A 111,216-nucleotide genomic window follows, 5' to 3' on the forward strand; every position below is an offset into this window, starting at 1 on the left:
ACATCAAGCGATTGCTAAGTTTTATCATTACAAACGTCGCCTTTCCCAATCGCTCAGCTATCTACAACTGTAGTACTAGGGGGGCGTAAGCCAGCCAAGCCAGTTCTAGCAATCCGTCCAAAATTGCGGTGGCTACAGTAGCACCACCCTTGGAACCCTCCGTCCAAATTTGGGGTACGGCAAATTCCTGCAAGCGTTTTTTGGTCGCATCCACATCGACAAATCCCGCAGGCGTAGCAATTACCAAAGCTGGTTTGATTGCGCTAGCGGCAATTAAATCTATTAAACTGGTTAATGCACTTTGGTCTTGACCGATCGCAAAAACTGCTTCGGGATAGCGCTGAGCAAGGTTTTCGATTCCCCAAGCTGTAGCAGTCTTATCTTTTTGCGGACGAGCGATCGCGTCTAAGCTGCAATAAAGGGGATTGGCAAAAGTGTTTTGAATCTGGGGTAGAATGCCCACTTGGATTGTCGGTACGTCCACCACAATCGTATAGCGAGCAGCGATCGCCGCCGCGCCTGCTTGCATTGCCGTTTCTGAGAAATGAATTAAATTCTTATACTCAAAATCGGCAGTAGCATAAATGACACGACGGACGATCTCGTATTCTGCGGGAGAGAAGTCATAATCGCCAACCTCGCGATCGACGATCGCCAGATTTTGGGCATCAATCATCTGCCATTCCATAGAGAAAGGCTGGGAGCTAGGGACAGAGACCAGTTTAACAGTTATCAGGGAGCAGAGAGCAGGGACAAGGGGGACAAGGGGGACAAGGGGACAAGGAGGAACTCGGGGTCCCCGCGACCGAAGGGAGTGGGGATTAGGGGGCGAAGGGGGACAAGGGAGAATAATAACCAACTACCCATTACCCATTACCCATTACCCATTACCCATTACGTTTCCGAAGCAGAAGAACGCCCAAATATCGGCGTGAGATATGCTACGAGCGCTCCAATCAGAAAGCCTGAGATATTGCGGATCAGAGGTAGCCATTCTGTAGTGCGCGTGACAACTGGTCCAATACCGAAAGCAATGAATAATATGCCCCACAACGGCGAGAAAATCAAAGCCCACTGCCAAGCTAGAGCTTGTCCTGGACGACGGGGTTGAGCGGCAAAACCACAAATTACGCCTCCCAGTGTTGATGTGATTAGGGTGAGAATCCACTGTTCTCTTGGTAGACCTGGAACGACGTTACAACCGCCTTTGACTAAACAGCCTTCAACGGATTCTAAAGCTCCAAGAATGGCGCGGTCTTCCCCATGTTCTCGCACATAGTACAAATTACCAAAGCGGGTTTGTAGTTCGATCCAAAACGTGCGGGGGAGAAGTTCGTAAACTGCGTCGCCAACGCTAAAACTGAGAATGTTACCACCGCGAGAGTCGGCAACTAGAAGAATACTTTTGTCATCTAAACCCCAAAAGTTAATTACTGCTCTACCAGGAGTGCGATCGTATTGAGTTAAAACTCTCAGTTTCCAGCCAGTATCAGCGGCAAACTTATTTAAATCTGCTACGAGTTGTTCTTCCTGAATATCGGTAAAAGTCTTTGCTAGGTCAATGACCGGGGTAGGGCGATCGGGTAGCAGTTCTGGATTGTCATAAGCTAGGGCTGCTGATGGCTGCATCATCCAAACCAACCCTGCCAGAAAAAATGTTGTTACTAAAACCGGGATTCTTCGCCAAAATGAACGCTGCATGGGCAATTATAAGTTGTAGATCGGAGTCTCAAAATCGCTACTGTCGTAAGAATTATTATAATTAAGTCGCGTTTTTTTACATTTGTTTACTTTACTCTAATTTAGCGACCCCAAGCAAATCAATCGGAAGTCAAAAGTCAAAAGTCAGCAGTGATGGTAGTGGGTAATGGGTAATGGGTAATGGGTAGTTGATGGTTTTTTCTCCCTTGTCTCCCTTGTCTCCCCCCTCTCCCTTGTCTCCCCTGCTCCCTGCTCAGAAGCTCCCTGCTCCCTCACAAAGAAATCTACGTTTGTGTAGATACGGGAAAATTGACTGTGGGGATAGAATTCCTGCTGTAAATGCGCGATTTGGGGAAAGGTTTATGCCGCAATATTTTGGACAACTGCCAACGACTGACCAACCGTGGGTAACTGTAGGCGCAGTGGAGGCAGTATCGCAAAGCGATCGCGCTGTCCAGTTGGATTGCGGTGAGTCTTCTGTATTAATTAGCGTTATTGATGCTCATCTTATTCGCGTGCGTTTAGCCCCTCACGGTGAATTCTTTCCCCAGCGCCCTTGGGCAGTCGTAGGAGACGAAGATATCGAGCGATCGCCCGTTCCTTTTGAAGTTGCAGAAACACCTGACACGGTAGAAATTAAAACAGATCGGCTGCGAATTGTCGTTCAACGCCAACCTTGTCGCCTCACTTGCTTTGACAATTGCGATCGCCCCTTTGCCCAAGATGCTGAAATGGGTATGGGTTGGCGCATGGGTGCAACCGCCGCCTGGAAGCACATTGAGGCTGACGAGCATTTTTATGGTTTTGGCGAACGCACGGGTTTCTTAGATAAATTAAGCGAAGTTAAAACAAATTGGACGCTAGATGCTCTAGACTACAACTCCTTGACGGATGAGATGTATCAGGCAATTCCATTTTTTATGGCTTTGCGTCCAGAAGTCGGTTATGGCATCTTTTTCAACACGACTTTTTGGAGTCAGTTTGATATTGGCGCAGCTCAACCTGGAACTTGGAGCATGGAAACCCGCAGCTTAGCGGGAATGCAGACACCACCCCTAGACTACTACATCATTTACGGTCCCGATCCAGCCACAATTCTATGTAGCTACACGCAGCTAACAGGCAGAATGCCCCTTCCGCCTCGCTGGGCTTTGGGATACCATCAGTGCCGCTGGAGTTATGATTCAGAAACAGTAGTACGAGAACTCGCCCAAGAATTTCGCCGCCGCCGCATTCCCTGCGATGTAATTCATTTAGATATCGACTACATGCGGGGGTATCGAGTCTTTACTTGGAGTCCTCAACGGTTCCCCCATCCAGAGAAGCTACTGCGGGAACTAGCCGAGGATGGATTTAAGACGATAACAATTATTGACCCTGGGGTAAAGTACGAACCGGAAGCAAATTATCATGTGTTTGACCAAGGTATAGACAAAGATTATTTCGTCCGTAAAGCAGATGGACAGTTATTTCATGGCTACGTCTGGCCTGATAAAGCCTTATTTCCCGATTTCTTACGTCCTGAAGTCCGGCAATGGTGGGGAAACTTACATGAAAGTCTTACCAGTATTGGTGTAGCCGGAATTTGGAACGACATGAACGAACCCGCGATCGCCGATCGCCCCTTTGGTGACGACGGTAAGCACATCTGGTTTCCGTTGGATGCACCGCAGGGAGCAGGGGGAGACAAGGGAGACAAGGGAGACAAGGGAGACAAGGGAGATAAGGGAGAGGGGGGAGACAAGGGAGAAAAAACCACCAATTACCCATTACCCATTACCCATTACCCATTACCAACTACCAATTACCCAGCCACAACTCACGCCGAAGTTCACAACCTTTACGGATTGATGATGGCGCGATCGAGTGCTGAGGCGCTGGAAAAATTGCGCCCCAACGAGCGATCGTTTGTTTTGACTCGTTCGGGTTATGCTGGCGTACAAAAGTGGTCGTCGGTGTGGATGGGAGATAACCAGTCATTGTGGGAGCATTTGGAAATGTCCCTGCCAATGCTGTGCAATATGGGGTTGTCGGGTGTAGGGTTTGTTGGTTGTGATATTGGTGGTTTTGCTGGCAATGCTACAGCAGAACTGTTCGCCCGTTGGATGCAAGTTGGAATGCTCTACCCCCTCATGCGCGGTCATTCGGCAATGACAACTGCTCGTCACGAACCTTGGGTTTTTGGCGATCGCGTCGAACAAATCTGTCGCGAATATATCAACTTGCGCTACCAGCTCTTACCATACATTTACACCCTATTTTGGGAAGCTGCTACCACCGGAGCGCCGATTCTTCGCCCCCTACTCTACCATTTTCCCCAAGACCCCACGACTTACAACCTCTACGACCAAGTATTGCTGGGTGCTGGTCTGATGGCTGCACCAATTTATCGTCCTGGGATAGAACATCGTGCGGTATACATACCTGCTGGGACTTGGTACGACTGGTGGACGGGGGAGGCGTTCGCGGGACCGACTCATATTCTGGCACGCGCACCATTGGAAAAAATGCCTCTCTATGTACGGTCTGGGACAGTCATACCCATGCAGCCCGTAGTACAGTTTGTCGATGAAAAACCATGCGATCTCCTCACACTGCGCGTTTGGACAGGACAGGGAGAATGGACGATGTACGAAGATGACGGACTTAGCTTTGATTATCGTCAAGGTGTCTGGTCAACCACTACCTATCGTGTCAATACAATAGGAGAAGAAACAATCGTTGAGATTGACGCGCGACAGGGACAATGGACACCACCAGCGCGAGAAGTCGTTGTCGAAGTGGTGGGAGTCGGTCAGCAACGTTTTAGCGATGATGGAACGGCTCGCCGTTTGCAGTTTACAGGGAGCAGGGAGTCGGGAGCTTTGTAGAGACGTTTCATGGAACGTCTCTACAAAGCGATCGGTGTAGAGACTTTGCATGTATGGAAAAAATTCTACCTTTTTATAGATGACTTCAGCTTGATGAATGTACTTACCTTTTGATAGATGCCGCTATCTTGGGAATCTGTCACTCTGAAGCAAAGCAATGACAACTGATTCATTGACCGCCAATCGTCGCTCGCTAACAATTTCGTGTAGAGGTAGAGTGCATGTTGACAGATAATTTCGTCCAGCAAATCCAGTCCATGCAAGGACGGTTGGACCTGCTGCTTCATGATGTAGATTGTCCGCAGCTTCAACCAGACCTGTTACCCACAGCACTTAAGGAACTTGGTGTTGCTTCGGAAGAGATTCAAGTCACTCTAGAAGAACTACATCGGCAGAATGCAGAACTTTTAGCGATGCGTAGAGCTTTAGAGGAAGAACGCAGGCGCTACAAAGATTTATTTGAGCTGGCACCGGATAGCTACGCGATCGTCGATCTCTCAGGTACGATTCGAGAAGTGAACCAGGCGACTGCTAAGCTTTTGAATGTATCGCAGCGCTTTTTAAGCGGAAAACCGCTGACTACCTTTCTTAGTGCCGAAGACCGGGAAATATTTTGGTACAAATTCAATGAGTTACAAGGTATGGAAGAATCGCAGGAATGGACGATGCACCTTTGTCCGCGCGATCGCCAGCCTGTAAAAGTGGCAGTTGTAGCAAGTCTGTCTAACTGCGAGAAAACGGGTCAGCCAAAGACTATCCTGCTATCGCTGCGCGAGATCGGCGATCCCAATCGACATTTGTATCTATCTGACAAACTTGAGCCACACAACCAAAACATAGATCTATCTATCGACGAGCTAGATCTCAGTCAAAAACAGATTTATTTGAAAGGGGAAACGATCCGACTCAGACCGGAGACCGTTTGGCTGGTGTGTCGCGGGATTGTCAAGCTGGTAATAGCCTGCGAGACTGGCGAAGAGGTGCTACTGGGTTTGGCAGGAGTGGGTTCACCATTCAGTGCCCTAGATATAGAAGCTTTCGGACTTTGCGAAGCCACAGCATTAACTGAAGTCGAACTGACCTGTTTTTCTTGGTCAGAGTTAGCGGCAGATCCCGATCTCTCGCAAAAATTATTACCCAAAGTTAACCAACGGCTACAGCAAACAACAGCTCTTTTAGCAATTTCTGGCAAGCGCCATGCCAAGAGCCGCTTGCATCACTTGTTATTGTTGCTAGCTAAGCAAATCGGTCAACCTACGGAGCGAGGTATTCGTTTGGGTATTCGTCTAACTCATAGCGATCTTGCTGCTGCTTGCTCGACCACCAGAGTTACGATCACCCGCATGTTAGGCAAATTACAGGCGGAAGGAAAAATTGAGATTGATAGCAAGAATCATTTTATTGTCTGCCACGAGCAGCGACCGCAGATAAGTGCTTGAAACGAATTATCTGGGAGATCGCGCCCATATAGTTCGCTGACGGTTAACTGTTAACAGTTAACCGCCACAACCGTAAGTCAGTCGATTGCTAAGACCGGATTGATAAATAATGCTATATATTTAGTTGCAGATCTGTTTTAAGGTATAAATTAAATCGTTATAGCCACATAACATTAGATTGCAAATGGGGAGGTACGCTCATCAGCCATCGAATACCGCTCGCCAATCATCAATCGTGAATAATGCTCTTACCTGGATTTCTGTTCGAGCTTTCCCTGATTGTGGCAGTTGCACTAGCATTAGTGCAATTATTTGCTGGTAGGCTGCGATTTCTGAGCGCGACTCCGCGTAGCATATGGTTGTCTGCCAGCAGTGGGGCTTCGATCGCTTATGTATTCGTTCATATTTTGCCAGAATTAGGCGAGGCACAAGCAGTCATTCGAGAAGTTGTAGGTGGATGGCTGGCTTTTTGGAGATACCATATTTACGTAGTCGCGCTTTTGGGTTTAGCGATATTTTATGGTTTGGATCGGGCGGCGATCGCATCGCGTCGTTACAACCGCAAAGAGAGCCGAGGAGATGTAACGGCAGCAAGTGTCTTCTGGCTGCATATCATTGTTTACGGTTTTTACAATACCATCATCGGTTACTTACTACTCAATCGCGATGATAATGATGCGATTGGGATGCTGCAATTTGCTTTAGCAATGGCATTACACTTTGCAGTCAACGATTATGGCTTGCGAGAACATCACAAGTTTATTTATAACGGTATTGGTCGCTGGGTATTAGCAACAGCAGTAATTGTTGGGTGGACGCTTGGTAGTGGCGGTATGGGAGTTGACCGCACGGCGATCGCACTTATGTTTGCTTTCCTGGCTGGGGGAATTATTCTCAATGTCTTGAAGGAAGAACTACCAGCCGAAAGAGAAAGCCGTTTTTGGGCATTTGCTCTCGGTGCGGGAGCTTATACTTTATTATTGGCGTTATCGCCCTCTTCTTCTTAACTATCCTCAAACCTATTTCCTCAAACTTATATAATGATGGGAGTATCGTCATTCTCCGCAGGTATCGTGACCCTTACACCGATCTCCCCCAACTCCCAACCATCTACACAACGTCCTGACTCTTTCGGACGATTTGGACGTTTTGGCGGAAAATACGTACCAGAAACGCTGATGCCTGCCCTAAGCGAGTTAGAAGCAGCGTACCAAAAATATCGACATGACACGGACTTTCAACAAGAACTGCAAAATCTTCTCCGCGACTACGTAGGACGAGCCACCCCTCTCTACTTTGCCGAACGCCTCACAGCACATTACGCCCGTCCAGATGGGACGGGGGCGCAAATCTACCTCAAACGAGAAGATTTAAATCATACGGGCGCTCACAAGATTAACAACGCTCTGGCTCAAGTTTTGTTAGCTAAACGGATGGGCAAGCAACGCATCATTGCCGAGACAGGGGCGGGACAGCACGGCGTTGCTACAGCTACTGTCTGCGCTCGGTTTGGGCTAAAATGCGTCATCTACATGGGCGTACAGGACATGGAACGCCAAAGCCTGAACGTGTTTCGGATGCGCTTGATGGGGGCAGAGGTACAACCTGTAGCAGCTGGTACGGGAACGCTCAAAGATGCCACCTCTGAAGCTATTCGCGACTGGGTGACGAACGTAGAAACAACTCATTACATCCTCGGTTCTGTAGCTGGTCCCCATCCTTACCCAACAATTGTCCGAGACTTTCAAGCAGCAATCGGTCAAGAAACCCGTGTCCAAGCAATGGAAAAATGGGGTGGCTTACCAGATATTTTGCTGGCTTGTGTAGGTGGCGGTTCTAATGCTATGGGGCTGTTTCACGAATTTGTCAACGAACCAACCGTCAGACTCATTGGTGTTGAAGCTGCTGGAGAAGGAGTCACTACGGAAAAACACGCCGCGACTTTAACCAAAGGTAGAGTTGGGGTACTGCATGGAGCCATGAGTTACTTGTTGCAGGACGAAGACGGACAGGTGATTGAGGCACACTCGATCAGTGCGGGATTAGATTATCCTGGCGTGGGTCCAGAGCATTCTTTTTTAAAAGAGATTGGTCGGGCAGAATATTACAGCATTACCGATGAGGAAGCGATCGCCGGATTGCAGCGTCTCTCGCAGTTAGAAGGGATTATTCCCGCGCTCGAAACCGCCCATGCGATCGCCTATCTCGATATCCTTTGTCCGCAGCTAGACGGTAGCCCTCGCATTGTCATTAACTGTTCGGGACGCGGTGACAAAGACGTACAAACCGTTGCTAAGTACCTAAAAATGATTGGCGATTAGCAACTCACAATTAGCACTTAGCACTTAGCAATTAGCAATACTTTCCGAAAATACCCAACTAGAGCAGGTAGATCTTCATGATATGCCTGCAAAATTGTTATACATCAATCTAAGTTGTAAATAACTCACTTTTGACTTTTGACTTTTGACTTACGACTTATTCAAGAGGTGGAAACATGGATCGGCAATTCCAACACCCAATGCTACCACAAGTCACTCATGATGAGCTGGCGCGACAAAACTTTGTAAAAAGCCTGAAACTACACATCGTTAAAAATCTCAGTCCCGGCAATAAAAGAGTATACGAGCAAGTTGTCAAGCCCCAATTTGAACGCGAACACCAGCGATCGCCCCAAAACCGTCACGAAATCCGCACTGCTATGCAAGGACACCCGCATTATCGTTGGTGGAGTGCTTTGCGGCGCATCAACCAGGAAATGTTGTGGGATGCGGTTAATACCAGTGTAGAGCGACAACTACCAGAACTCATCGACCGGGCAAAACAGAGCGATCGCCAATTAGGTACGCTGACTCTAGACCCAAATTTCAAAATTCCTGCCTACCAAACCGCTGTCGATATCCATTGTATGCCTGGTAGCTATCACAGCGAATATACAGCAGACGATCTAGCTGCGGGAGCGACCTACGATCGCGGCGTTTATATTTACGGTGCGGGGTGGTTGGGTCCGCTTAACGATGATATGGGCTTGTCCATTGTCAAAAACTACCTGAAACCAAAATATCCCGACTTTCGACCCGCCAAAATTCTCGATTTGGGTTGTTCTGTCGGTCACAGTACTTTACCCTATGTCGATGCCTATCCAGAAGCCGAAGTCTACGCGATCGATATTGGCGCACCGATGCTACGCTACGCTCACGCTAGAGCAGAAGCTTTAGGCAAACGAGTCCATTTTTCTCAACAAAATGCCGAACGGACTCACTTTGAAGCTGCTTCCTTTGACCTGATAGTTTCTCATATCCTGCTGCATGAAATTCCCCTTCCAGCCATCCGTAACGTGATGCGAGAATGCGATCGCCTCCTAGCTCCTGGGGGGATGACGATCCACGTAGAAGCACCCTTGTACAGCCACATGGATGCCTTCAGCGCTTTCATGTATGACTGGGAAACTGCCAACAACAACGAACCTTTTTGGAGTGCCATGCGGGAGTTGGACTTGACAGCCGTTATGATTGAAGCTGGATTTGCAGCAGATCGAGTTATACAAACCTTCGTTCCCAATGGGGCTTGGAAAACTGCGGCTGACAATTCCCAACAAGGAGGAGGTAGTAGAGGTAGCTGGTTTATTGTTGCTGCGACTAAGTAAATGGAGGAAGTCATGGGGATGAAAAAAGCCAAGGGCAAACGCCCCGTTTACTTTGACGAGCCGCAACTCGATAAATTGCTGTCCGCGATCGTCGCGTTAACAGGTGAGGTGTCTGTCTTGCGGGAACGTCTCGATACTGTAGAACGTTTACTGGCGACAAAAGAAGTTATATCACTGGCAGAGATTGAAGCGTATCAGCCAGAGGAACCAGTAGTGCAGGCACGGGAACAATGGCGTAGCGAGTATATTGCGCGAGTGTTAGGGGTATTGCAGGAAGAAACAGTTTCAGAATAATCTAGAGCGCGTGGTCTTACGCTTTTCTTACGTTGCGAAATTGCAAGATTGAAGATCCCCCAGCCCCCGCAAACTCGGGGGTTTTGTTTTGTGCGGCGGGTTAGGGGGCAATACTTCGTGGGTTTTGATTCGATCTCCCCAACCCCCCTTAAAAAGGGGAGCCACTTACGTGCGGGGGTGGCGCGATCGCGGACTTCGTCGCCCCCGTTGAAGCACGTCGCGTTAAAGTGGCGTGGGATAAGAATAGCTTTTTTCCCCCTTTCCAAGGGGGATTAAGGGGGATCTTCAAGGACTATGTACTCTAACCGAGAAGTATTGGGTTAGGAGGGTTCTTGCCTTAACTGAAAAGCCTTGAGTGAAATACGGCTCGCCATACGCTATCAACAGTCTAGTATTTGTCACTAATTCAGAATTTATATAGCTGAGTTTTCAGTAAAACTACTTCGATATATAGCTTCAGTAATAATTCGCTTGTTAGCTAATTAGAGATAAAGTCGAATAGATTTGTAGGCTATATTTTTGCAGTTAATTTTAAATCTTTCTGCAAAAAGTTTCAAGAGTGACCGCATTAGATTAAACTGTACATTTGCTAATTCTTTTAGCAGCGGTTCAGCTTGGAAAATAAACTCATCTGCTAATTCTTTTAGCAGCGATTCATCCTGAAAATTTTCAGTTTCACTTGCTTATTCTTTCATTGGAAATCATTGCATGAAGCATTCTGTTTTGTTCAAACTAGCCTTGTGTTCAGTCATTTTCACCACTGGAACAACAATTGTAGCTAACGCTAAAACCCCTACTTTTTACCGAGAGATTGCTAAGAAAAACATACTTGCAAAGCCGAAACCTAATACGACTATCCTAGCTCAGGCTGATACTTCCTCCGTAGAACGGGCTGTTTTCAACCGAATTAATCAATATCGCCAAGGGCGTAATTTAGCTCCTCTAACTTGGGATAATAGCATCAGCAATCAAGCTCGAATTCACAGTCAAAATATGGCAAGTGGTGCAGTTCCTTTCAGCCATAATGGTTTTCAGCAGAGAGTGCAAGAGATTGCCAAAGTCATTTCCTATAGGGGAGCAGCAGAAAATGTTGCGTATAATCAAGGTTACGCCGATCCTGCTGCCAATGCCGTTCAAGGCTGGTTAAATAGTTCTGGACACCAACGGAACATCGTAGGTAGTTACAACCTAACTGGTATTGGTGTTGCCAGAAATTCAAAAGGAGAATACTACTTCACGCAAATATTTATCTTGAAGCGATGAAGGTAAAATTTGTCCGGTTGTTAGAATCCCAATCAACTTAATTGCTAGGGTGCGCCGATCGCGTACCCTATTATTTTTTGATAAAATTAATCATATTTTCCGTGGATTTACCGACATAATTAAAACCCCCTCTACCCTCAGAGGTATTTTCAGTAAAATCTACCTTGAGAGTAGAATATTTTCTCGTTAAACTCATCGGTTATAGTTTTTATATTCGCATTCTACTGAAGAAAGTAATTATTTTACTTATGTATGATTTTACCAAGCTAGCATGTAAACTCAAACTATTGGATCGAGAACAAAAGATATTTCTAGCTAAGAGGACAAGGATGATAATCCTATGATTGAGACGACTATTAAAAACTTTCTCAACTTGCCCGGAGTCGTTGGATTAGGAATTATTCTCATTCAAGAGCAACCGAAATCTTACCTATGTTTAAAAGAGCAAGCCGTACAATGGCAAGTTAAAGAATTTCTCAATCATAATTTTATCCGTAATATTATCAAGAATCCCGATGCATTTGATGTTTTTGAATTTCCAATTCACACGAATTACGTTTATACATATAAAGTGAGTTCGCAAGTCACCTTGTTAGTTTTGACGAGTATGGGACTAGCAGCAATTAAAACGATCGCTAACCTACAACTAAAAACTGTACTCAAAAAAGATGCCGAACAAACAATTACTATATTTCAGAAATTAGCTAAAGAATTTCCTCTCGTTCGCGCGATCGCACAGCCAATTTCGCAGACATTTCCTCACGTATGCGATGGCAATCAAAGCTTATCTCTCAAGCAAAAAGAAAAAATTACTGTTTTAGAACTATTAAATGCTCTCAACCATTTAAGTAAATTTACCAGTACTTACATGGGAAGAAAATCGACAATAAAATACTGGGATTCTACTCGCCCCAAACAAATTGAGTGTCTGGCATACTTTCAGATGGATGAGAATGCGGAATTCATTTTTACTGGCAACGATGCAGAGATTGTCAATCAAATGCAGCACTATTGGATTAGAAAGTGGACTAGTATCTTTCTCAGAAAGACAGCACTAATTCTACCCAATTTGCCGGAGATGGTTGCCCAAAAATGCTTGAGCGATCGCGAAAAATTTTTAGTTTTTCCTCTCCAAGTTGACAATACTGAATCTCAAACTCCGGTTACTGTATAATAATTTACTATAAAATTAATTCACATCGCACAAAAAATATTTAAATAAAAGTACCTACCCGATTGGGAATAGGAAAGATTTGTATTACAACAACTCAGCCTAGCTAGCCCATACCAATTCTATTTGTTTTTGCACAGATCCGATCCCCGAACCCCCCTTATTAAGGTGACTATGGGGGATATTCTGCGATGTAGTCACAAAGAATTGGTATTACAATAAATTCATACCATTTTGCTTTTTGACTGCAACCAACGTAACTGAACAAATACCAACAAGAGACAAACAATGCACTTGCGATCTGTTGGAGAATTATTAAAAGAGACATTTCAGGAGTGGAACCAGGATAAAGCATCGCGGCTAGCAGCAGCCTTAGCATATTACACGATATTTTCGATCGCACCACTACTGATGATCGCGACCGCTGTGGCAGGTGCTGTATTCGGTGAAGAAGCTGCTAGAGGAGAAATTGTCACCCAAATTCAAGATTTAGTAGGAGAAGCAGGGGCAACAGTCGTACAAACTGCACTTGCTAACGTCAATCAAACCAAAACGGGTATTGTTGGCACTTCGATCGGTCTTGCTACACTTCTGTTAGGTGCGACAGGTTTATTTGGTGAAATGCAAGACGCACTCAATACAATTTGGGAAGTTGCACCAAAATCAGGACAAGGAATCTGGGTATTAATTCGCCGCCGCCTGATCTCATTTAGTATGGTTTTAGGGATTGGCGTTTTATTGTTATTATCTCTATTTTTGAGTACGGCACTAGCAGCATTTAGTAGCTTTATGAATAGTTGGATACCAGGTTTAGCAACTGGATTATCTATTCTCAACTTTGTCGTTTCTTTTAGCTTGATGACATTATTATTTGCGATGATTTACGTCATCCTGCCTGATGTCAAAATTGCTTGGAAAGATGTTTTAGTTGGTGCGGCAACAACGGCTTTCTTATTCACAATTGGCAGAACGTTATTGAGTATGTACCTCGGTAGTGCCGCCGTCAGTTCGACCTTTGGTGCAGCTAGTTCCCTTGCCGTTCTCTTAGTTTGGATCTACTATTCTGCCCAAGTTTTCTTTTTAGGGGCGGAATTTACTCAAGTTTATGCCCGTAAATATGGTTCTGAAATTGTGCCAACAAAAAATGCTGTTTCTGTTGCTGCTAACCGACTACCATCTGTAGATCCTCAGAATTCACCGCGTATCCGCCCTCGCCGCCGTTCTGGTTTTTTGACAAAGATAAAAAACTGGTTTGGCAGACGATGACAGAGGTAAAACCAAACTCATCCCTACTACCGAGGCAGAGCGGGCATAAAATCTGTTCAAATAGAGAAGGTGCAACAATTCTGGATTGATGACAGATCGAGTTTTAATTCTTGGTGGCAGGGGAAGAATCGGCAGCAGTGTAGCCCAAGACATTGCCAGTCATACATCAGCAGAAATTACCATCACTAGCCGTAACCCCGATATAGCAGCCGCAGTTAGCAAGCAACTAGGATCGCAGGTTCGATCGCTAGCATTAGACTTAGCAGACAAAGCCAAATTAAGAGAAGCGATCGCCGCTTCCAATCTCGTCATTCATTGTGCCGGACCCTTTCACTTCCGTGACGCTAGCGTTCTGAAAACTTGTATCGAAACGGGTGTAGATTATCTCGATGTTAGCGATCATCGGTCTTTTACTCGCAAAGCTTTAGATTTATCTCCAGCGGCTTCAGCTGCTGGAGTGACAGCAATCGTCAATACAGGCGTTTTCCCTGGAATCTCAAACAGCATGGTACGCCAGGGAGTGGAAAAATTAGACCAGCCGGAACGCATCCACTTAAGTTACTTAGTAGCGGGTTCTGGCGGTGCTGGCGTGACAGTCATGCGAACGACATTTTTGGGGTTACAGAAGCCTTTCACCGCTTGGATCGACGGTCAGTGGGTGGAAATTAAACCATATAGCGATCGCGAAGTCGTAGATTTTCCCGCGCCTTATGGTAAATCTGGCGTTTACTGGTTTGATATGCCAGAAGCTTTTACCTTACCGGAAGCCTTCCCCGTCAAAACCGTAATTACCAAATTTGGTTCCGTTCCCGATTTTTACAATCATCTCACTTGGATTGCCGCCCATGTCTTCCCCAAATCTTGGATGCAACGGCGCAGTGCGATCGAATTTTTAGCCCATGTCAGCCACTATATGACCGATGTAACAAATCGTTTTAGCGGGATTGGAGTCGCAATTCGTTCCGAAGTCACGGGGTTAAAAGACGGACAGCAGGCGAGTTATTGTTCGACGTTGATTCACGATAACACCGCGATCGCTGCTGGCTGCGGTACTGGTAGTATTGCCCAACTTTTATTATCAGGCAAGCTCAAGCACCCAGGAGTTTCGACTGTAGAACAAGCCTTGCCCACAGACTTATTTGAACAAACTATGGCAAGTCGTAATATTCACATTCAGCAGCAAATATATTTGTAGGGGCGCACAGCTGTGCGCCCCTACCTACATTTATGAAAAATGGTAACATCGTACTTCTGGTAGAAGGAATAGATATAGCAGAAAATGTAAGCTGCTCTCATCGTCAAACTTTTTGAGAGACTGTCATGCGTGGGATTTTATCCAATCTAAAACAAGGGCTTTTGCAAAAGCTTTTACTGTTATTTCTCGTGAGTTTACTTGGCTTTTTTGGCACTGCGATCGCGGGCTATTCACCAGTTTATGCAGCGACTTTAGAAGAGACACAACTCATCCCTCCAGAATATAAACCTACTCCAGAAGAGAAGATCGAGCGAGCATATGAGTATAGCGAAGCCACGGGATTGATGGAAGAGGCAAAACAAGCAAGGACTAACTCTAATCGAAATTTCGATCCCAACTTAAAGGCTAATATCAAAAATATCGATGCTCAAGCCCAAGAAGGTAAAACTAGTCTCAAAGATAAGGCAAAAGGCTTACTGGAAAAAATAGCAAAATAGTACAAATATAGAGACGTAATATGATACGTCTCTATGCATTATTTACTCGCTTTGTTCGGGTAGAGTTGCGTGTTTTGCTCGCCTGCTCTTCCCTCTGATTCTACGCTCGTACCAACTCATTAAAGGTGTGGCACTAATTCCATGTAAAACTACAGAAATAACGATTGTTGTGAAAGTAATCCAGGCAATTTGTTCTGCCGCACTGTCTTTTAAACCTTCACCAAAAGCGTAGAAGAGATAGTACAAAGAACCAACACCGCGAATACCAAACCAACCAAATAACCATCGACTGGCAGGATGCAAGCGACGGCGATCGCATTCTACCGGAGGATTTGTTGCAATCGTGCTAATCCACGCTCCTACGGGACGGATGACAAAGAGTAATAATCCTGCCACAATCAGAGAATTTCCGAGATATTGCCACAAGGGTTGCATTCTCAACAGCGATCCTAGTAACAGAATTGTGCCGACTTCCATTAACTTTTCAATTCGTTCGACAAATTCTAATTCGGACTCGCGTTTTTCTAGATTGTCTGCGTAATTTCGCTGGACGACTAACCCCGCAACAAATACGGCAATAAATCCATAGCCGTTAACAATTTCTGCCAAGGAATAGGTAACCAAAATCGTTCCTAGAGCAACAAAATCCTCCATCAAAACATCAGCAGGACGACGTTTTTGCAGCTGGCGATCGATCCAAGTAATAGCTTTGGCTACGGCAATTCCCATCACAATTCCAGATGCGATCGCCCAAATTAAATCCACGGCTACCCATTGTTTAAACCAATTATCTAAATTGGGGTCTTTGAATAAATGCAAGCCAAAATAGACAAAGGGAAATGCCAGTGCGTCATTCAAACCTCCTTCGGAAGTCAGACCAAAACGTAATTCATCCTCATCGTCAATGTCTGCTAGCTGCACTTCTGAAGCTAATACGGGATCGGTAGGAGCGAGAATTGCACCCAGTAACACGGCTGCACCCCAATTCATTCCCAACAACCAATGTCCTACTGCTGCCAGCGCTACAATTGAAATGGGCATGAGAAATCCAATCAATCTGGCTGTAATTTGCCATGCTCGCAATTGTAAGGGACGGTTCATTTTTAAGCCGCAACTGAACACCGAGACAATCACGACAAATTCGGTCAGTCGTTGCAAAAACTCAGCATTTGGTTGCACTTGAATGAGTTTAAAACCGTAGGGACCGAGAATAATCCCTACAACTAAGTAAATGAGGGCAAAGGAAAAAGGTAAACGGGAAATCCAACCCGAACCAAGGGTGACTGCTAGCAGCAGCAACCCAATGACAAGTAGATCGAGAATATAAATATCCACCATAGCGATCGCCAACGAGAAAACGCTAGGAAAGTTTAAGGCGATCGCGGTTGACTCTACATCTGCTTGGGGTAGATTATTTCAGTAATGCAGTATCTGTATTTTGACTACTTAAGGCTGGCGTAACAATAAAAGAGATTTAGAAAGAGAGTTAGAGCAAGAAATTATGTTTCTACCCCAAGGTCCAAAAACTCCACCGCTCGTTCAATTGTTACAGTGGATTGCTAATCCCTTTGCTTTAATGGAGTCTTGCGCTCAACGTTATGGTGACTGGTTTACTCTCAAGGTAGGTTTAAATTATCGTCCCCTGGTCTATGTCAGCAGTCCCCAACTGTTACAGGAGATATTGACCAACGACCATTACAAGCAGTTTGACGCACCTGGAGAGATCAACGGCATTTTCGCTCCATTATTAGGGGATTTTGGAGTCATCATGCAAAGTGGCGATCGCCACCGCCGCCAGCGCCAACTGATGGTTCCACCCTTTCATGGCGATCGGATGAAGGCATACGGTGAAATCATTACCGAGATCGCCAAACAAGTCACTAGCCAATGGAACCCGAATCAGCCTTTCTCTGTGCGGGATTCCATGCAAGCCATTTCCTTCAATGTCATTTTGCAAGCTGTTTTCGGTTTGAGGGAAGGAGAACGCTATCGACAGATCGAAAAACTCCTCTACAACATGCTGGAGTTAACGAACTCGCCCCTCAAAGCTAGCCTCTTATTCTTTCCCTTTTTACAACGAGATTTAGGTGCATGGAGTCCGTGGGGGAACTTTTTGCGTCAAAAACAACAACTCGATCGACTACTACATGCTGAAATAGAAGCACGTCGCGCCAATCCCGATCCCGGGCGTACCGACATCCTCAGCTTACTCATGGCGGCGCGGGATGAAGCCGGAGAACCGATGAAAGATGAGGAACTACGCGATGAATTGATGACGCTGCTTGTTGCAGGTCACGAAACCACGGCTACAGCTTTGACATGGGCATTATATTGGATTCACAAACTGCCTGAAGTCCGGCAAAAGTTGCTGGCAGAACTTGACATTCTAGGCGATACACCAGACCAAAACGCGATCGTGCGACTGCCCTATCTCAACGCCATCTGTTCTGAAACCCTGCGGATTTATCCCGTGGGAATGCTAACTTTTCCGAGAGTCGTGCGATCGCCCGTTACTCTTTTAGGGCAACAGTTAGAACCAGGTACGGTATTAGTAGGTAGCATCTATCTCGCCCATCAACGCCAAGACCTGTACCCCGAACCAAAGCAATTTAAACCAGAACGCTTCCTAGAACGGCAATTTTCTCCTTACGAGTACTTACCCTTCGGCGGCGGCGTGCGGCGCTGTATTGGTGCAGCTTTTGCCCTGTTTGAGATGAAACTCGTCTTGGCTACCATCCTATCTAACTTAGAACTCTCGCTAGCCAACAACCGCCCCGTACATCCCGTAAGGCGAGGTTTAGTCTCAGCCCCTACCAAAGTTGAAATGGTTATGACTGGACGGAGAATTGAGGGGGACAAGAGGGACAAGGGAGAGGGGGGAGACAAGGGAGACAAGGAAGCAATTCCAGCCACCAGCTATTGATCGCTCTTTCCACTCACCACGCACCACTTACCGAATATCCCGATACAGTCGCTTTAAATATGTGGGAGAAATACCAAATCCCCACAAAAAACCGACATATAGATATATTGCTGTTGCTTGCCAAAACCCCCAACGGGCAACACGGCGATCGCTACTTTGGACGATGCGATTGACTTGCCGGATGCGCCCTTGCCGCACTAATTTCAAGCAGAAATCGGCTTCTTCCATAATTGCCAAAGTACGATCGAAGCCACCACATTGCCAAAAATCAGTTCGACGACAGAAAATCGCCTGATCGCCGAATAGTAACCTCAAACCCTGAAAAAATAAGTGGGGACGAAATAGTAACGGCGCGTAATAAGTTTTGAGAAAATTGTGCAGAGACATCCACCAACGAGTTTTGGAGGAACCTGCCATGAGGGAAACAAAACCCCCACCTGCAACTTCAGGATCTGCCAAAGTCCGCTCGATTATTTCAACGAGATCGTCTGGAACCCAAGTATCAGCATGGATGAAACAAAGAACTTCTCCGCTGGCAGCTTTTGCCCCTTGGTTCATTTGAATTGCACGCCCTCGCTCAGTACAGAATAAAACTTGCACTCCCGCAGCTTGAGCGATCGCAACCGTACCATCTTCGCTACCACCATCGACAACTAGCACCTCCCACGCTGGAGGATCGAGTATGCTTAGCTGTCGCAGAGTACGCCCGATACAGCTTGCTTCATTCAACGTTGGAATAATAATTGAAATCCGAATCACAAGAAAAGGGAGTAGGGAACAGTTGTCAGTTATTAGTGGTAATTGGTAATTGGTAATTGGTAGTTGCTCCCTGCTCCCTACTCGATCGCTCTCTATCTTTGAATTATCGGTCGTTCCACCGAGTCGCGGAAGCGCTGGACTTCATCTGTAAAGCCGATGGGTAGTACGACTTCTACGTTTTCGTGTGGGCGCGGAATGATCACCCAGGATTCAAGCGTACCTCCGTATACATTTTCTACTGCCTCAATTCCTGCGGCAACGGCGGTTTTGACTTCTTGGACATCACCGCGCACGTTGACATTAAAACGAGCGCTACCAACTCGAATATAACCAACTAAAGTGACTCTTCCGGCTTTAACCATTGCATCTGCTGCGGCTAACACAGCAGGAAAACCTTTCGTTTCAATCGATCCAACTGCCTGTGGCACTGGCTATCTCCCCAAATAGATCGTGTCAAGAATTTGTAAGTATAGAGCTTAAGAAATACATTCTATAAATGCTCATCCTATATTTTGACAGAGCGAAAGCATTTTGTGTCATCTCTTCTTTGTCAATAGATATTTATTCCTAATTTTGACAATAAGCTCTGACAGGCGATCGCGTTGCGCCCTCACTTTATATTGCCAGTCGCCTTAAAACGTGCGGAACTGCTCTACTTTTTGAGTGTATTGAATTGGTAATACCGTTTCTATGTTTTCTGTCGGGTTGGGAATGATGTAGTGAGCGATGACTTGAGCCCCAAACACTTCTTCAGCAGCCGCAATTCCCGCTTCTACAGATCTATTAACCTCTGCTACTTTACCGCGAACCGCGACTAAAAACTCTCCCTTTTCGGCAATCCCATAGTAAACAAGGGTGACTTCGCCTGCTTTCACCATTGCATCTGCTGCGGCGAGTATGGCTGGAAAACCCAAAGTTTCAATGACTCCTACTGCTGCTGGCACGATCGCGACTCCTAGATCAATTGCATCAATGCATTTTATTGTAAGTGCCGCGATCGCAAAATTGACGATTGGCGATCGCCCAAAGCTAGATGATAAAGATCCCACCGCGAAAAAACTCCGAGATGGGATTGGTTTGCTATTCAGAGTCGATTAAATTTCTAACGCTCTTTTGATGTTCTACGTAAGTAGCTTCGTCTTTTTTTAATTCCGGCTTCTGACTTCTTACACTAGTTATCTCTAAGGTTTTTCTGCGTATCCGTATGATGTTGTAACTGAGTTACAACATTGTATACTTCCTGATCTTTTGGTGCTTGAGACTCAACAATCCCTTCTGTAGGACCTGCGATCGCCTTCCATGCAGGAAAACCGCCTTTAAGTTCCGATACATGCTCAAATCCTGCCGACCGGAGACTTTGAGCAGCTTCAGCAGTTTGCTCGTCTGTTTCACCGTAAACGTAGATATCGCGGCTCGGAGCTAAGGAAGATTTTGCCCGTTCAGCTAAACTTTCCATTGGCATGGGCATAGCTCCCATGATATGACCGTCGTTATATGCGTTTCGAGGGCGCACGTCAAGGATGGTAAAAGCAGGTTCTCCCCATTCCAAGCGCGATTTCAGTTCGTGTACGCCCGACTGAGCTTTAATCGGAGGCTCAGGTGGAATCACCCCTTGCATAAGATTATCTTTATCCATTAGGCTTCCTCTCTTTACAAAACTAACAGCAATGTACCAAGGAAAACAAACCAAAACGATCTTTCTTTAGCAAGAACTTTTCTACATTCATCCTAAAGATAGAATAATAAACTCAAACATCCATCAGCGATCTATCTCCATGTAGAAGAAGTAAAACCCACGACATAGATGATAGCTATAGCAATGCAAATCGAATTGAACCTGATTCACTATCTATGGTCATAAAATCACACTTCGTCATCCTTAAGAAATAATCCTAGAAAATATTTATAAATGGGTAATGGGTAATTAGTAATTGGTAATTGGTAGTTGCTCCCTTGTCCCCCTTCTCCCCCTCATCTCCCTCAGCTCCCGATCGCTCCCTCAGCTCTCTTATCCCTGCTCCCTGCTCCCTGATAACTGTCTCCTCCGATAGACTAGATCTTATGAAATCTGGGATTCTACCTTTACCTACTGAGGTCGTACATTTAATCGCGGCTGGAGAAGTTATCGATTCTCTGGCTGCTGTCGTGCGGGAACTCGCAGAAAACTCTCTAGATGCTGGAGCAACGCGGGTAGTTATTTATCTCTATCCGCAACAGTGGCGCGTTCGCATTGCCGATAATGGCTGTGGCATGGATTTGGAGAATTTACAAGCGTGTGCTACTGCCCATAGCACCAGCAAAATTCGTAGCTGTGAAGATTTGTGGCAAGTTACGAGTTTGGGATTTCGTGGCGAGGCGTTACATAGTTTGGCTCAACTGGCTGAATTAGAAATTTTGAGCCGTGCTGCTGAGACTGGTGAGGGATGGCGCGTGAGATACTGCGATCGCGGCGAAGTTCTAGAGACAGAAACAGTGGCGATCGCTCCTGGTACAGTCGTCACAGTCTCTAATTTATTTGCAAATTGGGCAGAACGTCGTCAGGGAATGCCTTCTCTGAGTCAACAAACCAGAGCGATCCAAAATACAATTCAGCAAATTGCCCTGTGTCATCCTCACGTCACCTGGCAAGTCTGGCAAGACGATCGCGAATGGTTTACCCTCTCCCCAGGAGCAACTACCCAGCACTTAATCCCACAAATTCTACGCCAAGTCAGTTTGAGCGATTTGCAATATCTTAAGGTTGAAGTGCCAACTCCTTTTGAGGGAGCAGGGAGCAGGGGAGCAGAGGAGCAGAGGGAGAATTTAATTCCGAATTCCGAATTCCGAATTCCAAATTCTCACTATTCATCCCTTCAATTGGTTCTGGGTTTACCGGATCGCTGTCATCGTCATCGTCCAGACTGGGTGAGGGTGGCAGTGAACGGTAGAATGGTGAAGTTTGCAGAATTGGAACAAACGATCTTTGCGGCGATGACACGGACGTTACCCCGCGATCGCTATCCAGTTTGTTTTCTCCATTTGAAAGTTGCGCCGTGGCAGATCGATTGGAACCGCCAGCCAGCGAAAACCGAAATTTACCTACATCATCTGAGTCATTGGCAAGAACACACGGCAGGCGCTATAGAACAAATACTGCGGCTCAATAGTAACAGCGTGTCGGACGCGGCTCATAATACACGAGTTACTAAACTCATTAAAGTTGCGGAAGAAAAAGGCGTATATAGTACGAGTCGGGCGATCGCACAGGGAGACAAGGGAGACAAGGGAGACAAGGAAGACAAGGGAGACAAGGAAGACAAGGGAGACAAAGAAGTTGAGGGGGGATCGACTCTACACCCTACACCCCACACCCTACACCCTTTTCTGAAAGCGATCGCCCAGGTACACAACATGTATATCTTGGTAGAACATCCTGGTGGTATGTGGTTGGTGGAACAGCACATCGCCCACGAACGAGTATTGTACGAGCAACTGTGCGATCGCTGGCAACTCGTCCCTCTAGAACCGCCAGTGATTCTGAATCATCTTTCGCTGGCTCAAATAGCTCAATTACAGCGTTTGAATTTAGAAGTCGAGCCGTTTGGCGATCGCTTGTGGGCAGTCCGTAGCGCCCCTGCAATGCTGGTACAGCGCGACGATTGTGCCGATGCCTTGGTAGAACTAAGTTTAGGTGGCGACTTACAAGCGGCTCAAGTTGCGACTGCCTGTCGCTGTGCCATCCGCAACGGTACGACTTTGAGTTTAGAAGAAATGCAAACGCTACTCAATCAATGGCAGCGTACCCGCAACCCCCGTACCTGTCCCCACGGTCGCCCAATTTATTTATCGTTAGAAGAATCGGCTTTATCGCGTTTTTTCCGCCGTCACTGGGTGATTGGTAAAAGCCACGGAATCTAAGCACGTGTTTTATTTCATGCTTAAACGCAATCGAACGGAGATGGATACTTCACCATCCCGCTAACTCCATTTAATGCCCCAGGTACGAGTTCCAGTACCATAAATGCTTCATCTGGAACTGAAAAAGGCGATCGCAATCCTCGATCGATCGCAGGCACAAAACCAAACCGACTGTAGAAGTTCGGACGACCCAGAACTATAACAATTTTGTATCCTAAAATCTGACACTGTTTCAACCCTGCTCTCACAAGTTGAGAACCGACACCTTGATTTTGAAACTGAGGCAGAACAGCTAATGGAGCCAAAGCCAATGCTATCACATCACCTTGAGGACTAACGATCGCAATTTCGCTAAATAAAATATGCCCGACGAGGCGATCGCCTTCAACTGCTACTAAAGATAGAGCAGAGTTAAAATTAGGTAAGTAACGGATATTCTCAACTAATTTCGCTTCATTTTCTTGACCAAATGCAAGTTGATTAATCTCGAAAATACCAGCATATTCTATAAAATTCTCAGAACGAACTATTCTCATAAGTTCCATTTAAACAAAACATAATATAAGTCAATTATTCCCAACGCAGCGCTCCTTGCTATCTCTCTATTTTTCATTTCCGTAATAAAATGTAAACATCCTAATTACTCTTTGCGCCTACTCTTCGAGAACGCTCCGCGTATGCGTCTTTGCGCGACATAATTCTTCCACTTCCAAACTACAAATAGTTCTATTGTGTCCTTAAACTAGAAATAAAACCTTTAACTCCAAAATTGTTAGATTTGCTTATGTCTGAAGCCATCCCCAACTCCATGACTGATGTAGCCGAACTCCTCAACCAATATGCGGCTGGAAAACGAGACTTTACAAGCATAGAACTTGGTGCAGTCGATCTTAAAGCTACCGATTTGAAGGGCGCAGACTTAAGTTATGCCGAACTAAGTGGAGCCGATCTAAGTGGCGCAAACTTGAGAGGAGTAGACTTAAGCTATGCTAACCTCAACGAAACTAACCTCAATGGAGCCAATTTACGCGGAGCAATTCTAATTGGTACAGATTTACGTCACGCCAAACTCGAAACAGCAGACTTACGCGAAGCAGATTACGACCCCGATACCACCCACTTTCCCCCAGGATTTGACCCCATACAAGCAGGAATGCGATCGGATCGCCCCAGCTAATATTCATCAGTAATGAAAGCAATTTAGGATGGGATGATGACACAATCCGACCTCAAGCCAGCATTACCAACTAGTGCCGAACTACCTTGTTCAGATGATACGCCCGTAGACAACGAAGACCAAAATTTTCTGCCTAACTTCTTATTATTTTTACTTAACACTATCTGGGCAAATCGGATCGATTGGTTCTTTGGGGTGGATATGGGAATTTATCACACCACCGGAGTCAATCCTAGAATTCCCGTTGTCCCTGATGGCTTTTTGAGTTTGGGAGTCGATCGCAAAAAACAAGGTAAATCGCGTAAAAGCTATGTCATTTGGGAAGAAAATGATGTTGTACCAATTTTGACCTTAGAAATTGTCTCTTGGACTCCAGGGGGAGAGTATGACGAAAAGATGGAAGTTTACGCTAAGTTAGGGGTTCTATATTACATAATTTACAATTCCGAGTTCTGGCGGCGGGACGGACATCAACCCTTTGAAGTTTATAAATTGGTAAATGGAGTGTATCAGTTGCAGATAGGCGAACCCTACAAGATGCCAGAAGTAAATCTAGGAATCGGAAGACATCAAATGGTGTTAGGAGGCATACAGCAAGAGGTATTGACGTGGTATGACTTGCAGGGAAATCGCTATTTAACAGCAGAGGAACGAGCCGAACGATTAGCTGCACGGTTGCGAGAGCTGGGAGAAGATCCAGAGAATTTGTAAGTTTTAGTTATCAGTTATCAGAAAGTAGTTACAAATGACAAATCATCAAGGAGATAATCATGGATCTACAAGGTAAAAAGAGAATCGAAGCTGTTTTAGCGATCGCGGGTTATGCTGCTAGTGGCGGTGCTGTATCGGCTCTCCCTTCTCCAGGCGTAGAAATGCCAAAACAGTTTGTCTTAACTGCTGCTGATATTGGCATGTACACATTAATTTGGAAAATTTATTTTGAGGAAGATCTATCGCAGAAAAATCTATTAGAAATATTGGCTGAGTTAGGTATGGTTACTATTGGTGCGGTGGGAACAGCCTATGTCGTTGCTAAAGTTAGTACGGCGATTTTAAACGAAATTAACGATTGGTTAGGACCTGTGGGATGGGGTGTCAAAGCTGCGATCGCAGGTTCTCTATCGAGTTTATTTGGATTGGGTTGGATGCTCTATTGCGATCGTCTCTACTCACAAAAAGAAGTAGCTTTTTAGGCTTTAATTTTCAAAGTTTACAACTAGGAATTTTTGACTGCTTTAACAGTCACTTTCTTGCGAAGTTTAGGACTTTTATCTCGCTCTCGCAACCATTGTAAAGAGACAATATTTAACAATAACCCATTCACAAATAACAAGACAATCGAAACAATTTGATGCCAAACGATCGGTTGTACCGATAGATCGAAGACGATGTGAATAAAATTTATGACAGTGAACAGAACTGTCAGGCAAAAATGTATGAGTCTATATCGTCTCGAATTATTAAATGCAGTCACTACAATTGCGATCGCTGGTAAGACAAACATGCCTAACATTAACCATGACTCGGATGCCGGCATTTTTCCCTGAGTATCAGGCATCATTACATTTTCACCATAAAGCAGCGGCATTAAAGCTAACTGCGTGTGAAAAACTGTTCCGAATAGAAATACTATCCAAAGAGCAATTATTTTTCCTTGCTTACTGATGCTCATATATCGGGTTTAGGGGTTAGAGGTTAGGACAGTGACCAGTTCGACAACGACTAGCGATCGCAATTAAAAACCTTGGTAACTAGTATCTGATGATTCCTAATAGTACAGACGTTACATGTAACGTCTGTACATTGACAACTGGTCACTGCGTCCATTCTCCCTCCTAACAGCTAATAACCCAAAAGAGGTAAACTATCTTTTAATCAACAGCTCAGAAGTGTTAGCTCGATTCCAGACCGATTGACCTGTAATCAATTCAACCGCATCCATACCGTTACCAATGACTCCTGGGACACTGGGATATCCAGCACTAGCACCAACGAAGAAAAGATTTGGCAATTCAGTTGTATATCCTAAACGATTCAAACCGACTTGCTTGGGGATTAACTTCGCACCGTAAATGTTTCCTTGTGGTTGTCCGAGATAATATTCGCTAGTGGTGGGAGTTCCAGAAATCTTCATACGAGTATAAGCATTCACGTCAGGAACCAAATCTCGCACGCTTGTCATCATATCTTGATAAAATTGCCGTTTTTTCGTCTTGTAAGCTTTAAGATCTGTTGAGTGCAACTGTTTAAATGGTTCGTAGGGACACACGGTAGCAATTTCTAATACGTGATGTCCTGGCGGAGCCATACCACCTGCTGGAGATTTCATCGTAGGACAAGAGAGAAAAATCCAAGGATGGTGTAAGTCACCCAGCAATTGTTGGCGATAGGCTTGATTTAAATCGCCATTGGGATAATACCAAATATTCCAATTGCCAATCCCATATTTTTCTGGCTCAAAGCGGCTATCTAAACCTAAATAAATATTAAAAGCACTAGCAGAATATTCGTAACCAGTTAGGCGTTGACGCTCCCGATTACTTAATTCTTCGACAGTTTCCCGCATTAAATGTAATGTTAACTTGGGGTCTAAGTCGCTGATATAAGCACGAGTAGCCTGATAAGTTCTACCTCCAGCAATGACTTTTTGTACTTGACGGTCTTCAACTTCGATATATTCTACGGGAGTTGAAAATTGCACGACGCTACCACCAGAGGTAATGGCTGCAACAATCTCATCAACCAAGTGTTTGAAGTGGTGCTGAGGGTAATAGGCTCCTTCCGAGTAATCCCATACTAAAGAAGTATGAGTAAAAAGCGCAATTTCCTCGGGTGGCAAAGCATAGTCTCCGCTTTGTCCTGCTAATATCGTTTGTAGTTTGGGTGACAAACCGACACGATTGTAGAGATCTTGTAGCGTCCAATTTCGCCTTACAAATAAATTCCAATACTTGGGTAACTTCAACCAATCTGATAGATGGCGATTGTACCAACGGACTTCTTGAACTAAGCTGCGAATCTCTTGGTGTATTTGCTTGATTTCGTCACAATAGCGATTAATTGGTGTGGCTTGCTCTGGAAAAGTTGAGAGCAAACGCTGACGTAGGTTTTCCCAACCTAAAGGAATTTTAAAATCAATTTCTGGAGCAATAACGCGATCGATGCAATCGGGATTGAGGGAAACAAAGGGGACATCCCGCTCAATGTAATTAAGAAATTGCGCGATCGCCTGACCCGAGCCACACTGGGAAATATAGTGAACGTCTGCACAAAATCTATATTCCCCATAATCAAATGTATGACAGCATCCTCCCGCTAAGTAATGCTGCTCCAAAACCACAACTCGATATCCTTGTCGAGTCAAACAAGCGGCAGCTGACAGTCCTCCTAGTCCAGCTCCCATAATGACAAAATCGAAGCTTTCCATATCAGACTCTCCCCGGAATATGTCTACTTTTACACTAAGTAGAAAAGTTGAGAATCTTGTGAGTTTGTTTCAACCGAATGAAGTTAGTTGAACAAATATGTACAAAGTTAAAAGTCAAAAGCCAAAAGGAGCCAGTGCGTTGGGCGGCTCTGCCGACTTAAAGCAACTGGCGTTCAAAATTTGGCTCTTACTATCACCATAACAAATGACAAATGACAAGTGACAAATGATTAATTATAAAAAAGTTCCGCACTCACCACCATAGAACGTGCGGAACTATATCAGCGCAAAGGCGTAGCATCTACCAGTCACACTACCGTCATTCACAGATGACTCAGATGACTTGATATTTAATATAGAAATAGAATTTGAGGAACTTGTGAGGAAACAGTTGTCAGTGTAGAGACGTTACATGTAACGTCTGTACAAAGTTATCAGTCAGCAGGGTGAACAATGACCACCTCTTCATCCCCTTCTTCCTTCATGATGTTATGAAAGCTGAAATTGCCCTTCATCTTTGGGATCGACTCTGGCAACAATACCGTGCTAGAGTCAGCTACGCTCAAGTTTACGAACAAATGATTTTACAAGCAGGTGGTACGGTTGCCAACGACCATATTGCTTTTCGTTCGCTGCGGTTAAATATTGATACGCCCGAAGGAAAACAGAATTTAGGCATTGAGTATTTAGCTAGTGTTGCTGAGGCGTTGGGTTACACAGCAGCGGGAGAATATATTTTTCCAGCACAGAAATTATATGCTCGCCACTATCAACATCCAGAACAGGAACAGTATGACTTACCCAAACTATTTATTAGTGAATTGATTGTAGAAGAATTACCAGAGGCGATCGCATCTCTCATCTATCAAACTGTTAGCGATGCCTCTCTAGGGTGGGCAATGCCCTCTAATGCAACTAATCCAACCGATATAGATCTAATCGTAGATCGGCTCCAAGGCGTATTCACCCGCCCTTGGTCGCCTCCCAAACAATCTGTGGTAGAAGAAGTTAATCGAGTTACCCAATATGGAGCTTGGGTATTATTACATGGATATGCAGTCAATCATTTCACTGGCTATGTCAACCGTCAGCACACTCTACAATATCCAGATATAGAGACTACAGCTAACGGCTTAGCTACTTTGGGAGTACCGATGAAAGCCCAAATTGAAGGTAGCTTAGAAGTTGGTTTGCGTCAGACTGCTACTCATGCAGTGAAAGAGATGGTAACAGTCATAGATGATGTGACTGGAGAATTAATGCAAATTCCTTGGACTTATGCTTATTATGAAATTGCCGAACGCTACCCAGTAGAAGCAGTAGGAAAGAAAGTATTATTCGATGCATTCTTAGGACAAAATGCCCAACATTTATTTGAAATGACGAAGAAGGTATCTTCATAAAAGTAGCCAAAGACAGCGAGAACAATTACGTTTTTGGATGTTAGTTAGCAAAATTGATTTTGCCAATTTAATCGCACTAGCAATCGAGCTTTGCCAACCGGAATATTGGGCTTAACATCATCGAGAGTATTAAATTTACGCCTTAAGAGAGATATTTTAGCTCAAAAGTCAAAGTCTATCTTTTAGATACTTTAAATTATCGACGAGCGTGAAATCATTGCAATAGAGGTAAAAAACTAAATTGTAGAGATTTTAGCCATGACAGAAGCAAAGCGGCGGCTTGGATTTGAACAAGAGTTTTTCCTCGTCGATCGCACTGGGGCAATTTCTCATCGTGCCGATGAATTTTTATCGCGCTGTCAGGCGATCGCAACTGAAAAAGGCAGCAATCCAGATTGTTTTGCACCTGAATGGGTTAAGCATATTGTTGAAATTAATACAAACCCGGTCAATTCAGTTACTGAACTCACTCAAGAGTATTTTAGTAACCTGCAAATAGCAATCCAGGCGGGACAAGAATTGAATTTGAGACTCTATCCCTTGTCTACTTATCCCTTGCACGTCATGCCGATAATTCGTAATAAGTTATGGTATCACGTTCAACTGCGTACCGTAGGTTACGATCGCTTCTTGCACGCAGGCAGGTGTACGGGTACGCACCTACATTTGGAAGTTGAACCAGGGGCGATCGATCCGCGTATAGGAGTATCTTACGACGCTACTTTAGCAGCCAAAGCAGAAATCTTGAATCTCTTCAATCTAGCGACAGCTTTAGACGCTGCACTGATCGCGCTTTCCCGCGCTTGTCCGTTTTACGAAGGACGGGGAATGAATGTTTCAGCGCATACCGTACATTATCGCGGACGAAATATTTTTGGCTGGGAGGGAGTTTACACCAATCTGCAAGCCGTGGGAGGACTTCAGCCTTACGTCCATAGCGTAGAAGAATTAGTAGAGTTGCAGTTTGGGCGCTATCATGCTTGGTTGGAAGCGATGGATCGTGCTGGAGTAGAACGCCATCTGTTTTATGAGGCGGGAGGTAGCATGTTAAAAACGGCATGGAATCGCGTCCGACTCAATAAAATCGGGACGATCGAATTGCGCGGTACAGATAGTAACTATCCCGATCGCATATTAGCGATCGCAACTTTAGTAAGTAACGCCGCCGCCAGAGTCAGACGCGAGAATTTAACCGTCAGACCAAAAGCAGGCATTAAGACTTTTCAATTAAATGGCGATCGGTTAGACGTACCAGAATTTGAATATTTAGATAACGATCTACTCTATACAGCCGTAACCGAAGGAGTGAAAAATCGAGAAGTTAAGGATTATCTCGACTCCATATTTGAATTTGCCACTCAAGACGGTGAAAATATCAATTTATTAACTAAATTTCGTTCCGATCTCGGTGAATATCAAACTACAGAAGCGGAACTGTTACAAGAATTCCAAACCTCCACAGGTGAAATTTCTCTAGATGAAGGACTGAGACTTGTACGCCAGTCGTGCGATAAGTTAGAGCAACAAGTTTTTAGTGTTATTGGTCATTAGTCATTGGTCATTGGTCATTGGTAGTTGACGGTTGACTGATAACTGATAACTTTGTACAGACGTTACATGTAACGTCTCTACACTGACAACTGACCTCACGATGCAAATTTAACCGCAGGTGATTTAACACCCCGCAACACGTCTAAAAAAGTAAATACCGCCGGAGTTAGCAGCGTATTTGCTAGCACAGCTACTCCAATGATTCTTTCTAATGGTACTGGCAAACTACACGCATGTACGGCTGATGGGATTGGTTCTGCTGCTAGCCGTGGCATAATTGTTGCGCCTAAACCTTGTAATACCATGCTGACAACAGTAGAGTCTTCGTTAACTTGGTAAGCAACCTGATTATCGATCCGAATACTTGCGCTTAGCAGGTGGTTGCGAAGCGTGGTAAAACACGCATTATTGGTACTAGGAACGATTAAAGGATAAGCAAATAATTCTTCCCAAGTACACTGATTCTGCCGCAAATTAGCAGATGGTGGTAGTAGAGCGACATATTCATCCCGCAAAATTTCCCAAGTCTCAAATTCCGCACTGGTAGGGAGGTGGGTAAAGCCTACATCAGCTTGACCTTCCCGCAAAGCTTTTTCTACGTCCAAGTGGTCGAAATGTTCTAAGATGTCGATCGCAATTCCTGGACTACGACGGCGAAATTGGGCGATCGCAGACGGTAAGATATGGGTAGCTGCACTCCGTATACAAGCAACTCTGACGCTACCACTCTGCAAGCTTTTTTCTGATTTGGCTGCTGCAACCATCTCTTCCAATAGCTGCAAGATTTTTTCAGCATAACCGATGACCTGTTCTCCTACAGGTGTGGGAGATGCGCCTTGCCGACCGCGAGAGAATAATAAGATGCCTAATTCATCTTCTAATGATGCGATCGCGTGGCTGACTGCTGATTGAGACAAATCCAAGCGTAAAGCCGCTTCACTAAAATTACCGTATTCGGCTACTGCCAATAATGCTCGCAGTTGGGAGAGTTTGATCTGACTATTGCTAAGCTCTAGCATGGCTTCAACGATAAATGATGAATGAATTTGGCTCAATGCCACCCATTCATAACTTACCTTATTTTCGAGCTATCGATTTTATTCATACAACTATGCATAGATTGCTTTGTCATCAGAATTAGTAGTTGTTAGATTAGATTTGTGCCGCAAAACAAAGACTTATTTTTACTTTCAATTACCTCGAACTATGAAAGCTAATTGCGATTACTTAATTTCCCGTGGAAATGAAACAACTGACCGTAAATCTCAAACTAAATTTATTGTGGCAAAGCCAAACGACTATGCCAAGGTTTCCAAATTTTTTCAGCACTTATTTGCTTGGTTATTTCAAAGCAACGAACTACAAGTAAAGCAACGCCGCGATCGCCAAGGCAATACATGGTGGCAAGCATTCGATCCAAATACAAATGAGTCAACAAGCTTTGGCTCTGAAGCAGAAATGCGTTCTTGGATCGAGCAAAGATATTACCGCTAATTTTGTCAAAAACTGTAATTAATTTAGGAGACGAATATGAGAGACACTTCTTATCAACACACCGATCGCGCACCTGTTAGTCACAGACAGCAAGCCTACAACTTTGCTAAAAAAAGCTATCGTTCCGTGCGGCATCTAATTGTCGAATTCTGGAAATTCAGCAACTATTATGCAGAATATAAAGCCAGAATGAGAGGACAATAAAAGCGCGATCGCACGAAAAATAGATTTCATAACCCCCTCTTTATGCTTTTTTAAAGAGGGTTATCAATTTTTACCTTCTTACCAAAGAAGCAGAAATAAAAAAGCTTAAATTTAACTCTTGAAGAATGATAAAGCCCGACTGCATGAGGAATTGCCTCAACTAAAATCATTGGGTGATTTCCGTACTACAACAGCATCTTGTAGATTACACTTAAGAATAGACCTAACGAAGTTAGTAACTTATCTGTATCTATGGTACTTAACACCCCTAAGTTTCAGCAGGCGATCGAAACGGTAAAAGCTTTATCAATCGACGAGCAAGCAGTGTTGCTAGAAATTCTACACAAAAGACTTTTACAACAACAACATGAGCAACTGTTGCAGGAAGCCATAGCAGCAGAACAAGATGACGCTCAGGGGAATGTAAAGAGTGATTCAGCCGGAGATTTTTTAGCAGAAGTAGACAATTTTTTACTGAGAATTGCACCTAGAAGTAAATTTAAAAAGGCTGAATCTACTTTCTGAATCTATCGCTTTAATGCTAAAGTCAATCCATCAGCAATTGGTACTAAACTTAAGGCTATTCTTTCATCATGATGTAATTTCTCATTGAGCGCTCGAATTGCTTGAGTACTTCGATTTTGAACTTGAAAATTAGCCACATCTCCACCCCAGAGAACATTATCAATTGCAATTAATCCACCAGGACGAACTAATTGAAGCGATCGCTGGTAATAGCAGTCATAATTTTCTTTATCTGCATCGATAAAAGCAAAATCAAAAGATTCTGATTGTCCCGATGCCAATAATCGATCTAGTGTTTCTATTGCTGGCGCTAAGTGCAAATCTATTTTGTTAGCAACTCCAGCCTGCTGCCAATAACGCCGCGCTATATTTGTGTATTCTTTACTCACATCGCAAGCAAATATCTTACCATGAGCAGGCAGCGCTAGAGCCACAGATAAAGAACTATAACCCGTAAATACCCCTATTTCTAAAGTTTTTGTTGCTCCTAACAATTGAACTAGTAAAGCCATAAATTGACCTTGTTCGGGAGCAATTTGCATCATTGCTGCGGGATGATTAGCTGTTTCTTGACGCAACTGAGATAAAATTTCTGGTTCCCGTAGAGAGACAGATAGAAAGTAATCGTAGAGGCGATCGTCTAAACCAAGGGATCTTTTTTGCATAATTGACTGCTCGATAGAGTCATTCACAGTTTATACTAACTCTAGAAAGTTTCATATACCTAGAGTTCATTTGAGTTGCTGTCTCTTGTCGCCCACGAATGCAAGTTCTATGTGCCGAAAATTACCGCTCGTTTTAATTGGAATCTTGCTAATATTTCTGACAGCATGTAGTAGCACTCCAATCGTAATCCCAAACGAGCGACTGGTGCAAAAAGCTTTAGCAGTTCAATTATCTCAAATACAACAACAAATCAGTCAGAAACTCCATCTATCTACACCACTTAAACTAGAAATCGATCGCCTGCGAATACAAGAACAGCAACAACTCAAAATTGGAAACTTACCAGCATATCGAATTATCGGAACTTACGATCGCACCTTACAAATTTCTCAACGACGGATAACGCAAGAAAATAATCCATTCGAGGTCTATTTACAACTTCAGAAAGAGGGGAAAACCTGGCGTTTAGCAATTCCTCAAACTACCGATGAAGATAAAATTCAATCCTGGCGTACTTATTTAATTGATGGGTGGTAGTTGGTAGTTGGTTGATGGTTGATGGTTGTTAGTTGTTAGTTGTTAGTTGTTGGTCACTGGTCACTGGTCACTGGTCGCTGGTCACTGCTTCCTTAATTACGACTTACGACTTACAACTTACGACTTATAACATGGCATTATGTTATACGGAAACGGCTACAGGAAAGGAAAATAATGCGCCGACAACGCTTGTTCCTACTACCGATCGCCTGCATTGGTATAGTTGGCTTAGGAATAACTGGTTACAGTCTCACTACCCAAACTAACGCTCAAACTCAAACAATTGCCCAAGATACGCAAGCACCACTACGCGAACCAGATGTCGTCTACGTACCTACACCTCAAGAAACGGTAGACGAAATGCTCAAAGTTGCTAAGGTGACTAAAAATGATACGCTCTACGACCTTGGTAGTGGCGACGGACGCATCCCAATTACTGCTGTACAAAAATATCAAGTGAAAAAGGCAGTTGGGATAGACATCAACCCAGAACGGATTAAAGAAGCAAAGGAAAACGCTAAAAAAGCAGGCGTAACAGACCGCGTGACGTTTCTCAATCAAGACCTGTTTAAGAGCGACTTCAGCGATGCAACTGTCGTAACGCTTTATTTGTTGCCCGAACTTAATGTTAAGCTCAGACCGCAGCTATTTAAACAGCTCAAACCTGGGACTCGTATCGTGTCTCATGCGTTTGATATGGGCGATTGGAAGCCAGAAAAAACCTTGCAGACTCCTGGTGGTTCTACCATTTATTACTGGGTAATTCCTAAAGAGATTCCTAAGAATTTAGGTGACGGTTAAATTTAATGGCGTTACACGCTGCGAAAATTAGGATTTCGTAAAGTAGGGGCGCACAGCTGTGCGCCCCTACCTAATTTTGTACCCCTACCTAATTTTGCGCCCCTACCAATTTTGTGTATTCCTACCAATTTTTATGAGGATTTCTCAAACTATACTTCACCACCTCGCGCTCGATTTCTGGGTGAACGTACTTTAATTCAAACTTTAACCCTGCTTTTTCCATCACCCGACTAGAAGCTCGATTTTCTGCCAATGCAGAAGATACAATGCACTGAGTCCCTAATTCGGCAAAGCTTTTTGTGACGAGGGCGCGAGAACCTTCAGTGGCATATCCTTTACCCCAAGAAACTCGACGCAAACGATAACCTAATTCAATTTCATCAGCATGGAAGAATTTTGAACTAAGATTAAATTGACTATCTAATGCCGGTCGTAAATGAAACCAACCGATGAATTCTTGACTCGATTTTTCAATTGCTGCCCAAAATCCATAACCTGAATATTGTTGATAATATTGCATCCATTTGGGTAAAATATTATTTTGATAGTCTTCAGAACTTTTCTCTAGAGGTTTTCCTTCTTTAATCATCCCTAAATCTACATAACGGATAACTTCAATGTCACTATCTAAAGCTAATAAATGTTGAGCATCATCCGGCGTAAATTGACGGAGAACTAGTCTAGGAGTTTCCAAAAAAACTTTCATCAGAAATTTCACCATCGCTGCACTGCGCCTGCAACTAATAATTCTATTCTGTACAAGGCGTGTTCGCTCGTCATAAATAAAGTCTTACCGTCTTCCCCACCAAAGGCGAAATTAGAAATAGCGCTCGGGGTCAAAATTTTACCTAGTAGTAAACCTGTAGGAGAAAAAATGTGGACACCATCGCCGCAACCTACATAAATATTGCCATTAGTATCTACGTCAACCCCATCAGCTCCCCAATCATTATTATCAATTTGACAGAGTTTTTCTCCACTAGAAAGAGTTCCATCTGAGTTAACAGTAAATACCCAAATATAGCGATCGCCTGCTGCTGAATTACCTACATATAGCTTGGTTTCATCTGGAGAAAAAGCAATGCCATTCGGCATACTCAAATCTTGAATAACTACAGTTAATTCTTGTGTTTTTGGAACGTAGCGAAATACGCCATTAAATTCTATCTCTTTAGTTCTATCACCCAAACCATAAGGTGGATCGGTAAACCAGATCGTCCCATCCGATTTAATTTCCAAGTCATTCGGTGAATTGAACCGCTGACCTTGAAAGCGATCGCATAAAATTGTCCGGCGATCGTCTTGATCTGTAATACTTATTGCCCGCGTTTCGTGTTCGCAAGTATAAAGATTACCCACAGAATCAAGCACATTGCCATTTGGCTGATAACTGGGTTTGCGGTAAGTGTGCAATCCTTGAGTTTTACTCCAAGATTTATGTTCGTTTGCCCCAGTATCGCTAAAAATAAGTTGCTGATGCTGCTTGTCCCAAACTGGTCCTTCACCAAAAAGCATTCCATCAGCAAGTTGGATCAATTCGATATTGGCTGCTAATATGCCTGAAATTCCAGTATTTTGGTTATTAGCGCTCATATTAGAGAGTAGTGAGTAGTAAGTAGAGAGTAGTGACTAGTGGCTAGACATAAAACTCCACCTACTTATCAACTACCATCTACCAACTACCAATTACCAATTACCATCTACCAATCTTAATCTTGCATTGCTAGCACCCCCGTTGGTAATGATGGCTTGAGTAATCCATTGAGTAAAGACGCTGGGCGATCGCCATAGGGCCAAGCAAAGGCATGGCGGAAGGCTGCATCTTGACAAGCTTGCAATTCGTCAAAGTCAATAATATCTAGCGTCAGCAGATTTTCATACTCAAATGGCAACCGGACGTTGTGCAATCCGGCGTTATCCGTGCAAATGGCAATATCTACCCCAGCATCCAAACAACGATCGAATACCAACTTCAACTGGCGCATGTCCTGTAGGGTTCCCGTCTTTAAATAAGTTGTGGGACAAACCTCTAAACATTGCTGCCTGCTGGCTAAATCTGGTAACAGTTCGGGATGCAGCAGGGGAATTTGGATACCGTGACCGATCCGCATCAGATAGGGCAACAGTTCGGGATAACAACCTGCGGGAGTTTCATATAAGTGTCCCGTGGTATTTAAACCAAGCGATCGCGCGTAGGCATACAATTGCACGAACTCTTCGAGGCGTTCTGCATAATGTCCATCGCCACCAGCGACATCCACAGCACAGACATATTCTCGTTTTTGGGCAGCCAAGTCCACAATTGCCCGATTTACCTCATCGGGTAGCCGCGAATGCATACACAAAATTTGGCTAGTGACAATCGGATATTCGGAAAGTTGGCTTGCTTTGCCTACCACGTCAACAATCTCCGCCATCTGTTCGATCCGTTGGGATTGAGTTAAATGCTCTGACGTGCGTAAATATGGCGTGTAGCGAATTTCTAAGTACGCCAAATTTTCAAAAATATACGCCCCACGAATCAAGCGATAGACAAAGTAAGGCAAAGTCTCAATTGTTTGCACGCTCTCAACTAAAGTGTGCAATTCTAAATACTCGTCCAACGTGTTGCGGGGACGGGTATAGAAATCTTCAAACGCAGCATAGTCAGGAAACCGCTCGATTTTGTCGTCAGCGTGACGCTGGAAATAGCGCCAGAGAACGCGAGGCACGACCGAACCCCCCAAGTGGCGGTGCAATTCAGCGTATAGAGCCACAATACCTCTCTTAATTATTCTTAACAATATCTATGGTTATTATCAAAGATAGCAATTTTGTCCAGCAGTCGGAAGTTTGCTGGAATACTAGGAAGAAGTCGTAAGTCGCAATTACTAGCCACTGGTTCCACTAGCCACTAACCACTAGCCACTGATAGTTGACTGTGCAGGGTTTACGGCAGCCTCACGATGGTGAACCAAAAGTTTTCAATCGATTGCACGATTTTGACAAAGCGGTCAAAGTCAACTGGTTTGATAATGTAACAATTGGCGTTGAGATTGTAGGCGTTGAGTATATCTGTCTCAGCTTGAGAAGCTGTCAGTACGATAACAGGAATGCGCTTGAGGTTGGGGTCTGCTTTAATCTCTGCTAGCACTTCTCGCCCATCCTTTTTAGGCAGATTGAGATCGAGCAAGATTATATCTGGATGTTTTGTGCTAGCATACTTTCCCTCTTTTCGCAACAATGCTAACGCTTCTACACCGTCCTCAACTACGTGCAAGTTTACAGACATTTTGCTTTCTTCTAAAGCCAATTTAGTTAACTGCACGTTGCCAGAGTCATCTTCTACCAACAAAATCTCAATTGGTATAAATAGCACAGTAGAATTTACCAGAATTCACAAATTAATAACCGATAACTTTGTAGAGACGTTACATGTAACGTCTCTACAAAGTTATCGGTCAAAGACAAGTCACGCCACTACCGTTAATGTTTTCCTCAACTTTTATACTTTTGACGGAGCTAATGGAGTCTAGTCTTTTGGATTCTTCTATGATTCTCTCTCTCAAGTCATCCTCTAGTAAAGCTCTCTGTTCGTTTAAATCAAAATTGCTGTCGCTGGTGGAGTGCGATCGCTCTGATAGCTGCGTCTCCAAGCTGGGAGGAGACGGCAAAGGATCGACTAACGGTAAGCTGATTTCTACAGTAGTCCCTAGACCGATACCAGGACTACTGAGGGCAATGCGACCCCCCATTAATTCAATTAAATTGCGGGAAATTGCCAATCCTAAGCCAGTCCCGCCTAGCTTGCGGGTAGTAGTACCATCTACCATGGCGAAGGGACGAAAGAGCTTGTGTTGTTGAGCCGGATCGATTCCCAGTCCCGTATCCTCTACAGCCACAGTGACCCAAAATGTAGTACTGCCATCTTGTACGGGTTGGGCAGTAACTTCTATTTTGATACTGATGCTGCCGCGATCGGTGAACTTGACAGCGTTACCTATGACATTGATCAGCACTTGCTTAAGTTTGGCAGCATCGGCATGAACTAGTAGCGGTTCTTGCCACTCTGTAGCGATCAATTGCAGCCCTTTTTGCTGAATTTGTACCTTTTGCAGGTCGATCGCTTCTCGCAAAACTTGCCGTAAATCGAGGGCTTCCGTGACGACTGAGAGTTTACCAGCTTCTATTCTGGCAATATCGAGCAAGTCATTAATAATACCTAATAAGTGAATAGCTGCCTCATCAGCCCGTGCCAAAAACTCTAGTTCTTCGGTGCGATCGTCGCAGCAGCCGTCGCGGACGAGGCGAATACATCCGATGATGGCATTGAGAGGGGTGCGTAACTCGTGGGAGGTATTGGCTAAGAATTCACTTTTCATCTGGTTGGAAGTCTGGGCTTCTTGCCAAGCGGTTTCTAATTCTGCTGCCGAAGCATTTAGCCGTCCTAACATTTCTTCCAAGGCTTCTGCTAGCTGTTCTACCTCGCGGACTTTGAAATTGTGCGGGACTCTCTCGGCAGCGTGGTGGCTTTGGAGGTTGAGGGCGTAGTCCCGTAGTTTTTCTAAAGGTCTTGCTAAATCGCGAATGATATGCAGCGCGGCGATTAAGGTCGCTACTAACAAGCCAATGGTCAGTACGACAAGGATAACTTTAATTTCTTGCAGTCCGTACAAGGCATGATCCAGACGGGTAACGGCTAAAATCAGCCAGTATCCGTTGGCTCGATCGATCGGACTGGGAATGACGTTATAGCCCGCTAGCAAATCGGGACCGTTGCGGTCGAACGACAAGTGGATAAAATCTTGGCGCGTGCGTCCGGCGATCGCATTTTTGAGCAGATGTTGTAACTGTCCTGCATCTTGCTCTTGCGCGACGTTGCGTCCAATGCGGTTAGCCATTGGGTGAGCTAAGATCGTGCCGTTGCGATCGATTACGACGGTGGAGCCAGCCAGCAATCCTGGTCGATCTCGTTCTCTTTTGTGCAGTGCCGATAATACGTTGAGGCTGTAGGTCAATCGCCCGCTACTGTTGTACACGGGAGCCGATAAAACTAATTGTAGTTGTCCTAGAGAGCGTTGAGGATCTAGCGAGGCGGATAGCTGTAGCGATCGCCGCGCGTCAATTTCGACTAGTGGCTGAACGCGAATCAAAGGCGAGATTTTTTGATTTTGCTGCTGTTCCCAAGCGGGATCTGCTTTAGCAGAAGCAATTCGAGTATTACCACAAGTACTGGCTACCAAATTACCCGTGCCGATCTCAGTCACCTGCAAGCACTGAGTATTTGGCAGCGTTGACGCTAACTGTTGAAGAAACTCCCGAGCCTGTGCAGGCGAACCTGTTCGGATGACGGTGGTTTGACTTGCCAGCAGCAGGTTTGATTTCAGTGCCGCGATCGCGTTGCTGATATTTTCTCCCTTGTTCACCGCACTTTCAGTTAAATTCCAGCGCGCGGTTTCTAGCAAGCTAGAACGTGCTTTCCTGAAAGTCACCGCTTCCCCAATCAACAACACTGGTACGGTCAGCAGCAGTATTCTTGCAAGTAAGATACGGCGAAATGAGGATTGACTGGGCTTAGCCATGGAAGCTCCCTCAAAATAGATGCAAGACCCTCTAGTAATAGCTTGCTAGCAAACAGATTAGTTTTAGCATTTAAATACCATTAAACGCGATCGCTGCCAAGCAAATTCTGTTAAAACCTTTGTCTGATTTAACAAATCATACAAAACAAAGTTCGCGATTTACGGATGCCAAGCTCAATTGCGTTCTTGATGTTTTCGACATTTTCACAGCATATCTAAAAGCTCTAGCTGCTACCATATATGTTGGATAAAAAGATTCGTTGGTTAATCATAAGAAATGTTTTATCTTTAAACATTAACTCAAAATTAATTAAAGTGTGACTTTTTACGCTAAAACTTCCGGCAGATTTTGCCAGCGCAGAGACAGTGTTTTCTACTACTGTATGGTTGCCAACATGCTCGATCGTTTAAAACTAGGTAGCAGCTCGTGGATCGATCTCGAAGTCGTCCCCATACAACAGTTATCTTGGCAATGAGTGCCGATGGCAAGATTGCCGATGCGAGGCGATCGCCTGCTCGCTTTTCCTCCCAGCGCGATCGGTTCCATCTCGAACAACAAATAGCTGCTGCCGATGCCACACTATTCGGGGCTGGTACGCTTCGCGCTTACGGCACAACCTTAAGCGTAACTAGTGCTAAATTACTGCATCAAAGACTACAAAATCATCAAAAATCACAACCAATTCAGATCCTGGCTTCTGCTAGTGCCAAGATCGATCCTCAGTGGCGATTTTTTCGCCAACCCGTACCTCGTTGGTTGCTCACATCTGCGGCTGGGGCAAAGTCTTGGCAGGGGCGATCGGAATTTGAGAAAGTGATTGTGGCGGAGCAGGGAGTCGGAGACAAAATTCAAAATTCAAAATTCAAAATTCAAAATTGGGACAAGGAAGACAAGGGAGACGAGGGGGACAAGAGAGACAAGGGAGACAAGGGAGACAAGGGAGACAGGGAGGATAAGAAGGCTGACGAGACTGAGGGAGCAACTACCAATTACCGATTCCCGACTCCCGATTCCCGACTCCCGATTCCCGACTCCCGACTCCCAACAATCAACTGGACATTTGCTCTAGAACAGTTATTTTCTTTGGGAATCAAACGCTTAGCCGTTCTCGGTGGGGGTGAGTTGGTGGCAGCGATGCTAGCAGTCGATTTAATCGATGAGATGTGGTTGACTGTCTGTCCTTTACTTTTGGGGGGGACAAACGCCCCTAGCCCAGTGGCAGGGATGGGTTTCCCAGAAAATTTAGCGCCGCGACTGGAACTATTATCAGCTCAAGTTGAAGCACAAGAAGTATTTCTCCACTATCGCCTGCAACGATCGCAATAGTTAGATTAACTTAAGTAACAGTGGCTAGTTGTCAGTTATCAGTTATTAGTAAGAGCGTGAAGAGTGGTAGTTGGTAATTGGTTGTCATTCCCCCTTGTCTTCCTTGTCCCCCTTGTCCGCCTTGTCTTCCTTGTCCGCCTTGTCTTCCTTGTCCCCCTTGTCCGCCTTGTCTTCCTTGTCCGCCTTGTCTTCCTTGTCCCCCTTGTCCGCCTTGTCCCTCTACTCCCTACTCCCTAAATAATGGTGGAACAACTTAAACCGCAATATTCTGTTGCCTGGACGAACAAAATTGCTGAAATTCCTCAGTCGGCATGGGATGCTTTGGCATTACCTCTAGCAACTCCGTTTTTGGAGTGGGAGTGGTTGAATAATCTAGAAACTTCTGGTAGTGCTACGGCGAGGGCTGGATGGTTGCCGAATCATTTAACAATATGGCGCGATCGCACGCTGGTTGCAGCTGCCCCGATGTACCTGAAAGGTCACAGTCAAGGTGAGTTTGTCTTCGACCACCAATGGGCAGATCTGGCACAGAGGATCGGTGTAGAGTACTATCCAAAACTCTTAGGCATGACACCTTTTACCCCTGCTGAAGGCTATCGGTTTTTGGTTGCGCCAGGGGAAGATGAGGATGAAATGACGGCGTTGATGGTGAGTGCAATCGACCATTTTTGCGATCGCCACAATGTTTCTGGGTGTCATTTTCTCTATGTCGATCCTGCATGGCGACCCACCCTCGAACGACACGGATTTACAACGTGGTTGCACCACAGTTATGTCTGGCAAAATCTCGGTTTTGCCACTTTTGACGATTATCTCGGAGTCTTCAACGCCAACCAACGCCGTAACATTAAGCGCGAACGCAAAGCCGTAGCAAATGCAGGCTTAGAGTTAGTGACTCATACGGGAGATGAGATCCATAAGTCTTTATTTCCGCAGATGTATCATTTTTATGCCGATACCTGTGATAAATTCGGCTGGTGGGGTAGCAAGTATTTGACCAAGAAGTTTTTCGAGCAGTTGCACGCCCATTATCGCCATCGCGTGTTGTTTGTGGCAGCTTACCATGCAGGAGATAAGGCAGGAGATAAGCGTCAACCGATGGGTATGTCATTTTGTTTAACAAAGGGCGATCGCCTCTACGGTCGTTATTGGGGCAGTTTTCAAGAAATTGATTGCTTGCACTTCGAGGCTTGCTACTACAAGCCGATTGAATGGGCGATCGCCAATGGTATTCAAACTTTCGATCCTGGCGCGGGGGGAAGGCATAAAAAGCGGCGCGGTTTCCCTGCTACTGTCAATCACAGCTTACATCGGTTTTATCATCGACGGTTGGCGCAAATTCTCACTTCCTACATTCGTGAGGTCAATGAGTTAGAACGGCAAGAAATCGAGGTAATTAATGCTGAATTACCTTACAATCGGCGGGATACGTAGCAAGCGGTTGATAGAACCAGATTTTCGTTCTCGTCTAGTCACGAATAAATTTGTAGAGACGTTACATATAACGTCTCTACACTGACAACTGCTAACCTACCCGAACCAGCTTTTGGTCTAGTTCCGGCGATCGTCTATTCTCAGTTTCTCTCAGCTTTTTGTAGATTGTCAGAGCCTGAGCGACGACTTGATCCATGTTGTAATACTTGTAAGTCGCCAACCTGCCGACAAAATGCACCCCGGAAGTTGCGTCAGCTAGTGCCTGATATTTTTTGTAGAGTGCAGTATTTTCCGATCGCGGTACGGGATAATATGGATCGCCTTCGGCGCGTGGGTACTCGTAGACAATACTTGTTTTAGGATGCTCTTGTCCGGTTAAGTATTTGAATTCTGTAACTCGTGTATACAAGTGTTCGTTAGGATAGTTGACTACAGCAACTGGCTGATGCACGGGCGTATTCACGGTTTCGTGCTGAAATTCCAAAGAGCGGTAAGGAAGCTTGCCGTAACGGTAATCGAAGAATAAATCGATTGGACCTGTATAAATCATCTCGCGATACGGTATCGTCCCCACAATTTCCCGATAATCAGTTTGGAGCATGATTTTGATATTCGGGTGAGATAGCATATTCTCGAACATTCGAGTATAGCCATGCAGGGGCATTGCTTGATATGTATCCGTAAAATAGCGATTGTCGCGGTTCGTGCGGGTAGGTACGCGGGCAGTCACCGATCGATCGAGTTCGGATGGATCGATGTCCCATTGCTTGCGCGTGTAGTTGCGGAAGAATTTTTCGTAGAGTTCCCTGCCAACCTTATTCACCACTACATCTTCAGAAGTTAGGATACGCGCTTTAGGCTCAGCCACTGAAGCAAAAAACTCTTCTAGCTGGAATGAGGTTAAATGGAGTCCGTAAAGTCGGTTAATCGTGTCGAGATTGATGGGAATTGGCACGAGTTGTCCGTCAACACTGGCAAGAACGCGGTGTTCGTAAGAACGCCATTGAGTAAATTGCGAAAGATACTCGAAAACTTCGCGAGAGTTGGTGTGAAAAATATGGGGACCGTACCTGTGTATGAGGATACCTGCTTCGTTATAACAATCGTAAGCATTTCCACCGATGTGCGATCGCGTATCGATAATCAGAATTTTTTTTCCCAACTGACTTGCTAACCTTTCAGCCAGGACGCTGCCAGCAAATCCCGCTCCTACAATTAAGTAATCGAACATTCAAGCACTCCTTGTTTCGATTTTTTCGAGTCATCTACGAAAGCATGAATCGCTAAATAAAAGCTTGTTTAAGGAATCATTGTTCGAGTACTGAGTTTGATGCCCTATATATAACGCGCGTATTTTTTTTACTTCAGTTGACTAAAACCTTAGAGTTTTTCCTCATATAAAATTTTAGGCTTATTGTTATCAAAATAACCCTTGAACCCATCCTGGTAAGCTTCAGTGAGGAATTGTAGGCGCTTAAACTTGCGATCGTCAAAGAGCAAAATAGCAATTAAAGAGCGACAATAGTATTTAAATGTTCTCAAATAAAATCTCGTTTTACTAGCATAGTTTTTTCTTAACCAAATTGCATTTCTGGTTTCAAAATAAGTCAACCATATCCTGTTATATTTGGTTCTATAAGAAATTTTACCTAAAAACTGTTTAACAATCGCTCCTGGATCGCCTGCTTCTTTGTGAAGAATAACGCTATCAGTAATTAGGAGAATTTTGCCTGCATTATTTAACCTCAGACAATATTCCAAGTCGTCACCCCTAATAAAAAATTCTTTATTGGGAAATCCTATTTTTTCAATTGCTCTTTTACTGACTAGGATGCCAACAAAAGAACTAAAAGCTATTTCTAAGGCTCGATGATTTTTGACTAAATCGTCTTCTATCTTCCGATGAATCTCAATATCAAAATCAAAATCATTCTGATGAGTTTGGCGATCGAAAAACCCTAGATGGGGATGCAATATCTCACCTTCTAAGTCTATTTTGAGATTTGCTAAAGCACTGACATCAGGTTCATCTAGATAATGACTTAGCTTTTCTAAAGCATCTATTTCAGGTTCGGCATCGTCATCCATCAACCACAGCCAATCGTAACCTGCTTCATATCCATACTTTACACCTTGATAAAATCCACCTGCGCCGCCAGTATTTTCTGGCAAGCGGATGTAATCGATAAGTTGATTTGCCAGATATCCTTCTGCCTTCAAAAAATCAGGTGTATCATCAGTAGAGCCGTTGTCTACAAGGATAATTTTATCTGGCAAGCGCGTTCCAGTCAGTATTGCGTCTAGGCATTCCATTAAAAGTTTCTTTCGGTTATAGGTGACGACTACAACAGCGATTGTTGCTTCAACCATTGTCAGTTCCTAGTTTCTATGAGTTGATTTGAAATTTTCCAATCGATGAGAGCTAGAAGAAAAATAAAAGTTAAAATACAAGCGATCGCTAAGAGATAAGAGATAATCTCTCCCCAGGCAACAGACAACAGGTAGGATTCAACTCTTTAGAAAACAGACTAGCAGCATAATAGCAATTTCTGCAACAATAGTTGGAAAACACCAAAAATCTAGTCAAAAACAATCGAATACATTCGTTGCTACTGATGTAGTATGCCAATTCATCCTTCAAATGACAAATCGTACACCGCAACTTCTCCCAAGGATATACTACTTTTGGTAGAAACGGCGTTGACATTTGTATAGTGGATAACACTGCGACTAATTATGAAAAAACTCTCATAAAACATTCATCTATACTTCATAAAATGCCTATATTGTATAAATGTTTTATGAATTACTGTTATGTACATGCCTCTTTATAACTAGTAAGCCTATGACACTACGCGAATTTGCGTATGGTATTGGTGTAAGTAGCCTAATTCTGCAATCTTGTGTAAGTATTTGCAAGTAGACAGACTTGTAGACGATTGATTTTTTTATAGATAACAGGGTTGTAAATGGACGTATCAAAGATGGCAGAACCACAAGTCACTATCGTAGTCGTACCACGCGAACGTTTCAGTTTAACTCAAAAGTCCCTTGAAAGTATTTATGAGAATACAACCATCCCTTTCAAGTTGATTTATGTAGATGGTGGCTCCCCTGCGCGTATCCGAGATTACTTAGCAGCTCAAGCCCGCGAGAAAAATTTCCAACTGATTCGTACCGATTATTACCCTTCACCAAATTATGCTAGAAATCTAGGTTTAGCCCAGGTCAATACAGAATACGTTGTCTTCATGGATAACGATGTTGTCGTTGCTCCGAATTGGTTGAACAATTTGGTTCAATGCGCTGAGGAAACGGGAGCTGCGGTAGTTAGTCCCCTCGTATGTCAAGGTCAAGCTTTACACGAAATCGTACATTGTGCAGGTGGAGAATCTGCGGTCATTGAAGAAAACAAAGGCGATCGCCCAACGCGGCGCTTGCACGATAAAATTTACAAGCAAGGTAAGCGCGTAGCAGATTTAGGCGACTTCTTGCAACGACAGCCAACTGGTTTGGCAGAGTTCCATTGCATGTTGGTGCGCACGGCGATAATTGAAAAAATTGGCGGTCAGCTTGACCCCGCAATGATGAACACAAAGGAACACGTAGATTTTTGTGTAGCGGTATCTGAGGCTGGAGGTTCCATCTACTTAGAGCCAACATCCCTCGTCACCTACATTAACGGGATGCCGTTGGAATTGTCCGAAATTCCTTTCTACATGGTACGTTGGAGCGATGCTTGGGGTACGACTAGCTTAAACCGCTTGCGCGAAAAGTGGAATCTGACCGAAGATAAATACCACCAAAATTGGTATCGCAGTTGGTCGGAATATTTAACCGGAAGACGCAGGGTATTTATCATTAGACCGCTGCTGAATAAATATTATGTCTTTGGTAGGGGCAAGACTCGACTAGAGAATATGCTAGTGCGGATGGAGAAAAGGCTGAACCGTTATCTCAGCGATCGCCATACTCGCAAACATCCGCAAGAAGTGCAACAGCAGCCTGCCAAGTCGTTGCCTAAAACTCCAGTATCAGCATAATAAGGTAGCAGTAGGGCGGGCATTGCCCACCCTACCAAACTTTGGAAGAAGGATAAACCACTTGAAGCAAAAGAGAAATCTCAATTCAAATCCGATGCCGTTTGAAGTGGTGTATACGCCTGAAAGCTTATTAAGGCATCCGATTCAGTTGTTTAAGCAAATGGGACGAGACTTACTCGCTTCTCGCGAACTAGCATGGCGGCTGATGGTGCGAGATATTAGCGCTCAGTACCGTCAGTCGTTTCTGGGTGTAATTTGGGCTTTTTTGCCCCCGATTGTGATGGCAGCAGGATTTACGCTAGCAAGTGATGCAGGTGCGATCGCAGTTGAAGCTACAGATTTACCATATCCAGCTTATGTCATGTTCAGTACGGCGTTGTGGCAAACTTTTGTGGAAGCGCTCAACGGTCCAGTGCAAGCGGTAACAGTAGCTAAGCCGATGCTAGCTAAGGTGAATTTTCCCCGAGAAGCAATAATTTTGGCAAAGTTAGGTGAGGTCTTTTTCAACTTTGCGATCAAGCTGATTTTAATTGTGGGATTGTTTATTTGGTTTCAAGTTCCGGTCAGTTGGACGGTAATTTTGGCTCCAGTGGCGCTGATTCATTTGATTTTATTCGGTACATTTATCGGTGTTTTATTAGCGCCGTTGGGGATTTTATACCAGGATGTATCAAAAGGACTGACCATGATTACAGGGTTTTGGCTGTTCTTGACTCCGGTAGTCTATCCCGTTCCTGGTGAAGGAACGTTTGGATTTTTGGTACGGCTGAATCCCGTGACTCCTCTACTCGTGACAACACGGGAACTAGCAACGACGGGAGTTATCTCAGATCCGGCTGGATTTTGGATCGCCAGTCTAATTACTCTAGTTGGCTTATTATTAACCTGGGTGGCATTTCGCCTCGCCATGCCTTTCGTGATTGAAAGGGTGAGTTCCTAATGACTGAATTAGTAGATCGAGAAATTGCTATTCAATCTCAAGATTCTGAAGTTGTTATTTCGGTAGAAAATGTCTCAAAAAAGTTTTGTCGAGACTTAAGGCGATCGCTATTTTATGGTGTCCGAGATATCGCCACAGAGTTAATAGGTGGGAAGAGAATAGAAACGCTGCGTACCCAAGAATTTTGGGCGCTGAAAGATGTTAATTTCGAGCTGCGTCGGGGGCAAGCATTAGGCTTAGTTGGGGCAAATGGAGCTGGAAAAAGTACGCTATTACGGATCATTAGCGGTCTGATTAAGCCTGATATTGGCACTGTCAAACTTAAGGGTAGGGTAGCTCCACTAATTGCTTTAGGAGCAGGTTTTAATCCGCTATTGACGGGGCGAGAAAACATCTATGCCAATATGTCAATTTTAGGATTATCGACCAAAGAAATCGAAGCTAGATTTCAAGAAGTAATAGACTTTGCTGAAATTTGGGATGCGATCGACGCACCAGTACAAAATTATAGTTCGGGAATGGCAGCGCGGTTAGGGTTTGCCTGCGCAATTCATACAGAACCGGAAATCTTATTAATTGATGAAGTCTTGGCTGTAGGAGATATCAAATTTAAAGCCAAATGTTATCGCAAACTCCACCAACTGCGCCAGCAGGGAACATCTTTTGTTTTAGTCAATCATAATCCCCAAGCAATTTTAAACGTATGTGATTCGGCAATTTACCTAGTCAAGGGTGAATTGATTGCATCTGGCGATACAGAAAGAGTTATCGAAAAGTATGAGGAAGATTTGTTTCTAGATAGCAAGCGCAAAACTTCAGAGGTCATGTACTTACCTGAAAAATCGGCAAGTGAAAGTTTTGGCTTAGACATTACTCATCTATTTTTTCGAGACGCTGAAGGCAAGATTTTAGAATCGCTCAAAAGTGGCGAACCTACTTCCTTCTGTGTAGGCTGTAAAGCTCATCAAAAGTTTGACAACGTGACATTGCATTTAAAAATTACAGAATTAGGTGGTGAAGGTGGTACGGGGGCAGTTTTGTTTTTAAGTGGCGAAAATGATGAGAAGTTTTTTGAAGTTGTACCAGGAAAACATGAAATTCAATTGCAAATGCCTTGTTTAGGTTTAGCCCCTGGAACTTATACTATGAGCATTAAACTCAAACAAAGCTCTATCTATACTTTCGATGTCTTTGAGTCTTTCCGATTTAGCGTTAAATCGGATGGAACGATGAGTCAATGCAAGTTTTATCAACCGCGAGCGTGGCAGATTGTTACTGGCGATCGCGCTGACTGAAGATTGAGAATAGCGTTTGCTGCTACATAATCGGTTTTCAATTATCAGTTTTCAATTAGGAAAACTTAATATGTCATACAGAGTACTTCATTATAACTGGGCTCCCTACTTTCAGAAACCTACTCTTGGGGGAGGCGTATCTGTTTATTGTAAAAATTTAATTGACTATACAACTCAAAAAGATAACTGGCACGTCACCTTTCTTTATTCTGGAACCGACTATATTTATTTCAATAAACGTCCACATATCAAACCGATTCGCAACCAAAATCATCCCCACGTACCCACTTTTTCACTCGTTAATTCCCCAATTATTGCCCCTTCTCACTTCGCTTTTGACGATCCATTAGGTAATGTCAAACAACCCGCTCTGGAAAAATGCTTTCAAGAGTTTTTAGACACGCAAGCACCTTTCTCTGTCATTCACTTTCATAATTTAGAGGGCATAACCGCTAATTGTCTCAAAATAGCAAAAGAAAGTGGTGCTAAGGTCGTGTTTAGTTTACATAATTATTGGGCTGTTTGTCCGCAAGTTAATTTGTGGCGGTTAGAACAGAGCCATTGTGACGATAATTTAGACGGACGAGCCTGTCTTGCCTGTTTACCTATACCGCCAAATTCAGAGCGAGAATTGGCAATGAGAAGACTAGAATTTTTAGGCAACTCGCTCGATTTGAAAGGGCGATCGCTACCTCTAAACTTGTTGAAAAAACTCGTTGCTCTTTTCTACAAAATTCAACGACCGCTAGTCGTGCAGACGCGATCGCCTCTACTCAAAACCCTAGAACTTAAAGGTGCAAATCTGCCTCAGCAAGCCGAGGCGTATCAATTTCGACGGCAGGAAATCGTTTCTCTGATTAATCGTTATGTTGATGTGGCGCTGTCTGTTTCCGATCGCACTGCTGCAATTTATCGGTACTATGGGGTCGATCCGACACGGTTGAGTACGCAATACATCGGCAGTAAAGCCACGCAGTTTCCAGTCCCGCCGCATAACCCAGCAATATACTCTCCAGGGCAACCCTTTCGATGCGTTTACATGGGAGTACCGAGAAAAGATAAAGGATTTTACTTCTTATTGGAAGAATTACGCTGCCTGTCAGCAACAGAATTAAGCACGTTAGAACTCGTTGTCGCTAGTAAAATCGCAGATCGCACCGAGTTAGACTTGGCAATGCAGCAGAAAGGACCTTTGCTCTCTTTAGCTCAGTCTTTGCATCGATTAATTTACCATCCCGGTTACTCTCACGAAAATCTTCCTAAAATCTTAGATGGCATCCACTTGGGAATTGTCCCGCCACTATGGGAAGATAATTTACCGCAAGTCACCTATGAGCTTTTAGCTTGTCGCGTACCCGTACTTTGCTCGAATCGAGGCGGCGCACAGGAATTTGTGCGACATCCGGCATTCATTTTCGACCCAGGCAAAAAAGGAGACTTTCAGCAGAAACTCTCAACTATTCGCGATAACCCGCACTTATTAACCGAGTTTTGGCAAGAGGCGCGAACGGTGCGATCGCTAGAACAACATTTTCAAGAATTAATTGAAGTTTACGCTGGCTGTGGTAACTGAGGATAGATAAACATAGATGATGAAGGTATGCTTCATTGCTGCCTGTCCAGGCACGGATATGCGGGGAGGACCGCGATCGCTGCTGGAAACTATAGACTCGCTTCAGAAGCTGGGAGTCGAGTGTTTTGTGTTATTACCCGCACAGGGGCGACTGTTTGACGAATTGAGTCTTCGTCATATTCCCGTTCGTGTCATTCCCTACGAACGCTGGCTGGAAGCCACAAATTATCCCTTACGCGATCGATGGCGGAAGCTGAAGCGAAGCTACCACATAGCATTCCAAATTGCCGCCCAAATTAAAGAGTGGCAGTGCAATGTTGTCTACACGAATACTATTGCCATAGGCGTTGGTGCTTTTGCCGCATTTTTATTGAGGAAACCCCATGTGTGGCATATCCGCGAGTTTGTTTACGAAGATCACGGACAAGTTTTCGATCTCGGTCGCAACCTCACCTTAAAACTAGTAGATTTGCTGTCCCAGGTTTGTATCGTAAACTCCAAAGCTGTAGCTCAAAAATACGAGCAGTGGATCGCGCCGACAAAGTTGAAAGTGGTTTATCAAGCAGTCAACGTGACTCCAGGCGAGTCGATCGCCTTACCTCCGACAACAAATTTTAGGTGCATTATTGTGGGTGCATTGGTGGAGGGAAAGAGGCAGGAAGACGCGATCCGTGCTATTGCCCAACTAGTACATACAGGGGTAAGAGTAGAGCTATTAATCGTTGGCGATGGCGATCCTCAGTACCGAGAGTATTTAGAAAATATTGCGACAAAAAACCACATAGAGCAATTTATTAAGTTTTATGGCTACGCCGATAATCCCTTTCCGTTGATGCAGAGTGCAGATGTCGTACTTGTATGCTCTAAGTGCGAGGCTTTTGGCAGGGTGACTGTAGAAGGGATGCGGGCAGGTAAGCCGATAATCGGTACGAGGAGTGGTGGCACGCAAGAGTTAATTCGAGATGGATTTAATGGATTGTTATATACTGCGGAAGACGAGCGAGAACTAGCGCAGAAAATTAGATATATTTGCGATCGCCCAGATCTGGCTAAACAAATGGGTGAAAACGGTCAACAATGGGCTGCCGAGCAATTTACTCCAGCACGCTATGGCAAGGAAATATATTTGCTGTTAAAACAGTTATGCGGCAAAAACTTGGAGATTTAAGCCGAGATTGGGAAAAAACCATAGAGAGAAGAAAGATTTAAAATTAAGTTAAGGACAAAAAATAGTTAATCATGGGATGAGACATGGAGCGGACGCTGGAAGACTTAACGGCAATTGATGATAAACTTTCTAAGCGTCATATTGACCTTGACCCAGGCGGATATTTCATCATTTATCTGGATCGAGAAGCAGGGTTAATTTGTGCGAAGCATTACACCAACGCGATCGACGATCGCGGTTTAGCCGTCGATCCTGAAACGGGTAAACCTATCCCCGCACGCGGTAAAGTTCAACGAACTTCCACCACACTATATCGGGGGAGAACAGCAAAAGAAATTTGCGTAGAAATTTTCGAGCAAGAACAAACTTGTCCCGTGACTTACTTAGATCACGCCGCTTATCTGGGACGAGAATTTGTCCGCGCCGAGATCGCTTTAGTCAACGGGCAAGAATACGTTCAGGATTAAATTGATAATGGGTAATGGGTAATAGGCAGCTACCAATTACCAACTACCAACTACCAATTACCACTTACTTGATATAAAAATAATAAGTCACCATTGGAATAATCGTCGCAGCTACAAGAAAGCCAATGACCCAAATTGTAGCGTTGCTGGATTTTGTCTCTTCGGTGTTTTTGTAGGTACTTTCGACAGCGACATCAGTTGCTAGCTGTTCGGGTGCGCCAGGATCGGGTGCGCCAGATAAAACAGCTACGAGGCGATCGCTAGCATCGAGAAACGCTTGATTGTATTTTTCACCTTCACGTAAAGGATACAAAATAGTTTGAGTAACCACGCTTTTGGCGATGTCATCCGTCAGCAGCGACTTAGCTTTATCTCCTACTCGGATTCCAGTCCCGCTACTCAGGGTGTCTAGTACGACTAGAGTTTGATTGGCTTGCGCTTCTGGGGTTGGAAACCACTGCTCGAATAATTTATCGGTAAAGGATTGAGCAGTCTCCCCATAGTCGAGGCGGCGAATTGCAACAAATCTAACTTCATTTCCGGTCGTTTCTGCCAATTTCTCCAATTCGCTACCAATCTTACCTTCGTTGATCGCACTGATTGCTTTTGCCGGATCGATCACCCAGGTCTTCTCCCCTGGCGCGACTGAAGGAATTTCATATAGACTCGTTGCGATCGCTGGAAATGGCAGCATTAATGTCGTGAGAACAACTAATCCCAAAGAGAAAACTAAGGATTGCAGATATTTTCTACTGCTAGTGATTTTGCTGCGTAAGTATCTCATTTCCCCATCCTGAAAATTTACATATATTTAAAATTACTATATATAATTTGTCATTGGTCACTGGTCACTGGTCACTGGTCACTGGTCACTGCTCCCTTGTTTTACAACACTCGCACCGCGATATTTGAGGTTGGCGGGATCTGGCTGTGGTGCAGGTGTTTTTTCCTGACTCGATAGCCAAGGCGCACCGCGATACATTCCTTTAACTTCTGCGACGGCATCGTTTTCGCTGGAGATGCTAGGAATTGCTATCTGAGGGCGATCGCTCTGGGTTATGCTTTGGGCGGTTGAATTAGACTCGCTTTTGGATAAATTTTTTAAAAGTAATTTTTTTGTCCCGAAGATTGTTACACACAGGATTAATAATTGGATCTGCCAAGGAGCTAAAATCAAAGCCAAAATCAGGCTGACGACTGTAGCCGTTCCTGTTAGGTAAGCCATCTCATCAGCAGATTTTTTGCAGAGATACCCAGAGAGCAGACTAGTTGTTAAGGGTAAGAGAAAAAGTAATCGCATACTCAAGTCACAAGTCGCAAGGCAAAAGTCAAAATCGCATGACACGATCTAGTCTAGGTAGGTCAAAAGTTGAGAGCCAAAAGTCAAAATTGCATGACACGAGCAAGGCAGAGATAGCTGCCCTGTCTAGAAATGAGGCTGCAAGCGATCGGAGTAGATAAGAATATATGTTACCTTATTCCCATTAGAAAAGTTTATATTGGGTTTTCTTCTACCTTAAGTTAGATTTTTGTAAAATTTGATGACTTCTTTGTAAGATTTTGTCACTAAATGTGACTGACAACCTAACCTAACAATATTTAATTTTTAACTTTAAACTTTCAATTTTTAACTTTTGACTTTTAACTTTTGACTTTTAACTAAGGATTGCAATACATACACTGAGCCGGATCGGCTACTTTAACACCCTGCGGAAATAGTTTTTCTTGTTGAAAACTGCATTTTTGGCACTGATAGACTACCGAGCGGATTGCAGATGTGGGAAGATTGCATAATCCACAGGGTAATCCGCGACGTTGGGCGATCGCATCAAAGCCAGGACAAGCACAATTAGGACATATTTGATGAATTTTTTGAATTAAATTTTTAGTAGCTTTAGCAATATTCTGCATTCTGGTTGGATTATATAGCGCCCGCATATCTGTTTCGATATGCACTTTCCCTGTTGAGGATTTGCTTAAGGCAAAATTCACAATTTCTGTTAATTTTTCTTCTGTATTGATACCTTTAAAAATTTCTGTGCGCTCTAAAGAGTCAGAACTGAGCATGACCACTAAACCATGAGAGGGAAAGCCAATTTTATTAGCAAAAGACTCGGCTTCTTCCACCGTTCTAACTGATTGACTATTAAAGTTAGTTTCTGTGGAAATTTCCTGACCGACAATTTCTAATTGATTTAGCATATCGATGAAAACGACTATTTCTCGATTTGCCGAAATAAAAGGTAGATCGGGATGGGGTGTAAAGGAACCTTCACTAGCGATCGCCATTGTTTCACCTGTTATTTCTAAAGCTTTTTTGGCTTTGAGTTTAGCTGTAGCAATTTGGTCTGCTGGTCTGGCAATATCGCGAGTAAACGTACCAAAGATATCTGTGTTAAAGTCATTTGGAACTACACATTGCACTCCCAATTCTGCTTCTAAAATGGGTGCGATCGCTTTTTCTTTCTCGTGCATAGTCGCAATAACTACTACGCGACCTGTAAATAAAGAATTTTTTGCCATGTATAGCGTATCCCATCAATACATCTTTAGGGGCGCACATCTGTGCGCCCCTGCTACAAATACGTGTACCTCATTCAATTGAGAATTGCTATAGCAGTTTCATTAAATTCATAAAATTATCGCTATTTTCTGGTGGGCAATGCCTGTCCTACTTACTTTTGTACGGGCGGGTTCACCAGATCGTTTGTCGAAGTCAAAGATTTTTGGTAAACCCGCCCCTACGAATGCATGACTCACCAGCGTTTATCTTTATAGCGCTTGCGATGCAAAAATTTGTCTGGCACAACGCTAACAGATTTCCAAATCGGCGTTGCCCAACCCCAGCCAATGTCATGTAGCATGACGTAGAAGCAGGGAATGATAAATAGAGTAAGCAACGTTGCTAAAGCTAATCCTGAAAATACCACAATTCCTAAAGGTTGGAGAAACTCCGAACCTTGACCGATACCCATAGCCAAGGGAAGCATCCCCAATACAGTCGTAATTGTCGTCATCAAAATAGGACGCAAGCGTTGCGGTGCGGCTTGCTGAATTGCCAGCCAACGAGAACAACCCTCCCGTTCCCGAATTTGATTTGCCAGTTCCACCATAATAATTGCATTATTGACCACAATCCCGACCAATAACACCGCACCTACCAAAACCGTCGCCCCAATAGCCGTTTGGGTGACGTACAGTCCAAAAATACCTCCAGCTAGGGCTAGCGGGACGGTAAACATGATGACGAAAGGATCGATTAAAGAGTTATACTGCACTGCCATCACGACAAATACGAGAAAAGCAGCCAAAGCCCCTAAAAGCTTCAACGAGTTTTGTAACTGTTGATTGGACTGCGCCGCCGAACTCGGGATGACGTTGACTCCTTGCGGTAAGTCTATATTTTGCATCACGTTGTTAACTTCAGCGAGCGCTTGACCTAAACTCGCTCCCTCTGCTAAAGTTCCGGCTATGATAAATACTTGTCTTTGGTCGATTCGTTGCACTTCTCCTGGTGCTTGACCGAGTTCGATTTGGGCAACATCACCAAGACGAATTTGCCGATTTCCTTCAATAAATAAGGGAAGGCTGGCGAGTTGAGAAGGACGCTGGATTGTAGTTTCATTCAATTGGACGCGAATATCAACTAAGCGATCGCCTCTTTGTAGTTGCGTTGGGATTGAACCTTCGAGTGCGGTTTGAATTGTTTCGCCAATTTCTTGAGTTGTCAAACCAAATTCTGCTACCCGTTCCCAGTCAGGACGAATCTGGACTTCCGGTTGTCTGGGAGTCGCATCGGGTCGAAAACTCGCTAATTTTGCCTGCTGTTCTAAAGTTTGGAGAACTTGCTGTCCGGCGCGATTCAGTTCTTCCGTATCCGATCCTTGAAGTATGACATCCAACTCCGCCCCCCGTACGGGAGAATTAGTTAAGATCAGACCCCGCACCTCTCCTGGTCGCAGGCGGATAACTGTTTCAACTAAGTTGAGGCGATCGAATTCCTGGCTTACCCTAGCAACATACGCTTCTACATTAGTACCTGGTTTAAGAGTAATATTACTGCTGCCACGTAGAGGATTTTCACTGGTATTATTGCCAAACAAAAAACCACCTGCAGTCGAAAAGATATATTCGGTTTCTGGTTGTTTGAGTAAAATATCGTCTACAATTTCCATCACCTTACGGTTCGTTTCCAACGCCGTACCAGGAGGAAACTGCACGAATAATCTAGCCTGTCCGGTATCAATGCGAGGCAGAATTTCTTGCGGAATTTGACCTGCCATCCACACACTACCACCACCCAGGACGAGAAAAGCCAGCAAGACAACTATGAACCGCCAGCGCAACAGCCGATTTAAGAAGTTGCCATAACTACGAGTTGCAGCCTCAAATTTGCGATTAAATTCTCGCAGCAACCAAAATTTACCAATTCCACTCGATCGCTTTATTCCCATTAATCTTGATGTCATCATGGGTACGACCGTTATTGCTACTAGAATTGACGCGGCGACGGCAAAGCTGATAGTTAAAATTAATTCTCTAAATAGGAGAGAGAACAAACCGCCAATGAGCAAAAACGGCAGCACCGCCACCAAGTTAGTACTGGTAGAAGCAACCAAGGCAGATTCTACCTCACGGCTGCTGCTTTCAGCGCGATCGATTATTGAGGTTTTTGGTAGGGGCGCACAGCCGTGCGCCCCTACATGAGTTTCATCCTTCCTGACTCCCTCGACAATATTCTCCAACATAACGATGGAGTTATCGACGACGATGCCAACGCCGAGGGCAAGTCCGCCTAAGCTGAAGACATTGAGGGAAAGACCGAATAATCCCATCAAGATAATTGCAGCGCAGGTCGCTAGCGGAATGGCAAGAACGATAATGATGGTTTGACGTAGCGAACCGAGGAAAAGTAGAACCGCGATCGCGGCGAGTCCCGCACCAATTAACCCCGAACTGGTAACGTTAGAAATTGAGTTCTGAATGAAAATTGACTCATCTAGAGTGGGAGTTATGACCGCATCGGCGGGAATTAAACCCGATTGCCGTAGAGATTCGATCCGACGCTTGACTCCATCAACTACTGCGATCGTATTAGCTTCTGGTTGCTTTTGGACGCTCAGTTTGACGGCTGGGGTTTTGTTGAGAAAAGCAAAAACCCTTTGATCTTCTGTCCCGTCTATAACTTCCGCAAAGTCTCGCAGGTAAACGCGCCGCGCTACCCCTGGTGTAGAGTTATTTTCCTCAAAGGTAGCGGCTTCAAAGGATAAGTTGCGAATTTCCTGAGAGGTTTGAAATCTACCGCGAGTTCGCGTCAAGGGTTCGGATTCTCCCAAAATTCGACCCCCAGCAATATCTTGGTTGCGGGTTGTCAGTTCTTCCAATACGTCAGTTAAACCCACACCCACAGCTTGGAGGCGATCTAAATCGATATTAATCCTCACTTCTTCCTGCACGCCACCGGACACGTCTACAGCTGCTACTCCTGGGACGACACTTAATTCGCGTCCCAGTTCTTCATCGGCAAAGACGCGCAGATCTACTGGCTTAAGTGTCGGGGAGGTTAAACCAAATTCGTAAATCGGCGATTGCGAAGGATCGACCTTGAATAATCGGGGTTCTTGGATATTTAAATTATCGGGCAATCCACCTCGACCTCGGTTAAAAGCCGCCGTAGCATCATTTAAGGCTTGATCGATATTCCCACCAGGCTGAAAGAATAGATCGATACTGACCTGTCCTTCGCGAGTCTGGGAATAGACTTGGACTACGCCTTCTGTAGCTGCTAAAGCTTCTTCCAACGGTCGAGTAATTTCGTCAACTGCAACTTCTGGCGATACTCCGGGAACATCTAGCCGCACGCCGATGCGAGGATAGGTAATCGCAGGTAAGAGATCGACTTGCAGTGTCGTCAGAAAAAAGACACCTAAGACGATCGCGGCTACAGTTAACATCAGTGTGGCGATGTGTCGTCGGATCGAAATGGCGCTGATACTAAATCCCGATGTTGGCGGCTGCATTACCTGTACTCTGTATCGACAAATTCAAGCGTGGGCGGGTTTTAAGCCGAGATTGACTGTTGAAGCCGATGATTCATCTGCTAAACCCGCCCCTACGATTCCTGTTGCTGTGTTTCCGATAAGACAGACAGTCGCACGGTTTCACCGTTTTTCAACGGTCTGCCACTTTTTGCTACAAACCTTTCCCCTGGTTGCAACCCAGATAGAATTTCTACTTTGCCATCTACCCGTTCTCCCAATTTCACCGATCGCGCTGCTACTTTTTCTCCAGTTATGACAAATACTGTCGCTGTATTCGGGAGTCGGGAATTTTCTCCCCCTTGTCCTCCTTGTCCCCCTTGTCCTCCTTGTCCCCTTGTCCCCTTATCCTCCACTACAGCCGTCTCAGGAACCACAACCCTAGCAGCGGCGTTACTTTCAAAACTCACCCGTGCTAGCAATCCACTGCCGATCCGCCCATTGTCGTTGGGAATGATGACTTCTATGGGAACTAGTCTTGCCGTGCGATCGGCAGCTGGGGAAATTCGGCTGATTTTTCCCGTAAAAGTCTGGTTAGGGAAGGCATCTAGTCTCACCCTCACTGTCTGTCCGACGCGCAAATTTGCCAAGGCTAATTCTGAGATTTCTACATTCACCTTGACGCGGCGAAAGTCTCCTAAACGCAGAACTTCGCCGTTAGCTTGCAGAAAATTTCCTGCTTCGGTGACTTTTTGCGTGACTACGCCATTGATTGGAGAACGGATGTTGGCATAGGATAATTGTTCTTGGGCTTGAGCGATCGCTGCTTGTTGAGCGTTGACGCGATCGCTAGCTGCTGCTACTGCTTGTTCTTCAGTACGAACTTCTTCTTCGGTAGCTTTTAACACTTTAGCAGCACTTTGAGCGTTAGTCCGCGCTTGTTCGGCAGCCTGTTCGGCAACTGCACCCTGTTCGACCAATTGTTGTTGGCGTTGAGAGTCTGACTGTGCTTGTTGAAATTCCAACCGTGCCTGTTCTACCCTGGCTTTGGCATTACTGACTTGATTTCTGGCTCTAGCAACTTCTGCTTTAAGGGCTGCTAATTCTGCTTGTTCTTGATTCAGCGCCGTTCGCAATATAGTATTGTCTTGCTGGGCGAGGACTTGACCTTGTTTGACGCGATCGCCTACATCGACTAAGAGTTTTAATATCCGCCCTTCTACTTGCGCCCTGAGCGAAACTTCTTGTAGTGGTAGAGTCGTTCCTGTATATTCCGGTTCCGTGCGAATTTTTCCAGTACGGGCGATCGCCACTTCTACCGCTGGTGGTTGCTGTTGTTCTGCTCCCCTACCCTGGGATTGCGCATCAGCCGCTTCTTTTGGTAAGATGCCACAACCTGCTGTAGCGCTGAGTACAACAGCACTCAACGCAATTGCTTTAAATAGATCGAAGGCTCCCATAAAAAAATTCTGATTTTTGCTTTTGCTGCGGCAACTTCAATATATAAACTAGTCTTTATTGCTGAGTGTGGCTGCGGTTATTTCTTCCTGCCATAGCTCGGATGATTGTTAAGTTATTTAAACTTTTTCTGTTCGCAAAGTGGCTCCCTCTCAAGAGGGAAAAACTAGCGATCGCCAACATGTCAAATCCATTTGCTAACACTACAAAGACCTAGCATAAGCAACAGTTGTGACAAGAATGTGTCATGGCGAAGTCAGAAGTCGGAAAAGAGTATTGCGTTAAAGAAAGAGTGTAGGGTGTGGGGTATGGGGTGACAGTTGACCGCTCTTGCTCCCTCAGCTCCCTCAGCTCCCTCAGCTCCCTCAGCTCCCTCAGCTCTCTTCACTTCCTCAGCTCCCTCAGCCCCCTCAGCCCCCTCAGCCCTCTTCTCCCCTGCTCCCTGCTCCCTAGTTAGGCTGCCAGCAAGATACAATAAATCCAGCAAAAGTTCTCAACATATTATTATATTGAGACAAACTAGGAGAACGATCGCGCATGGGCAAGGTAGTCGGCATCGACTTAGGGACAACGAACTCAGTCATAGCGGTGATGGAGGGTGGTAAACCTGTGGCGATCGCCAATGCAGAAGGAATGCGGACTACTCCCTCCGTGGTTAGTGTCAGTCGCGAAGGGGAAGTGGTGGTGGGACAAATGGCGCGACGACAAGCCGTCCTCAACCCTAAAAACACATTCTACTCGGTCAAGCGTTTCATCGGTCGCAACTATAGCGAACTCAGCCCCGAATCGAAGCGGGTTGCTTATACAATCCGCAAAGGTGAAGCTGGAAATATTAAAATCGACTGCCCGCGACTGAATAAAGAATTCGTTCCCGAAGAAGTCTCGGCAATGGTGCTAAAAAAGTTGGTGGAAGATGCCAGCAAATATTTAGGGGAACCCGTCACAAAAGCAGTCATCACCGTTCCAGCTTATTTCAACGACTCCCAACGCCAAGCCACGCGGGATGCTGGAAGAATTGCCGGATTGGAAGTCTTGCGGATTTTAAACGAACCTACCGCTGCATCCTTAGCTTACGGTTTAGACCGTCAGGAAAGCCAAACGATTTTAGTATTTGACTTGGGTGGTGGTACGTTTGACGTATCTGTTTTAGATGTGGGCGACGGTGTATTTGAAGTCAAAGCCACTAGTGGAGATACACAACTAGGTGGTAATGATTTTGACAAAAAGATTGTCGATTGGCTGGCAGAGCAATTTTTAGAGACAGAAGGGGTAGACTTAAGACGCGATCGCTCTTCTCTACAGCGCTTAATGGAAGCAGCAGAACGGGCAAAAATTGAATTATCCGGCGTGACGGTGACAGACATTAACCTGCCCTTCATCGCTGCTACAGATGAGGGTCCCAAGCATTTAGAAACAAGACTCACCCGTTCTCAATTTGAAGGCTTGTGTTCTGACTTGCTAGGACGATTGCGCGTCCCTGTCAAACGAGCAATTATGGATGCTAACTTGCGACCCGCAGATATTGATGAGGTTGTCCTCGTCGGTGGAGGGACGCGAATGCCAATGGTACAAGTACTTGTAGAGGCATTAATTGGCAGAGAACCGAATCAAAATGTCAATCCCGATGAAGTTGTGGCTGTTGGGGCAGCAATTCAAGGCAGCATTTTGGGCGGCGAGATGAAAGACGTGCTGCTATTGGATGTCACACCTTTATCGTTGGGATTGGAAAGTGTCAGCGGCGTGATGAAAAAACTGATCCCGCGCAACACGACAATTCCCGTGCGTCGTTCCGATATCTTTTCCACCGCAGAAAACAATCAAACTGTCGTAGAAATTCACGTCGTTCAGGGCGAACGAGAAATGGCAGCTGATAATAAATCCCTCGGACGATTCAAACTGACGGGGATTCCACCCGCACCGAGGGGAATTCCCCAAATTCAGGTGTCGTTGGATGTCGATGCTAATGGAATTTTACAGGTCACGGCACTCGATCGCACGACAGGCAGAGAACAGAGTATCACCGTTCAAGGGGCTTCTACCCTCAGCGAGGGAGAAATTCAACGGGCAATTCGCGAGGCAGAACAATATGCCGATATCGACCGTCAGCGCAAAGAACGGGTAGAAAAGCGGACGCGGGCAGAGTCTTTGACAGTTGAAGCAGAACGACAATTGAAGGAAGTCGCGTTAGACTTCGGGATGCAATTTGCCCGGAGTCAACGCCAACGGATCGAAAGTTTAGTTCGCGAATTGCGGGCAAACTTAGAGGAAAATAACGATCGCGGCATCGACCAATTATTTGTCGAACTGCAAGATGCGATTTCCGAATTAAAACGAGAGATCCGTCAGTATTATGGCGACGATGAGGAAGAAAGCTTGTGGGATTCAATTAAGGGCATCTTTACGGGTGATGACGATGATTATTACGACCTACCCCGCCGAGATAGCTATCGCGATCGCGACTCCTACGATTATGGTAGAGAAGACTATAGCCGCGATCGTTCCCCTTATTATGGCGGCGGCGATAAGCCTAACCGCAAGCGTCCCACTTACCGAGACAACTGGGATGATGACGATGATTGGCTATAATCTAGCGATTGGCGATTCGCTAAGTTGGTACGTTGATTGCTAGAACTAAAAAAGAAAACGTTAAACGGAAACTTATAAAAGCTAACAGCCAAAAGCTGCAAGCAGATAGCTAAACTATGCAAGATTTGCGTAACTTTCGCGACTACTATGAAGTGTTGGGAGTCTCCAGAGAGACAAGCAACGAAGAGATTAAAAAGGTTTTCCGGCGCTTAGCCAGACAGTATCATCCTGACTTAAATCCAGGCAATAAAGAGGCAGAGGAAAAATTTAAGGCAATTGGCGAAGCTTACGAAGTCCTTTCTGACCCAACTCGACGGGCAGAATACGACCAATATACTAAGTATTGGAATCAGCCTGGTTTTTGGAGCAAGCAAGCTTCCCGCGCCAAAACTGGCGATGGTCGTAGTAGTGGTAATAAAGTTGATTATGGCGCATTTCCCGACTTTAATAATTTTGTCGATCAAGTCTTAGGACGGCGCAAACAAGCCAGGACTGCAACAGCCGATGACGAACCAGTGACGACAGCACCCCGCGATCCGTTTCGTCCGGGGACGACTAAAGCAGCTTATACAGTTAATGCCCGTACTACGCGGCGTGATATTGAGGCTAAGTTAACTATACCCTTAGAACGGGCATATGAAGGCGGATTGGAGCGAATTCGCCTCCCAGAAGACGGGCGATCGCTAGAAGTCAACATGCCACCTGGAATGTACACCGGACAGATCGTTCGCCTACGAGAACAGGGAATTGGTGGCGGCGATCTTTATTTAAAAATAACCGTTCCCCCTCATCCGTATTTCAAGTTAGAAGGTAACGATATTGCGATTCAGTTACCAATTACTCCCGTCGAGGCAATTTTAGGTGGTGCGGTAGAAGTACCAACTTTAGATGGTTTGGTACAAATGAATTTGCCTCCAGGCGTGCGCACTGGGCAAAGATTGCGACTGGCAAAAAAAGGTTATCCCGATCCTGATGGCGAACGAGGCGATCAAATTGTTGAGATCCAAATAGTTGTCCCTAGAAATATTAGTCCTGAAGAACGAGATTTATACGAAAAGATTCGTCAAATCGAAACCTTCAACCCCCGCGCTGACTTACCAATTTAGAGATATATGTAATGTATGTCAGAATGGCGAGAAATTAGACAGAAAGTATTACAACGAGATAATCGCCAGTGCCAAGTCTGCGGGAAAGAACATAGCGGACAAGTGCATCACATTCTGCCTAGAAGTCAAGGCGGAACAAACGATTTGGCAAATTTAATTACCTTGTGCGGGAAATGTCATATGGTAATTAGTCCCGTCCCTGAATGGTTACTTACTAAATTGTGGCAGATTCCCCCAGAAGAAATTAGCGCCGCAAGCCAAGCCATTCAAGACAGAATTAATGAAGTTGTGAGAGAGAGAAGTTAAGAATTAATCGAAACAAATACCTAAGCGATCGAAAAATTACCCATTGCGATCGCATTCTCACTTTTCATAAATTGCTGATGCAGGGTTGGTCGATCTAATTCTTGTTCCCTTCCTGCCATGTTTTTATGTCTTTATCTTTAATTTCTAAACTAGTTCATAGTTTTGCGCTATTAAGTTCTCTCATATTTATTTTCCCAGCACAAGCAGAAGTCACAATATCGGTAGTTGCTAACGATCTTGATAATCCACGCGGGCTAAACTTTAGTTCTGATGGCAGCCTCTACGTGACAGAATCAGGTGTAGGGGGAGATGGACGTTGCATTCCTGGTCCCAGTTTGCAAGGACTTTCTTCCTGTGTCGGTAATAGTGGTGCTGTAACCAAAATTAAGGACGGTAAGCAAGAACGCTTGTTGACTGGACTACCATCTATCGCTTTAAGACCCACTGGTACTACTGCTGCTGGACCCCAAGATATAGTATTTGATGCCTATAATAATCCCTATTTACTCATTGGATATGGCGGAAACCCAGAAACTCGCGACTTTCCCGAAGGTGCGCCGAGTTGGGGACAACTTTATCAAGTTGATTTGCTTACAGGTCATTTAAAAAGTCTTGCCGATTTAGCCAAATACGAACTGGATAATAATGCTGATGGGAAGGACACATTAGATGTTAGCGGTGAAGTCGCCAGCAACCCCTATGCTTTTACAATTAAGGGTCATACCGCTTATATTGTGGATGCAGCTGCAAATGACTTGCTGAGTGTAAGTCTAAATGGTGGTAGCTTAAGTGTATTATCTGTACTTCCCACCCAGACGATAAAAGACCCAATTTTTCCTACGCCAGCGCCGGGACAAGTACTACCTCCTGAAGCGCCGCCACCAGGACAAACACCAGCGGAAATCGAAATTCAATCCGTACCGACAGGCGTGGCGGTTGGTCCCGATGATGCTTTGTATGTTAGCGAATACACGGGTTTTCCGTTCCCTGTAGGGAAAGCTAGAGTCCTGCGAGTTGCTGCTGATGGTAAAACAACAGTTTATGCCGAAGGCTTTACCCAAATTTCCGACTTAGAATTCGATCGCCAAGGTAATTTATATGTTTTACAATATGCCAATCAGCCGCAATGGACGGGTAGTGTAGATGGTGCTTTGATTCAAGTTGCCCCTGATGGTACGCGGATAACGCTTGTTAGTGGTAATGGACTAGAATCGCCAACTGCTCTTACTATTGGTCGTGATGGGGCGATATATATTTCTAATAAAGGCGATCGCCCCAAAGAAGGGCAAGTGTTACGAGTTACAAAATGAACTATTTGGCGCATCTGTTTTTAGCCGAACATACACCTGAATCGTTACTTGGAAATCTTTTAGGAGATTTTCTTCAAGGGATAAGTAAAGAACGATATTCAATCGCAATCCAGCAAGGAATACAATTACATCGAAAAGTCGATGCATATACAGATTCGCACCCAATAGTCAAAGAAGCTAAACAACTAATCTCTGTAACGAGGAGAAGATTTGCCGGAATTTTAGTTGATATATTTTACGACCATTTTTTAGCTAGAGATTGGCAGAAATATAGTTCGGTAACTCTTAACGATTTCAGCCAAAAAGTATATGCGATCCTATCACAAAATCAATCGATTCTACCCGATCGCCTCCAACGTGCATTACCACAAATGATTCAACAAGATTGGTTAAATAAATATCAATATATTAGTGGAATAGAGGTGACGCTCAACCGGATGGCTCATCGCGTGAACAGGCAAGGAGAGATTTTAGCTAGTGGGATTGAAGAATTAACAGCTCATTATCAGGAATTAGATCGCAGTTTTCAATCCTTTTTTCCTGAATTGATAGGGTACGTCAAAACGACCCGATCGCACCTGAAATACCCTGATAGGATGGAAGTAGGTAAATAAACCCGATCGCAAACGCAATTATGACTTTGGGTAATGTCCGCGACCTGTACCAGCAGGTAATTCTAGAACACTATAAAAAACCTCGCCACAAAGGAAAAACCGATCCCGTGCATCGGTATCAACGGGGACATAATCCTTCTTGTGGAGACACGATTGAATTAACGGTGCAACTGAATGAAGCGGGCGATACGATCGCAGATGTAAAATTTGATGGTGAAGGTTGCGCGATCGCGATGGCATCGGCTGACTTAATGGCAGATGTTTTGCGCGGTAAGCCTGTCAGCGTCGCATTAGAGATGGTGCAGCGCTTTCAACGGATGATGAAAGGGGAAGATGAGTTTCCTAAAGAACAGCGCAAACTCAACGTGATGGCGGGAGTCGCTCAGTTTCCCGTGCGGATCAAATGTGCTAATCTCACCTGGCATACCCTCAAAGCCGCCTTGGAATCAACCAACGAGCAAGTGCCTGAAGGATTTATCAGTAACGAAAACGAGTAATCAATCTCACTATTTGATTTCATAATGCCAACTACAACTGATTTTCTCAATGCTTCTGGGTGGGTAGGAATAACCACCCTAGCTTTAGCGGCGATAACCGTTCTGGGTTTTCTGCTTAAATGGGGAATTAGATTTCGCCTCGTCGGGATCACTGGCTTTTTAGGCGTACTTACAGGCGGATTGTTTGCCCTTGGTTTAGTCCCATTTACTCGCACGGTTATCCCAGGCGCAGTCCGTTACTCTTTAGTATTCGATAACGGCGGGACGCAAACCGTGATTGCCGTTCCGCCTACCATTGATAGCGAGGCGCTAGAAGCAACAATGCAGCAAGCCGCCAGCGATTTATTCTCCTACGGTCGCTTAGGTAGACAGGACGATAAACTGACGATTAGAGTCAGGACAAATTTGCATCCAGAACCAGGAGTTACCAAACCCCTCTACTTGGGACAAATCGAGCGATCGCTCTCCAGCCGCACTGACAATGCAATGGAAATCAAGCTGAATCCTGAAAGCATAGCGCAATTACCAGGGAGCAGGGGAGAAGAGGGCTGAGGGAACAGAGTAATGGGTAGTCATAAAGTCAAAAGTCAAAAGCTAAAAGTCAAAATCTAGCAACTACCAATTACCAATTACCAATTACCACTCGCTTATACTATATATTCAACCACCAAATACTAGATAAAATGCTTTGTCTGTCCGTAGCCCCAGCACAGGTAATCCGCGCTCCGCAAGCCTTAGAAGCAGCTGGAAGCGCGATCGCGCGTTTAGGTCATCGTCCTCTGATTGTAGGAGGCGATCGCTCTCTTGTTGCCGTCCAATCTCGCTTAAAGCCTGTATTGGAAGCGCAAAAATTGAAATTTACCCAAGCAAGCTACGGTAGAGATTGCAGCGAGGCGAGTTTAGCGGCGTTAAAACAAGCGGTAGCAGCACACCAAGCCGATCTGATTATTGGTGTTGGTGGTGGTAAAGCCTTAGATGCGGCGAAATTATTGGCGTATCAGTGCGAGTTGCCTGTCGTCACGATTCCGACTTCGGCGGCTACTTGTGCGGCTTGGACGGCTCTTTCTAACGTCTACTCGGAAGACGGAGCATTTTTGTATGATGTCAGCCTGCCCAATTGCCCTAATTTACTCATCCTAGATTACGATTTGGTGCAAACTGCTCCCAGACATACTTTAGTCGCTGGCATTGGAGATGCGATCGCCAAATGGTACGAAGCCTCTGTGAGTAGCGGACACTCGGAGCAAACTTTAATTATTGCTGCCGTGCAACAAGCTAGGGTACTGCGCGATATTTTATTTCAAAAATCCGCCACTGCTTTACAAGCACCAGGTAGTGAAGTTTGGCGGGAAGTAGTCGATGCTACAGTTTTACTCGCAGGAGTTATTGGTGGTTTAGGGGGCGCGCAATGCCGTACTGTAGCTGCTCACGCCGTCCACAATGGTTTAACTCACCTGCCGATTCACAGCAGCATTCACGGCGAAAAAGTTAGCTACGGCATCTTAGTCCAGTTGCGGTTAGAGGAAATGGTACAGGGCAATCAACTGGCAGCTACCGCAAGACAACAGCTACTTAAGTTTTATACCGAAATTGGACTACCCCAAACTCTTGCAGACTTGGGACTGGAAAATATTACGATTACCCAACTCAAACAAGCGGCAGAAATCGCTTTAAATCCCAAATCTGACATTCATCGGCTACCCTTTAAAGTTGTTACAGAACAATTGATGGCGGCGATGGTTTCTACTACGGCTCCGGCTAACAGCAATCCCATCAACCCCATCACTACAAATCTCGTCAACGAAGAGGTAGCTCAATGAGCTTGGATTGGATTAGTCCGGCGGATCGCGTCCGGGCGCTACCACAGTATGTATTTGCTCGATTAGATGAATTAAAAGCGAAAGCCAGAGAACAAGGGATCGATTTAATTGATTTGGGGATGGGAAACCCCGACGGCGCAGCACCTCAGCCCGTAATCGATGCGGCGATCGCCGCATTAAAAAACCCCGCCAACCACGGTTATCCCCCGTTTGAAGGTACGGCAAGTTTTCGACGGGCAATTACAAATTGGTATCATCGCCGCTATGGTGTGAATCTCGATCCTGATAGCGAAGCCTTACCGCTACTCGGTTCTAAAGAAGGATTGGGACACTTAGCGATCGCCTATATTAACCCTGGCGATGTCGTACTAGTCCCCTCACCCTCTTATCCCGTCCATTTTCGCGGTCCCATTATTGCAGGCGGAGAGATTTATAGCCTCATCCTCAAACCAGAAAATGATTGGCTGATCGATCTAGCAGCAATTCCCGATGCAGTAGCCGAAAAAGCCAAAATTCTCTACTTCAACTATCCCAGCAATCCCACCGCCGCTACAGCTCCCCGCGAATTTTTTGAAGACATTGTTGCCTTTGCTCGTAAATACGAAATTTTATTAGTGCATGACTTATGTTATGCCGAATTAGCTTTTGATGGTTATCAACCTACCAGCTTATTAGAAATACCAGGTGCAAAAGATATCGGTGTAGAATTTCACACCATGTCCAAAACCTATAATATGGCAGGTTGGCGCGTGGGATTTGTGGTAGGAAATAGCCACATTATTCAAGGTTTGCGGACGTTAAAAACGAATTTAGATTATGGTATTTTTGCCGCATTGCAAACAGCCGCTGAAACAGCTTTACAACTCCCAGATGAATATTTACATCAAGTCCAAGAACGCTACTGTCGCCGCCGTGACTTTCTGATTCAAGGATTAGCAGAATTAGGTTGGAACATCCCAAAAACCAAAGCAACGATGTATTTGTGGATTCCTTGCCCACCTGGGATGGGTTCTACAGACTTTGCTTTATCTGTATTGCAGCAAACTGGCGTTGTCGTTACCCCTGGAAATGCGTTCGGTGTAGGAGGAGAAGGATACGTCAGAATTAGTTTAATTTTAGAATGCGATCGCTTGGGCGAAGCCTTACGCAGGTTTAAGCAAGCAGGTATTAGATATTCTACAGAATCACTAGAAGTAATTCGTAATAAATAAGCTAAAAATGCAGAGTGGGCATGACTCACCCCACCTAATTCTTAACTTAAGACAGAATATCTACCCTCGTTGCTCTGACTTCTGAAATTGAATTTTAGCTTTGTCTTGCCACTTTTGTGCCAAAGCAGTTAGTCCTTCACTACTTTCTCGCATTTTCTGTTCAGCCATACTAGCAAGCTCTAGTAGTTCTTTAAGTTAGTTTTTATCTAGTTGCTTTTCCGTCATTGCAAGTTCTCCAAACGAGTTTTTATCTCATTTACAGCTATCTTAGTCTCTATTACCCGCCCCAGTTCTGTTGCTAGAACCTCCCTCGTCATTTGTAGATCGTCGTCTGTAGTTACATCAATGGCAGCGAAGTTTTCTACTATAGTTTGAATCCTTTTTCTGTCTGTGTCTACCAGCAACATAATACTATTCAGGTAGGCAAAGAACTGAATCAACATAGCATTGTTGGGGAAGTATTTTAGAATAGTTCTGATAATATTTAATCCTGCGCTCGCCTCCTGCTCAACAAGATTGAGTTCCTAGTTCAATCTGACAATGAGAGAATTAATTTCTGGCGGAATTTGCATACTTAAAGTCATTCTAATACAAATCCTGAGTGAAGCGATCGCAATCTTTAACAATCTTTCCTTTAAAAAATAAATAAGGTGGGCAATACCCACCTTATTATCTAATTTTTGCTTGAAAGGTTTTTATCAAGAATAAACCCAAATAAAAAATAATAAAAAGCCAAAAAATAGACCCGTGCAGCTAAATAAAATTAAAGCAGTAATTTCTTCTAATTCTTTTTCAAACGTCATAATTATTTTCCAGAGATTGGCTATCGTCTTCACTGGCACAGAGCCAAATATAGAATAATTGATTTTTCTCAGGTTTCAGACTGGAAGAATTACCGAAGTTAGTGTGAAAGATTAGCGATTAAAAGCTGTTGTTGTGTAAAAAGTTTAAATTGGTAGCTAAATTAATAAGAAGAGGTAAAGCGATCGCACCGTTGCTGATGCAAATAAATCTATGGGAATTCTCAATTGACTTTAGCAACGAATAGATCTCTAAATATGTAAAGAAGTCTAAAGAATTTTAATTTTTCTATTAAATCTCACACATTTGTTCTCGGGTTGTTCAAAATCGTATTATGAGCAGCAACTCAAATTCGTTACGAGTTTGAGATAAGCCGATTGAAAGAGATTGCTTATATATCTTTAACAAAAGACTTTTAACAAATCCCGATAAAAAAGGGAGGAGGGACACTATGGCTAAGATTGCCCAGGAAGTCGTTCAGAAGTCTGGTGTGAATGTAGAAGAGTTGGTACAGAAGCTCGTCCGTGCCGCGTCTGCTGAATTTACAACTTACTACTACTACACAATTCTGCGGGTTAATGCCATTGGTTTTGAAGGAGAAGGACTCAAAGAAATCATTGAGGATGCAAGATTAGAAGACCGCAATCACTTTGAGGCTTTAGTACCGCGAATCTATGAATTAGGCGGACAGTTACCAAGGGATATTCGAGACTTTTCTAACGAAGCCGCTTGTCCAGATGCTTACTTGCCTGAATGGAATCGTGGTAATGGCAAATCCACGCCACGAGTTGGCTTTACCAGCGGCGGAAGCGAGGAATCAAAAGAAGCAGTCTCAGAAGTACAGCAGGCAATGCAACAAGGTGATATTAGACCAATGCTTCAGGTTTTGGTAGAGGCAGAACGGTGTGCTATTCGCGTTTACACTGAGATTTGCAACATGACCTTTGGGAAAGACCACCGCACCTATGAGCTGTCCTTGGCTATTCTCAACGAGGAAATCGAACACGAAGCTTGGTTCTCCGAGTTTTTAGGTGAAGGTCCTTCCGGTCACATCCGTAGAGGCGCACCAGGAGAATCGCCCTACACTTCGCGCTTTTTAGTCGCACCATCCAACGGTCACAAACTGTAGAGAGTAGAGACGCGCCACGGCGCGTCTCTACTGCAAAATCTTGCTATGACTGAATTTATCAAAGTTACTAAACTCAGTGCTGTGTCTCCAGGCACGATGCAGGTTGTGGAAGTTGGAGATATACGCTTGCTGTTAGTGAATTTAGATGGAGAGATCTACGCTCTAGCCACCCAATGTCCTCATCAAGATGGTCCTCTGGAGCAAGGAACGCTGTGGGGAGACAAGATCGAATGTCCTTGGCATCATTACCTCTACGATGTCAGAACTGGAGCCAATGTTTATCCCCGCAACGTTTATCCATCTGACTTGACTGAACTAGAGCGAGATTTACAGCCTGTACGCTGTTATCTAAGTCGCGCGATCGGGGATGAGATTTTTGTAAGTATAGAAGGAGACTCCCGATGAATTTTGGATCGATGCGATCGCCTTTTGGTTGGGATACGAACCGCGATAGTATGGATGCCGCAGCACTCGTTAGTCGCTACAACCAGGGAGAGCGAGATTTTCGCGAAGTGCATTTGAGCGGCGTGAACTTGTGGAAAGTGAATTTGAGCGAAGCAGATTTTAGTGGTGCAGATCTAGTAGGAGTTGACTTCAGCGAAGCAAACTTAGCTGGAGTTAACTTGAGTGGAGCAAATCTGACTGGAACAAATTTGCGTCATGCCAACTTGACCGATGCCAAATTGATTTTAGCAACGCTGCGGGGAGCCAATTTAGAACGGGTGGAGCTAATTAAGGCAAACCTCTCCCAAGCAGATTTAAGTTGGGCAAACTTAAGCCAAGCTAACCTGAGCGGCGCAAATTTAACCGGAGCGAATTTAGTCGATGCCAAAATGGAAGGGTTAATTTTGCGGGGAGCTAACCTAAAACGAGCAAAACTAAAATCTCAACTGCAAGATGAGCGAATAGATTTAGCTTGGGCAATCATGCCAGATGGATTAATTCACGGTTGAATTGAGCAAGAGCGATCGCGTATGTACGACAGCCTGTCTTTTGACTGAAGCAAAAGTTTTACCTAGAGTAATGAGTTGCAGTCAAAAACATGTACTTTCAGATCTCTGGCAATTAGACAGCATGTTTAAGCGATCGCTCCTCGTACTCGCTACCGTTGGCGTTACCATTTTGGCGAACAACGCTGAAATGACGGCTCATAACCACGATCCCACATCCGAGCCTCATTCCCACACCAGTAAAGACCCCCATCATCAGATGAGGGAAATTTCCGCAGGCGAACCCATCCCAACGGTGAAACTGGTGGTGCATCCCGACACCATGCGCGGGTACAACCTAGAAGTGCAAACGACCAACTTCAAATTTGCGCCAGAAGAAGTTAACAAAGCAGCAAAACCAGGAGAAGGTCACGCCCATCTTTACGTTAACGGCAAAAAAATCACTCGTTTATATAGCTCTTGGTATTATTTAGACAATCTCAAACCTGGTAAAAACGAAATTAGGGTTAGCTTGAATGCTAACAACCATCAGGTCTTAGCTCACAACGGTAAGATGATAGAAGCTACGCAAATCGTAGAAGTACCCGCAACCAAAAAGTAGAAATTTTTAACTTTTAACTTTTGACTTTTGACCTTCTACTGATAATGTCCCTCGGTTTCTTGGGAAGTTTCGGACACTGCGTCGGGATGTGTGGACCCCTAACAGTGGCGTTTTCCCTATCAGGTCAACAAGACAAACCGAAATGGCAGCAGCAAGTCTATTTTCATACTCTATTAAATTTAGGGCGGATAATTAGTTACGTTCTCGTCGGTGCGGCAATTGGGGCGATTGGTTCGATCGCGATCGCCAGCGGACAAATGGCAGGCATCGGAAGCGAAGTACGGCGCTGGCTGGCAACACTGACGGGAATCATGCTCATTTTATTTGGTTTAGCGCAAATTAACCCCCAATTTATCCACCTTCCCCTGCTACACCCCCTGACGCACGGTAAATGGCACGATCGCCTGAGTCGGGGTATGGTCAATCTATCTTTTAAAACACAATGGTGGACACCCGCAGGCTTGGGTTTAGTGTGGGGCTTAATGCCCTGTGGGTTTTTGTATGCGGCTCAAATTAAAGCGGCGGAAACGGGACAATTATGGCAAGGTGCAGCCACGATGCTCGCTTTTGGCATTGGCACTCTACCGATGATGCTAGGGGTAGGAGTCTCCACATCTTTTTTAAGTCGCGATCGCCGCAGTCAATTATTTCGCTTAGGTGGCTGGATTACAGTAGCAATTGGGGCGATTACCCTACTACGAACTGGGGATACGATGACTGATTATACAGGTCATGCATCCCTATTCTGCCTAATGCTAGCTCTGATTGCCCGTCCCATCAGCCGTTTGTGGGCTGCGCCCTTACAATATCGCCGCGTCTTAGGCGTGGGAGCCTTCGTACTCGCTTTGGCGCATACAACTCACATGATGGCGCATACGCTGGACTGGAATTTAGAAGCATTTGCTTTCCTGTTACCCACCCATCAAATCAGTTTAATCTTGGGATTTGTTGCGATTATCTTGATGACTCCGGCAGCAATTACGAGTTGCGATCGCGCCCAAAAATTCTTAGGCACGCGCTGGCGACAAATTCATTTATTAGGAATTCCCGCCACAATTTTGAGTTCAGCTCATGCGGTGCTGATTGGTTCTCACTATTTAGGTAGCGTGAGTGAAAGCAGTCAGTTCTATGCAAGTCTCTTGGGAGTTGCCACTGTGGGAGTATTGCTCGTGCGATCGCGTTGGTTTTGGTCAATTTTCCATATAGAAAAATACTATGTTTCAGCCAAAAAATCTTAGTAACTACATTCAATGGTTATTACTCAGCGTACTAGCAACAGGAGCGATCGCGACTGAGGCGATCGCCCATAAAGTAGAAATCTCCGGCGATGTCGGCGGGACAATTCACCTCGAACCTAACGACAATCCCCAAGCAGGAAAAGCAACACTCGCTTGGATCGCACTCACACGTAAAGGCGGACAAACAATTCCCCTTCAGCAGTGTAATTGCCAACTAGCAGTCTATGCCGAACCGCGCCAGAAAAATGCTGCACCACTATTACAACCGTCACTCAAAGCCGTGACAGCCGAGAAATATCAAGGCATTCCTGGCGCGGAAATTATTTTTCCCAAACCCGGTGCTTATCAGGTGGAATTGAAAGGGACTCCTAAAGCCGGAGCTAATTTCAAACCGTTTCAGCTCAATTTTGATGTCACCGTTGCCGCTACAGCGCGATAGCGACCCCGATTACTCTCTAGTCAGAGTCACTCCACTAAAGCGGACTGCCCCTTGTAATTGAGCTTGGCGATCTTGGGTAGAGCGCTCCTGCTGTAATTCTCTATAAGGTGGCACAAAAGTCACAGAGATAAAATCTCCCGTCATGAGACTACGCCTTTGTAGTTGCCTCACCGTAGAAGTAATATCAAGGCGGAAAGTGCCTCTTTGGGGCAGAGAGAATAGTGACAGAATCCCAGCATAGTAGGGACCATAAGGGTCTGGAGCGACTCCTTCAGGTAAATTGATGTAAATGTCGTAGGGAATAGGATTATCTGGGTTGTACTCGACTCCTGTAATGTTGAGAGTCAATGCAGATTCTGCCGTTAATGCTCTCGTCCTCACGAGATCTTGAGCTGGAGCAGACAGAGTGAGAGGCGCATCACTGAGGACAATCGTTAATTGCCGATCGTTAGCCGACATAGCTATTTGTTGCTGAGTGCTTGTATCTGTTTGTTGAGTACTTGTATCTATACTCTGCGACGATGGCGTTACAGATCTGTTTCTCCTTGATAAAGGATCGTCATACAAATAGTTTAGTTGACCCGCAGTATCGAGAACATCCCTACCGCGCAACTGTACCTGAGTGCCGTTTTCATCAAAGAAGGTAAAAACATCGTTCATCCAATCGCTGTTTGTTGTCGCATTTGCTCGTCCACCTCCCAGTCGCAACCAGCGCTCCCACAGGCGATCGATGTTCGCATGATGCAACCAAAAAATCGGATCGCGGGCAGCAGTAGGTACGCTTCCCATTAAGCCGCCTATACGCGAATGGATGCCGTTATGCGGTCTTCGTTCTAAGTCTCCATAACCATTAGCACGGTGAGTATTCGCATTTGCCTCAGTTACCCTGCGTCCACCAAAGCTGCGCCCGCCATCTGATGTATGGAAAAAGTTTGTCCGTTGAAAAGCATCTGCATATCTAACATCGGCTTCTGGCAATGGATCGCCCTGGTTGACATTAATGCTGCTGCCGCGATCGCTATAGAGGGGGTTTGTAGAATTGGCGGGGATGCGAAACGGTGAGGGTAAAACGCGCTGTTCGACGGAATCTGAATAGTTCCAGTACGGAAGTGCCAGATTCGGATCGCCGGATGCTTGCCTGAGAATACGCTCGAAATAATATAGGTACATGCGATGCCAGGGGAAGAAATAGAAGGTTCCATGCTGGCATGTCCTCCATGCTGTTAATCTGCGTGTCTCACCGCTGGGAATGCCATGCATATTAGCTTGGTAAATCCAACTGGTCGGGTTCGTATCAGGTCGAGATTTCATCACCTGAATACCTCTCCTGAGAGCCTCAACTTTCTGTGGCGACTGGATAAATGTATATATATTCTCGCGAACGTAGACAGTACCAGTCTGAGCGTTAGCGCGATCGGCGAAAAACCGACTCACGATGGGAACGCTTCCGACAGCAGCAGTTCCAGCAGATAAGAATCCAGCTAGTTTTAAAACTTGACGACGGGAAAGCTCGTAACTCATAAATTTCCCTCATGCGTAAAACTTAATAATTAATAGTTGCGTTGCAAAACTCAGTTGAGTTTGCAGCAGTTAAACGATGTTTTAATACAAGTTTCGATCGGGTCTTTATGGAAATACTTCATATTTATTAACTCAATCTTTAGTAACAATTCCACATAAAAAAGTCCGTATTTTACGGACTTTTTGTATATATTTAGCTACTCAGTATTTCTGTTGGCAATCTAATTTTTCGGTCGGCTAAAAACTAGAAAAAGCGATCGCGATCGATCTTAGTCAACGCTCCACCAAAGGCAAAATCTTGAACCATCGAACTTTTGAGAAAATCGTGAGGAAAACCGAGTTCAATTGCACTCACATCATTTAAGCGCTGCATTTGTTCGGTAGTTAGTTGAAATTCCAAACAAGCTAAATTTTCTTCAACCTGTTTCAGTTTACGGGAGCCAATAATAGGCATAATTCCGCCTGGTTGTTGCCGTATCCAGTTGAGTGCAACTTGTGAAGGTACTTTATCAATTTCTGTGGCTATTTTAGTCACCTCTGCTGCAATTTCTAAATCGCGATCGCTAATTTGGGCTGCATTTGGATTGCTTAGTCTTCCTGGTTCGTCCGTCTCCTCTGCTGGACGATTGTATTTACCTGTCAATAAACCAGCACCGAGGGGACTCCAAGCTGTCACGCCAATTCCAAGCGCCTGTGCCATTGGTAATAAGTCTCGTTCGGGTGTCCTTTCTTTCAAAGAATATTCGATCTGCAATCCAATAAAAGGTGTCCAGCCGCGCAGATTTGCTAGGGTATTTGCTTGCGAGATAATCCAAGCTGGAGTATCGGAAACACCGATATACAATATCTTACCCATGCGTACCAGATCGTCAAACGATCGCATCACCTCTTCTACAGGCGTAGTGAAGTCCCAAGCGTGCAACCATAGTAAATCGATATATTCCACATTTAATCGCTGCAAACTGGCTTCTACTGCCTGCACCATATTCTTACGATGGTTGCCACCAGCATTGATTTCGCCATTACCCGTGTTTAAACTATATTTTGTCGCAATCACCCATTTATGGCGATCGCCTGCAACAAATTCACCAACATACTTTTCACTCGTACCGTTGGTATAGAGATTTGCCGTATCGAGAAAGTTACCACCCGCAGCGGCGAAGGCATCGAATATTTTACGACTTTCCTCGTAAGAACTTCCCCACCCCCAATCTTCACCAAAAGTCATCGTCCCCAGGCAGAGTTCGGAAACGCGCAATCCACTGTTACCTAATAGTTTGTAGCGCATAGATACTCTCCATCAGTGCAAGTACAATCTCAGTGCAAGTACGATCTGCTATTGCCTCGTTCTTTCCAATAGCATACAGTTCATCTGCCTGCTGCACGGATTTGGGAGCAGCGCGATCGGAAAATAAACATGAAAAAACCCGCTTAATGCGGGCTGTTAGAACGATTTAGTCTTGTTAAGACATGAACTAGCGGAATAGCTAGATATATCTTAAGCTAGGCAATATTTATAACGATCTATCTTTAGATAGATGTTATGCTCGGTAACAGACAAGATAGCCGTCCGGTAGAGCATCAAACGTCGATCGCTTCGCTATTGTAGCCAGTGGTTGTAGCAGGTACGCAATGCGATTGCGGCACCATACCAAAATCTCACAACATCCATTCCAACACAATTCCTAGCCGACTATCTTTTTCTTGACGCGAATTTTGCCTTTGTAAATCTGTAGACAACCGCAAATCGCGAGTGACAGCATAGCCAAAAGAGAGTGTTGTCAATCCCACTTCATCATCCGTACCAGGAGACACCCAACTTTGAGATAGAGCAATATCTGCCGCACCGCCGCGAGATAATACCAAGAGCAGCCTTGCGCCCAAATGTACGCCATCAGTGGAATAATCGCCTGTTTCCATATGTCGATAGCCGATTATCGGCGCAAAATTGATGTACTTTCCCAAAGGGCGCACGTAATAACGTAAGTCTACACCATAAGCCTCGCGCTGGCGATCGAAAGCTGCATGATAATCTCCACTAATCGTCAAACCACTTTTACTAATAAATAAATCCTCTATACCAAAATTCCAACCACTAGCATTATCTGTTGAAGGAAATAAAGAATATCCTAGCCGCAGACGGGTACGAAAACTCGGATCGCGATCGATCTCTTCTAGCACGTTCGGTACTTGACGCATCCAGCGCTGTAGAACAGGGCTGCTTTCAATAATTTCTGGTTTTAAATCTAAATCCGCAGCGCTAGGGGTTTTGTGTTGCTGCGGTTGACTCCACGCAGGTGTAGAGATGAGAAGGAACAGAACGATGAGATCCCCTCTAGCCCCCCTTAAAAAGAGGGGAATATGTCTTGTCAGATCCCCCCTGGCCTCCCTTAAAAAAGGGGGAATATGTCTTGTCAGATTCTCTCTAGCCACCCTTAAAAAGGGGGAGCTGATTGCCCCCCTTGATAAGGGGGGTTGGGGGGATCTGCCGTGACGTAATTTCAACAAACCGAGATTCCAGCCGAACTTTCGAGATTTTGGCGATTCTTTCACAAAAAAAGTGGTTCTGCATAGTACAGAACCACTTTAGCGGAGCAAAACTTAAAGTTGCTATCGTACCATTCCGTGAGATGGGGCAACGTCAATTGGCTTCATCAAGTACAAGCGCAAGAGTTGCCAACCGTTAGAAACGTAGAACGGTAATTTCTGGAAGAATTGTAGAAACTTCGGCGTATTAGAGCTAGCGATCGCCGTTAATTTTTCATTATTCTTCACGCAAACATCTAAGCGTTGGTAAAACTCTGGATTCTCTACATCCAGCATCACCGGAAATACCCGTCCTGCGGTTTCGTTCGTCTTCTCAATCACGTAGACATCGTAATCTCGCGCATTCAAGCCGATGGAAGCATAGAATTTAGCCCGCTGAATATCGTTAAGATACATCGTGGCAAACACCGACAACAGGAAGAAGCGACACCATAACCGCGCTTTCCAGTCATTTAACATTTGCGGTTGCGCCCGCATAATGGCATCAAAGAAATCTCCGTGACGGTTTTCGTCTTGACACCAGTTTTCAAAGAAGCGGAAAATTGGATAAATCCGATCTTCAGGATGCGCCTGGAGATGACGGTAAATTGTGATGTAGCGCCAGTAACCGATTTTTTCCGATAGATAAGTGGCGTAGAAGATAAACTTCGGTTTGAAGAAAGTATACGTGTGGTTCTTGGTTAAGAATCCTAAATCAAGCGACAAATCAAAATCAGACATCGCTTTATTTAGGAAGCCTGCGTGACGGGCTTCATCTCGTGACATGAGGGCGAAACACTCTGCTAATACAGGGTTTTTCCCCTTCAAGCGGCGGCTGAGTTCTTTGTACAGCAAGAAACCAGAAAACTCTGCCGTACAAGAACGCTCTAAAAACTCAACAAATAATTGGCGAGTTTCCCCATCGATGCGATCCCAAGATTGTTCAAATTCTTCATCTCGGACGAAGTGATGGCGATTGTAGTCAGTACGAAACTCTTCGAGTATTGCTTTCAACTCATCTTCGTTGACGGAAATATCCATCCGCGCCATTTCATCGAAGTCTGTGGTGTAAAACCGAGGCGTGAGAATGGTTTCCTTGGCTGGAGCTTTTACCCCAGGACGTATTTCTTCAAAGCTCGGCTTTTTCAGGGAATCTACCATGTCGTTTTGCTCTTGTGGGGTTCTTATCTCTGTAACAAAAGATAGAGCGCAATTTATTATCTAAAATTCAGTCTACCAAGGGTTCAGGGCGATCGCGTCGCTTTACCACATTAAGAGTTACTACACCCCATCAATTTTTTTTACAAATTTGTCACTTTTTAGGCGAAACAGACTGATTTGTGTATTAGAAGTCGGGAGTCGAGAGACAAGGGGGACAAGGAGGACAAGGGGGACAAGGAGGACAAGGGGGACAAGGAAGACAAGGGGGACAAGGAAGACAAGGGGGACAAGGAAGACAAGGGGGACAAGGAAGATAAGGAAGACAAGAAAGCGATTCTAGCCAAAGCGCCACTATCCACCACCCACTCACCAACAACTAACAACTACCAACTACCCATTCCCAATCTCTAACATAGAAAATACGCTCCCTGATTATCCACACAACTTATGAATAAAACTAGTAGTTCTTATATTCTGTGGTTGGGTTGTTTGCTTCAAGTTTACGGGTTGCATCGCTTCTATAACGGCAAAATAGCCACGGGTTTGTTGTGGCTGTTTACTTTTGGTTTATTTGGTGTCGGACAATTGATCGATTTATTTCTAATTCCCGATATGGTAGACGATTACAACGCTAAGCTAAGAGCCAAAATGGGTTTATCTGCTGCTGGCGTACCGCTATCAGACGCGGTAGTTGCTACCCAGACAATCCAAGTAAATCCGAAAGAGCAATTGATGGTTAAATTGCTCAAAGCTGCGGCGGCGCATGGGGGTAAGCTTTCCGTCACGCAAGGCGTGATGGATACTGGTGCTACTTTTGCTCAAGTAGAAACAACTTTAAAAGAGATGGTCAAGTCTGGTTATGTAGGAGTTGACAATCATCCTGCAACTGGAGTGGTTGTTTACAAATTCCTTGAATTGTCATCGTAGCGATTTGCATTTGCATAAAATGCAACGTAGGGGCGCACATCTGTGCGCCCCTACAAATATCATGCACGAAAACGAGAATATAGCTCTAACTAATTCAGTGACAGCCACTTTTGACCGTTCAACCGCTGGACGATTCCCCACATGAGAAGGTCGAGCGTCATCTTGCGTTCGTCACCCAGAAAATGCTCGATAGTGCTGGGTCGAGAGCCTTCATTGCAAGAGAAATATTTCTTGCCTTGAATATCTTCATCAGGGAAATAAAGGTTGAATTGTCGCGAGACATTTTGCCACTTGCCAACAATTTGCCAGCACTCTTGCTGCTCTAAACCAACTACAGGAATTTTTTGCTTGGTAAGCGTTAAGTCTACATCCACGGCTCCTTGAGCTTTTAAAGCCTTCTCAATTGCTGGGATGTAATCTTGTTGGATGAATTCAGTAAATGGTTTATCTTCGACTGTTGGACCTTTTTCTTTCTTAGCTTTAGCGGCGGGTTTATCACCTGCTGCTTTAGCGGCGGCTGGCTTATCGGCTTTAGGCGATGCGTCGGGTTTTTTGGAACCTGGCTTGTCAGCTGCTTTTGCTTGCTGATCAGTTTCATTTGGAGCTTCTGCTGTCGCCGTGCCTTTTTCCTTCGCCTCGTCCGTGTTCGCCACTAGATTCTCTTCTGGAACTGGTGCGTTGGCAGTAGGAATCTCTGAAGCTTCTGGGTCAGAAGTCGTTTTAAGATTTTCTGCAACGACATCAGGAGCTTGTTTATCTACAGTGCTGGGTGGCGCGTTTTCGCCTGCCGTTTCTCCTGCTGGAGCCTGTTCTGGATTCTGATTTTCTTCTGCCATTGCTCAACTCATTCCTCGATCTATAGGTATAAGAGCGATCGCTTTATAACTTTTTCCTTAAAATTATTGTGACATGATAATAGAGACGTTACATGTAACGTCTCTACACTGATAACTGTTAACTGTTAACTGAATTAACCGCCAGCTACCGCAGGGACGATACTCACTTCATCGCCTTCTTTTAAAGGTGTATCTATACCATCTAAAAAGCGGATATCTTCACTATTCACGTATAGATTCAAGAAACGACGCGGTTGTCCCTGTTCGTCACACAAACGGGACTTAATTCCAGGAAAACCCTGTTCTAAGGATTCAATCAGCTCGGAGACGCTATTACCGCTACCCTCATAAGTAGCTTGATTGTTGGTGAACTTTTGCAATGCAGTCGGAATTAGTACTTTGATAGCCATGTTTCGGGAGTCGGGAGTCGGGAGTCGGGAGTCGGGAGTCGGGAGTCGGGAGTCGGTGCTGATTAATCACCAACTACCAACTACCAACTACCCATTACCAATCTAAAATCTAAAATCCAAAATCTAAAATTAGACCAAAACTTGTTGCCAATCTAGGCGTTCGAGGGTGCGAGAACGCTCTAATGCTCTTTCAAAGCTATCGAGTTTTGGCTCAATTGTTAGGGGTTCGCCTGCATATCCCTGGACGGCTTCTTGTGTCTTCAAGCCATTTCCAGTGATGTAAGCAACGGTAGTTTCTTCGGGGTCGATTTTACCTGCTTCTACCAGTTTTTTCAACACGGCGATCGTGGTTCCACCTGCGGTTTCGGTAAAGATACCTTCAGTTTCTGCTAGTAATTTGATGCCTTCGATAATTTCAGGATCGCTGACTGATTCAATATTACCATTTGTTTTCCGCGCAATATCTAAGGCATAGACACCATCAGCGGGATTACCGATCGCGATTGATTTAGCAATCGTACTCGGTTTTACTGGTTTGATAAAGTCTTTGCCATCTCTGTAAGCTTGGGCAATCGGCGAACATCCGTCGGCTTGCGCGCCGCTGAATCTGACGTGCTTGCCTTCTACTAAGCCAACTTCGGTAAATTCTTGGAAGCCTTTGTAGATTTTGGTGAACAGGGAACCAGAAGCTAGAGGCGCAACTACGTGGTCTGGGAGTTCCCAACCCAGTTGTTCTGCAACTTCGTAACCTAAAGTCTTGGAACCTTCGGAGTAATAGGGGCGCAAATTGATATTGACAAAACCCCAGCCGTATGTATTCGCTACTTCAGAACAGAGGCGGTTGACTTGGTCGTAGTTACCTTGTACTGCCATTACAGTAGGGCTGTAGATCAAAGTTCCTAAAACCTTACCTGCTTCTAAATCGGCGGGGATAAAGACGCAGCAATCTAAACCTGCGTGAGCGGCGATCGCCGCGGTAGAATTAGCTAAATTCCCCGTACTCGCACAAGATACTGTCGTAAAGCCTAGCTCTCTAGCACGAGTCAGGGCTACCGATACCACCCGATCTTTAAAGCTCAGGGTAGGCATGTTGACAGCATCGTTCTTGATGTAAAGCTTTTTCAGTCCGAGGCGACGCGCTAGGCGATTGGCACGAACTAAAGGTGTTAAGCCAGTCCCGACATCAATTGGGTTATCGGTAGCAACAGGTAAAAAAGGACGATAGCGCCAAATTGAGTGGGGTCCTTTTTGAATGCTTTCGCGAGTGACGGTATCGCGCAGAGCGCTGTAATCGTAGGCAACTTCCAATGGTCCAAAGCAATATTCGCAAACGTGCATTGCTTGTAGTTCGTACTCAGCACCACATTCTTTACATTTCAAGGCTCTAAACGTGGCGTTTGTCTTGGTTTGGTTTGCGATCGCCTGAGTCATTAGTCATTCCCTCGATTGTCCGTCAACTTCGGTTGATACTAACACGGTGTATATAGCGAGTCAAACATACCCGACTTTTTTTGTCGGGATTTGTTCGACAACAACATAATTAGGGGCGCACAGCTGTGCGCCCCTACCAGACGTGTATTGCTCCAATTGAAAACCGCTATCATCATCTGGAGATGCAAAAATGTAGGGTGCGTTAGTAACTAACGCACCCTACAGATAAATACAAAGAATTGACAAATGACTATTCAGCCAAATTTGATGTCTGAGTCACGGCTAACTGAGGTGCAGCCAGCAGGCGAGAATATAGAGGAGTCTTGGGCTGCTGTGCTACCACGGTAGACAGGGCGGTACGTACTTGGCTTGCGACTGCTACCGTCTTGACATCAAAGGTTTGCGTAGCAATTTTAGGATACAAACCAATACCGACGATGGGAACTAGCAGACACATGGCGATCGCAACTTCTCTCGGTCTAGCATCGCCTAAATATGACTCGAATGCCAATTCCTGATTTTCTTTTCCATAGAAGACTTGCCGCAACATGGACAGCAAGTAAATCGGAGTCAGAATTAAACCAACAGCGGCGAGGAAGATGACGACGGTTTTAAACGCAGAACTGTAAGCGTCACTGGTGGTGATGCCGAGGAATATCGTCAACTCACCCACAAATCCGCTCATTCCGGGTAAAGCTAAAGAAGCCATTGAAGCGGCAGTGAATGAAGCAAAGACTTTGGGCATTGCTTTCGCCATCCCCCCCATCTTTTCCATGATTAAAGTATGGGTGCGATCGTAAGCTACTCCCGATAGGAAGAATAAACAAGCGGCAATTAAACCGTGGGAAACCATTTGCAATACTGCGCCGCCAATGCCTAAATCAGTGTAGGAAGCAATCCCAATCAGGACAAAACCCATGTGGGCTATGGAAGAATAAGCGAGTCGCCGCTTGAGATTACCTTGACCGAAGGCAGCAAAAGCACCGTAAATAATGTTAACTATTCCCAATATTGCCAAGACTGGTGCAAAGTAAACGTGAGCATCGGGTAGTAGTTCGATATTAAAGCGGATGAGCGCATAACCACCCATCTTTAGCAATACCCCAGCCAAAATCATTGAGATGGGGGCAGATGCTTCACTGTGAGCATCTGGTAGCCAAGTGTGCAGGGGAAATACTGGCAATTTAACAGCGAAGGCGATAAAGAATCCCGCATAGGCTAGCATTGCCAAGACTTTAGGATAGTGTTTCAGCCCCAGGGCAGTCAAATCGAAGGTGACTGTATCCCCGTAAAAAGCCATTGCTAAACCAGATATCAGAATAAATATAGAAGCAGCAGCAGTATACAGAATAAACTTAGTGGCAGCGTAGCGCCGCTTTTGTCCTCCCCAAATGGAGATCAGCAAGTATACAGGGACTAGCTCGATTTCCCACATTAAGAAGAACATCAATACATCTTGGGCAACAAACACGCCAATTTGGGCGCTGTACATGACCAAGATTAGGAAGTAGAACAAGCGTGACTTGTTTGTCACGTTCCACGCTGCCAATGTTGCCATCGTGGTGATAAAACCTGCTAGCAACACTAGAGGCATGGATAAACCGTCAACGGCAACCGACCAGTTTAAACCAATCTGGGGAATCCAAGCATAGCTTTCGACGAGTTGATATGTAGAGTTTTGTAAATCAAAATGCTGCCAAAAGGCATAGAGCATGATGCAGAAATCTGCAATCCCGACTCCGAGAGCATACCAGCGAACAATGCCTTTAGAGTCTGGAATCAAAGGAATGGCTAGGCTGGCTACTAGCGGTAGTAGGGTGATGATGCTTAGCCAAGGGACTTGTTCGGGAAACATGGCTGGGAATAAATACTTACTATCTATGGCTTCTATTTTATTAAGTTAAGTAAAGATTTGCAAAGGTAATTTTACCTGCTTTGCTAAAAATTTTAACTTTTACAGTAAAAATACTTACAACACATTGCAGTATAAAAAACTACTTATAAAATATGGTAGTACTGAGAAATACTATCATTGAGCAACTCGCACGCCAGAAGCAGCGATAAAGAAAAATCACCATGTTGCTCTTCGCTACATTTACACTGAGTAGTCTTCAGTATTACACGCAAATAAAAGTCTTTAAATAGGTTATTCAACAGAAATAAAATGATATTTTTTATACTGTAATTTTTTCTTGATAAATAAAATTTTAGACAGTTACACAAAATATTTAAAGTAACTTTGAACACAGTTTATCTACTGAGCAAATAAGTCATCGATTTGCTAAAACAAAGCGATTTTAGTCGGCGAACGAAATCACTTGTTCTTACTCGTCAAATTTAGAATCTTCCTATTTTTTAAAAAACTTTTTATACTATTCTTTAAGTCAGAAAAAATTTGATAGCTAGGTCGAGTCAGGAAGCAAATCTCAGCTCAGATCGATCGCAGATTGACTACTTTTACCTTAAATAAAATGGTCGAGATTGCTAAAAGTTTTTCTGACAAAAATTTATTTTAATTAAGGTTATTGTATCTATGAGTATTCTCAGGCAGGCTAAGGATCTTGCTAAACTAGCTCTTTCTAAACCCTTAGTCAATCAAATTCAAAGCTGGTTAGCTCTGATATCTGTCACTAGAAGGAAGGGTTTCAGCTTTTATCTAAACTCTCCCGATCGCTTCGTATTAGAAGATGCAATTATTCCCTACATCGTCAAATGTAATGAATTTCACAAAATCCTATTTGTTGGTAGCGACTGGTACACTAAACCGTACAATCGCTATTTCAAAAATAAAGAGTACTGGACGATTGAAATTAATCCGAACAGAAAAAAATTTGGTTCTAAACGACACGTTGTTGACTCGCTATTAAACTTAAGCCAGCATTTTGCCCCTGGTAACTTTGACTTAATAGTTTATAACGGTGTCTTCGGACATGGGATTGATAGTAAAGAAGCAACAGAGATATCGTTTCAGCAATGTTTTCAATGCTTGCGTCCAGGCGGAATGTTAGTGTTTGGCTGGAATGATGTTACCAGACACAAACCTTTCCCTGTGATTGAAGAATGTCAAAACTTGCGACAGTTTGAACCCGTTGTTTTCAGTCCCCTCGCTACTAGCCAGTATCTTGTCGCTGAGAGTAGCGATCGCCATGTATTTAATTTTTATCAGAAGCCTTTGCCTGTAGTTGTAGAGATGCATTACGATACACCCCTACAATCTATATCTAAACCACCTGTATCTAAACTACGCGATTCACAATCGTCCACACGTCTCCATCAGAACGGACATGAGGGACTGAAATCGTTTGAAAGCCAGTGATAAACGGTTTGTAGTAAACTTGCCAATAACTCGGACTGATTCGATCTGCGATCGCTTTAAGCGCGCGGATTTCTTCGGCTAATTCTCCTGCAAGTTCGTTGATTCGATCGGCGTGAACTTTAGCTTGCGTTCTCCCTTCCTCGACGTGTTGCTCGATCGATTGATATTGCGATCGCACCTGCAAGGCGCTGAATTCGGCGCGTTTTTGTCGCAGTTGCGCCGTCAAAGCTGCTAAGCTTTCTAGTAGCTGTGCTAAGCTATCGTTTGTTGTTTGCGCCTGGGTAGAGCTACTTTCTGGTGACTCAGCGCTGAGGGAGGCGCATTCTTGCTGTAAAGCCGCAATTTGTGCGCGAATTGCCTCAATCTCTGCTTGGTTTGGTTGCATTGTATTGGTATACCAAATTCTTTGGATCTCTTATCTAGCTTGCCAGTCTTCTAGAAGCGATCGCAAATACAATAAGTATTACGTCCTTGCTGTTTGGCACAATAGAGAGCGCGATCGGCAGCAGCGATCGATTTTTCAGTTGACATTTCCCGATGCGGAAGTTGACTGCTAATTCCTAAAGACACAGTGACGTATGCACTGACTTCAGACTGAGAATGGAGAATCTGAAGCTGTTCGATCTCTGCTTGAATGCGTTCGGCGACTCGAATTGCACCTTCAGTATTGGTATTTGGCAAAATAATTCCGAATTCTTCACCACCATATCTTGCGACTAAATCTGCCGGACGTGTCACAGCACGCATCAACGCTTTGGCAATGCTTTGTAAACAAATATCTCCAGCGATATGACCGTAGCAATCGTTGTATTTTTTAAAGTAATCGACATCGCACAAAATTAAAGCTAGCGGTGCTTGCTCCCGTGCTAGTCGCCGCCACTCTCTCTCGATACAAGTATCAAATTGGCGACGATTAGCAATTTGGGTCAAGCTATCTATATAGATGAGATTTTGTAATTCCTGATTGGCTTTTTGCAGCGCGATCGCTTGTTCCGTTACTGTGCGCGTTAAAAAGCTCAATTGTAAATGTACTGACACTCTGGCGATAACTTCTGCTTCGTAAAATGGTTTTGTAATATAGTCTACTGCTCCGACAGCAAAACCTTTAATTTTAGCCTGCGGATCGGCTAAAGCAGTGATAAAAATAATGGGGATTTTTTGCGTGGCTGGATTTGCTTTGAGTATGCTACAGGTTTCAAATCCGTCCAGTGCTTCCATCTGGACATCTAATAATATGAGATCTGGTGGCTCGCAATTTACCAGCTCGATCGCGCTTTCACCATCTATTGCAACTCTAATGTTAAATCCTGCACTTTTTAGCGTACGCGATAAGACTGACAAGTTTGTGGGGTTGTCATCCACAATTAATATCAGTCCGTTATTTAGAGCTTTCATTAAATTATTATAAGATTAAATTTAAAAATAGAGCTACTGTTGAAAAAATAAACTTAAACGCAGATTTAAGCTGGGGTGATACAAATGAACATTGATGATTTATTTGTAGTTTATGCGTTAAGCAATCGTATTAATATTTAATATAGCAGTCATAAATATTTTGCGAACAACAGATAATTGTCTGTTGTTCGCATCTATCATTTCTATGGCAGCATAGAAGCCTATTTTACGTCCATAAATCAAATATAGCAATTCTCAATTGCGTGCATGACATTTGTAGGGACGCACGGCTGTGCGCCCCTACAGAACGTGTGCTTTACCCAATTGAAAACCGCTATAATAATGCTATAATAAAAAGCTATATCTCATCATTGCTTCAATTTTTTATGTATTTTTGCAGTTTTTCTCGTAGTTGTTTAACCTGAAAGTTTTCGGTTAACTGAATAATTTCTTGAGCAAAACATAGATAGCGATCGCTTAACTTTTCTAATTGATAGGCTACGGTTAAAATATTATCCAGATCGCCTTTTCTGACGAGTTCGTATAGTTGAGTCAAGATTTCATCTGGAGGCAGCTCGGTTTGATGAGGCTGGCTAGCATAATCTTGAATTGATGAGACTATTTGATTCTCTTGTTGTTCGTAAATCCAAGTTAAATTTAAATGCGATCGCAACATTTCTAATAAAATTTCTGCTTGTATTGGTTTGGGTAAAAATTCATCGGCTCCAGCAGCTAAACTACGGTATTGATTAGTTTCAAATACACTAGCAGAAGAGGCGATCGCGACAATTCCAGAAAGTTGCTCTGAGACGCGAATTTTCTGTAACAGTTCAAAGCCGTTCATCAGTGGCATTACTAAGTCAGTAATAATGAGATCGGGATGAAATTTATACGATTTTTCTAAACCTTCTCGACCGTTTTCAGCCTCTACTAGTTCAAATCCAATTGGCTCTAAAAGACTGACAATAACAGAACGATTCTCCCAGCGATCGTCAACTACTAAAATTTTCTGCTTATTGCCATGAAAACCAACAATCTTACCTTGAGACCTTAGCCTAGCTATGTCCAACCATCTTGTAGTTTCAGTCACTTCTAGATCGAACCAAAAAATACTACCTTTTCCTATTTGACTAGATACCTGAATGGTACTTTTCATCAAAGAAACAATTTTCTGGGTAATTGCTAGTCCTAAACCACTTCCTTGCGCTTGGTATTTATTATCTCCCACTTGCTCGAAGGGTAAAAAAATCTTTGTTAATTGTTCGGCTGTCATGCCTACACCAGTATCCTCGATTTGAAACCTTACCTGATAATTTAAATTTTCGAGTTTTCGGCTTTTAACTGTAAATTTAACTTCCCCGCGCTCTGTAAATTTAATTGCATTGCCGAGCAAGTTAATTAATACCTGGCGCAAACGCTTCTCATCAGCGTAAATCCCAGAAGGTATTTCGCTTTCCGCACTATAAACGAAAGCAATTTTCTTTTGCTCGGCACGAACGCTACAAATTTCTACTACCCCTTGTAGAAAAGCAGGAAAATGAAATTCAATGGGATAAAGTTCCATCTTGCGCGCTTCAATTTTTGAAAGATCGAGAATCTCATTAATTAGGGTAAGGAGATGATTGCCACACTGAGAGATAATACTAATTCCTTTATGTTCTTGCTCTGTAATTCTTGAAGAACGCTGGAGAATTTGAGCGTAACCTAAAATCCCATTTAACGGAGTCCTTAACTCATGGCTCATATTAGCAAGAAATTCGCTTTTGGCTTGATTCGCAGCATCAGCAGCCTCTTTTGCTAATTGCAGTTGAAGAGTACGTTCGCTCACGCGCTGTTCTAATGCTTGATTTGTCGTTTCTAAAGCTGCAAAAGATTCTCTTAATTGTCCTGCCATTTGGTGAAAGGACTTAGCTAAAATATCGAGTTCTTGAATACCTTTAACTGTGATTGTTTGCGCTAAATTTCCAGCAGCAATTTCCTGACTGGCTCGACTCAGCTTTAAAATTGGTTGAGTAATCCAACGAGAAGTATAAACACCAATTGCTGTAGCGATCGCTAATGCTCCCAAACAGAGCAATATTGTAGTACGGGTGTTGGCGTTAATTTGTGCCATGAAATCAGATTCAGGTACGACAACAACCACTAACCAGTCCAAACCGTATTTATCTCGCCACGGTGTCAGTTGGACGAACTGGCGTTTTCCTGCCAGCATATACTCTAGCTGTTGGCTATGTTGAATTTGTTTTAAGCTGTCAAACTTAGTTTGTAAATATTGTGCTGTAGATTGAATTAAGCGATCGCGACTGTTGAGAAAATTAAGCCGCTGTGCTTTACCATTCACAATTGTATATGGCGGTTCAGGACTCGAACTTCCTACAGCTAATCCATTCCGTTCGACAATAAAAATTTTTCCCGACTGACTCACTTGTATGTGGCGCAAGAAATCACCAATCTGTGTGAGGCGCAGATCGGCGCTAATAACTCCTAGCAATGCTTTATTTTTGTTGTAAATCGGGTAGCCAGCCGCAACCGATAAAATATCTGGATCTTCATCCCAAGCGTAAACCTGACTCCAAGTTGGTTTACCTGCTCGCGCCGTATCTTGAAAAACAGACTCCGATCGCGGATCGTAATCTGGCAAGCTCTTAATTAACTTAGTACGATTGCCACGACTATCTGTAGCATATATATAATCTTTTCTTTTAGTAGCTGAAGAGACTTCATCAATTACAGCCTCTTGGGGATTTTTGTAATAGCCAGCTGCGGCAAATTCACCTTTTACTGTTGCGTAAGAAATATAGCCAACATTAAACACCTGTAACTGTTTCCAGAAGTAATGTCCTAGTTTAGGATAGTTTTGCAAGTCCAAATGTCCTAGTTCTACCGCATCGGCATTGATTTGATTAATTTGATGTGGAGTGGCTAGATAAGCGTTAAGGTGTTCGTTAACAAGTCGGCTAGCTTTTGTCATTAGCTGATTAGCTAGGTCGTTTATCGTCTGCTGGCTATTTCGGAAGGAGAAATATCCTACTAGTCCCACAGCAGCAAAGATTTGGAGCACAAACGGCACGACTAGAATCAGGCGTAGTGGTAGCTTTTTAGAATCGGCAGTAACGGAATTCCGCATAGTTTACAACTTTCATAGATGAAAGATTCTTCTATTGACAATAAAATTATTCTACGAAAATAAATAAACCACTGCTAACGAGCGATCTATATAAAGCCTTATTCATAAACCTATTTGGCTACATAACTGAGAAATTTTCACTTGCTTTTAATATTTGCAGCTATAGCAGTCCTATTTGATTCATGAACGCGGAGCAGGAGAAGCCTGCTTTACAAATCATTTAGAACTGCTATGGAAGTTGAAGTCATCTAGCAATTTAATTAGGAGCTTATCTAACATCATGTTCAATAATGAACACCAAATTAAGTAAAATACGCAACACTAAAAAAGTAAAATGTAATACTAAAAAGATCGATTGACGAGCGCGTTTGTAAATCTAGACAACTAAGTGTGGCGATCGATCTCTTTTCTGTGATGCATAAATTTTAGATAATTGAAAAAATTGTTTACAAAATAGCTCAAATCAGTTAAAATCTGCGCCAACCAGATAATTCTTTATGGCGTGACTTATGAAGTTATCTAAATTAGCCTTATTTGCCTGTCCTACGCTGATGGCATTAATACTTATAGCTCCCGATCCAGCTCAGGCTAGAGAAATTGTTACTCAACCTAACGATACCTCAAAATCGGTATCTCCTCCCTTAGTTGACATAGTATTCGATCGCCCAACTCCTAAACCTTTTACCAATGTTACAGAAAATCCATCAAAAGATGAAGTTCCTACTTTAGATTTCACTGATGAAGAGTCGCAGGCTGCAATTCAAAGATATGGTTGTGACTGTTCTAGTTGTATCGTTGCAGTTCAGCAATTACAAGGTAAGCTACCGCTTTGACAGTGTAGAGACGTTACATGTAACGTCTCTATATTTTTAAATTCGTTTGTTCGATTGTTTGAATTGACCTAAGATTGAAAGAGAACGATTTGCTACTGCTGGCTGGGTTAAAATGCCCTGGGAAGGGCTGAATAATAGTGCTAATATAAATAACCCTGAAACTACTAAGACAATCGCCGCACCAGAAGGAACATTGAAATAGTAGCTAAAATACATTCCAGTGACACTACTAAAAATTCCAATAATCGATCCAAAAATCATCATTTGATGTAATTCTTTCACGAGTAAGTAAGCTGTAGCTCCAGGTCCAATTAAAAGCGAAACTACTAACACTATACCTACTGCTTGCATACTCGCAATAATTGTTAAGGTAATAGCAGATGTTAAGCCTAAGTGAATTAAAGTGACTGGTAGACCGACAGCTTGAGCGCCCAAGGGATCGAAAGTATAGAATAATAGTTCCTTGTAAAATAGCTTAACTAATAGCAATATGATGATGGCGATCGCGAAAGTTTTCCATACATCGATTGTGGTGACTCCTAAAAGATCGCCAAAGAGAAACTGATGTAAATCTAGTTTGCTTTTGAGTACGGTAATTAGAGTAATTCCTAATGCTAAAAAGCCCGAAAAAACCAAAGCCATTGCTACATCGACTTTGATTCGAGACTGAGACTGAATCCAAGAGATGACAAACGTGCTGAGCGTACCGGAAATAAATGCACCGACAAATATATCAATTCCTAGAAAAAATGCGATCGCTAGTCCTGGTAACACTGCATGAGCAATAACATCTCCTAATAAACCCATCCGTTGTACGATTAAGTAAGTGCCGATAACCGAGCAAAGTATACCTAGTAAAATTGCTGTTACTAGCGCTAAACGCATAAATTCAAAACTTAGCGGTTCGAGTAATAAGTTAGTCATTTGTCATTTATTATTTGTTATTTGTTCGTGAGAGCTACTAATTCCGAATTCCGAATTCCGAATTCCGAATTAACAAAATGCTGTCACCGTAGGCGCGTTGGATGTTGGCTGTTGTCGTGACTTCTTTGAGAGAACCGTTGGCGATTAACTGACGATTTAATAATAAGAGCCGATCGCATTTGATTAATGTTGTGGCGAGATCGTGGGTAATAACTAATAGAGTTTTACCTTGCAATTTTAATTCGGAAAATACATCAAACATAATTGTTTCGGTTTTCTTGTCGATACCAACAAATGGCTCGTCAAAAAAGAATAATTCTGCTTCCTGTGCTAGCGATCGCGCTAAGAAGACTCGCTGCTGTTGTCCGCCGGATAACTCGCCAATTTGTCTGTGACGCAGTTCCCACATCCCAACTCGATCTATAGCAGTAGCGACAATTTGCTTAGATTGACGATTGGGTTCGCGCCACCATCCCGTCTGTCTCGTTCGTGCCATCATGACAACGTTCCACACGGTCACGGGATAATCCCAGTCAATTTGCGTGCGTTGAGGGACGTATGCTACTGCATTCAGCTGTTGTTTTAAGGCGCGATCGCGATACTTTACCACTCCACTTACAGCTGGTACTAAACCCAACATTGCCTTGACCATCGTGCTTTTACCCGCACCATTAGGACCGATCGCGCCAACGATTTGTCCTGGTTGCAGGCGAAAACTGACATCTTCAACAGCAGATACACCTCGATAGCTGACGGTTAAATGTTGGACTTCTAACATACGCCTTCTTATAGCACAATGATAATCATTATCACCCAAGCTCGAAAAGAAGATGTTAAAGTTGTCTGTCAAATCTATAGCGACCTTTGCGATCGCACTTGGTCTAGCTGGATTGAATCTTAAAGGGGATGAGGCGATCGCGCAGAAAAATAACTTACCACTTGTAGTTGCAACTAACAGCGTTACCTGCGGATTAACTCAAGAAATCGCGGCAAACACCATAGACTTAAAATGTTTAATCGAGCCTGGTGCTGACCCTCACTTATATCAACCGAAACCAGAAGATAGCAAAGCGATCGAGCAAGCGCAATTAATTTTGTATGGTGGTTACAACTTTGAGTCTGGTCTCATTAAACTAATCAAAGCCACCTCTAACCCCGTACCTAAAGTAGCAGTGCATGAGATTGGCGTTCCCAAACCCCAACAACTTGAGGAAGACGGACAAACCGTTACCGATCCGCACGTATGGCATAATGCCCAAAACGGTATTCGCATCGCCAATGCGATCGCTGACTCCTTGTCAAAAGCATTTCCGAATAACACCGCAAAATATACCAGCAATACCAAACAACTGACGGGTGAACTCAAACAGATCGATACTTGGATTAAATCCCAGATTCAGACAATTCCACCTGGACAGCGTAAATTAGTCACCACCCACGATGCAATGGGTTACTATGCAAATGCTTATGGAATTCCAATTGAAGGAGCCTTACAAGGGATTAGCACGGAAGAAAGACCTACAGCTGCCAGGGTAGCAGAACTCGTCAAAGATATCAGAAAATCTGGCGTTCCGACAATATTTGCCGAAAAGACAGTTAATCCGCAACTGATTGAAGCTGTAGCAAGGGAAGCAAAAGTCAAAGTTGCAGATAGAGAACTCTACGCTGATGGATTAGGAGAACCAGGCACAGACGGCGATACTTACCCAAAGATGCTAGTTGCCAATACCCGCACGATTGTCGAGGGATTAGGGGGTAGTTATGCGGCATTTGAGTCCGCGCCGTAGTTTCGGGAGTCGGTAGGGGCGCACTGCTGTGCGCCCGTACGGGAGAGTCGCAATTCACAATTCAAAATTGGGACAAGGGAGTGTCAACTGCCAACCAACAACCAACAACCTTCAAACAATAAATTTCTTGACATTTCCAAAAAAATATGGTTATCTCTAGTAGACTTTTGGCGAATAAAGCTCAGAAGGAGGTTGGGGCGTGTTTTATCGTTGTGCCGTGTTGGGAATTTTAGGGTTGTTGGCTAGTAACGTACCTGCTTACGGTCAAAGCTGTGAATCGTTAAATGCGATCGGGGGTGATGGGACGCAGGTGAGAAAAATCGTTTCCGCACCAGGAATGCTGATCTCTCGGAATAACTACAATACCGATTTTGGCGTACCGGGTGGTGCTACGTTCGATCGCTTTGTCGTCGATCTGATGCCAGAACAGACTGCTAAGTACAACATATCGGTTTACCTGAAATATAGCGATGGTACGAAGGATCAGTTCTATCGCAATTCTTCGGTGAGGCTGCTAGAAGGTCAACCGCTAAAAATTGCAGCTATTCCCCGTCGTGACAATCAACCCTATCAGGTCAATGTGAGAGTTGGAGATATCAGCACTACAGGTCATAAATATTCGGTTTCTGTAGCTGGTTGTGTGGTAGAAGAGGAATTTGGAGATGCAGGCACTTCCGAAAGAGCGAACGATCTCGACAGAACGGAAAATACAGAACTTCCCCCTAGTTTGGAAGATCCTAACCGAGTCGAAAATACCGAACTCCCAATAACTCTAGAAGATCCTAACCAACTGCATTAGGGTGTAGTATCCTACGTCCCACACCCCATACCCTCATAGCGTTGCTGCTAGTTCCTTGAGGCGATCGCTACCATTGCGAAAGATCGACCAACCATCACCTACGAGTACGGTTTCAATACTATCGATCGCAGCAATGCGGCGGACTGAGGCTACAGCATCCGCTTTGTGACTGAGCTTATTATCGGGCAAAATTGTCAGGCTACCAGCTTTGGGGGCGCGAATTAAGTCACCTGTAATTAAAGTTTTACCTTCAATTAACAGTGCCAATTCCCCAAGAGTTTTGGAACCAGATAAAGCAAAAACTTGTAACCCTGAGACTAACTCATCCCCATCCATCAACCAGCAGTCGCACGCAATGGGGAAGGTTTCTTTTTCACCTAATGGGGCAGCAATTTTCGCTCCGGTGACATGGGCGATCCCTTTAGCTGCTCTGATATGGTCGGAATTCGTGATAATAATCCAAGCTGCACCACCAAAAGAATTGAGGCGATCGAAATCGTAGTTTGATAATGCTAAAGGATCGATGAGGATATTACCTTTGGGGCGAATCCAAATGTAGCTATTGAAATCCATGTTTCGATCGCGGTCGAAAATCGACCATGCATACATATCTGGGCGATGCAACGATTTCATAAGCCATTCTCGATTGCTAACACTGATATTATTGGCAACTGAATTTAAGCTTAGGTTATCCTACCAGGGGAAAAGCAGCCGCGATCGCCCAACTGAAAAATAGAGAACATCCAATTGCATAAGCCCAAACATCTTTGACAGAGGCAGATGCGATCGCGAACATTGCCAAAAATAAGGGGAAGATAGGCAACAAGAGGAAGATAAAACCAATTTGGGGCAGCATTTGGATTGTTGCCGACAGTCCTATGACTAAGACTAAACTTTGTCCCAACCACCAAATAAATCGCGATTTAAGGCTACTTTGTCTTTGGGCAATACCGGAAGCAAGCAGCCAGGGAAAACACAGCAACGATAACCACAGCCACAGTTGCAAGCGAACGGGAACCAACCACCACTGTAACCAGACTACCTGCGCCATCGCCCCAAAAGCAACCCAAAGCAGGAGAAACAGCCCCAAACCCAATCCCAATCCTGCTAGAGTCAAACGCGGTAAACGCAAGTTAGCCAACAGCCAGACGATACCAGCCGCATAAAACCAAATTCCCAACGCACCACCTACTAACACGCCACCTAAGCTGGCAATGTCTGTGTTGCGGTTTAGTAATGCGAGTATGCCAATTGCCCCTAAAGGACTCAAGATTAAACCAATCCAACTTTTAAGGCGATCGCTTTTACTTACAGTGTCAGAATTGTGAGCCTGAATTGCTGCTTGAAACAGCAGATCTGATACTCCTCTTGCGGGAAAGCGCTGCCAGACTCTCGGTGGCTGACGTAGTGTTGTCTCGCTTAAGATCGTAGGAGCAACAGCGCCTAAGATGAGAAGCCACGCAAATAGATGTACGCCATACCAAGTCATGCGATTATCTATATAATTGCTGGAATTTTGAATACCAAAACTGCGATCGAGCCAGGTTTTAGCTGCTTGGTGGCTAGCTTGGCGAAAGAGAATAGTAATATGTTCGGCATTGGGAACGATGACGAGCGATCGCCCTTGACTTTCTCCCCCTGCTTGTTGTAGTAATTGCTGGGCAGTGGCAACAAAACGCGGTTCCCAATTTCCTGCCTGTAGTTGCAAGTTAGCGGGAACTTGGGGTGTAACTGCGGCTCTAGTAGGAGAGATCGCCACAGTTGCAGTAAAGCGATCGCTTTGTTGAATTGCTGCTGTCATCGCCGCACCGCTACCCATCGAATGTCCCAATACAGCGACTCGTTGCGGATCGACTCTAGGCTGAGCGAGTAAAGCTTTGTATGCAGTATCGAGATCGGCTTGGAGTGACGATCGTGCCAAGGGTTTGCTATTAGCTCCATGCCCGCTAAAATCCCACAACATCACCGCATAGCCTGCATCAGCCAGCGTGTAGGCATAACCCAACATTAATTGCTTAGAGCCTGCAAAACCGTGAGCTATCAGTACTCCTGGTATTTTTGGCGATCGCACTGGTGCGACATACAGCATTGGTATGCCATCTCTAGAGAGGGATTGTACGATTAGCCCAGTTCTTGCAGCCGCAATTTGCCACCAGGAAAGTACGATGAGGAGTAAAGCAATAATAAATAGAAATAAGCGTTGGCGAGTCACAATCATCGGGAGTCGTAGGGGCGGGTTCACTCAGAATATTAGTTGAGAAAAGAGTTTTTTGGTGAACCCGCCCGTACGGGAGTGGGATAGAAAAATTCACTACCGATTACTCAGCCTACAATAATGGAGCAATTTTATGGCGATAACAATTCGCGCCAGATTGACGCAAAGGATTTTATCTCCGTGGTAGAAGCTTCGATATTTTAATATGGAAGGACGAATTGGAGTGCGAATCCTGATGAATTCTCAACTATTGTCTTCAGCGATTTCACAACCCTTGTCAGAACAGCGTGTAGTGCTGGAGGGCGTAAGTTGGCAGCAGTATGAATTGTTGCTAGCAACCTTGGGCGATGATTTTCCAGGGTTGCGGTTGAGCTATTTGGAAGGAACTCTAGAAATTATGACCACCTCTTCACTGCACGAAGAACTTAAAAAAACGATTGGGATGTTAATGGAGGCGTACTTTCAGGAGTCGCGCATCCGCTTTCATGCAATCGGCTCGGCAACATTTCGTAAGGTGGCGAAACAGCGCGGATTGGAGCCAGATGAGTGCTATTGCTTGGGGCAGAAAAAGGAGTTTCCCGATCTAGCGATTGAGGTTGTATTGAGTAGTGGCATGGTGGATAAGCTAGAGATTTATCGCGGGTTGAGGGTAACGGAAGTGTGGGTTTGGGAAAGCGGGCAATTTACGATTTATCATCTACGCGCTGAGGAATACGAGCGAATTACAACAAGCGAGTTATTGCCGGATTGTGACACGGGGTTATTAGCAAACTATGTGAAACCAGAGGAACAGTTTGATGCGGTGATGGCGTTTCGAGAGCAACTAAGAACGCGATCGCCAGGATGAATCAGCGCGATCGCAATTAGTCTCACCAATAATCTAATTCAACAATGTGGATGAAAGTTGAAATTTTCGGGGTTGACATGCGATCGCTAACAGGGCGATCGATTAAAACTCCCAACTGATGGAGCCAACGATTGTAAACGGTTCGGTTCTTTGAATGTATGCTCTGCTGTAGGCAAATGCAGCAGCGTCTATATCAAATAGGTTGCGCATATTAATCGCCGCATTAAAACGACCTCTCCGGTAGTAAAGGGCTGCATCAGTACGGAAGTAATCGCCCATTTCAAACGAGTTATCTAAATCTCCTTGTCGCGCACCCACATAAAACAACCCCAGACCAAAACCTAAACCTTCTAGATCCCCTGCTTGGATCTCGTAGGTTGTCCACAGACTGGCTTGATTTTCTGGCACGTTTGGCAATCGATTGCCGACCGGAAACGTGTTATCTTCAGTGACTTCTGCATCCGTGTAAGCATAGGCAGCAGTTACATTCCAACCAGGTAAAATCTCACCTGTAATATCTAGCTCGATTCCTTGACTGCGCTGTTCTCCAGTTTGAATGGAAAAGTCGGGGTCATCTGGATTGGGTGTAAGAACATTTGTCTTAGTGAGATGATAGGCTGCTAAGGTTGCTGAAAGCCTTCTGGCTAAAAAGTCGGTTTTTACGCCGACTTCGTATTGAGTTCCCCTTGTCGGATCGAATATGACATCTTCATCTGAGCTTTGGTTGTCATAGCCATAAACAGAGAAAAAAGATCGCGTATAGCTGGCGTAGAGAGAAACGTTTTCGCTAGGCTGATACACCAAGCCGATCCGAGGGCTAAAGGCATCATCATTCCGAGTTGGCAAGGTAATTACTTCTCCAGGTGTATTGAAGTCTCCTTCAAAGTCAGTTGAAACCCAATCATAGCGACCGCCGACCAGTAATTTCAGATTCTCACCCAAAGCGATCTGATCCTGGAGGTAAACACCGTAGGATCTCCTCACAAAATCAGAATCAGAGAACGTACCACGTCTTGAATATTCAGGTGTGGGGATATCATAGCTGGGATTGCGGATATCTATAGGCGGTACAGGCGTACCAGCTTCAAAGCCATTACCAACATTACTATTGCGGTTGAAATCAAAACCCGTTAAAACCTGATGGGAAATCGCTCCAGTCTGGAACGTGCCAAGCAAGTCAATCTGTCCAAAATAATTGTTTCTCTCATAGACAAATGTACTGGCTTGTACCGGATCTAAAAAGCGATCTTCTACCAGTGTGAAACCCGTACCTACATCCTCTCCAAAACGAGTCAGATTGATAGCAATATTATTGCGAAGCTGCAAATTGTCATTAAATTCGTGTTCCAGGGTGTAGCCAAATCTATGAGTAGTGACATCGATCGATTGTAATTCAGGATAGAAAGTAACAAAGTCTCGTGGTGTTAAACTACCATCGCTCAGAAGCACAGCAGTAGAAAGACCAGCAGCAGGGTCGGCAGCAAGGTTCGTGAATTCGTAGTAAAACTCTAAATTTGTCTGCTCTCCCAACTTCCAAGTAATGGAGGGGGCGATCGCTGTTAGTTTTGTATTAGAAATGTCTTGAAAATCGCTCGATCCTTGATAGCTGGCAATGAAGCGGTAAAGTAGAGTTTGGTCGGCATTCAAAGGACCTGAAAAATCTATACTGGGCTGATAGAGTCCGTAATTTCCTGCCTCAAATGCCAGCTTGTAGTAGGGTTCGCTCAGGGGTTTTTTAGTGACCGTGTTAACAATACCACCTGGTTCCCCAGCTCCAAACAAAACTGAAGCGGGTCCTTTGAGAACTTCCACTCGCTCGACTGTTCCAATGGGTGACAAGACATAAAAATCACCATCTGGAAAGCCATTTCGGAAATTGACAACGCCTGAACCAGCCTGGTCAAATCCTCTAATAATTCTGAATGTAATCGGCGCACCACCATAGGGTCTAGCACCAGTAGCTACACCGCTAACTGTTTCCAGTGCCTCAGTCACACTTCTCACGTTGCGGTCTTCAATCACCTGTTGCGGCACAACTTGAATTGATTGCGGAATATCTCGCAGGGGTGTGTCAGTTTTGGTAGCAGTTGTTGCATTTGGTACGCTGTATCCATCTTGCTCCCCTGTCACCACAATTTCCATTTCCTCGTCCCCTTGTGCGGTTCCATCTGGCGCGGGTGCTTGTGGTGCAGGGATTTCCTCTTGTACTTCTGGTGTAGATTCTCCTGGTTGAGTCGGAGTTGGAAGCGGCACGGTTTCCCCTTCTGGTGGCGAGAAAGGTGTGGGTGTTTGGGCTGTGGGAACAGTAGGAGTAGTTAAACTGAAAACGGTATTGCCATTACTTTGCCTGACCTTTGCTACTGGTATACCTTCAGAGCCGATCGCACTCATCCTAATCCCATTTGCTCCCTGCTGGGTAACGCTGACAACGGTAATTCCTGCAATGGGGTTTTCCTGACGAAAGCTTCCTTCTGGTAGAGCTAGACGAGCATTGACAATGTTAGCTACATAAGTTGTTCCGTAGCCGGAAATTACAATCGATAGCGGTTGCTTGCTAGTAGTTTCTAATAACACTTCCAAACCGCTAGCAGTTTGGTTAAGTCGTACCCCTGTAATCTCGATTGGCGTTGAATTTTGAGCTAGCCAGTCTTTAACAGTCGTTGCCGGACGTTGCAGGTTTTGAAATCGGGACTCGTTACTAACTGGCGATTTCGATGCTTCAGTCTTAACTTCAACTGCTCGACTCGGCAACATTCCCAGCAAGCTCAACGCTATAGAGGCGATCGCCCATACGCAAATCCTTGACGACTTCCAGCCACTCATATTCACTCCTGACACCAGTTGATGAAGCTTTATTGCCAATCACTCTTAATTGCAATCAGTGTCAGTGTAGAGAAGTATCAATAGATGCGTCTATCCAAAAACCGTCTGACGATCTCAAAACCGCCATACTGTTCCAATTAATTTTGAGCAAATGCAAATATCTGCTCTGCTGCGAGCGCAAATGCGGGAATCACCGTCGATTCAATTCGATTTTCACCCGCAAATACTTTGTCCTCGTACTGCCCTTCTACCCACTGACATACTGTAATCCGCCGTTCTTGAGGATCGACGATCCAATATTCGGCAATGCCCCGCGCTGCATACTCGGTTCGCTTGTACCGATAATCGCGAGTCCGATTCTCATCACCAGGCGAAACGACTTCAATAATTAGGATCGGCGGTGGCATATCGCGAGTAATGATGTTGCGGGTTTTGCCTTGCAGTGCTGCGTAGCCTTCTTCACTCAGCACGAGCAAATCGGGAAGCCGGACTTTTGCCCCTCGTCCGCTCACTTCAATTTCAACGTCTTTGAGGTTGAGAAGTGCGATCGCAAAATATTTTGCCAATTCAAACATCAAAAGTTTCGCAATCTGGCAGTTCTCATGCGATTCTGTCGGCATTTCTACTAATTCTCCATCCACCAATTCATAGCGCGTGTCCGTGCCATCGTCATAGGCGAGAAATTCTTCAAACGTCAACCGTTTTGAAGTGGTAGAAATGCTTTGATTCATGAGTGCAACCTCAACTCGCTTGTCTCTATCATGCTCCCAAAATTACCTTTTTGCCCAACAAACACTGGCTGGGAGTAATGCCGAACTTGCGCTTGAAGGCAGCGGCAAAGCGTCCGAGATGACCGTAGCCAACGCGATGCGCCACTTCTGTCACTGTCATCGATCGCTCCCGTAATAATTGCTCGGCTTGCAACAGGCGTTGCTCGGCTAAATATCCTACTACAGTTGTGCCAAACAGCGATTGAAACCCTCGTTGTAACGTGCGATCGCTCAGTCCCACCGCAGTAGCCAACTCCAACGACGAGGGTGGATTTTCTAATCGTCGCTGCAAAATATCTCGTGCTTCGTAAATACGAGCGATCGTGGTCGGTTTCATTCGGGGTGATGGTTTCGGATTGCCCCGATCCGCCACGATTGGCGCGAGCTGCAACGCCATCAGTTCTAAACTTTTTGCTTGAAGATACAACCGCTTTGCCGCTCCCTCATAAGGACAGTGAATCATCTGCCATGCTACGCCCTGAATCGCTGGATTTGTTTTAGGGTAAATCAGCGTTTGCCAATCGTTCCCTTTCACTAAAAAGCTCAATTCGGCGGGCAACTGCCCGTTCTCATCTGGAAAGAAGGTGGTTAACCACTCCGCAGACATTTCGAGATTAATCCCCAAGTAAGACTGAGTGTTGAAACAAACGCCAGAGATCTCTCGCTGCACGCCGCTCCCAGAAATCATGGTGCATCCATTGCCCAGCACTCCACCCTGGCTATCGGGAACCATACCAGAGAGCAGCACCCCAAACTGCAACGGATGCTGCCATTCTGGTTGCTTGGTTTGAACAGTTTCACGATACTCACGGTTCCAAATCATCAGCCAGCAGTCTGGATACAGTTCAACAAAGAGATTGTGTCCTTTGCCCAACTCTTGGGGCATTTTATATATCTCGATACTAGAATTAGGGTCAAGTTGAGGTGGGTTGTGCTGCGCGGCTTCATCCCACAGGTCGTCTTCTTCCTGCGCGGTCAAGGTAACGGTCATTACAGGTATTGGAGTAACGCTTTAATGAAAGAGATTATCAGTAGGAAGGACGCGATCGCAACTTGTATTCTGTAGATATCGGCTTGTAGATTGGCTTGTAGTGGTGTTGCTACCTAAAATTTCCTTATCATATGAAAATGTTATTAAAGCAAATACTTAGTTTAGTACTGGTGATGCTCGTAGGAATGGCGATCGCCTTTTCTACCCCAGCCTTAGCCGCAGAGACACCAATTGGAGCCAAAATCTTTGAAACTCAATGTGCTGGATGTCACATTAATGGTGGCAACATCGTCAGGCGCGGCAAGAACCTGAAACAAAAAGCCTTGAAAAAATATGGCATGGATTCAATAGAGGCGATCGCTAATATTGTCACCAACGGTCAAGGAAATATGTCAGCTTATAAAGATCGCTTGACAGCAGAGGAAATTCAAGCAGTTTCCGCCTATGTCCTCCAGCAAGCAGAAGCAGGCTGGCGTAAACAGTGACCAGTGACCAGCGATCGGTAACCAGCGATCGGTGACTGGTGGTTAAGGGCGCTTGGTAAGAATGAAGTGTAGCTTGTATCCCCCACGGGGTAGGATGAATTTATAATTCGGAATTTGGAATTTAGAATTAACTGATAACTAACAATTGATAACTGGTCACTGGTCACTGGTCACTGATTAAGTATGGCGATCGCAATCGATTTTGGTACGAGTAACACTTGTATAGCCCGTTGGAATCCCGTGACGCAGCAAGCGGAAACTTTGAGTTTACCAGGCTTATCTCAGCAGTTGGGTCAAAATCCACCTCTGATTCCCAGTTTGGTTTATGTAGAAGATGCGGCAAGCGATCGCGTGTTAATCGGACAGACAGTACGCGATCGCGGTTTGGATTTAACGACTGACCCACGTTTTTTTCGTAGCTTTAAGCGCGGTATTGGTACGGAGATTCAGGGATTTTTGCCTCAACTGGATGGCGAGACGGTTTCGTTTGAACGAGTTGGTAAGTGGTTTTTGAGCCAAATTATTGAGAAATTAGCCACTCAAGCCCCTGAAGACGAGCAATCCTTAGTCTTAACAGTCCCAGTTGATAGTTTTGAAGCTTATCGCTTGTGGCTGGGTGAGATCTGTCGTGCTTTACCTGTGGAACAAGTCCGAATTTTGGACGAACCTACTGCTGCTGCTTTGGGATATGGCATGGCAGAGCGGGATAATTTATTAGTCATTGATTTTGGTGGTGGTACTTTAGATTTATCTCTAGTCCGCTTAGATGGTGGTGGAAATACTGTCAAAAAACAGACGGGGTTTTTGTTGCAATGGGGGAAGAAATCTTTTGCTAAAACATCTGGACAGAAAGTAAAAACTGCCCGTGTTTTAGCAAAAGCAGGACAAAATTTAGGTGGGACTGATATCGATAACTGGATTGTCGATTATTTCGCTCAGGAGCGAGGATTAGCTGTATCTCCTTTAACAACTCGCTTGGCAGAAAGGGTGAAAATTCAACTTTCCGATCGGGTGCAAGCCAGCGAAGTTTATTTTAATGATGAGACGTTTGAGAGTTACGAATTAGAATTAGACCGCGATCGCCTCACGCAGATTTTGACAGAACATCAATTTTTCGAGCAATTAGACGAGTCGATGCAGCAGTTATTACAACAGGCGCGGCGACAGGAGATAGAGGTGACAGAGATCGATGCTGTATTGTTGGTGGGTGGAACAGCACAAATGCCCGCCGTGCAGACTTGGGTACAACAGTATTTTCCCTCAGAAAAAATTCATTGCGATCGCCCGTTTGAAGCGATCGCCCAAGGTGCGTTGCAGATCTGTCAAGGCGTGGAAGTCAAAGATTTTCTCTATCACAGTTATGGTATCCGTTATTGGGATAGACGGAATCAATGTCACAACTGGCATCCAATTATCAATCCTGGGCAACCCTACCCGATGACAAATCCCGTAGAATTGGTTTTGGGCGCATCGTTGGATAATCAGCCGAGTATCGAACTCATTGTTGGAGAACTGGGGGCGGAGACTGGCGGGACGGAAGTTTATTTTGATGGCGATCGCCTGATTACCCGCCGTTTAGATAGTGGAAAAAAACAGGTACAACCCCTCAACGACCGAGATGGGGCGAGGCAAATCGCCCAATTAACTCCACCTGGGTATCCTGGGAGCGATCGGATTAAAGTCCTATTTCAAGTAGACGCACAGCGCTGCTTGCGAATGACTGTAGAGGACTTACTCACTAATCAAACTTTACTCGAAGATCGAGTCGTAGCAGAGTTGAGCTAGAGTTGTAGAGGCGCTTCGCGCCTCTACAACCAATTAATCGATTGAGACATCATCCCACTTAACGTAGTCTCCCGAATTGCCAGTTCCCGACGTTCCCAGTTCGATGACCGTCCAGTATCTCGAAATCGGGACTTCAATCTCTAAGTATTCCCACCCATTTTTCTTGGTAGAAGTAGCTGAAATTTCGGCATCACCGTTGCGATAGTCGTACCCTAATGCTTTCAGAGTTGCCGATGCCTTACCGTTGACATACACCCAAGCACCAATCTTGACCTTTTGTCCCTTTGGTAGCTGACCGACAATGCGCCGGACTCTCACTGGTGTATCTGGGGAGGCATTACCGTTGTTGAGTTTGACATATCCGTTTCCTCCGTGCGCTCCACCATTATCGTTACGGACAAAACTCACGTAGGGCGAAGCACCTTCTAGAATCCAGACATCGTTGCTATCAAACGGTATCCAGCCTGTTTCAACGTTATTGTCAGACTCAAAATCGGCATTACTCAGAGCTTCGTTTAAGCGTAAATCTTTGATTTGCTGATATGTCTTAGTTGGGTTAAAGTCTGGGGCAACAGCCCAGCTATCGTGACCGTCCAGATCGAATAGTAGTGCGTGGTCGTAACCGAAACGCTTCAGTTGTTGTCCGAAATAAGCAAACCATCGACGGCGACAGTCTTCTGTTTCAAATTCGGAACCGTTGCAATACTCGTTAATCGATCCCGATTCGCTGATTGCAAGAGGCTTGCGAATGCCACGCGATTCTAAGACTCGCCAAGGATGTCCGAGGCGATTCTCGGAAATTTGTCCGCCGTAGGCGTGCAAGCCAATATAGTCGCTCACCTCAGCAATTCCAGCATCTAACATTTCGTCTAACAGACCGGATTCAATTCCCATTACGGGCGGCGATTCAATTTTGATGTTCGAGTCAATTTCTTTCGCTGTTTCGTAGGCAATTCGCGTCATGTCAACGCATTCTTGAGCTGACATCTTACCGTTACCGTAGTCGAGGTCGGGTTCGTTATCGATGATGTAGTAAGAAATCTTGCCTTTGTAACGCATCATGACGTTACGCACAAAATAACGGAAATTTGCTTTCCACTGGTCGTAGTTACCGTCTCGATTGACGTGCATCCGTGCCGATAGTACCAGATGAATTTTGAGTCCGGCGTTGAGATAGCGATCGATGGCTGCATCTCTGGCTGACCAATTGAAACCAGCGCCCTCTGTGAAACCGCCAACACCATCCATACCCATACGGGCGACTTCTAAATTTAAGTCCTTCGTGTGCTGGATGGAGCGATCGACATATTCTGGATCGGTATTGTAGCCAGTGCCGTTATTAATTCCTAAGTAACTTGTTAGCGCCCGTGCTGGCAAAGTGTAGAGGAGAGCCGAGGCAACGAAAATAGAGGCAATTGTTTTAGGCTTGAGCGATCGCAATAACGATTTGTTTTGAGCTGGGTGTTGGATCTTTTGGTGTAAATTCATCTTGTACCCTGATAAGTTGACAAGCGACTGCCAGCCCCATGCATCACTCAACGCAACTAGAATTTCGTGCGAGTGTGGGACAAGTCACGCAGATTTGCACTTGCTTTCGCCCTCAGCAGTTTTGATTAGAGAAATTGTGGTTAGGGGCAGAGCGTTGAATGCAAATAGCTTTTCAAGTAGGTTAAAAACGCTCTATTTCAGTGCAGTTATGCCATCGAGAAGTGTAACGACTTGAATAAATTGTGAATCATTACACCTCATGCAAATCTAGGTTTTTGACAGACGCAGATCGGTTACTTTACATCAGCTTTAAAAAGCTAAACTAAACCTAAAGTATTCTCGCTTCAGTATGCATTCAAGCGAAAATTTACTGATTTATTTAGTAGGTAATTTCTCAGAGTAGCTTGCAGCTATAGACTTGGAAGAACATAAAGCATAAAATCAACCAAAATTCAAGCTATTCAAGTAAAAAACATCAATAAAATACTTGTATTAGCTCGCCTAAAAAAATCGCAGTCATGCTTGAAAGCCGATAGAGCAGAGGGTTTCATTCAGCGTGATACTTATCCAATACATCGCAGGTTTTGATTCGATCCCCCCTGGTTCCCCCCTTTTTAAGGGGGGAATCATAGCCCCCTTTTTAAGGGGGTTGGGGGGATCTTCAAGGACTATGCGCTCTAACCAAGAAGTATTGTGATACTTATCGAGTCGCGATCGCAAACTTACTAATAGTAAAATTACGGTACTTTTGGCAAATGATTATATTTTTTGACTAAAACATGTATATCTAATTATTTAGCTAAATCTATTGCTATAGCAGTTCTAAATGATTTGTAAAGCAGGCTTCTAGCCTGCGGCAGGCTAGAAGCCTGCTTCGTTCATGAATCAAATAGGATTGCTATAGTTGAATCAAAATTTATTCTATTATAAAATTAGGTAATTGCACTGACCGCTCCGTACACCTAGCCTTCGGTAAAGCTTTGCGCCTTTGCGCGACCCACAAAATCCATCACCGCCTATAAGCCAGAGCAAAACGCTCAATCCCAGCCAAATCTGCAAAAATCTGAATATTCATATAACTCCCCTGCTGCTGTAACAACTCGCTTACAGTTTCAGCCTGTCCCCCCATCATTTCAATTAACCAAAGCCCACCCGATCGCAAATAAATTGGTGCAGTTGCAATCAAATGACGAATGCAATCTAAACCATCTGCACCACCATCCAAAGCTGAATGCGGTTCGTGATTGGCGACTTCTGGTTGTAGTTGAGGAACCAATTTGCTAGGAATATAAGGCGGATTTGACACCATCCCGCAAACCTGACCTTGGAGAAATTCTAACGGCTCCCACCAATTCCCTAAATAAAACTTTAGCCGATCGCCATACCCTAAATTTTGAGCGTTACTTTGGGCAATTACCAAAGCCGAAGAACTGCGATCAACAGCATGAACTTCAGCCGCCGGAAAAACAGCAGCCAAGCCAATCGCGACCGCACCGCTACCCGTACCCAAATCGACCCAATGTCCCCGTTCTAATCCAGTCACGAAACTTTTGTTAACCGCTGCAACTGCCAAATCGATTAAAATTTCCGTTTCCGGTCGCGGAATTAAAACAGCGGGAGAAACGGCTAACTTAAAATCCCGCCAGGGCGTAATCTGAGCAATGTATTGTACTGGTAAGCGTTCTTGCAACCGCCTTTGCCACAATCGATCCAACTCAGCTAAAGGTAACTTCAACTGAATTTGCGGTTGGTGCTTATATAACTCCAATCGTAGGGAAAGAGTATCTAACCCTGCGACTTCTTGCAGCAACCAGTCTAGTTCTGTAGGCGAGACATCAGCCGCGATCGCATCTATTGCAGCTTGCTGTCGCCATCGCCACAGTTCTAGACCAGAAGTATTCATTTCAGCTTGTTCGGTAATTAAGGCTTTTTAGCTGGTTGGTTGGGTGCTGCTGGTTGAAGCGATCGCACGAAGTCAATTGATTCTTTGGGAGGAACCAAAACAATTTGACTTAAACCCTGGTCGTTGCGAGTTTGCATTGCTTGCAATACTCCCTCCAAATTGACAACTTGAATTTCAATTGTCGAAGCGAGATCGGGTTTCTGTTTCTTAAAGCGTTCCAGCATTGCCTGCAATTCAGTCTTATTAAAAAAGAAAGGAATGACTTGCTGATCTGCTTGTTTAATTGTGAGGTAGCCTTTTTCCTTGCCAGCTTTAGCGACAAATAATGGCGTTCCTTTAAATTGCTCCGGCTTTTGACCGCTTTGCTGTAGTAATGTTTTTGCAGCGTCAACTTGCTGCTGTCCTGGGACAAAGGCAAAGTTGGGAGAATTCGGCTTTTTCTTATTTGTTTGCTCTAGCTTGTAAACTTCTGCTAGAGAGACAGGCACAACTCTGACATTTTTCGCTAACTCTGGATTTTTCTGCTTCAGGCGATCGATAAAAGCCTGTGCGTCTTGGCGATTGATAAAGACTCCAGCTACTCCTGATTTATCTTTTTGATCTGGTACGGAAGCTACCAGTGGTGCGCCCTTATTATCCGTGATTGTAAACATTGGCACGGGTCCAAGCTTTTGCAAGATTTGTTGTTCTGGCAAAGCCAAGACTTCTAGAGCGCCCATTGTCGTCGTACCAATAATGGTACTTCCCACCACTCCTAACGTTGCACTCCAGCGAATCATCGATTTTATAACTGATTTCATGAGTATTCCTGACATCAATGACCAGATTGTGTTTCTTCCAGCGGTGGTAAATATACCCACCCAACTAGTTGTAGTTATAGTAGCAGTGTCTTGGCAAGAGGGATGACTCAACCAATGCGATCGCCACTGACTATTGCTGACGGCACATTATCGCTGGTTGTTCGCATTCTTGGAATATTTTAAGAATTAAATAGATTTGTAAATAGAAGGGAGCAGTTATCAGTGACCAGTGACCAGTGACCAGCAGCGATCTCTTCTCACGCACCACGCACCACTCTCTTACCAACCACCAATGACCAATGACAACCTTGCGAAAGATCTCATCGCCTCAACCGTAAATCTAAATCGGGATGACAGGATTTGAACCTGCGACATCCTGCTCCCAAAGCAGGCGCGCTACCAAGCTGCGCTACATCCCGTAGCTGACACTCTTTCTAGAGTAACACAAGTACCCCACAAATTAACTCAGAAGTTTAGATAAGATATTGAAAACTATGCATGGGTCTAGCTTAAGTAGAAGTGATATCCAGATTGACCCAAGTTTGGACTTCACCAGCAGGTTCGATATAAATCAGATCGGTTCCCGTATTTAAAGCATTGCGTGGAGCTGTCCAAGGCTCCAAACAATAGTAGTCCTTGCCTTTAATTGTCCAGAAAACTAGCGTCCCGTAATAATTACTGCTCCATGTCAGTTGTAAACGCTGAGAATTGTCGCTGACAGTCGCTTTTTGGTTTGAGATTGGTCGGAAGGCTAAATCGAGTTCTTCTTGCTCGAAATCAAAATTTCCGCTGAAGGCGTGCATTTCCTTCGTAATTTGATTTTGAAATTGAGTCGCTGGGATCTCAAATTTCAAAGCCGTTTTGTCAGAGACTTGGAAATAAGGGTGTAACCCTGTCGAAAATGGCATGGGAGCGGATGAGTGATTGACAAATCGCTGCCAGATTCCCAGCCAGTTACCTTTAAACTCATAGGTAAACTCTACTTGGAAGTCGAACGGGTAAACCGTGCGAGTTTGCTCGTTACTGTTGAGAACGAGCGTGAGACTAGCACTGTCGTCCTTAGCTTCAGATTTTGTTACTTCCCAAGGTAAATCGCGGGCAAAACCATGTTGTTTCAGGGTATATTGCTGTCCTTGATACGTATAGGTGTTATCCGGTAAGTTACCGCAGATCGGAAACAAAATGGGAATTCCGCCTCGTATGCTCATTTCAGGACGAGCAAACCGTTCTGCGTCCAAGTAGAGAATTTCTCGTCCCTGGACGCGCCAGCGGGTAATAATTCCACCTCGTTCTGGTACGACTTCCAACCGCGAATCAGTGGATGAATCTGTTAGAACGTAGGTTTGGTATTGTTGTTTTTGCTGTGCAATGGTAAACACGAGTTAAGTTGGTAGTTGGTAGTTGGTAGTTGGTAGTTGGTAGTTGGTAGTTGGTAGTTGGTGGTTGGTAGTTGGTGGTTGTAGTTATCCTCCTTGTCACCCTTGTCCCCCTTCGCCCCCTAATCCCCACTCCCTTCGGTCGTGGGGTCCCCGAGTTCCCCCTTGTCCCCCTTGTCCCC

At 44.6% G+C, this 111,216-nt stretch carries 104 protein-coding genes, 1 tRNA gene and 1 pseudogene; 55 read left to right on the plus strand and 51 right to left on the minus strand.

Annotated elements, in window-relative coordinates:
• Window positions 1–61: 61 nt before the first annotated feature.
• The 3 genes from DSM107010_RS12405 to DSM107010_RS42195 form a co-directional block, all read right to left on the minus strand.
• Window positions 62–688: a precorrin-8X methylmutase gene (locus tag DSM107010_RS12405; protein WP_127023066.1), complete on the minus strand. Its 627-nt coding sequence runs from the start codon at window positions 686–688 to the stop codon at window positions 62–64.
• Window positions 689–894: 206 nt separating this feature from the next.
• Window positions 895–1,701, minus strand: coding sequence for a TPM domain-containing protein (locus DSM107010_RS12415; protein WP_106216248.1), 807 nt, complete (start codon window positions 1,699–1,701; stop codon window positions 895–897).
• A 144-nt stretch (window positions 1,702–1,845) separates the two neighbouring features.
• On the minus strand, window positions 1,846–1,977 hold the full coding sequence (locus DSM107010_RS42195; protein ID WP_277871320.1) for a hypothetical protein: 132 nt from the start codon (window positions 1,975–1,977) through the stop codon (window positions 1,846–1,848).
• 86 nt (window positions 1,978–2,063) lie between these two features.
• Here DSM107010_RS42195 and DSM107010_RS12420 point away from each other — a divergent pair, with 86 nt between their 5' ends.
• The 11 genes from DSM107010_RS12420 to DSM107010_RS12470 all read left to right on the plus strand — a co-directional run bounded on the left by DSM107010_RS12420 (window position 2,064) and on the right by DSM107010_RS12470 (window position 15,342).
• A complete protein-coding gene (locus DSM107010_RS12420) occupies window positions 2,064–4,571 on the plus strand; it encodes a glycoside hydrolase family 31 protein (protein WP_106167796.1) in 2,508 nt (835 codons plus the stop codon).
• Window positions 4,572–4,792: 221 nt separating this feature from the next.
• Window positions 4,793–6,010: a helix-turn-helix domain-containing protein gene (locus DSM107010_RS12425; RefSeq protein WP_106167795.1), complete on the plus strand. Its 1,218-nt coding sequence runs from the start codon at window positions 4,793–4,795 to the stop codon at window positions 6,008–6,010.
• A 242-nt stretch (window positions 6,011–6,252) separates the two neighbouring features.
• Window positions 6,253–7,017, plus strand: a complete 765-nt coding sequence (locus tag DSM107010_RS12430) for a hypothetical protein (protein ID WP_106167794.1) — start codon at window positions 6,253–6,255, stop codon at window positions 7,015–7,017.
• Window positions 7,018–7,083: 66 nt separating this feature from the next.
• Entirely contained in the window at window positions 7,084–8,331 is a 1,248-nt protein-coding gene (trpB, locus tag DSM107010_RS12435) for a tryptophan synthase subunit beta (RefSeq protein ID WP_106167798.1), read from the plus strand.
• 176 nt (window positions 8,332–8,507) lie between these two features.
• Window positions 8,508–9,656 (plus strand): class I SAM-dependent methyltransferase, encoded by a 1,149-nt coding sequence (locus tag DSM107010_RS12440; protein WP_106167793.1) that lies wholly within the window; start codon window positions 8,508–8,510, stop codon window positions 9,654–9,656.
• A gap of 12 nt (window positions 9,657–9,668) precedes the next feature.
• Window positions 9,669–9,950, plus strand: coding sequence for a hypothetical protein (locus DSM107010_RS12445; protein ID WP_039717448.1), 282 nt, complete (start codon window positions 9,669–9,671; stop codon window positions 9,948–9,950).
• A 708-nt stretch (window positions 9,951–10,658) separates the two neighbouring features.
• Complete coding sequence (locus DSM107010_RS12450; RefSeq protein ID WP_015153316.1) at window positions 10,659–11,213, plus strand: CAP domain-containing protein; 555 nt, start codon at window positions 10,659–10,661, stop codon at window positions 11,211–11,213.
• Window positions 11,214–11,553: 340 nt separating this feature from the next.
• The gene (locus DSM107010_RS12455) at window positions 11,554–12,387 is read left to right on the plus strand and encodes a hypothetical protein (protein WP_106167791.1); all 834 of its coding nucleotides are present in this window, start codon (window positions 11,554–11,556) and stop codon (window positions 12,385–12,387) included.
• Window positions 12,388–12,672: 285 nt separating this feature from the next.
• Complete coding sequence (locus DSM107010_RS12460) at window positions 12,673–13,650, plus strand: YihY/virulence factor BrkB family protein (protein WP_106167790.1); 978 nt, start codon at window positions 12,673–12,675, stop codon at window positions 13,648–13,650.
• 88 nt (window positions 13,651–13,738) lie between these two features.
• On the plus strand, window positions 13,739–14,845 hold the full coding sequence (locus DSM107010_RS12465; RefSeq protein ID WP_015153319.1) for a saccharopine dehydrogenase family protein: 1,107 nt from the start codon (window positions 13,739–13,741) through the stop codon (window positions 14,843–14,845).
• Between the two features lie 125 nt (window positions 14,846–14,970).
• Window positions 14,971–15,342 carry a hypothetical protein gene (locus tag DSM107010_RS12470; protein WP_015153320.1) on the plus strand — a complete coding sequence of 124 codons (372 nt, stop codon included), beginning with the start codon at window positions 14,971–14,973 and terminating at the stop codon, window positions 15,340–15,342.
• 42 nt (window positions 15,343–15,384) lie between these two features.
• Here the strand turns inward: DSM107010_RS12470 and DSM107010_RS12475 are convergent, their stop codons facing one another.
• Window positions 15,385–16,680 (minus strand): cation:proton antiporter, encoded by a 1,296-nt coding sequence (locus DSM107010_RS12475; RefSeq protein WP_106168986.1) that lies wholly within the window; start codon window positions 16,678–16,680, stop codon window positions 15,385–15,387.
• Between the two features lie 163 nt (window positions 16,681–16,843).
• Between DSM107010_RS12475 and DSM107010_RS12480 the strand changes: the two genes are divergently transcribed.
• On the plus strand, window positions 16,844–18,265 hold the full coding sequence (locus tag DSM107010_RS12480) for a cytochrome P450 (RefSeq protein ID WP_015153322.1): 1,422 nt from the start codon (window positions 16,844–16,846) through the stop codon (window positions 18,263–18,265).
• Between the two features lie 27 nt (window positions 18,266–18,292).
• Here the strand turns inward: DSM107010_RS12480 and DSM107010_RS12485 are convergent, their stop codons facing one another.
• The 4 genes from DSM107010_RS12485 to DSM107010_RS12500 form a co-directional block, all read right to left on the minus strand.
• Window positions 18,293–19,024, minus strand: a complete 732-nt coding sequence (locus DSM107010_RS12485) for a TIGR04283 family arsenosugar biosynthesis glycosyltransferase (RefSeq protein ID WP_106168987.1) — start codon at window positions 19,022–19,024, stop codon at window positions 18,293–18,295.
• A gap of 92 nt (window positions 19,025–19,116) precedes the next feature.
• Window positions 19,117–19,452, minus strand: coding sequence for a carbon dioxide-concentrating mechanism protein CcmK (locus DSM107010_RS12490; protein ID WP_015153324.1), 336 nt, complete (start codon window positions 19,450–19,452; stop codon window positions 19,117–19,119).
• A gap of 204 nt (window positions 19,453–19,656) precedes the next feature.
• Window positions 19,657–19,968 carry a carbon dioxide-concentrating mechanism protein CcmK gene (locus DSM107010_RS12495; protein WP_041462378.1) on the minus strand — a complete coding sequence of 104 codons (312 nt, stop codon included), beginning with the start codon at window positions 19,966–19,968 and terminating at the stop codon, window positions 19,657–19,659.
• A gap of 227 nt (window positions 19,969–20,195) precedes the next feature.
• Window positions 20,196–20,660 carry a rhodanese-like domain-containing protein gene (locus tag DSM107010_RS12500; RefSeq protein WP_015153326.1) on the minus strand — a complete coding sequence of 155 codons (465 nt, stop codon included), beginning with the start codon at window positions 20,658–20,660 and terminating at the stop codon, window positions 20,196–20,198.
• A gap of 425 nt (window positions 20,661–21,085) precedes the next feature.
• Here DSM107010_RS12500 and mutL point away from each other — a divergent pair, with 425 nt between their 5' ends.
• Window positions 21,086–22,921, plus strand: a complete 1,836-nt coding sequence (gene mutL / locus DSM107010_RS12505; RefSeq protein WP_127023069.1) for a DNA mismatch repair endonuclease MutL — start codon at window positions 21,086–21,088, stop codon at window positions 22,919–22,921.
• 20 nt (window positions 22,922–22,941) lie between these two features.
• Here mutL and DSM107010_RS12510 read toward each other — a convergent pair whose 3' ends face one another.
• Window positions 22,942–23,457 carry a GNAT family N-acetyltransferase gene (locus DSM107010_RS12510; RefSeq protein WP_106167141.1) on the minus strand — a complete coding sequence of 172 codons (516 nt, stop codon included), beginning with the start codon at window positions 23,455–23,457 and terminating at the stop codon, window positions 22,942–22,944.
• A 248-nt stretch (window positions 23,458–23,705) separates the two neighbouring features.
• Between DSM107010_RS12510 and DSM107010_RS12515 the strand changes: the two genes are divergently transcribed.
• From DSM107010_RS12515 to DSM107010_RS12525, 3 genes are read left to right on the plus strand one after another with little or no spacing between them, the layout of a single operon-like run.
• The gene (locus DSM107010_RS12515) at window positions 23,706–24,098 is read left to right on the plus strand and encodes an Alr5209 family pentapeptide repeat protein (protein WP_015153329.1); all 393 of its coding nucleotides are present in this window, start codon (window positions 23,706–23,708) and stop codon (window positions 24,096–24,098) included.
• Window positions 24,099–24,134: 36 nt separating this feature from the next.
• A complete protein-coding gene (locus DSM107010_RS12520) occupies window positions 24,135–24,809 on the plus strand; it encodes a Uma2 family endonuclease (RefSeq protein WP_106167144.1) in 675 nt (224 codons plus the stop codon).
• Window positions 24,810–24,868: 59 nt separating this feature from the next.
• Window positions 24,869–25,291: a hypothetical protein gene (locus tag DSM107010_RS12525; protein ID WP_106167146.1), complete on the plus strand. Its 423-nt coding sequence runs from the start codon at window positions 24,869–24,871 to the stop codon at window positions 25,289–25,291.
• Window positions 25,292–25,314: 23 nt separating this feature from the next.
• On the opposite strand, the gene DSM107010_RS12530 is transcribed toward DSM107010_RS12525, so the two are convergent.
• A complete protein-coding gene (locus DSM107010_RS12530; protein WP_106167148.1) occupies window positions 25,315–25,770 on the minus strand; it encodes a hypothetical protein in 456 nt (151 codons plus the stop codon).
• 192 nt (window positions 25,771–25,962) lie between these two features.
• On the minus strand, window positions 25,963–27,525 hold the full coding sequence (locus tag DSM107010_RS12535) for a phytoene desaturase family protein (protein ID WP_106167150.1): 1,563 nt from the start codon (window positions 27,523–27,525) through the stop codon (window positions 25,963–25,965).
• 491 nt (window positions 27,526–28,016) lie between these two features.
• On the opposite strand from DSM107010_RS12535, the gene DSM107010_RS12540 reads away from it, so the two are divergent.
• A complete protein-coding gene (locus tag DSM107010_RS12540) occupies window positions 28,017–28,928 on the plus strand; it encodes a DUF1338 domain-containing protein (protein ID WP_106167152.1) in 912 nt (303 codons plus the stop codon).
• 258 nt (window positions 28,929–29,186) lie between these two features.
• Window positions 29,187–30,479, plus strand: a complete 1,293-nt coding sequence (locus DSM107010_RS12545) for a glutamate-cysteine ligase family protein (RefSeq protein ID WP_106167154.1) — start codon at window positions 29,187–29,189, stop codon at window positions 30,477–30,479.
• Between the two features lie 95 nt (window positions 30,480–30,574).
• On the opposite strand, the gene DSM107010_RS12550 is transcribed toward DSM107010_RS12545, so the two are convergent.
• Window positions 30,575–31,498 (minus strand): LysR family transcriptional regulator, encoded by a 924-nt coding sequence (locus DSM107010_RS12550; protein WP_106167156.1) that lies wholly within the window; start codon window positions 31,496–31,498, stop codon window positions 30,575–30,577.
• 187 nt (window positions 31,499–31,685) lie between these two features.
• Between DSM107010_RS12550 and DSM107010_RS12555 the strand changes: the two genes are divergently transcribed.
• From DSM107010_RS12555 to DSM107010_RS12560, 3 genes are all read left to right on the plus strand, one after another.
• Window positions 31,686–31,973: a hypothetical protein gene (locus DSM107010_RS12555; protein WP_199755516.1), complete on the plus strand. Its 288-nt coding sequence runs from the start codon at window positions 31,686–31,688 to the stop codon at window positions 31,971–31,973.
• Window positions 31,974–32,009: 36 nt separating this feature from the next.
• Window positions 32,010–32,177 (plus strand): hypothetical protein, encoded by a 168-nt coding sequence (locus DSM107010_RS38385; RefSeq protein ID WP_015153337.1) that lies wholly within the window; start codon window positions 32,010–32,012, stop codon window positions 32,175–32,177.
• A 252-nt stretch (window positions 32,178–32,429) separates the two neighbouring features.
• Complete coding sequence (locus DSM107010_RS12560) at window positions 32,430–32,702, plus strand: hypothetical protein (RefSeq protein WP_106167158.1); 273 nt, start codon at window positions 32,430–32,432, stop codon at window positions 32,700–32,702.
• A gap of 2 nt (window positions 32,703–32,704) precedes the next feature.
• Here the strand turns inward: DSM107010_RS12560 and DSM107010_RS12565 are convergent, their stop codons facing one another.
• Window positions 32,705–33,367: a class I SAM-dependent methyltransferase gene (locus DSM107010_RS12565; protein ID WP_106167159.1), complete on the minus strand. Its 663-nt coding sequence runs from the start codon at window positions 33,365–33,367 to the stop codon at window positions 32,705–32,707.
• Between the two features lie 205 nt (window positions 33,368–33,572).
• On the opposite strand from DSM107010_RS12565, the gene DSM107010_RS12570 reads away from it, so the two are divergent.
• Window positions 33,573–33,905, plus strand: a complete 333-nt coding sequence (locus tag DSM107010_RS12570; protein WP_241994199.1) for a hypothetical protein — start codon at window positions 33,573–33,575, stop codon at window positions 33,903–33,905.
• A gap of 174 nt (window positions 33,906–34,079) precedes the next feature.
• Window positions 34,080–34,706: an SAM-dependent methyltransferase gene (locus DSM107010_RS12575; RefSeq protein WP_015153341.1), complete on the plus strand. Its 627-nt coding sequence runs from the start codon at window positions 34,080–34,082 to the stop codon at window positions 34,704–34,706.
• Between the two features lie 121 nt (window positions 34,707–34,827).
• Here DSM107010_RS12575 and DSM107010_RS12580 read toward each other — a convergent pair whose 3' ends face one another.
• From DSM107010_RS12580 to DSM107010_RS12600, 5 genes are all read right to left on the minus strand, one after another.
• Entirely contained in the window at window positions 34,828–35,412 is a 585-nt protein-coding gene (locus DSM107010_RS12580) for a GNAT family N-acetyltransferase (RefSeq protein ID WP_106167165.1), read from the minus strand.
• 8 nt (window positions 35,413–35,420) lie between these two features.
• Window positions 35,421–36,299, minus strand: a complete 879-nt coding sequence (locus DSM107010_RS12585; protein WP_106167161.1) for an SMP-30/gluconolactonase/LRE family protein — start codon at window positions 36,297–36,299, stop codon at window positions 35,421–35,423.
• Window positions 36,300–36,415: 116 nt separating this feature from the next.
• Complete coding sequence (locus DSM107010_RS12590; protein ID WP_106167162.1) at window positions 36,416–37,462, minus strand: adenosine deaminase; 1,047 nt, start codon at window positions 37,460–37,462, stop codon at window positions 36,416–36,418.
• A 173-nt stretch (window positions 37,463–37,635) separates the two neighbouring features.
• Window positions 37,636–38,064 (minus strand): response regulator, encoded by a 429-nt coding sequence (locus tag DSM107010_RS12595; RefSeq protein ID WP_199755518.1) that lies wholly within the window; start codon window positions 38,062–38,064, stop codon window positions 37,636–37,638.
• Between the two features lie 82 nt (window positions 38,065–38,146).
• Complete coding sequence (locus tag DSM107010_RS12600) at window positions 38,147–40,267, minus strand: sensor histidine kinase (RefSeq protein WP_015153346.1); 2,121 nt, start codon at window positions 40,265–40,267, stop codon at window positions 38,147–38,149.
• Window positions 40,268–40,694: 427 nt separating this feature from the next.
• On the opposite strand from DSM107010_RS12600, the gene DSM107010_RS12605 reads away from it, so the two are divergent.
• Window positions 40,695–41,594, plus strand: coding sequence for a RibD family protein (locus DSM107010_RS12605; RefSeq protein ID WP_199755519.1), 900 nt, complete (start codon window positions 40,695–40,697; stop codon window positions 41,592–41,594).
• Between the two features lie 240 nt (window positions 41,595–41,834).
• Window positions 41,835–43,028: a GNAT family N-acetyltransferase gene (locus DSM107010_RS12610; RefSeq protein WP_106166780.1), complete on the plus strand. Its 1,194-nt coding sequence runs from the start codon at window positions 41,835–41,837 to the stop codon at window positions 43,026–43,028.
• 91 nt (window positions 43,029–43,119) lie between these two features.
• Here the strand turns inward: DSM107010_RS12610 and glf are convergent, their stop codons facing one another.
• Together glf and DSM107010_RS12620 are read right to left on the minus strand one after the other, a co-directional pair.
• Window positions 43,120–44,259, minus strand: coding sequence for a UDP-galactopyranose mutase (gene glf / locus DSM107010_RS12615; RefSeq protein WP_106166779.1), 1,140 nt, complete (start codon window positions 44,257–44,259; stop codon window positions 43,120–43,122).
• Window positions 44,260–44,408: 149 nt separating this feature from the next.
• Window positions 44,409–45,398, minus strand: coding sequence for a glycosyltransferase family 2 protein (locus DSM107010_RS12620; RefSeq protein WP_106166778.1), 990 nt, complete (start codon window positions 45,396–45,398; stop codon window positions 44,409–44,411).
• 599 nt (window positions 45,399–45,997) lie between these two features.
• Here DSM107010_RS12620 and DSM107010_RS12625 point away from each other — a divergent pair.
• The 6 genes from DSM107010_RS12625 (at window position 45,998) to DSM107010_RS12650 (ending at window position 52,514) form a co-directional block, all read left to right on the plus strand.
• Window positions 45,998–47,071: a glycosyltransferase family 2 protein gene (locus DSM107010_RS12625; RefSeq protein ID WP_106166777.1), complete on the plus strand. Its 1,074-nt coding sequence runs from the start codon at window positions 45,998–46,000 to the stop codon at window positions 47,069–47,071.
• 94 nt (window positions 47,072–47,165) lie between these two features.
• Window positions 47,166–48,011: an ABC transporter permease gene (locus DSM107010_RS12630; protein ID WP_015153352.1), complete on the plus strand. Its 846-nt coding sequence runs from the start codon at window positions 47,166–47,168 to the stop codon at window positions 48,009–48,011.
• Window positions 48,011–49,306, plus strand: coding sequence for an ABC transporter ATP-binding protein (locus DSM107010_RS12635; protein ID WP_106166776.1), 1,296 nt, complete (start codon window positions 48,011–48,013; stop codon window positions 49,304–49,306). Before DSM107010_RS12630 ends, DSM107010_RS12635 begins: the two co-directional genes overlap by 1 nt.
• A gap of 70 nt (window positions 49,307–49,376) precedes the next feature.
• A complete protein-coding gene (locus tag DSM107010_RS12640) occupies window positions 49,377–50,879 on the plus strand; it encodes a glycosyltransferase (protein WP_106166775.1) in 1,503 nt (500 codons plus the stop codon).
• A gap of 16 nt (window positions 50,880–50,895) precedes the next feature.
• Window positions 50,896–52,047, plus strand: a complete 1,152-nt coding sequence (locus DSM107010_RS12645) for a glycosyltransferase family 4 protein (protein ID WP_106166774.1) — start codon at window positions 50,896–50,898, stop codon at window positions 52,045–52,047.
• Between the two features lie 83 nt (window positions 52,048–52,130).
• On the plus strand, window positions 52,131–52,514 hold the full coding sequence (locus DSM107010_RS12650) for a DUF4346 domain-containing protein (protein ID WP_015153356.1): 384 nt from the start codon (window positions 52,131–52,133) through the stop codon (window positions 52,512–52,514).
• Window positions 52,515–52,578: 64 nt separating this feature from the next.
• Here DSM107010_RS12650 and psb32 read toward each other — a convergent pair whose 3' ends face one another.
• The 6 genes from psb32 to DSM107010_RS38390 form a co-directional block, all read right to left on the minus strand.
• On the minus strand, window positions 52,579–53,298 hold the full coding sequence (gene psb32 / locus DSM107010_RS12655) for a photosystem II repair protein Psb32 (protein ID WP_015153357.1): 720 nt from the start codon (window positions 53,296–53,298) through the stop codon (window positions 52,579–52,581).
• Between the two features lie 78 nt (window positions 53,299–53,376).
• A complete protein-coding gene (locus DSM107010_RS39585) occupies window positions 53,377–53,739 on the minus strand; it encodes a DUF4278 domain-containing protein (RefSeq protein WP_181245275.1) in 363 nt (120 codons plus the stop codon).
• Window positions 53,740–54,173: 434 nt separating this feature from the next.
• Entirely contained in the window at window positions 54,174–55,037 is an 864-nt protein-coding gene (locus tag DSM107010_RS12665) for a DUF6671 family protein (protein WP_106166773.1), read from the minus strand.
• 233 nt (window positions 55,038–55,270) lie between these two features.
• Window positions 55,271–58,534 (minus strand): efflux RND transporter permease subunit, encoded by a 3,264-nt coding sequence (locus DSM107010_RS12670; RefSeq protein ID WP_015153360.1) that lies wholly within the window; start codon window positions 58,532–58,534, stop codon window positions 55,271–55,273.
• A 92-nt stretch (window positions 58,535–58,626) separates the two neighbouring features.
• Window positions 58,627–59,952 (minus strand): efflux RND transporter periplasmic adaptor subunit, encoded by a 1,326-nt coding sequence (locus DSM107010_RS12675; RefSeq protein WP_106166772.1) that lies wholly within the window; start codon window positions 59,950–59,952, stop codon window positions 58,627–58,629.
• A 254-nt stretch (window positions 59,953–60,206) separates the two neighbouring features.
• On the minus strand, window positions 60,207–60,437 hold the full coding sequence (locus tag DSM107010_RS38390; RefSeq protein ID WP_158631780.1) for a hypothetical protein: 231 nt from the start codon (window positions 60,435–60,437) through the stop codon (window positions 60,207–60,209).
• 50 nt (window positions 60,438–60,487) lie between these two features.
• On the opposite strand from DSM107010_RS38390, the gene dnaK reads away from it, so the two are divergent.
• The 9 genes from dnaK (at window position 60,488) to DSM107010_RS12725 (ending at window position 69,400) form a co-directional block, all read left to right on the plus strand.
• Window positions 60,488–62,536: a molecular chaperone DnaK gene (dnaK, locus tag DSM107010_RS12685; RefSeq protein WP_106216225.1), complete on the plus strand. Its 2,049-nt coding sequence runs from the start codon at window positions 60,488–60,490 to the stop codon at window positions 62,534–62,536.
• Between the two features lie 116 nt (window positions 62,537–62,652).
• Window positions 62,653–63,642, plus strand: a complete 990-nt coding sequence (locus DSM107010_RS42200; protein ID WP_106170418.1) for a DnaJ C-terminal domain-containing protein — start codon at window positions 62,653–62,655, stop codon at window positions 63,640–63,642.
• Window positions 63,643–63,657: 15 nt separating this feature from the next.
• A complete protein-coding gene (locus tag DSM107010_RS12695; RefSeq protein ID WP_015153364.1) occupies window positions 63,658–63,948 on the plus strand; it encodes an HNH endonuclease in 291 nt (96 codons plus the stop codon).
• 125 nt (window positions 63,949–64,073) lie between these two features.
• Window positions 64,074–65,258: a ScyD/ScyE family protein gene (locus DSM107010_RS12700; RefSeq protein ID WP_106170420.1), complete on the plus strand. Its 1,185-nt coding sequence runs from the start codon at window positions 64,074–64,076 to the stop codon at window positions 65,256–65,258.
• Window positions 65,255–65,872: an acyl carrier protein phosphodiesterase gene (locus DSM107010_RS12705; protein WP_106170422.1), complete on the plus strand. Its 618-nt coding sequence runs from the start codon at window positions 65,255–65,257 to the stop codon at window positions 65,870–65,872. Before DSM107010_RS12700 ends, DSM107010_RS12705 begins: the two co-directional genes overlap by 4 nt.
• 20 nt (window positions 65,873–65,892) lie before the next feature.
• Window positions 65,893–66,369, plus strand: a complete 477-nt coding sequence (gene sufU / locus DSM107010_RS12710) for a Fe-S cluster assembly sulfur transfer protein SufU (protein WP_015153367.1) — start codon at window positions 65,893–65,895, stop codon at window positions 66,367–66,369.
• 24 nt (window positions 66,370–66,393) lie between these two features.
• Window positions 66,394–66,921 (plus strand): Ycf51 family protein, encoded by a 528-nt coding sequence (locus tag DSM107010_RS12715; RefSeq protein ID WP_106168516.1) that lies wholly within the window; start codon window positions 66,394–66,396, stop codon window positions 66,919–66,921.
• A gap of 131 nt (window positions 66,922–67,052) precedes the next feature.
• A complete protein-coding gene (locus DSM107010_RS12720; RefSeq protein ID WP_106168515.1) occupies window positions 67,053–68,189 on the plus strand; it encodes an iron-containing alcohol dehydrogenase family protein in 1,137 nt (378 codons plus the stop codon).
• Window positions 68,186–69,400 (plus strand): aspartate aminotransferase, encoded by a 1,215-nt coding sequence (locus DSM107010_RS12725; RefSeq protein ID WP_106168514.1) that lies wholly within the window; start codon window positions 68,186–68,188, stop codon window positions 69,398–69,400. The genes DSM107010_RS12720 and DSM107010_RS12725 overlap by 4 nt, the downstream gene beginning before the upstream one ends.
• A 221-nt stretch (window positions 69,401–69,621) precedes the next feature.
• On the opposite strand, the gene DSM107010_RS39590 is transcribed toward DSM107010_RS12725, so the two are convergent.
• Window positions 69,622–69,843, minus strand: coding sequence for a hypothetical protein (locus DSM107010_RS39590; protein WP_199755521.1), 222 nt, complete (start codon window positions 69,841–69,843; stop codon window positions 69,622–69,624).
• 809 nt (window positions 69,844–70,652) lie between these two features.
• Here DSM107010_RS39590 and DSM107010_RS12735 point away from each other — a divergent pair.
• The 6 genes from DSM107010_RS12735 (at window position 70,653) to DSM107010_RS12760 (ending at window position 74,558) form a co-directional block, all read left to right on the plus strand.
• Window positions 70,653–71,330: a Dps family protein gene (locus DSM107010_RS12735; protein WP_015153373.1), complete on the plus strand. Its 678-nt coding sequence runs from the start codon at window positions 70,653–70,655 to the stop codon at window positions 71,328–71,330.
• A 45-nt stretch (window positions 71,331–71,375) separates the two neighbouring features.
• Window positions 71,376–71,735, plus strand: a complete 360-nt coding sequence (locus tag DSM107010_RS12740; RefSeq protein WP_127023075.1) for a Rieske (2Fe-2S) protein — start codon at window positions 71,376–71,378, stop codon at window positions 71,733–71,735.
• Entirely contained in the window at window positions 71,732–72,283 is a 552-nt protein-coding gene (locus tag DSM107010_RS12745) for a pentapeptide repeat-containing protein (protein ID WP_015153375.1), read from the plus strand. The genes DSM107010_RS12740 and DSM107010_RS12745 overlap by 4 nt, the downstream gene beginning before the upstream one ends.
• Before the next feature lie 70 nt (window positions 72,284–72,353).
• Window positions 72,354–72,881 (plus strand): hypothetical protein, encoded by a 528-nt coding sequence (locus DSM107010_RS12750; RefSeq protein WP_015153376.1) that lies wholly within the window; start codon window positions 72,354–72,356, stop codon window positions 72,879–72,881.
• A 44-nt stretch (window positions 72,882–72,925) separates the two neighbouring features.
• Complete coding sequence (locus tag DSM107010_RS12755) at window positions 72,926–74,119, plus strand: urease accessory protein UreH domain-containing protein (protein WP_015153377.1); 1,194 nt, start codon at window positions 72,926–72,928, stop codon at window positions 74,117–74,119.
• Window positions 74,097–74,558: a hypothetical protein gene (locus DSM107010_RS12760; RefSeq protein WP_015153378.1), complete on the plus strand. Its 462-nt coding sequence runs from the start codon at window positions 74,097–74,099 to the stop codon at window positions 74,556–74,558. The genes DSM107010_RS12755 and DSM107010_RS12760 overlap by 23 nt, the downstream gene beginning before the upstream one ends.
• Window positions 74,559–74,567: 9 nt before the next feature.
• On the opposite strand, the gene DSM107010_RS12765 is transcribed toward DSM107010_RS12760, so the two are convergent.
• From DSM107010_RS12765 to acsF, 4 genes are all read right to left on the minus strand, one after another.
• Window positions 74,568–76,079, minus strand: a complete 1,512-nt coding sequence (locus DSM107010_RS12765) for a tyrosinase family protein (protein ID WP_127023077.1) — start codon at window positions 76,077–76,079, stop codon at window positions 74,568–74,570.
• A 244-nt stretch (window positions 76,080–76,323) separates the two neighbouring features.
• Window positions 76,324–77,367: an aldo/keto reductase gene (locus tag DSM107010_RS12770; protein ID WP_106170651.1), complete on the minus strand. Its 1,044-nt coding sequence runs from the start codon at window positions 77,365–77,367 to the stop codon at window positions 76,324–76,326.
• Between the two features lie 371 nt (window positions 77,368–77,738).
• Window positions 77,739–78,398: a hypothetical protein gene (locus DSM107010_RS12775; protein WP_373425510.1), complete on the minus strand. Its 660-nt coding sequence runs from the start codon at window positions 78,396–78,398 to the stop codon at window positions 77,739–77,741.
• Between the two features lie 291 nt (window positions 78,399–78,689).
• Entirely contained in the window at window positions 78,690–79,766 is a 1,077-nt protein-coding gene (gene acsF, locus DSM107010_RS12780; RefSeq protein WP_015153382.1) for a magnesium-protoporphyrin IX monomethyl ester (oxidative) cyclase, read from the minus strand.
• 177 nt (window positions 79,767–79,943) lie between these two features.
• Between acsF and DSM107010_RS12785 the strand changes: the two genes are divergently transcribed.
• Together DSM107010_RS12785 and DSM107010_RS12790 are read left to right on the plus strand one after the other, a co-directional pair.
• Window positions 79,944–80,177 carry a hypothetical protein gene (locus DSM107010_RS12785; RefSeq protein ID WP_127023080.1) on the plus strand — a complete coding sequence of 78 codons (234 nt, stop codon included), beginning with the start codon at window positions 79,944–79,946 and terminating at the stop codon, window positions 80,175–80,177.
• A gap of 36 nt (window positions 80,178–80,213) precedes the next feature.
• Window positions 80,214–80,693, plus strand: a complete 480-nt coding sequence (locus tag DSM107010_RS12790; protein ID WP_127023082.1) for an NINE protein — start codon at window positions 80,214–80,216, stop codon at window positions 80,691–80,693.
• 89 nt (window positions 80,694–80,782) lie between these two features.
• On the opposite strand, the gene DSM107010_RS12795 is transcribed toward DSM107010_RS12790, so the two are convergent.
• The 4 genes from DSM107010_RS12795 to DSM107010_RS12810 all read right to left on the minus strand — a co-directional run bounded on the left by DSM107010_RS12795 (window position 80,783) and on the right by DSM107010_RS12810 (window position 85,225).
• Window positions 80,783–81,529, minus strand: a complete 747-nt coding sequence (locus DSM107010_RS12795) for a DUF2996 domain-containing protein (protein WP_127023085.1) — start codon at window positions 81,527–81,529, stop codon at window positions 80,783–80,785.
• Between the two features lie 134 nt (window positions 81,530–81,663).
• Complete coding sequence (locus DSM107010_RS12800) at window positions 81,664–81,939, minus strand: MoaD/ThiS family protein (protein WP_015153385.1); 276 nt, start codon at window positions 81,937–81,939, stop codon at window positions 81,664–81,666.
• Window positions 81,940–82,068: 129 nt separating this feature from the next.
• Window positions 82,069–83,370 (minus strand): threonine synthase, encoded by a 1,302-nt coding sequence (gene thrC / locus DSM107010_RS12805; RefSeq protein ID WP_015153386.1) that lies wholly within the window; start codon window positions 83,368–83,370, stop codon window positions 82,069–82,071.
• Window positions 83,371–83,620: 250 nt separating this feature from the next.
• A complete protein-coding gene (locus DSM107010_RS12810) occupies window positions 83,621–85,225 on the minus strand; it encodes an NAD(P)H-quinone oxidoreductase subunit 4 (RefSeq protein ID WP_106168293.1) in 1,605 nt (534 codons plus the stop codon).
• A 678-nt stretch (window positions 85,226–85,903) separates the two neighbouring features.
• Here DSM107010_RS12810 and DSM107010_RS12815 point away from each other — a divergent pair.
• The gene (locus tag DSM107010_RS12815; RefSeq protein WP_106168292.1) at window positions 85,904–86,686 is read left to right on the plus strand and encodes a class I SAM-dependent methyltransferase; all 783 of its coding nucleotides are present in this window, start codon (window positions 85,904–85,906) and stop codon (window positions 86,684–86,686) included.
• Here the strand turns inward: DSM107010_RS12815 and DSM107010_RS12820 are convergent.
• The 3 genes from DSM107010_RS12820 to DSM107010_RS12830 form a co-directional block, all read right to left on the minus strand.
• Entirely contained in the window at window positions 86,607–87,071 is a 465-nt protein-coding gene (locus tag DSM107010_RS12820) for a hypothetical protein (RefSeq protein WP_015153389.1), read from the minus strand. The genes DSM107010_RS12815 and DSM107010_RS12820 overlap by 80 nt on opposite strands.
• A 50-nt stretch (window positions 87,072–87,121) precedes the next feature.
• Window positions 87,122–88,081, minus strand: coding sequence for a response regulator (locus DSM107010_RS12825; RefSeq protein WP_015153390.1), 960 nt, complete (start codon window positions 88,079–88,081; stop codon window positions 87,122–87,124).
• Between the two features lie 376 nt (window positions 88,082–88,457).
• Window positions 88,458–91,208, minus strand: coding sequence for a hybrid sensor histidine kinase/response regulator (locus DSM107010_RS12830; protein ID WP_106168291.1), 2,751 nt, complete (start codon window positions 91,206–91,208; stop codon window positions 88,458–88,460).
• A gap of 509 nt (window positions 91,209–91,717) precedes the next feature.
• On the opposite strand from DSM107010_RS12830, the gene DSM107010_RS12835 reads away from it, so the two are divergent.
• Window positions 91,718–92,041 (plus strand): hypothetical protein, encoded by a 324-nt coding sequence (locus tag DSM107010_RS12835; RefSeq protein WP_015153392.1) that lies wholly within the window; start codon window positions 91,718–91,720, stop codon window positions 92,039–92,041.
• A gap of 36 nt (window positions 92,042–92,077) precedes the next feature.
• Here the strand turns inward: DSM107010_RS12835 and DSM107010_RS12840 are convergent, their stop codons facing one another.
• Both DSM107010_RS12840 and DSM107010_RS12845 read right to left on the minus strand, forming a co-directional pair.
• On the minus strand, window positions 92,078–92,965 hold the full coding sequence (locus DSM107010_RS12840) for a metal ABC transporter permease (protein ID WP_015153393.1): 888 nt from the start codon (window positions 92,963–92,965) through the stop codon (window positions 92,078–92,080).
• 37 nt (window positions 92,966–93,002) lie between these two features.
• Complete coding sequence (locus tag DSM107010_RS12845) at window positions 93,003–93,743, minus strand: metal ABC transporter ATP-binding protein (protein ID WP_106169284.1); 741 nt, start codon at window positions 93,741–93,743, stop codon at window positions 93,003–93,005.
• Between the two features lie 52 nt (window positions 93,744–93,795).
• Between DSM107010_RS12845 and DSM107010_RS12850 the strand changes: the two genes are divergently transcribed.
• Window positions 93,796–94,752: a metal ABC transporter solute-binding protein, Zn/Mn family gene (locus DSM107010_RS12850; RefSeq protein WP_015153395.1), complete on the plus strand. Its 957-nt coding sequence runs from the start codon at window positions 93,796–93,798 to the stop codon at window positions 94,750–94,752.
• Window positions 94,753–94,951: 199 nt separating this feature from the next.
• Window positions 94,952–95,551 carry a hypothetical protein gene (locus DSM107010_RS12855; RefSeq protein ID WP_106169285.1) on the plus strand — a complete coding sequence of 200 codons (600 nt, stop codon included), beginning with the start codon at window positions 94,952–94,954 and terminating at the stop codon, window positions 95,549–95,551.
• Between the two features lie 33 nt (window positions 95,552–95,584).
• On the opposite strand, the gene DSM107010_RS12860 is transcribed toward DSM107010_RS12855, so the two are convergent.
• Together DSM107010_RS12860 and DSM107010_RS12865 are read right to left on the minus strand one after the other, a co-directional pair.
• On the minus strand, window positions 95,585–96,184 hold the full coding sequence (locus DSM107010_RS12860) for an MBL fold metallo-hydrolase (RefSeq protein ID WP_015153397.1): 600 nt from the start codon (window positions 96,182–96,184) through the stop codon (window positions 95,585–95,587).
• A 55-nt stretch (window positions 96,185–96,239) separates the two neighbouring features.
• Window positions 96,240–97,769, minus strand: coding sequence for an alpha/beta hydrolase (locus DSM107010_RS12865; protein WP_181246473.1), 1,530 nt, complete (start codon window positions 97,767–97,769; stop codon window positions 96,240–96,242).
• A gap of 202 nt (window positions 97,770–97,971) precedes the next feature.
• On the opposite strand from DSM107010_RS12865, the gene DSM107010_RS12870 reads away from it, so the two are divergent.
• A complete protein-coding gene (locus DSM107010_RS12870) occupies window positions 97,972–98,613 on the plus strand; it encodes a Uma2 family endonuclease (protein WP_127023088.1) in 642 nt (213 codons plus the stop codon).
• Between the two features lie 102 nt (window positions 98,614–98,715).
• Here the strand turns inward: DSM107010_RS12870 and DSM107010_RS12875 are convergent, their stop codons facing one another.
• From DSM107010_RS12875 to DSM107010_RS12885, 3 genes are all read right to left on the minus strand, one after another.
• Window positions 98,716–101,436, minus strand: coding sequence for a TonB-dependent siderophore receptor (locus DSM107010_RS12875; protein ID WP_127023091.1), 2,721 nt, complete (start codon window positions 101,434–101,436; stop codon window positions 98,716–98,718).
• A 137-nt stretch (window positions 101,437–101,573) separates the two neighbouring features.
• Entirely contained in the window at window positions 101,574–102,167 is a 594-nt protein-coding gene (locus DSM107010_RS12880) for a Uma2 family endonuclease (RefSeq protein ID WP_015153401.1), read from the minus strand.
• 28 nt (window positions 102,168–102,195) lie between these two features.
• Window positions 102,196–103,197: a helix-turn-helix transcriptional regulator gene (locus DSM107010_RS12885; protein WP_106169288.1), complete on the minus strand. Its 1,002-nt coding sequence runs from the start codon at window positions 103,195–103,197 to the stop codon at window positions 102,196–102,198.
• A gap of 137 nt (window positions 103,198–103,334) precedes the next feature.
• Here DSM107010_RS12885 and petJ point away from each other — a divergent pair, with 137 nt between their 5' ends.
• Complete coding sequence (gene petJ / locus DSM107010_RS12890) at window positions 103,335–103,682, plus strand: cytochrome c6 PetJ (protein WP_041462385.1); 348 nt, start codon at window positions 103,335–103,337, stop codon at window positions 103,680–103,682.
• Between the two features lie 183 nt (window positions 103,683–103,865).
• A complete protein-coding gene (locus tag DSM107010_RS12895; RefSeq protein WP_127023094.1) occupies window positions 103,866–105,467 on the plus strand; it encodes an Hsp70 family protein in 1,602 nt (533 codons plus the stop codon).
• Window positions 105,468–105,500: 33 nt separating this feature from the next.
• Here the strand turns inward: DSM107010_RS12895 and DSM107010_RS12900 are convergent, their stop codons facing one another.
• From DSM107010_RS12900 to DSM107010_RS40910, 6 genes and pseudogenes are all read right to left on the minus strand, one after another.
• A complete protein-coding gene (locus tag DSM107010_RS12900) occupies window positions 105,501–106,955 on the minus strand; it encodes a carbohydrate binding domain-containing protein (RefSeq protein WP_106171197.1) in 1,455 nt (484 codons plus the stop codon).
• Window positions 106,956–107,964: 1,009 nt separating this feature from the next.
• Complete coding sequence (gene prmC / locus DSM107010_RS12905) at window positions 107,965–108,858, minus strand: peptide chain release factor N(5)-glutamine methyltransferase (protein WP_127023097.1); 894 nt, start codon at window positions 108,856–108,858, stop codon at window positions 107,965–107,967.
• Between the two features lie 17 nt (window positions 108,859–108,875).
• A complete protein-coding gene (locus DSM107010_RS12910; protein WP_015153407.1) occupies window positions 108,876–109,658 on the minus strand; it encodes a Tic22 family protein in 783 nt (260 codons plus the stop codon).
• A 345-nt stretch (window positions 109,659–110,003) separates the two neighbouring features.
• Window positions 110,004–110,077 (minus strand) — tRNA-Pro (locus DSM107010_RS12915).
• 90 nt (window positions 110,078–110,167) lie between these two features.
• Complete coding sequence (locus tag DSM107010_RS12920; protein ID WP_127023100.1) at window positions 110,168–111,037, minus strand: aldose epimerase family protein; 870 nt, start codon at window positions 111,035–111,037, stop codon at window positions 110,168–110,170.
• Window positions 110,973–111,216, minus strand: a pseudogene (locus DSM107010_RS40910) (hypothetical protein); the annotation flags it as partial. The gene DSM107010_RS12920 and the pseudogene DSM107010_RS40910, both read right to left, overlap by 65 nt.

This window comes from Chroococcidiopsis cubana SAG 39.79, from assembly GCF_003991895.1.
Lineage (GTDB): Bacteria > Cyanobacteriota > Cyanobacteriia > Cyanobacteriales > Chroococcidiopsidaceae > Chroococcidiopsis > Chroococcidiopsis thermalis.

Excerpts from the sequence above, each read along its gene's own strand:
- acsF (WP_015153382.1), bottom strand. The coding sequence starts at position 79,766 with ATGGTAGATTCCCTGAAAAAGCCGAGCTTTGAAGAAATACGTCCTGGG.
- DSM107010_RS12760 (WP_015153378.1), top strand. The coding sequence starts at position 74,097 with ATGTTTCAGCCAAAAAATCTTAGTAACTACATTCAATGGTTATTACTC.
- DSM107010_RS12770 (WP_106170651.1), bottom strand. The coding sequence starts at position 77,367 with ATGCGCTACAAACTATTAGGTAACAGTGGATTGCGCGTTTCCGAACTC.
- DSM107010_RS12610 (WP_106166780.1), top strand. The coding sequence starts at position 41,835 with ATGGTGGAACAACTTAAACCGCAATATTCTGTTGCCTGGACGAACAAA.
- DSM107010_RS12560 (WP_106167158.1), top strand. The coding sequence starts at position 32,430 with ATGGTACTTAACACCCCTAAGTTTCAGCAGGCGATCGAAACGGTAAAA.
- DSM107010_RS12815 (WP_106168292.1), top strand. The coding sequence starts at position 85,904 with ATGAGTATTCTCAGGCAGGCTAAGGATCTTGCTAAACTAGCTCTTTCT.
- DSM107010_RS12825 (WP_015153390.1), bottom strand. The coding sequence starts at position 88,081 with ATGAAAGCTCTAAATAACGGACTGATATTAATTGTGGATGACAACCCC.
- DSM107010_RS12515 (WP_015153329.1), top strand. The coding sequence starts at position 23,706 with ATGTCTGAAGCCATCCCCAACTCCATGACTGATGTAGCCGAACTCCTC.
- DSM107010_RS12535 (WP_106167150.1), bottom strand. The coding sequence starts at position 27,525 with ATGGAAAGCTTCGATTTTGTCATTATGGGAGCTGGACTAGGAGGACTG.
- DSM107010_RS12790 (WP_127023082.1), top strand. The coding sequence starts at position 80,214 with ATGAATAAAACTAGTAGTTCTTATATTCTGTGGTTGGGTTGTTTGCTT.
- DSM107010_RS12405 (WP_127023066.1), bottom strand. The coding sequence starts at position 688 with ATGGAATGGCAGATGATTGATGCCCAAAATCTGGCGATCGTCGATCGC.
- glf (WP_106166779.1), bottom strand. The coding sequence starts at position 44,259 with ATGTTCGATTACTTAATTGTAGGAGCGGGATTTGCTGGCAGCGTCCTG.
- petJ (WP_041462385.1), top strand. The coding sequence starts at position 103,335 with ATGTTATTAAAGCAAATACTTAGTTTAGTACTGGTGATGCTCGTAGGA.
- DSM107010_RS12585 (WP_106167161.1), bottom strand. The coding sequence starts at position 36,299 with ATGAGCGCTAATAACCAAAATACTGGAATTTCAGGCATATTAGCAGCC.
- DSM107010_RS12520 (WP_106167144.1), top strand. The coding sequence starts at position 24,135 with ATGACACAATCCGACCTCAAGCCAGCATTACCAACTAGTGCCGAACTA.
- DSM107010_RS12440 (WP_106167793.1), top strand. The coding sequence starts at position 8,508 with ATGGATCGGCAATTCCAACACCCAATGCTACCACAAGTCACTCATGAT.
- DSM107010_RS12645 (WP_106166774.1), top strand. The coding sequence starts at position 50,896 with ATGATGAAGGTATGCTTCATTGCTGCCTGTCCAGGCACGGATATGCGG.
- dnaK (WP_106216225.1), top strand. The coding sequence starts at position 60,488 with ATGGGCAAGGTAGTCGGCATCGACTTAGGGACAACGAACTCAGTCATA.
- DSM107010_RS12810 (WP_106168293.1), bottom strand. The coding sequence starts at position 85,225 with ATGTTTCCCGAACAAGTCCCTTGGCTAAGCATCATCACCCTACTACCG.
- psb32 (WP_015153357.1), bottom strand. The coding sequence starts at position 53,298 with ATGAGATACTTACGCAGCAAAATCACTAGCAGTAGAAAATATCTGCAA.
- DSM107010_RS12755 (WP_015153377.1), top strand. The coding sequence starts at position 72,926 with ATGTCCCTCGGTTTCTTGGGAAGTTTCGGACACTGCGTCGGGATGTGT.
- DSM107010_RS12705 (WP_106170422.1), top strand. The coding sequence starts at position 65,255 with ATGAACTATTTGGCGCATCTGTTTTTAGCCGAACATACACCTGAATCG.
- DSM107010_RS12510 (WP_106167141.1), bottom strand. The coding sequence starts at position 23,457 with ATGAGAATAGTTCGTTCTGAGAATTTTATAGAATATGCTGGTATTTTC.
- DSM107010_RS12460 (WP_106167790.1), top strand. The coding sequence starts at position 12,673 with ATGCACTTGCGATCTGTTGGAGAATTATTAAAAGAGACATTTCAGGAG.
- DSM107010_RS12880 (WP_015153401.1), bottom strand. The coding sequence starts at position 102,167 with ATGAATCAAAGCATTTCTACCACTTCAAAACGGTTGACGTTTGAAGAA.
- DSM107010_RS12840 (WP_015153393.1), bottom strand. The coding sequence starts at position 92,965 with ATGACTAACTTATTACTCGAACCGCTAAGTTTTGAATTTATGCGTTTA.
- DSM107010_RS12450 (WP_015153316.1), top strand. The coding sequence starts at position 10,659 with ATGAAGCATTCTGTTTTGTTCAAACTAGCCTTGTGTTCAGTCATTTTC.
- DSM107010_RS12870 (WP_127023088.1), top strand. The coding sequence starts at position 97,972 with ATGGAAGGACGAATTGGAGTGCGAATCCTGATGAATTCTCAACTATTG.
- DSM107010_RS12575 (WP_015153341.1), top strand. The coding sequence starts at position 34,080 with ATGCGCCGACAACGCTTGTTCCTACTACCGATCGCCTGCATTGGTATA.
- DSM107010_RS12860 (WP_015153397.1), bottom strand. The coding sequence starts at position 96,184 with ATGAAATCGTTGCATCGCCCAGATATGTATGCATGGTCGATTTTCGAC.
- DSM107010_RS12830 (WP_106168291.1), bottom strand. The coding sequence starts at position 91,208 with ATGCGGAATTCCGTTACTGCCGATTCTAAAAAGCTACCACTACGCCTG.
- DSM107010_RS12565 (WP_106167159.1), bottom strand. The coding sequence starts at position 33,367 with ATGCAAAAAAGATCCCTTGGTTTAGACGATCGCCTCTACGATTACTTT.
- DSM107010_RS12875 (WP_127023091.1), bottom strand. The coding sequence starts at position 101,436 with ATGAGTGGCTGGAAGTCGTCAAGGATTTGCGTATGGGCGATCGCCTCT.
- DSM107010_RS12715 (WP_106168516.1), top strand. The coding sequence starts at position 66,394 with ATGCCAACTACAACTGATTTTCTCAATGCTTCTGGGTGGGTAGGAATA.
- DSM107010_RS12555 (WP_199755516.1), top strand. The coding sequence starts at position 31,686 with ATGAAAGCTAATTGCGATTACTTAATTTCCCGTGGAAATGAAACAACT.
- DSM107010_RS12670 (WP_015153360.1), bottom strand. The coding sequence starts at position 58,534 with ATGCAGCCGCCAACATCGGGATTTAGTATCAGCGCCATTTCGATCCGA.
- DSM107010_RS12725 (WP_106168514.1), top strand. The coding sequence starts at position 68,186 with ATGAGCTTGGATTGGATTAGTCCGGCGGATCGCGTCCGGGCGCTACCA.
- DSM107010_RS12800 (WP_015153385.1), bottom strand. The coding sequence starts at position 81,939 with ATGGCTATCAAAGTACTAATTCCGACTGCATTGCAAAAGTTCACCAAC.
- DSM107010_RS39585 (WP_181245275.1), bottom strand. The coding sequence starts at position 53,739 with ATGGCTTACCTAACAGGAACGGCTACAGTCGTCAGCCTGATTTTGGCT.
- DSM107010_RS12580 (WP_106167165.1), bottom strand. The coding sequence starts at position 35,412 with ATGAAAGTTTTTTTGGAAACTCCTAGACTAGTTCTCCGTCAATTTACG.
- DSM107010_RS12895 (WP_127023094.1), top strand. The coding sequence starts at position 103,866 with ATGGCGATCGCAATCGATTTTGGTACGAGTAACACTTGTATAGCCCGT.
- DSM107010_RS12765 (WP_127023077.1), bottom strand. The coding sequence starts at position 76,079 with ATGAGTTACGAGCTTTCCCGTCGTCAAGTTTTAAAACTAGCTGGATTC.
- DSM107010_RS12530 (WP_106167148.1), bottom strand. The coding sequence starts at position 25,770 with ATGAGCATCAGTAAGCAAGGAAAAATAATTGCTCTTTGGATAGTATTT.
- DSM107010_RS12625 (WP_106166777.1), top strand. The coding sequence starts at position 45,998 with ATGGACGTATCAAAGATGGCAGAACCACAAGTCACTATCGTAGTCGTA.
- DSM107010_RS12665 (WP_106166773.1), bottom strand. The coding sequence starts at position 55,037 with ATGGCAAAAAATTCTTTATTTACAGGTCGCGTAGTAGTTATTGCGACT.
- DSM107010_RS12675 (WP_106166772.1), bottom strand. The coding sequence starts at position 59,952 with ATGGGAGCCTTCGATCTATTTAAAGCAATTGCGTTGAGTGCTGTTGTA.
- DSM107010_RS12445 (WP_039717448.1), top strand. The coding sequence starts at position 9,669 with ATGGGGATGAAAAAAGCCAAGGGCAAACGCCCCGTTTACTTTGACGAG.
- DSM107010_RS42200 (WP_106170418.1), top strand. The coding sequence starts at position 62,653 with ATGCAAGATTTGCGTAACTTTCGCGACTACTATGAAGTGTTGGGAGTC.
- DSM107010_RS12650 (WP_015153356.1), top strand. The coding sequence starts at position 52,131 with ATGGAGCGGACGCTGGAAGACTTAACGGCAATTGATGATAAACTTTCT.
- DSM107010_RS12900 (WP_106171197.1), bottom strand. The coding sequence starts at position 106,955 with ATGAATTTACACCAAAAGATCCAACACCCAGCTCAAAACAAATCGTTA.
- DSM107010_RS12475 (WP_106168986.1), bottom strand. The coding sequence starts at position 16,680 with ATGGTGGATATTTATATTCTCGATCTACTTGTCATTGGGTTGCTGCTG.
- DSM107010_RS12850 (WP_015153395.1), top strand. The coding sequence starts at position 93,796 with ATGTTAAAGTTGTCTGTCAAATCTATAGCGACCTTTGCGATCGCACTT.
- DSM107010_RS12620 (WP_106166778.1), bottom strand. The coding sequence starts at position 45,398 with ATGGTTGAAGCAACAATCGCTGTTGTAGTCGTCACCTATAACCGAAAG.
- DSM107010_RS12455 (WP_106167791.1), top strand. The coding sequence starts at position 11,554 with ATGATTGAGACGACTATTAAAAACTTTCTCAACTTGCCCGGAGTCGTT.
- DSM107010_RS12525 (WP_106167146.1), top strand. The coding sequence starts at position 24,869 with ATGGATCTACAAGGTAAAAAGAGAATCGAAGCTGTTTTAGCGATCGCG.
- thrC (WP_015153386.1), bottom strand. The coding sequence starts at position 83,370 with ATGACTCAGGCGATCGCAAACCAAACCAAGACAAACGCCACGTTTAGA.
- DSM107010_RS12425 (WP_106167795.1), top strand. The coding sequence starts at position 4,793 with ATGTTGACAGATAATTTCGTCCAGCAAATCCAGTCCATGCAAGGACGG.
- DSM107010_RS12550 (WP_106167156.1), bottom strand. The coding sequence starts at position 31,498 with ATGCTAGAGCTTAGCAATAGTCAGATCAAACTCTCCCAACTGCGAGCA.
- DSM107010_RS12885 (WP_106169288.1), bottom strand. The coding sequence starts at position 103,197 with ATGACCGTTACCTTGACCGCGCAGGAAGAAGACGACCTGTGGGATGAA.
- DSM107010_RS12635 (WP_106166776.1), top strand. The coding sequence starts at position 48,011 with ATGACTGAATTAGTAGATCGAGAAATTGCTATTCAATCTCAAGATTCT.
- DSM107010_RS12600 (WP_015153346.1), bottom strand. The coding sequence starts at position 40,267 with ATGGCTAAGCCCAGTCAATCCTCATTTCGCCGTATCTTACTTGCAAGA.
- DSM107010_RS12465 (WP_015153319.1), top strand. The coding sequence starts at position 13,739 with ATGACAGATCGAGTTTTAATTCTTGGTGGCAGGGGAAGAATCGGCAGC.
- DSM107010_RS12735 (WP_015153373.1), top strand. The coding sequence starts at position 70,653 with ATGGCTAAGATTGCCCAGGAAGTCGTTCAGAAGTCTGGTGTGAATGTA.
- prmC (WP_127023097.1), bottom strand. The coding sequence starts at position 108,858 with ATGAATACTTCTGGTCTAGAACTGTGGCGATGGCGACAGCAAGCTGCA.
- mutL (WP_127023069.1), top strand. The coding sequence starts at position 21,086 with ATGAAATCTGGGATTCTACCTTTACCTACTGAGGTCGTACATTTAATC.
- DSM107010_RS12630 (WP_015153352.1), top strand. The coding sequence starts at position 47,166 with ATGCCGTTTGAAGTGGTGTATACGCCTGAAAGCTTATTAAGGCATCCG.
- sufU (WP_015153367.1), top strand. The coding sequence starts at position 65,893 with ATGACTTTGGGTAATGTCCGCGACCTGTACCAGCAGGTAATTCTAGAA.
- DSM107010_RS12695 (WP_015153364.1), top strand. The coding sequence starts at position 63,658 with ATGTCAGAATGGCGAGAAATTAGACAGAAAGTATTACAACGAGATAAT.
- DSM107010_RS12500 (WP_015153326.1), bottom strand. The coding sequence starts at position 20,660 with ATGGATAAAGATAATCTTATGCAAGGGGTGATTCCACCTGAGCCTCCG.
- DSM107010_RS12545 (WP_106167154.1), top strand. The coding sequence starts at position 29,187 with ATGACAGAAGCAAAGCGGCGGCTTGGATTTGAACAAGAGTTTTTCCTC.
- DSM107010_RS12480 (WP_015153322.1), top strand. The coding sequence starts at position 16,844 with ATGTTTCTACCCCAAGGTCCAAAAACTCCACCGCTCGTTCAATTGTTA.
- DSM107010_RS12420 (WP_106167796.1), top strand. The coding sequence starts at position 2,064 with ATGCCGCAATATTTTGGACAACTGCCAACGACTGACCAACCGTGGGTA.
- DSM107010_RS12540 (WP_106167152.1), top strand. The coding sequence starts at position 28,017 with ATGAAAGCTGAAATTGCCCTTCATCTTTGGGATCGACTCTGGCAACAA.
- DSM107010_RS12820 (WP_015153389.1), bottom strand. The coding sequence starts at position 87,071 with ATGCAACCAAACCAAGCAGAGATTGAGGCAATTCGCGCACAAATTGCG.
- DSM107010_RS12845 (WP_106169284.1), bottom strand. The coding sequence starts at position 93,743 with ATGTTAGAAGTCCAACATTTAACCGTCAGCTATCGAGGTGTATCTGCT.
- DSM107010_RS12865 (WP_181246473.1), bottom strand. The coding sequence starts at position 97,769 with ATGATTGTGACTCGCCAACGCTTATTTCTATTTATTATTGCTTTACTC.
- DSM107010_RS12750 (WP_015153376.1), top strand. The coding sequence starts at position 72,354 with ATGAGTTGCAGTCAAAAACATGTACTTTCAGATCTCTGGCAATTAGAC.
- DSM107010_RS12740 (WP_127023075.1), top strand. The coding sequence starts at position 71,376 with ATGACTGAATTTATCAAAGTTACTAAACTCAGTGCTGTGTCTCCAGGC.
- DSM107010_RS12430 (WP_106167794.1), top strand. The coding sequence starts at position 6,253 with ATGCTCTTACCTGGATTTCTGTTCGAGCTTTCCCTGATTGTGGCAGTT.
- DSM107010_RS12910 (WP_015153407.1), bottom strand. The coding sequence starts at position 109,658 with ATGAAATCAGTTATAAAATCGATGATTCGCTGGAGTGCAACGTTAGGA.
- DSM107010_RS12745 (WP_015153375.1), top strand. The coding sequence starts at position 71,732 with ATGAATTTTGGATCGATGCGATCGCCTTTTGGTTGGGATACGAACCGC.
- DSM107010_RS12470 (WP_015153320.1), top strand. The coding sequence starts at position 14,971 with ATGCGTGGGATTTTATCCAATCTAAAACAAGGGCTTTTGCAAAAGCTT.
- DSM107010_RS12795 (WP_127023085.1), bottom strand. The coding sequence starts at position 81,529 with ATGGCAGAAGAAAATCAGAATCCAGAACAGGCTCCAGCAGGAGAAACG.
- DSM107010_RS12720 (WP_106168515.1), top strand. The coding sequence starts at position 67,053 with ATGCTTTGTCTGTCCGTAGCCCCAGCACAGGTAATCCGCGCTCCGCAA.
- DSM107010_RS38385 (WP_015153337.1), top strand. The coding sequence starts at position 32,010 with ATGAGAGACACTTCTTATCAACACACCGATCGCGCACCTGTTAGTCAC.
- DSM107010_RS12835 (WP_015153392.1), top strand. The coding sequence starts at position 91,718 with ATGAAGTTATCTAAATTAGCCTTATTTGCCTGTCCTACGCTGATGGCA.
- DSM107010_RS12640 (WP_106166775.1), top strand. The coding sequence starts at position 49,377 with ATGTCATACAGAGTACTTCATTATAACTGGGCTCCCTACTTTCAGAAA.
- DSM107010_RS12700 (WP_106170420.1), top strand. The coding sequence starts at position 64,074 with ATGTCTTTATCTTTAATTTCTAAACTAGTTCATAGTTTTGCGCTATTA.
- DSM107010_RS12415 (WP_106216248.1), bottom strand. The coding sequence starts at position 1,701 with ATGCAGCGTTCATTTTGGCGAAGAATCCCGGTTTTAGTAACAACATTT.
- DSM107010_RS39590 (WP_199755521.1), bottom strand. The coding sequence starts at position 69,843 with ATGTTGATTCAGTTCTTTGCCTACCTGAATAGTATTATGTTGCTGGTA.